91 protein-coding genes and 1 riboswitch are annotated in these 115,343 nt (G+C 57.0%); of the genes, 53 read left to right on the forward strand and 38 right to left on the reverse strand.

Translation table 11 applies throughout. The features are described 5' to 3' along the window. On the forward strand, window positions 1–1,087 hold a 1,087-nt coding region (locus MSL71_RS19180; RefSeq protein ID WP_180143543.1), incomplete at its 5' end, for an IS91 family transposase. Window positions 1,088–1,403: 316 nt separating this feature from the next. Here the strand turns inward: MSL71_RS19180 and MSL71_RS19185 are convergent. The 4 genes from MSL71_RS19185 to MSL71_RS19200 all read right to left on the reverse strand — a co-directional run bounded on the left by MSL71_RS19185 (window position 1,404) and on the right by MSL71_RS19200 (window position 5,284). After that, complete coding sequence (locus MSL71_RS19185) at window positions 1,404–2,405, reverse strand: hypothetical protein (protein WP_180143545.1); 1,002 nt, start codon at window positions 2,403–2,405, stop codon at window positions 1,404–1,406. A 228-nt stretch (window positions 2,406–2,633) separates the two neighbouring features. Continuing rightward, window positions 2,634–4,172, reverse strand: a complete 1,539-nt coding sequence (locus MSL71_RS19190) for an IS1182 family transposase (RefSeq protein WP_180143547.1) — start codon at window positions 4,170–4,172, stop codon at window positions 2,634–2,636. Between the two features lie 172 nt (window positions 4,173–4,344). Next, the gene (locus tag MSL71_RS19195) at window positions 4,345–4,557 is read right to left on the reverse strand and encodes a hypothetical protein (protein WP_180143550.1); all 213 of its coding nucleotides are present in this window, start codon (window positions 4,555–4,557) and stop codon (window positions 4,345–4,347) included. Between the two features lie 160 nt (window positions 4,558–4,717). Continuing rightward, window positions 4,718–5,284 carry a hypothetical protein gene (locus tag MSL71_RS19200; protein WP_180143552.1) on the reverse strand — a complete coding sequence of 189 codons (567 nt, stop codon included), beginning with the start codon at window positions 5,282–5,284 and terminating at the stop codon, window positions 4,718–4,720. 1,150 nt (window positions 5,285–6,434) lie between these two features. On the opposite strand from MSL71_RS19200, the gene MSL71_RS19205 reads away from it, so the two are divergent. From MSL71_RS19205 to MSL71_RS19305, 21 genes are all read left to right on the forward strand, one after another. Then, the gene (locus MSL71_RS19205; protein ID WP_180143554.1) at window positions 6,435–7,127 is read left to right on the forward strand and encodes a FadR/GntR family transcriptional regulator; all 693 of its coding nucleotides are present in this window, start codon (window positions 6,435–6,437) and stop codon (window positions 7,125–7,127) included. A 25-nt stretch (window positions 7,128–7,152) separates the two neighbouring features. After that, window positions 7,153–7,992, forward strand: coding sequence for an MBL fold metallo-hydrolase (locus MSL71_RS19210; protein ID WP_180143556.1), 840 nt, complete (start codon window positions 7,153–7,155; stop codon window positions 7,990–7,992). 28 nt (window positions 7,993–8,020) lie between these two features. Next, window positions 8,021–9,364: a GntP family permease gene (locus MSL71_RS19215; protein ID WP_180143558.1), complete on the forward strand. Its 1,344-nt coding sequence runs from the start codon at window positions 8,021–8,023 to the stop codon at window positions 9,362–9,364. Between the two features lie 271 nt (window positions 9,365–9,635). Continuing rightward, window positions 9,636–10,280 carry a tetratricopeptide repeat protein gene (locus MSL71_RS19220; RefSeq protein ID WP_180143560.1) on the forward strand — a complete coding sequence of 215 codons (645 nt, stop codon included), beginning with the start codon at window positions 9,636–9,638 and terminating at the stop codon, window positions 10,278–10,280. Between the two features lie 22 nt (window positions 10,281–10,302). Then, window positions 10,303–11,655 carry a glycerate kinase type-2 family protein gene (locus MSL71_RS19225; RefSeq protein WP_180143563.1) on the forward strand — a complete coding sequence of 451 codons (1,353 nt, stop codon included), beginning with the start codon at window positions 10,303–10,305 and terminating at the stop codon, window positions 11,653–11,655. A 948-nt stretch (window positions 11,656–12,603) separates the two neighbouring features. Beyond that, complete coding sequence (locus tag MSL71_RS19230) at window positions 12,604–14,082, forward strand: hypothetical protein (protein ID WP_180143565.1); 1,479 nt, start codon at window positions 12,604–12,606, stop codon at window positions 14,080–14,082. Between the two features lie 417 nt (window positions 14,083–14,499). Beyond that, window positions 14,500–14,817, forward strand: a complete 318-nt coding sequence (locus MSL71_RS19235; protein WP_180143567.1) for a hypothetical protein — start codon at window positions 14,500–14,502, stop codon at window positions 14,815–14,817. A gap of 363 nt (window positions 14,818–15,180) precedes the next feature. Continuing rightward, entirely contained in the window at window positions 15,181–18,087 is a 2,907-nt protein-coding gene (locus tag MSL71_RS19240) for an Lcl C-terminal domain-containing protein (protein WP_180143569.1), read from the forward strand. A gap of 115 nt (window positions 18,088–18,202) precedes the next feature. Then, window positions 18,203–19,978 carry an Lcl C-terminal domain-containing protein gene (locus MSL71_RS19245; RefSeq protein ID WP_180143571.1) on the forward strand — a complete coding sequence of 592 codons (1,776 nt, stop codon included), beginning with the start codon at window positions 18,203–18,205 and terminating at the stop codon, window positions 19,976–19,978. Between the two features lie 286 nt (window positions 19,979–20,264). Continuing rightward, the gene (locus MSL71_RS19250) at window positions 20,265–20,477 is read left to right on the forward strand and encodes a Flp family type IVb pilin (RefSeq protein ID WP_092212348.1); all 213 of its coding nucleotides are present in this window, start codon (window positions 20,265–20,267) and stop codon (window positions 20,475–20,477) included. Between the two features lie 5 nt (window positions 20,478–20,482). Then, a complete protein-coding gene (locus MSL71_RS19255) occupies window positions 20,483–20,956 on the forward strand; it encodes an A24 family peptidase (protein ID WP_180143573.1) in 474 nt (157 codons plus the stop codon). Between the two features lie 41 nt (window positions 20,957–20,997). Then, window positions 20,998–21,384, forward strand: coding sequence for a TadE/TadG family type IV pilus assembly protein (locus MSL71_RS19260; RefSeq protein ID WP_180143575.1), 387 nt, complete (start codon window positions 20,998–21,000; stop codon window positions 21,382–21,384). Between the two features lie 323 nt (window positions 21,385–21,707). Continuing rightward, window positions 21,708–22,760 (forward strand): Flp pilus assembly protein CpaB, encoded by a 1,053-nt coding sequence (gene cpaB, locus MSL71_RS19265; RefSeq protein ID WP_180143577.1) that lies wholly within the window; start codon window positions 21,708–21,710, stop codon window positions 22,758–22,760. A gap of 11 nt (window positions 22,761–22,771) precedes the next feature. Continuing rightward, entirely contained in the window at window positions 22,772–24,223 is a 1,452-nt protein-coding gene (locus MSL71_RS19270; protein WP_180143579.1) for a type II and III secretion system protein family protein, read from the forward strand. A 3-nt stretch (window positions 24,224–24,226) separates the two neighbouring features. Next, entirely contained in the window at window positions 24,227–25,429 is a 1,203-nt protein-coding gene (locus tag MSL71_RS19275; RefSeq protein ID WP_180143581.1) for a CpaE/TadZ family protein, read from the forward strand. Further along, window positions 25,426–26,775 carry a TadA family conjugal transfer-associated ATPase gene (locus MSL71_RS19280; protein ID WP_180143583.1) on the forward strand — a complete coding sequence of 450 codons (1,350 nt, stop codon included), beginning with the start codon at window positions 25,426–25,428 and terminating at the stop codon, window positions 26,773–26,775. The genes MSL71_RS19275 and MSL71_RS19280 overlap by 4 nt, the downstream gene beginning before the upstream one ends. Further along, a complete protein-coding gene (locus MSL71_RS19285) occupies window positions 26,772–27,725 on the forward strand; it encodes a type II secretion system F family protein (RefSeq protein WP_180143591.1) in 954 nt (317 codons plus the stop codon). Before MSL71_RS19280 ends, MSL71_RS19285 begins: the two co-directional genes overlap by 4 nt. Before the next feature lie 489 nt (window positions 27,726–28,214). Then, the gene (locus MSL71_RS19290) at window positions 28,215–29,126 is read left to right on the forward strand and encodes a type II secretion system F family protein (RefSeq protein WP_180143594.1); all 912 of its coding nucleotides are present in this window, start codon (window positions 28,215–28,217) and stop codon (window positions 29,124–29,126) included. Between the two features lie 226 nt (window positions 29,127–29,352). Further along, a complete protein-coding gene (locus MSL71_RS19295) occupies window positions 29,353–30,015 on the forward strand; it encodes a tetratricopeptide repeat protein (protein ID WP_180143596.1) in 663 nt (220 codons plus the stop codon). A gap of 3 nt (window positions 30,016–30,018) precedes the next feature. Further along, window positions 30,019–30,306: a hypothetical protein gene (locus tag MSL71_RS19300; protein ID WP_180143598.1), complete on the forward strand. Its 288-nt coding sequence runs from the start codon at window positions 30,019–30,021 to the stop codon at window positions 30,304–30,306. 524 nt (window positions 30,307–30,830) lie between these two features. Then, on the forward strand, window positions 30,831–32,273 hold the full coding sequence (locus MSL71_RS19305) for a pilus assembly protein TadG-related protein (protein ID WP_180143601.1): 1,443 nt from the start codon (window positions 30,831–30,833) through the stop codon (window positions 32,271–32,273). A 161-nt stretch (window positions 32,274–32,434) separates the two neighbouring features. On the opposite strand, the gene MSL71_RS19310 is transcribed toward MSL71_RS19305, so the two are convergent. After that, complete coding sequence (locus MSL71_RS19310) at window positions 32,435–33,277, reverse strand: helix-turn-helix domain-containing protein (RefSeq protein WP_180143603.1); 843 nt, start codon at window positions 33,275–33,277, stop codon at window positions 32,435–32,437. A 147-nt stretch (window positions 33,278–33,424) separates the two neighbouring features. Continuing rightward, a riboswitch (cobalamin riboswitch) is annotated at window positions 33,425–33,621 on the reverse strand. Window positions 33,622–34,187: 566 nt separating this feature from the next. Here MSL71_RS19310 and MSL71_RS19315 point away from each other — a divergent pair. Genes MSL71_RS19315 through MSL71_RS19325 form a run of 3 tightly spaced genes read left to right on the forward strand, consistent with a single transcriptional unit; the run spans window position 34,188 to window position 36,343 of the window. After that, window positions 34,188–34,787, forward strand: coding sequence for a DUF1007 family protein (locus tag MSL71_RS19315; protein ID WP_180143605.1), 600 nt, complete (start codon window positions 34,188–34,190; stop codon window positions 34,785–34,787). A 5-nt stretch (window positions 34,788–34,792) separates the two neighbouring features. Continuing rightward, window positions 34,793–35,641: a HoxN/HupN/NixA family nickel/cobalt transporter gene (locus tag MSL71_RS19320; RefSeq protein WP_180143607.1), complete on the forward strand. Its 849-nt coding sequence runs from the start codon at window positions 34,793–34,795 to the stop codon at window positions 35,639–35,641. A gap of 21 nt (window positions 35,642–35,662) precedes the next feature. Further along, on the forward strand, window positions 35,663–36,343 hold the full coding sequence (locus tag MSL71_RS19325) for a 4Fe-4S binding protein (protein ID WP_180143608.1): 681 nt from the start codon (window positions 35,663–35,665) through the stop codon (window positions 36,341–36,343). Between the two features lie 85 nt (window positions 36,344–36,428). Here MSL71_RS19325 and MSL71_RS19330 read toward each other — a convergent pair whose 3' ends face one another. From MSL71_RS19330 to MSL71_RS19340, 3 genes are read right to left on the reverse strand one after another with little or no spacing between them, the layout of a single operon-like run. Further along, a complete protein-coding gene (locus tag MSL71_RS19330; RefSeq protein ID WP_180143610.1) occupies window positions 36,429–36,956 on the reverse strand; it encodes a hypothetical protein in 528 nt (175 codons plus the stop codon). Between the two features lie 57 nt (window positions 36,957–37,013). Continuing rightward, a complete protein-coding gene (locus MSL71_RS19335; RefSeq protein ID WP_180143612.1) occupies window positions 37,014–38,105 on the reverse strand; it encodes a hypothetical protein in 1,092 nt (363 codons plus the stop codon). Between the two features lie 43 nt (window positions 38,106–38,148). Further along, window positions 38,149–45,192 carry a LamG-like jellyroll fold domain-containing protein gene (locus MSL71_RS19340; protein WP_180143614.1) on the reverse strand — a complete coding sequence of 2,348 codons (7,044 nt, stop codon included), beginning with the start codon at window positions 45,190–45,192 and terminating at the stop codon, window positions 38,149–38,151. An 801-nt stretch (window positions 45,193–45,993) separates the two neighbouring features. On the opposite strand from MSL71_RS19340, the gene MSL71_RS19345 reads away from it, so the two are divergent. Continuing rightward, entirely contained in the window at window positions 45,994–46,449 is a 456-nt protein-coding gene (locus MSL71_RS19345) for a hypothetical protein (protein WP_180143616.1), read from the forward strand. On the opposite strand, the gene MSL71_RS19350 is transcribed toward MSL71_RS19345, so the two are convergent. Beyond that, window positions 46,421–47,311: a LysR family transcriptional regulator gene (locus MSL71_RS19350; protein WP_180143618.1), complete on the reverse strand. Its 891-nt coding sequence runs from the start codon at window positions 47,309–47,311 to the stop codon at window positions 46,421–46,423. The two genes, MSL71_RS19345 and MSL71_RS19350, sit on opposite strands and share 29 nt — an antisense overlap. Window positions 47,312–47,585: 274 nt before the next feature. On the opposite strand from MSL71_RS19350, the gene MSL71_RS19355 reads away from it, so the two are divergent. The 5 genes from MSL71_RS19355 to MSL71_RS19375 all read left to right on the forward strand — a co-directional run bounded on the left by MSL71_RS19355 (window position 47,586) and on the right by MSL71_RS19375 (window position 51,718). Further along, window positions 47,586–48,092 carry an NHL repeat-containing protein gene (locus MSL71_RS19355; RefSeq protein WP_180143620.1) on the forward strand — a complete coding sequence of 169 codons (507 nt, stop codon included), beginning with the start codon at window positions 47,586–47,588 and terminating at the stop codon, window positions 48,090–48,092. Window positions 48,093–48,142: 50 nt separating this feature from the next. Then, complete coding sequence (locus MSL71_RS19360; RefSeq protein WP_246317834.1) at window positions 48,143–48,562, forward strand: peptide chain release factor family protein; 420 nt, start codon at window positions 48,143–48,145, stop codon at window positions 48,560–48,562. A gap of 323 nt (window positions 48,563–48,885) precedes the next feature. Continuing rightward, window positions 48,886–50,007: a CmpA/NrtA family ABC transporter substrate-binding protein gene (locus MSL71_RS19365; protein ID WP_180143622.1), complete on the forward strand. Its 1,122-nt coding sequence runs from the start codon at window positions 48,886–48,888 to the stop codon at window positions 50,005–50,007. A gap of 107 nt (window positions 50,008–50,114) precedes the next feature. Next, window positions 50,115–50,954: an ABC transporter permease gene (locus tag MSL71_RS19370; protein WP_180143624.1), complete on the forward strand. Its 840-nt coding sequence runs from the start codon at window positions 50,115–50,117 to the stop codon at window positions 50,952–50,954. Continuing rightward, window positions 50,951–51,718 carry an ABC transporter ATP-binding protein gene (locus MSL71_RS19375; protein WP_180143626.1) on the forward strand — a complete coding sequence of 256 codons (768 nt, stop codon included), beginning with the start codon at window positions 50,951–50,953 and terminating at the stop codon, window positions 51,716–51,718. Before MSL71_RS19370 ends, MSL71_RS19375 begins: the two co-directional genes overlap by 4 nt. A gap of 166 nt (window positions 51,719–51,884) precedes the next feature. Here MSL71_RS19375 and MSL71_RS19380 read toward each other — a convergent pair whose 3' ends face one another. Next, on the reverse strand, window positions 51,885–54,071 hold the full coding sequence (locus tag MSL71_RS19380; RefSeq protein WP_218951080.1) for an alkyl/aryl-sulfatase: 2,187 nt from the start codon (window positions 54,069–54,071) through the stop codon (window positions 51,885–51,887). A gap of 562 nt (window positions 54,072–54,633) precedes the next feature. On the opposite strand from MSL71_RS19380, the gene MSL71_RS19385 reads away from it, so the two are divergent. The 6 genes from MSL71_RS19385 (at window position 54,634) to MSL71_RS19410 (ending at window position 60,114) form a co-directional block, all read left to right on the forward strand. Next, a complete protein-coding gene (locus MSL71_RS19385; RefSeq protein WP_180143628.1) occupies window positions 54,634–55,752 on the forward strand; it encodes a patatin-like phospholipase family protein in 1,119 nt (372 codons plus the stop codon). A 199-nt stretch (window positions 55,753–55,951) separates the two neighbouring features. Continuing rightward, window positions 55,952–56,509 (forward strand): GNAT family N-acetyltransferase, encoded by a 558-nt coding sequence (locus MSL71_RS19390; protein ID WP_218951081.1) that lies wholly within the window; start codon window positions 55,952–55,954, stop codon window positions 56,507–56,509. Then, the gene (locus MSL71_RS19395) at window positions 56,506–56,994 is read left to right on the forward strand and encodes a GNAT family N-acetyltransferase (protein ID WP_180143630.1); all 489 of its coding nucleotides are present in this window, start codon (window positions 56,506–56,508) and stop codon (window positions 56,992–56,994) included. The genes MSL71_RS19390 and MSL71_RS19395 overlap by 4 nt, the downstream gene beginning before the upstream one ends. Continuing rightward, complete coding sequence (locus MSL71_RS19400; protein ID WP_180143632.1) at window positions 56,991–57,482, forward strand: hypothetical protein; 492 nt, start codon at window positions 56,991–56,993, stop codon at window positions 57,480–57,482. The genes MSL71_RS19395 and MSL71_RS19400 overlap by 4 nt, the downstream gene beginning before the upstream one ends. A 233-nt stretch (window positions 57,483–57,715) precedes the next feature. Then, window positions 57,716–58,144 carry a hypothetical protein gene (locus tag MSL71_RS19405; RefSeq protein ID WP_180143634.1) on the forward strand — a complete coding sequence of 143 codons (429 nt, stop codon included), beginning with the start codon at window positions 57,716–57,718 and terminating at the stop codon, window positions 58,142–58,144. Window positions 58,145–58,389: 245 nt separating this feature from the next. Beyond that, complete coding sequence (locus tag MSL71_RS19410) at window positions 58,390–60,114, forward strand: sulfatase-like hydrolase/transferase (protein WP_180143637.1); 1,725 nt, start codon at window positions 58,390–58,392, stop codon at window positions 60,112–60,114. Window positions 60,115–60,239: 125 nt separating this feature from the next. On the opposite strand, the gene dbpA is transcribed toward MSL71_RS19410, so the two are convergent. Beyond that, window positions 60,240–61,619 carry an ATP-dependent RNA helicase DbpA gene (dbpA, locus tag MSL71_RS19415; protein ID WP_180143639.1) on the reverse strand — a complete coding sequence of 460 codons (1,380 nt, stop codon included), beginning with the start codon at window positions 61,617–61,619 and terminating at the stop codon, window positions 60,240–60,242. A gap of 619 nt (window positions 61,620–62,238) precedes the next feature. On the opposite strand from dbpA, the gene MSL71_RS19420 reads away from it, so the two are divergent. The 4 genes from MSL71_RS19420 to MSL71_RS19435 all read left to right on the forward strand — a co-directional run bounded on the left by MSL71_RS19420 (window position 62,239) and on the right by MSL71_RS19435 (window position 66,213). Then, window positions 62,239–63,036 carry a hypothetical protein gene (locus MSL71_RS19420; RefSeq protein ID WP_180143641.1) on the forward strand — a complete coding sequence of 266 codons (798 nt, stop codon included), beginning with the start codon at window positions 62,239–62,241 and terminating at the stop codon, window positions 63,034–63,036. A 104-nt stretch (window positions 63,037–63,140) separates the two neighbouring features. Then, on the forward strand, window positions 63,141–64,172 hold the full coding sequence (locus MSL71_RS19425; RefSeq protein ID WP_180143643.1) for a DUF2860 family protein: 1,032 nt from the start codon (window positions 63,141–63,143) through the stop codon (window positions 64,170–64,172). A 524-nt stretch (window positions 64,173–64,696) separates the two neighbouring features. Next, window positions 64,697–65,074: a pyridoxamine 5'-phosphate oxidase family protein gene (locus MSL71_RS19430; protein ID WP_180143645.1), complete on the forward strand. Its 378-nt coding sequence runs from the start codon at window positions 64,697–64,699 to the stop codon at window positions 65,072–65,074. A gap of 365 nt (window positions 65,075–65,439) precedes the next feature. Next, window positions 65,440–66,213: a hypothetical protein gene (locus MSL71_RS19435; protein WP_180143647.1), complete on the forward strand. Its 774-nt coding sequence runs from the start codon at window positions 65,440–65,442 to the stop codon at window positions 66,211–66,213. Here the strand turns inward: MSL71_RS19435 and MSL71_RS19440 are convergent. Beyond that, on the reverse strand, window positions 66,165–66,773 hold the full coding sequence (locus MSL71_RS19440; RefSeq protein ID WP_246317835.1) for a class I SAM-dependent methyltransferase: 609 nt from the start codon (window positions 66,771–66,773) through the stop codon (window positions 66,165–66,167). The genes MSL71_RS19435 and MSL71_RS19440 overlap by 49 nt on opposite strands. Before the next feature lie 1,017 nt (window positions 66,774–67,790). Between MSL71_RS19440 and MSL71_RS19445 the strand changes: the two genes are divergently transcribed. Together MSL71_RS19445 and MSL71_RS19450 are read left to right on the forward strand one after the other, a co-directional pair. Next, window positions 67,791–70,169: a methyl-accepting chemotaxis protein gene (locus MSL71_RS19445; RefSeq protein ID WP_180143651.1), complete on the forward strand. Its 2,379-nt coding sequence runs from the start codon at window positions 67,791–67,793 to the stop codon at window positions 70,167–70,169. 473 nt (window positions 70,170–70,642) lie between these two features. Then, window positions 70,643–73,081 (forward strand): ATP-binding protein, encoded by a 2,439-nt coding sequence (locus tag MSL71_RS19450; protein WP_180143653.1) that lies wholly within the window; start codon window positions 70,643–70,645, stop codon window positions 73,079–73,081. A 92-nt stretch (window positions 73,082–73,173) separates the two neighbouring features. Here the strand turns inward: MSL71_RS19450 and MSL71_RS19455 are convergent, their stop codons facing one another. The 3 genes from MSL71_RS19455 to MSL71_RS19465 all read right to left on the reverse strand — a co-directional run bounded on the left by MSL71_RS19455 (window position 73,174) and on the right by MSL71_RS19465 (window position 77,347). Then, on the reverse strand, window positions 73,174–74,736 hold the full coding sequence (locus MSL71_RS19455; RefSeq protein WP_180143654.1) for a BCCT family transporter: 1,563 nt from the start codon (window positions 74,734–74,736) through the stop codon (window positions 73,174–73,176). A 9-nt stretch (window positions 74,737–74,745) separates the two neighbouring features. After that, window positions 74,746–75,846: a mandelate racemase/muconate lactonizing enzyme family protein gene (locus tag MSL71_RS19460; RefSeq protein ID WP_218951082.1), complete on the reverse strand. Its 1,101-nt coding sequence runs from the start codon at window positions 75,844–75,846 to the stop codon at window positions 74,746–74,748. A gap of 121 nt (window positions 75,847–75,967) precedes the next feature. Further along, window positions 75,968–77,347, reverse strand: a complete 1,380-nt coding sequence (locus MSL71_RS19465) for an FAD-dependent oxidoreductase (RefSeq protein ID WP_218951083.1) — start codon at window positions 77,345–77,347, stop codon at window positions 75,968–75,970. Between the two features lie 640 nt (window positions 77,348–77,987). Here MSL71_RS19465 and MSL71_RS19470 point away from each other — a divergent pair. The 3 genes from MSL71_RS19470 (at window position 77,988) to MSL71_RS19480 (ending at window position 80,421) form a co-directional block, all read left to right on the forward strand. After that, on the forward strand, window positions 77,988–78,620 hold the full coding sequence (locus MSL71_RS19470; protein ID WP_180143659.1) for a GntR family transcriptional regulator: 633 nt from the start codon (window positions 77,988–77,990) through the stop codon (window positions 78,618–78,620). 81 nt (window positions 78,621–78,701) lie between these two features. Continuing rightward, window positions 78,702–79,208 (forward strand): MarR family winged helix-turn-helix transcriptional regulator, encoded by a 507-nt coding sequence (locus MSL71_RS19475; protein WP_180143661.1) that lies wholly within the window; start codon window positions 78,702–78,704, stop codon window positions 79,206–79,208. A 217-nt stretch (window positions 79,209–79,425) separates the two neighbouring features. Further along, window positions 79,426–80,421 (forward strand): aldo/keto reductase, encoded by a 996-nt coding sequence (locus tag MSL71_RS19480; RefSeq protein ID WP_180143663.1) that lies wholly within the window; start codon window positions 79,426–79,428, stop codon window positions 80,419–80,421. A 275-nt stretch (window positions 80,422–80,696) separates the two neighbouring features. Here the strand turns inward: MSL71_RS19480 and pepN are convergent, their stop codons facing one another. The 5 genes from pepN to MSL71_RS19505 all read right to left on the reverse strand — a co-directional run bounded on the left by pepN (window position 80,697) and on the right by MSL71_RS19505 (window position 89,263). Next, a complete protein-coding gene (gene pepN / locus MSL71_RS19485) occupies window positions 80,697–83,324 on the reverse strand; it encodes an aminopeptidase N (protein WP_180143665.1) in 2,628 nt (875 codons plus the stop codon). 699 nt (window positions 83,325–84,023) lie between these two features. Beyond that, a complete protein-coding gene (gene pyrG, locus MSL71_RS19490; protein ID WP_180143667.1) occupies window positions 84,024–85,664 on the reverse strand; it encodes a CTP synthase in 1,641 nt (546 codons plus the stop codon). A 375-nt stretch (window positions 85,665–86,039) separates the two neighbouring features. Continuing rightward, window positions 86,040–86,909: a LolA-like protein gene (locus tag MSL71_RS19495; protein ID WP_180143669.1), complete on the reverse strand. Its 870-nt coding sequence runs from the start codon at window positions 86,907–86,909 to the stop codon at window positions 86,040–86,042. Between the two features lie 82 nt (window positions 86,910–86,991). Further along, the gene (eno, locus tag MSL71_RS19500; protein WP_180143670.1) at window positions 86,992–88,263 is read right to left on the reverse strand and encodes a phosphopyruvate hydratase; all 1,272 of its coding nucleotides are present in this window, start codon (window positions 88,261–88,263) and stop codon (window positions 86,992–86,994) included. 331 nt (window positions 88,264–88,594) lie between these two features. Continuing rightward, window positions 88,595–89,263 carry an NUDIX hydrolase gene (locus MSL71_RS19505; RefSeq protein WP_180143672.1) on the reverse strand — a complete coding sequence of 223 codons (669 nt, stop codon included), beginning with the start codon at window positions 89,261–89,263 and terminating at the stop codon, window positions 88,595–88,597. A 609-nt stretch (window positions 89,264–89,872) separates the two neighbouring features. On the opposite strand from MSL71_RS19505, the gene MSL71_RS19510 reads away from it, so the two are divergent. Beyond that, complete coding sequence (locus MSL71_RS19510; RefSeq protein ID WP_180143674.1) at window positions 89,873–91,303, forward strand: sigma-54-dependent transcriptional regulator; 1,431 nt, start codon at window positions 89,873–89,875, stop codon at window positions 91,301–91,303. A 73-nt stretch (window positions 91,304–91,376) separates the two neighbouring features. Here the strand turns inward: MSL71_RS19510 and purB are convergent, their stop codons facing one another. Together purB and MSL71_RS19520 are read right to left on the reverse strand one after the other, a co-directional pair. After that, a complete protein-coding gene (purB, locus tag MSL71_RS19515) occupies window positions 91,377–92,738 on the reverse strand; it encodes an adenylosuccinate lyase (protein WP_180143676.1) in 1,362 nt (453 codons plus the stop codon). A gap of 212 nt (window positions 92,739–92,950) precedes the next feature. Continuing rightward, the gene (locus MSL71_RS19520; RefSeq protein ID WP_180143678.1) at window positions 92,951–93,268 is read right to left on the reverse strand and encodes a hypothetical protein; all 318 of its coding nucleotides are present in this window, start codon (window positions 93,266–93,268) and stop codon (window positions 92,951–92,953) included. Between the two features lie 252 nt (window positions 93,269–93,520). Between MSL71_RS19520 and MSL71_RS19525 the strand changes: the two genes are divergently transcribed. Beyond that, complete coding sequence (locus MSL71_RS19525; RefSeq protein ID WP_180143680.1) at window positions 93,521–94,294, forward strand: ABC transporter substrate-binding protein; 774 nt, start codon at window positions 93,521–93,523, stop codon at window positions 94,292–94,294. A 118-nt stretch (window positions 94,295–94,412) separates the two neighbouring features. After that, on the forward strand, window positions 94,413–95,819 hold the full coding sequence (locus MSL71_RS19530; protein WP_180143682.1) for an ABC transporter substrate-binding protein: 1,407 nt from the start codon (window positions 94,413–94,415) through the stop codon (window positions 95,817–95,819). Window positions 95,820–96,057: 238 nt separating this feature from the next. Here the strand turns inward: MSL71_RS19530 and MSL71_RS19535 are convergent, their stop codons facing one another. The 5 genes from MSL71_RS19535 to MSL71_RS19555 form a co-directional block, all read right to left on the reverse strand. Continuing rightward, window positions 96,058–96,450: a response regulator gene (locus MSL71_RS19535; RefSeq protein WP_180143684.1), complete on the reverse strand. Its 393-nt coding sequence runs from the start codon at window positions 96,448–96,450 to the stop codon at window positions 96,058–96,060. Between the two features lie 221 nt (window positions 96,451–96,671). Then, the gene (locus MSL71_RS19540) at window positions 96,672–97,316 is read right to left on the reverse strand and encodes a histidinol phosphate phosphatase domain-containing protein (protein ID WP_180143686.1); all 645 of its coding nucleotides are present in this window, start codon (window positions 97,314–97,316) and stop codon (window positions 96,672–96,674) included. A gap of 133 nt (window positions 97,317–97,449) precedes the next feature. Then, window positions 97,450–97,947, reverse strand: a complete 498-nt coding sequence (locus MSL71_RS19545; RefSeq protein WP_180143688.1) for a bifunctional nuclease family protein — start codon at window positions 97,945–97,947, stop codon at window positions 97,450–97,452. 138 nt (window positions 97,948–98,085) lie between these two features. Further along, window positions 98,086–99,480, reverse strand: coding sequence for a tRNA (N6-isopentenyl adenosine(37)-C2)-methylthiotransferase MiaB (miaB, locus tag MSL71_RS19550; protein WP_343052769.1), 1,395 nt, complete (start codon window positions 99,478–99,480; stop codon window positions 98,086–98,088). 7 nt (window positions 99,481–99,487) lie between these two features. After that, complete coding sequence (locus MSL71_RS19555; protein WP_180143690.1) at window positions 99,488–99,724, reverse strand: DUF4911 domain-containing protein; 237 nt, start codon at window positions 99,722–99,724, stop codon at window positions 99,488–99,490. Between the two features lie 322 nt (window positions 99,725–100,046). On the opposite strand from MSL71_RS19555, the gene recJ reads away from it, so the two are divergent. Together recJ and MSL71_RS19565 are read left to right on the forward strand one after the other, a co-directional pair. Next, window positions 100,047–101,768, forward strand: coding sequence for a single-stranded-DNA-specific exonuclease RecJ (gene recJ / locus MSL71_RS19560; protein WP_180143692.1), 1,722 nt, complete (start codon window positions 100,047–100,049; stop codon window positions 101,766–101,768). Between the two features lie 341 nt (window positions 101,769–102,109). After that, a complete protein-coding gene (locus tag MSL71_RS19565; RefSeq protein ID WP_180143694.1) occupies window positions 102,110–102,535 on the forward strand; it encodes a hypothetical protein in 426 nt (141 codons plus the stop codon). Window positions 102,536–102,635: 100 nt separating this feature from the next. Here MSL71_RS19565 and MSL71_RS19570 read toward each other — a convergent pair whose 3' ends face one another. The 9 genes from MSL71_RS19570 to MSL71_RS19610 all read right to left on the reverse strand — a co-directional run bounded on the left by MSL71_RS19570 (window position 102,636) and on the right by MSL71_RS19610 (window position 111,275). Further along, window positions 102,636–103,970 (reverse strand): KamA family radical SAM protein, encoded by a 1,335-nt coding sequence (locus tag MSL71_RS19570; RefSeq protein ID WP_180143696.1) that lies wholly within the window; start codon window positions 103,968–103,970, stop codon window positions 102,636–102,638. 509 nt (window positions 103,971–104,479) lie between these two features. Continuing rightward, window positions 104,480–105,874 carry a 23S rRNA (uracil(1939)-C(5))-methyltransferase RlmD gene (gene rlmD, locus MSL71_RS19575; protein ID WP_180143698.1) on the reverse strand — a complete coding sequence of 465 codons (1,395 nt, stop codon included), beginning with the start codon at window positions 105,872–105,874 and terminating at the stop codon, window positions 104,480–104,482. A gap of 224 nt (window positions 105,875–106,098) precedes the next feature. Next, window positions 106,099–106,905 carry a bifunctional hydroxymethylpyrimidine kinase/phosphomethylpyrimidine kinase gene (gene thiD, locus MSL71_RS19580; protein WP_180143701.1) on the reverse strand — a complete coding sequence of 269 codons (807 nt, stop codon included), beginning with the start codon at window positions 106,903–106,905 and terminating at the stop codon, window positions 106,099–106,101. Continuing rightward, window positions 106,902–107,291, reverse strand: a complete 390-nt coding sequence (locus MSL71_RS19585; protein WP_180143703.1) for a hypothetical protein — start codon at window positions 107,289–107,291, stop codon at window positions 106,902–106,904. Before MSL71_RS19585 ends, thiD begins: the two co-directional genes overlap by 4 nt. An 88-nt stretch (window positions 107,292–107,379) precedes the next feature. Then, window positions 107,380–108,231 (reverse strand): ATP phosphoribosyltransferase, encoded by an 852-nt coding sequence (gene hisG, locus MSL71_RS19590; RefSeq protein ID WP_180143705.1) that lies wholly within the window; start codon window positions 108,229–108,231, stop codon window positions 107,380–107,382. Between the two features lie 56 nt (window positions 108,232–108,287). After that, on the reverse strand, window positions 108,288–108,728 hold the full coding sequence (locus MSL71_RS26545) for a phosphoribosyl-ATP diphosphatase (protein WP_246317837.1): 441 nt from the start codon (window positions 108,726–108,728) through the stop codon (window positions 108,288–108,290). 104 nt (window positions 108,729–108,832) lie between these two features. Beyond that, on the reverse strand, window positions 108,833–109,357 hold the full coding sequence (locus tag MSL71_RS19600) for a 3-isopropylmalate dehydratase small subunit (protein ID WP_180143706.1): 525 nt from the start codon (window positions 109,355–109,357) through the stop codon (window positions 108,833–108,835). Window positions 109,358–109,360: 3 nt separating this feature from the next. Then, the gene (locus MSL71_RS19605; RefSeq protein ID WP_180143708.1) at window positions 109,361–110,653 is read right to left on the reverse strand and encodes a 3-isopropylmalate dehydratase large subunit; all 1,293 of its coding nucleotides are present in this window, start codon (window positions 110,651–110,653) and stop codon (window positions 109,361–109,363) included. Window positions 110,654–110,690: 37 nt separating this feature from the next. Continuing rightward, window positions 110,691–111,275, reverse strand: coding sequence for a helix-turn-helix domain-containing protein (locus MSL71_RS19610; protein ID WP_218951085.1), 585 nt, complete (start codon window positions 111,273–111,275; stop codon window positions 110,691–110,693). Window positions 111,276–111,536: 261 nt separating this feature from the next. Here MSL71_RS19610 and MSL71_RS19615 point away from each other — a divergent pair, with 261 nt between their 5' ends. Continuing rightward, a complete protein-coding gene (locus MSL71_RS19615; protein ID WP_180143977.1) occupies window positions 111,537–112,154 on the forward strand; it encodes an FmdE family protein in 618 nt (205 codons plus the stop codon). Between the two features lie 96 nt (window positions 112,155–112,250). Here MSL71_RS19615 and MSL71_RS19620 read toward each other — a convergent pair whose 3' ends face one another. Continuing rightward, window positions 112,251–113,294 carry a PAS domain-containing protein gene (locus MSL71_RS19620; protein WP_180143710.1) on the reverse strand — a complete coding sequence of 348 codons (1,044 nt, stop codon included), beginning with the start codon at window positions 113,292–113,294 and terminating at the stop codon, window positions 112,251–112,253. Window positions 113,295–113,513: 219 nt separating this feature from the next. On the opposite strand from MSL71_RS19620, the gene MSL71_RS19625 reads away from it, so the two are divergent. Continuing rightward, a complete protein-coding gene (locus tag MSL71_RS19625) occupies window positions 113,514–114,431 on the forward strand; it encodes a hypothetical protein (protein WP_180143711.1) in 918 nt (305 codons plus the stop codon). Window positions 114,432–114,444: 13 nt separating this feature from the next. Here MSL71_RS19625 and MSL71_RS19630 read toward each other — a convergent pair whose 3' ends face one another. Next, complete coding sequence (locus tag MSL71_RS19630; RefSeq protein WP_180143714.1) at window positions 114,445–115,323, reverse strand: flagellar basal body-associated FliL family protein; 879 nt, start codon at window positions 115,321–115,323, stop codon at window positions 114,445–114,447. Between the last annotated feature and the right edge of the window lie 20 nt (window positions 115,324–115,343).

Consider the following 115,343-nt stretch of genomic DNA (forward strand, 5'->3'; position numbering starts at 1 on the left):
CAAGATATCTAAAATCTTCCAGGAGTTCGCCCCCGAGTATCTGGATCGATTTGGGGCCTCCATGCCGAAGACCCATCGCAAAACCATCGGCGCCATCCTCTCTTGCCGAACGCAGGCTCATGGGCTGCTCTACTATGAGTGCGAAGCGTGCGGTAAAATCCATGCCTTCTATCGTTCCTGCGGGAACCGCCATTGCCCGGCGTGCCAAAATCATAAGGCCCGCCAGTGGATGGCTCGTCAGATCAAACGGCAGCTCCCGGGCCATCATTTCATGGTGACCTTTACAGTGCCGGAGGAGCTGCGAAATGTGATCCGCTCCAACCAGAAGGCTTGCTATGGCATGATGTTCGCGGCTTCTTCCCAAACCATGTCAGAACTCGTGGACAGGGGACGATGGATGACGGGTAAGGCACCGGGATTTTATGGCGTGCTGCATACCTGGGGACGCCAACTTCAGTATCATCCCCATATCCACTACCTGGTTCCTGGAGGCGCTGTCTCAGACGATGGAAAGACTTGGCACCCCACAAGCGAAGGCTTTTTGCTCCCCTGCAAGGCGCTGTCCGCCCTGTTCCGCAAAAAGTTTAGGGGGCTAATGGAAAAGGCTGGCCTGCTTCACAACGTGTGCCCCGACATCTGGTTTGATGGCTTTAATGTAGACGTCAAACCCGCTGGAGGTGGCCAGGAGTGTATCAAATACCTGACGCCCTATATCTTTAAAGTCGCCATCAGCCAGAGCCGCATCGAAAAGGTCGAATGGCGCGAGGTAACCATCACTTACAAAAAGAAAGGTTCCCGACGCCCCAGGCGACTGACACTTGAGGTGATGGAGTTCATGAGGCGTTACCTCCAGCACGTGCTCCCCACAGGGTTTATGAAAGTGCGGTATTACGGCTTTATGAGTCCGGCGTCGGTTCTCGACCTCAAAGAGGTGCGCAAGCAAGTCATGGATGCCTTGCAGGGTGGGGATATCGTTCCACCACCCCAGGTCCCTGCAAAGCCATCGCTGTGCAAATCCTGCGGAGGCGTGCTCAAATACGTCTGTGGTCTTTATGCTCTGGTTCTTCCACCCGACGATGACGGGTGATGGGGTATTGCCGACAAGCTGAATGTCAAAGAGCTGACTCCATTCCAAGGATCAGAGCCCTTGGGGTGCGCCTTGAGGCATGAACACGCCAAAGCAGGGAGCACGCCGAGCAACAAAACACGAGACAAATCAGTGAAACCGATGCGACGAGTCACCACATAACGTCAATGAAGCAGCCCATCTCGCAACTCAGAGGTGGGCTCCCGCCTGTTTGCTGAAAAGCAATACCCTATAAGACCATCGAGTACCGAAAACCGGGCTTCTTGAACAAAGGATTGATGTGACCTTCGGTCACGAGCAATCCTTAATGTTAGCTTCAAGGTAATAGTGAGACATTTTGTTGGGGCCATGGAATGTCATATGTTTGTTTGAACAAAAACCACTGATTTTCTTTATACTGCGCAAACCTAATTCTGAACTGATAAATTTCTTTAGACAAAAATGAATAAAATAGTGACTCGCCATAAATACTGTCAAATAAAGGCATGACAACATGGTGAATTTTTGTTCCTATCTTGATAATTACGATACAACCCCAAAAGCAACCATTCGTTTCACATATGAGTACCGTATTATCTATTGCTGTTCCCTTAAAATCATACGAACAAGACTCTAACGGGCGAACAAGTTGCGTGTAATTTTCAAAGAATGGAATACTTTTACTTAATACACTTTTTTTGGATTTATCTTTAATATTATCAGTGTAAAATTTTCCTAACACTATTGAACCGATATGTGAGCCGGATGATAATGCATATTTATAACCGAGCATATTGAATAGTGTTAAATATGCAGATTTTATGAGTGATACTAAGGCAGCAAGTCTTAAATCATGATTTATGACAATCTCCCAGTTTGACTCATTAAGAATTTCTTGGTTGACTGAGTTGGTTTTTAGAGCAATATCAACGGAGTTTTCATTACTAAAGACTTTGTATTTGGGAAATATTGCAGGTGTTTTTTTGTAAGCATAAAAATAGGAAAGTTCATTTCCATTGATTTCGATTTTTGGTTTAAGTTTTTTTGAGAGTGATTTGTCAACCAAGACTTCATCTGGTCTTAACGTGTTCTGATTATAAAATATATTAGAAAAATCACTCTCGAAATTTGCTCCGTAAAATTCATCTACATCTTTTCTTTGTATAGTCCATTTCCTGGTTGTGTTTGGAAACGATTTATTGACTATATGAGCTTTACATAAATCTACATTTTCATCTGAATAAAGTATGGGGCAAAAGAAATTTTTGAACTTTGAACCCGTAACACTTTCAAAGTCTTTATTTAAAACAGCGAGTCTCTTAATTACATTATTATCCATATCAGGTTCTCGATGTATAAGAAGCTAACGAGCCTGTAGAATAACCCCTTTTTCAGGAATGCCTCTCCAGGCTGATTTTAAAGTTAACTTTTAAGCCGACAACACAATTCAGCCAACGAAAATACTCACACCATATCTAAACTTTATGTGACACCGCTTGGCGGGGCAGGACCAGATTTTGCTGCCATCAAGTGCCCGTAGATAGCTTCTCAAACAGCATCTTCTTGCTCAACACCAGGCATACCGAGCCAGCTTCCCTATGTTGTGAACCATGGCAAAGAGTTTCCATTGCGTATCGACCTTGTCCCGTCCTCTCAGGGTAAACCGATTCAGCCCGAGGGTACCCCTGATGTTACCGAAGACCGGTTCAATGGTGCCCATGCGCCTGCTGTACCAGAACCTGCCTTTGGGTGTGTCAAAACGCTTAATCATACGACTTATAGGCGTATCCATCTGACGCATGGTGTTGGTGAAGACGGTTACATGCCTGTGTTCGACTTTTTTCCCGCGAATGCATTTGGCTCGAAGCTCACAGACCCTGCAATCCGTTTTCTTTGCCGCGTATGTGATTCCTTTAAGACCTTTCTGGTCTTTAAAGTTGCTGTTTTCAACATAGAGTTCATTTCCGGCCGGGCAGATAAGCTTCTTCTTTTCAGGGTCGTACACAAACTCACTGGCTTTGAAATACTTTGCCTTTTTGACGGTTTTCCGTTTATCAATCGGCCTTTTGTGCCTGTCTGCTGTGGCAAAATTGGGATCTCGTTTTCGAAACTGGTTGTCCGGGATATATGCTTTAATTCTTTCTTCTTCGATCCATTCGAGCCCATCGGATGAATGAAAGCCAGTATCTGCCGTGATGATAGTATCCTCGAGGGCATCGGCATCTCCCTCAGCCAGGTTCATCGTGTCTCGTGCACCATCAATCATATCCTTTAAAAACAAGTGCTCTGTTGATGAGCCATAGGCCTCAGCATGGACAATGACCTGTTTTTTTTCATCTGCGACAGCAATGCCGGTATAGCCCTGAATTACACCATGTGACGTGGCCATCTTAGCGCTTTCATTATCCGTAATGTTACTTTGGATAGGCTTGCCTTGGACTCCGATTTTTTCCTTTCCCTCGTCCAACCAAGCCTGAATCTTGTCCGCTTTCTTTTTAAGGCTTTTGACAGCTTTTTTCTCTTTTGCCGTCATATCAGACCCTTCGTCACCACCTTTATCCTGGGCCTGGTGCTTTTTAAGGATCAACTGAATAGATTTTTCGATCTTTGCCTTTTTGCGATCGAAATCCTCACGGGTTCCGCTCCACTCTTTTGAAGCATTCGAGCTGAGCTTACAGCCGTCAATTGCAAACATCTTTTTGCCGATTAGCCCTTCCATGGAACAGATGGCAATCACTCGGGTCAAAAGAACCGAAATCTCTTGCCCATATGAAGAAATGAATTTTGCAATGGTTGTGAAATGGGGCCGGGTATCACCGGCCAGGGCGATAAAAGTCACATGACACTCACAACAAGATGCAATCCTGCGGCTGGAGATAATGCCCAGGGAATAAGCATACAAAATGACTTTTAAAAGGACGGCAGGGTTATAGGCGGGAGCTCCCGTTTTGTCGTTGCTGTAATGCTTGTCAAAGATCGAAAGGTCAAGTTCGTTATCCACCAAATGATCAATGGCATGAACGAACGTGCCGGGAATGATTTGCTCGTCGAACCGGACTGGAATAAACATCGACTGGGCTTGAGAATAACTTTTGTATCGAGCCATACTCACCTCGCTGATTTATCTAAAGAGAGCATAGCAAATATTAAGCTGTAAATACAGTTTGATACCTTAAAATTTTACTTATTCTACAGGCTCAACGGTGCGCTCAGGGGCGGCAAAATGCGGAGCGAGGTACGAGCACAGCTTTTTGCCGTCCCCTGCAGCGTAGAGTTAGTTACAAATTTTGGAGAATGAACTCAATAACTGCTACAATTAAAACCGGATCTAATTCAACACCTTTCTCTGAAAGTACCAACTCAGAATGTAGGAATTTCGATAGTTCTTCCGAAGAATCGATTTTATTCTTTAAGGCTGAGTCAAGGACACCAACAACCACGTCTGAAAATACACCCGAATTTACAACGTTTTGAATTTTATGTTCTAACATTTATCGACTCCCCTTTCGTGTTAAGGATCAAATACCTAAAGGCTGAAATTTGACAACGGTACAATACCTTAATTAACATCAGCCACCGTCATGAAGGAATTAACGTTTGGCATAAGGCGCGGCGGCTTTTTGCCGTCGCCCTTAATGCCGTGGTTAGGCTCTATTTTGTACAAACATCAAATGCTTCTGTTTTAAAACTCAGAATGTCTACACACTCAGGGTTTGTGCATGTAATTATTTTTTGGAGTTCATCTTCAGAATAGTGCCTACGTAAATTTTTAATTATCATTAATGCTGTTTGGTAGTATCTACACTTATTATTTTCAGTTTCAAGATATGATTCTAATTTTTGTTGAGAAAGTAGAGCTACTTTTTCCGCTTGCTCTTTTTCAGAGTTAACTTGGACAAGTTGAGATTCATACTTTTGTATTGTTCGGTCCAGCCTTCTTTGAATATCTTCTATAATTTCGTTATTATGCGTAATTCTCGAAATTTTAAGTTGCTCAGATTTGTATTTTTGAGAAAAATAGTTTTTTTGTATATTTTTGATAAATTTGATATCTGTCTGCCAAACACCATCAATATTCCAAAGAAGTATACAAATCAAAAAAATCAAACTACTTAAATCCCATAAAAAACTTGAAAATCCATTCTGATTGTTTTTTACCTTTTTAGCAGTTTCAGTTTTTACATTATCGTTCATGTTTTCTACATTCTCATCTTCCAACTTCTAAACTCCTTAATGTTACATTTTACGTAATACTAAGCCTAACTAATTATTAGTGGACAATTTTGTCCAATAACACCCTCACAGAGGGAAATACGGACATTATTGTCTAATATTCTATCAATCCCTGGAAATATGGGACCATCATGTCCTGTATTCCATTTATTGGGAACCGATCTATCCCATAATACCTTCTCACAGGGAAAAACCGAGATCCTTGTCCCATAATCCGCTTCATGTCGGAATACAGGACGATTTTGTCGCATATTCTTATATTTCATGCATTTTCAGACAGTCGCACACGGACAATTGACGTTTTTTATTATTAACAATGTTACCTTTGGGGTTATGCTACGATCATTCAAACATTCAGCTGAATGCTCAACCCAAAGACGACTGCCTGCTTTTCGTCAAACTGGTAAATTCTTACTCTTTGGATTAAACAATTGCAAGGAGGTATTTTTCAGTCCGCTCTCCAACCCTGGCGGTTTGACTAAGTGCGTAACAAAGAGTGCCTAAAACACAACGCCTGTCTGGTGGAAGAGCCTCACCTGGATAGTTTCTGAAAAACGACAACCTCAGGTATATAAGATGTAATCCATCGATTTTTCGAGATCGTCTCACCTTTCGGGCCAGTTGATTGCGCCCACCATATGCGTTATCAGCGCGTTGAGGTAAACCACGACATCTACAGCTCTGATGCCTTGAATAGGGGTACACTCGACCCATGAAATATCCGGGCTTGTTCAACCTGGATCACGCGTTGCATGAACCGGTACTTCCCGGCACACGTGCGAGACATAAGAAAATTTCCGGTACATAGGTATCATCACCGACCTCGGAGATTCGGCGGTGCGCAAGCGCACCCTACCGTTGCCCCCGTCGCATCCGGTCATGCGAACCCCATAGGGTGTACTTTCACACTATTTAACAGGCTCATTATACGGTGTGAAGGGACGCCAAACGCAGGAAACGCCATGGCCGATTCGAAACATCAAAGGGTTACGGTAACCTCTCCCCCATAGCCCTATCCCCCGAATATGATCCTGTTATTTTCATTTGACGGGGGCTGTTGAGGGTGGTAGCCTTAACTTGTCTGACAAGTCGACAAGTATACAAGTTCATCCATCAACAGAAAATGGGAGCCCCCATGAAACGAGCCAGGTTGTCAGAGCAGATCGTAAACGAAATCCAGAGGATGATCCGGGATGAAGGGTTCTCCGACGGAGATCGTTTCTATTCCGAGAACGTGCTGACAAAAAAACTGGATGTGAGCCGGGCCTCGGTGCGCGAGGCCATTCGCATCCTTGAAATATCGGGCAAGGTAACGGTCCGCCAGGGCAAAGGGATCTTTGTGTGCGACCCCATCAGCAAAGGGGTCAACACCTTTGCAGCCTGGCTGCAATCCAACGAGGCGGACCTGCGGGACCACTTTGAGATGCGCCGGATTTTAGAACCCAAGGCCGCGTCCCTGGCTGCGGAAAAGGCCGATGAAAAAGACCTCGAAGCCATGGAGGGTACCCTGGACGCCTTTTCCCGACAGGTGGCCTCGGAAACGCGCGAGGGGATCATCGAGGAAGACAGGATCTTTCACCTGGCCCTGGCCAAATCCACCCGGAACCGCCCCCTGTATATCCTGATGAAGACCATGGCCGAGAGCCTGAGCGAAGGGTGGATCTCCAGTTTGAATATTCCGGGGCGGGCAGAGCGTACCGTTGCCGAGCACAAGGCGATCTTTGATGCCATCAAGGCAAGGGACCCAAAACGCGCCGAAAAGGTGATGACGGCCCACCTGGAGAACGCCGAAAAAGAGATTCTGGATTACATGCAGCGCCAGGGGTAACACCCGGGCCGCAAAAGGAGTACCGATGGGCGTAGTCATTACAACCCTTGTGGAGAATGGACAGGGAGAACACCTGGGGCTGACCTGTGAGCACGGTCTTTCATTTCTCATCGAAAAAGACGGGCAGAGCTTCCTCTTTGATACGGGCAAATCCGATGCATTCCTGAACAACGCCACACAGCTCAACCTGGATCCCTTCCGTGCCGAGACCATCATTTTAAGTCACGGGCATTACGACCACAGCGGAGGGGTCCCCCATTTCCTGAAGAGTCCCTTGCGGCGCAAAGGGGTGGAGCTGGTGGTGCACCCCCATTTTTTCCGGGCCAAATACAGCACGGACGGTGCGCGCACCGAGTTTTTGGGCAACGGGTTTACACGGGCCGAGGTGGAAGCGTCCAAGGGCAGCATCCGGTTCGCAGCCCCGGGCGTGGATGAGATCTCCCCGGGTGTCTATGTCATCTCCGATTTCGACAAAACCCATCCCGAAGAACATGCCAACCCCCGCTTTGTGTTTGAGGAAGCAGGGCAGCTCGTCTCCGATACCTTTGCCGATGAGCTCATGGTGGCCGTGGAAACCGACAAGGGCCTTGTGCTGATACTGGGCTGTGCCCATCCGGGGATCATGAACATGATCGACACGGTGAAAGCTCGCCTTCACAAAACGATTTATGCGGTGGTCGGTGGAACGCACCTCGTTGAGGCCGACGACCGACGCATGACTTCGACCGTTTCCTATCTCAAGGGGCTGGAATGCGCTGCCATCGGCGTGTCCCACTGCACCGGCCCCAAGGCCATGGCAGCCCTTGAGAAGGCGGACGGTCGGTTTTTTCACAACAGGACGGGGAGTTCCTTGAGGATCGGGTAACGCCCCGGGTGATGAGGGAGGTTGAAGTATGGCAAGCGGTTTGTTTCTGTTCGGTATTATTTTTGTCGCCATCGTGGGCATGATCGTGCTTATCTCAAAATTCAAGTGGCACCCGTTTATCGTGCTCATTCTGGCAGCGTATTTTGTGGGGCTCCTGGCGGGCCTTCCCGTGGACAAGACCATCGGGATCATTAAAAAAGGATTTGGAGGGATCTTAGGCAACATCGGCATCGTGATCATCGCCGGTACCATCATCGGCACCATTTTAGAAAAAACCGGCGCGGCCCTCACCATGGCCAACGCCATCCTGGCCCTGGTGGGAAAAAAGAGAGCGCCCCTCACCATGAGCCTCACCGGGTATGTCACCAGCATCCCGGTCTTCTGCGACTCCGGCTTTGTGGTCCTCTCCCCCATCAGCCGGGCCCTTGCGGAGAAATCGGGCATCTCCCTGGCGGTGATGGCAACGGCGCTTAGTTCAGGCCTCTACGCCACCCACTGCCTGGTGCCCCCCACCCCCGGCCCCATCATCATGGCCGGGACTCTTTCGGCGGACCTCGGCCTGGTGATCCTCATGGGATTTCTCGTCTCCATTCCCGTGATGCTGGCCGGTTACATCTACGCCATGAAGGTGGCGGTGAAGTACCAGATCGCGGCGAGTCCCGAGGTCTCCCTTGAAGACCTCCTGGACAAATACGGCAAACTTCCCGGGGCGGTGCACAGCTTTTCTCCCATTGTCCTGCCCATCGTGCTCATTGCCTTAAAGTCCATTGCAGACTTTCCCGCAGCCCCCTTTGGCTCCGGCGTGGTAAAGACCTTCTTTGACTTCCTGGGCAACCCGGTCACCGCCCTTCTGTTGGGGGTCTTTCTGGCCACCAGCCTGATCCCCAAAGAAGAAAAGGGCGCTTCCTTTGCCTGGATCTCCGAAGGGATCCACCACTCGGCCTCCATCCTGGCCATCACCGGCGCGGGCGGGGCGCTGGGACTCGTGCTCCGCGAGCTGCCCCTGGCAGACGTGCTGAGCAACTCCCTGCTCCAGATGCACCTGGGACTTTTGATTCCCTTTATCATCGCCATGCTCCTCAAGACCGCCATGGGTGCATCCACGGTCTCCATGATCCTGACCTCGGCCATGGTGGCCCCCCTCATGGTGCAGATGGGCATGACCTCGGAGCTGGCCAAGGTGCTGGTGGTGCTGGCCATCGGAGCAGGATCCATGACCGTCTCCCACGCCAACGACAGCTACTTCTGGGTGGTCTCCCAGTTCTCGGACATGGACACCTCCACGGCCTACAAGTGCCAGACAGGGGTCACTCTGATCCAGGGCATCGTGGCCATGACCGTGATCCAGGCCCTGGCCATGGTCATGTTGTAGCCTCCGGTGACGAGGGTGGCGAAGCCACGATAACGAAAGCACCTCGAAAGCTCATTGCCCTTGCGCTTTTTCCTTCGTTCATCTGAAAAAAGCGCAAGGGCCTTTGGGTTAACCGTGATGACACCGGCGGATCGTTTTTTTACAAGGTTCGCCTGAATGGACTTTAAAACCTGTTTACCAAACTTTCTTGTCGCGCCGCAGCCCTTGGGCGAAGGCGGATCAAAAGTTTGGCCCCCGGCAGGGCCGCCGGAGGCAAAGATAAGGATAAGGCATGACATTCATTCGTCTGTTTTTCTACAAACGATTTGCCCTCAACGCCTTTGTGCTGCAAGACTATGAAAAGGCCCTGACATACTTCGGTAAGATTGCAGCCCTTTGCCCGGATACCCCGGGAGCTTATTACAACATGGGGCTGTGCCTTATGGGGCTCAAACGGTTTGAAGAGGCCGAGGCTGCCTTTAAAGAGGATGTGCGAAAAAACGGCATGAGCCATGAGCGCTGCAGGGCCTTAGGGGACCTGGGCTACCTCTGGGGAAAAAAGGAAAACGCCATCACGTGGTATGAAAGATGCCGGGCTCTCTCCGACGACCACCCGGATTCGCCCTGGCTGGATCGCCGCCTGGCCCTGATCGCTTCCGTCAACGACATGGCCCCCTTGCAGGAGTCTCAGCGCCTCCTTGAGGAGGGCATCGCCTGCATGGCAAAGAAGAAAAACGCCGTGGCCGAAAGCGCCTTTGAAAAGGCTGTAGCCAAGGATCCCACCAACATCCAGGCCCTCAACAACCTGGGGGTGCTTCGCATGGAGGTAAACCGGGACCCCGAAGGGGCGGCTGCCTGTTTTCGCCAGATCACAACCCTGTCCGGCGCCCCTTTGTATGCTGAAAATCTCAAAAAAGCCCTGAAATCCGAGTCCTGAAAACTATGGAGGCCGCACACCCATGAACCAGACCATCCAAGACGCACAAACCATCTTCCAGGCCGCCCTCTCCGATGTGGACCCCGAAGGGCTCATCCACCAGAAACTCTCCCTTGAAGGAAGCGTCCTCACCGTTCAGGCAGATGGCGAGCCCCTCACCTTCGACCTGGACCAGTACCACCGCATTCTGGTGGTGGGGGTGGGCAAAGCGTCGGCCCGCATGGCCCTGGGCGTGGAGCAGGTTCTGGGAACGCGCATCACCGACGGGCTGGTGGCGGTGAAATACGGCCACACCGAACCCACCTCCCGCGTGCGCCTGCTTGAGGCCGGACATCCGGTGCCCGATGCAAAAAGCGTGGAGGCAGCCCGATCCATCGTCTCCCTCTGCCGCGATGCCGACGAAAAGACGCTGGTCATCAACCTCATTTCAGGCGGGGGGTCCGCCCTTATGTGCTGCCCCTATTCGGACAGCGGGCTCTCTCTGGAAGACAAACAGCAGGTCACCCAGGCGCTGCTGGCCTGCGGCGCCGAGATCCAGGAGATCAACTGCATCCGCAAGCACCTCTCCGGAGTCAAGGGGGGCCGCCTGGCCCAGGCCCTTTACCCGGCGGACTCGTTGAACCTGATTCTCTCGGACGTGGTGGGGGACCACCTGGACGCCATCGCCTCGGGCCTCACTGCCCCGGACCCGTCCAGCTTTTCCCAGGCCGTGGCCATTGTGGACAAATACACCATCCACGACGCCCTGCCCCCAAAGGTCCTCGATTTCCTGACCAAAGGAAGCAAGGGAGAAATCCCTGAAACACCGGGGGCGTCGGACCCCGCCTTTGCGAAGACCCGAAATATGCTCATCGGCTCCAACTTCCAGGCGCTGAAAGCAGCCCGCAGCAAAGCCCGGGACCTGGGGTACAACGCCATCATCCTCTCCTCCCAGATGACAGGAGAGGCCCGTGAGGCTGCCAAATTCTACCTGGGTATTGCCTCGGAACAACTCAGGAACCGAACCCTGGCCCCAGCCCCCGCCTGCATCATCGCCGGGGGAGAGACCACGGTGACCATGAAAGGAGACGGCACAGGCGGTCGCAACCAGGAGATGGCCCTGGCCTTTCTCAACGAGCTCAAGAACCGACCCGAGCTCCACGACCACGTGGTCTTCCTCTCCGGGGCCACGGACGGCAACGACGGCCCCACCGACGCCGCAGGGGGCATTGCCTCGGCCCATGGCCTGGAAGTGGCCCGGGAAGCCGGGGTCAACCTCCAGCACCATCTGGACACCAACAACAGCTACAACGCCCTTGAACAAAGTGAAGCTCTTCTCAAAACCGGGCCCACCAACACCAATGTCTGCGATGTGCAGGTGCTGATCGTGACATAGAACGTACAAAAACCAAAAACATGCCTCCGGCGGCAAGGTGAGCCACCTTGAAAGCAAATTGCGAATGTGCTTTCCCCATCGCTTGTCGCGCCGTAGCCCACAGACGGCGGAGGCATGGTAAAACGTCGACAAAGGCGTAGGCGGATTCCTCGGGGAAAATCACATTCGCCTTCAAGACATTATCTATTCAAGTTATTTTCTGTTCGATTTTCTCCCCCTTCGAACTTAGAGCCTAAAATCTGGAGCGCCGCACTCCGGTGCGGCAAAAGTGCCCCCGGCCAACAAGCCGCACATCCCAACACATCCTCACTTACCCCCTCCAGAATGTCGTTAGCCCGGATATTTCATGCGAAAACGACCAGATCAAAGCAATGCCTTACCGCTGCGTATCAAAAAAAACAGCCTCCGGTGGCAAGGTATGCCTCCTTCAAAGCCGATTGCCAATGCGCTTTGGCCATCGGCCTGTTTACATTCCCCCCGCCCCCCCTTGTCCCCTGGAGCGCCGCACTCCTGTGCGGGTCGCGACGGACTAAAAAGCCGCACCGGAGTGCGGCGCTCCGTTTCGGTCGATTTTTCTGGATTTTTTCGAACGTCGCAACACCTCCTCTTTCCTCCACCCGAGAGATCTTTTCCGATATTATTAATCCCCTTTCCCCCCAGCCTCCTCCAAGATGTTTGCCAAGACAAAAAAAGCAAATAACTCTTAAGAATCCGCAACAAAGTAAAAGGTTTTATTCTGCCGCGCTGGTATCTCTGAATCACACCCTTGCCTCTTCACCATGGACGCATCGTCCCTGACCGTAAAAGGGCATCGCAACCACTGCAAAACAAGGCGATCCGAACCAATAAAACCATTGCACAACCGGCGAAACGCTCCGGGCGTCGTCGTTTATGTCACCCGTTTCTAAACGCGTGACGAAAGAATCCATTCTAATTTCGGAGGAAAGTATGAAACAAAAAGCCATTCCCAGAATGATCCTTGCCGCCCTGTCGTGTGTGTTTCTCTTCTCATCCCATGCCGTTGCCGGCCTTACCGGTCAAACGGGTTACGATGTCTACGATTCCACCATGGCGACCATGACCGGAAAATCCTACTCCGGGGGTATCGACATCGTCTACTCCCAGCAGGCAACCGGCACGGCTGCTGCCAAGGCCCGAAGCATCCTCAAGTGTGAAGACGGCACCTGGGACGGAAGCAACAAAAGCGTCCAGGTCAACATGTACTCGTACCTTGGTGGCCACCTTCTGACCCTTGCCGATGTTAACCCTTACGGATCAGGTATTTACTGCCAGGCCGTCAAAGTCGACCCCACCCCCCTTGCCAACGGCAACCGTACCGTCTGGTTCTCCATGACCGGCAACGGCTCAGGGGACGGAGACTGGTACTCCGTGGTCGTTGATGAAGATTTCACCACGGTGCAGGTTGCGGCAGCCTCTGAGTTCTCCCAGCCGGGGTGCTGGGAGGTGGAGTGGAGTACCGACTCCACCCTTGGAAGCGTTCCCTTTTTTGCGGGCAAAGAGACCAACGCCTGGACCGAGCCCCACGCCATCTACATCCGCTCCGGTGGCTCCCTCCAAAAAATCGTGGACGTAGGCGGCTACTCCTGTGGGTTTGCCTTTGACGACGAGGGCAACCTTTACACCGGCACCTACACGACCTCAGGCCCCACGGACAGGCAATACGTCCGGCTCTACTCCGCGGCACAAATTCGAAACGCAGTAACCAACAGCACCACCCTCACCGCCTCGGACGCCATCAGCACCATTCCCATCCCCGCCGGAGGCAACTCTGCCGATACCTACCTCGGGGCTAACGACCTGGAAAGAGATCCCGACGGCAACATCTACGTCACGGCCAACGGGTCATGGAACGCCAACTTTAACTCAGACCTGGGATTTGTCTTCCGTATCGACGCATGTACGGACATCAACAACCCGCCCACCTCCATGACGAAAATTGCAAACGGCTCTTTTGATTCCGCCAAAACCGACTGGCAGAAAAGCCTTGCCTACGACGGTGCCTCCAACCTCGCCGCAGGGGGCCATTACAACCCCACCAGCTCATCCATGACCGGCAACCGCCTCTACGTGGACCAGGACTTTGCCTGGGGCAGCGGCGGGCCGGACGTCGTGAGCGGCCTCGGTGACGATGCCAACAGCGATTCGGACAGCATCCCGGACTGCTTTGACAACGCCTACCTCACGGCCAACGCCAACCAGATCGATGCGGACCTGGATATGTACGGCAACATGGCGGATGGGGATTTTAACAATGACGGGTACTGGAACTCAACTGACAATGGCTTGCTCAGCTTGTTCATGAACACCAGCAATCCTGTGTACGATATGAATTCCGATGGGACCGTTGACGCGGCAGATCAGACCCTTTTTGACGCCAAAAATCCCTCACAAGCCCCGTATTATTAATGGGTAAAATCACTCGGAGCAGACCCTAAACATAAGCTCAACGAGTTTACAGGGTGCACCCTGCCGCATCACGGACGGGGTGCACCATATAAACAAGCTCTCCCCCAAAAAATCTGAATGCTTGCCGATTGATTCAGCGTTAATATTTTTTCTATGTATGGAGTCCACTTTATGAAATTCTGCCTCTCACAAAAAATCAGTCTATGTATATCAGCCCTGATTGTTTTTGCTCTTGTACTCGGCTTTGCCGGGTTTCTGCTCGTCAGTCCCCCCCAGCATGATACCACCAAGGAAACAGAGACAGTTCAGGCCTCCCCTAAGCAACCAGAGAAAAATTCCCACCTTCCGGCCCAAGCAGAACCCCTTGTGGAAAAAACGCACGCCCAAGTCCCCCCCCCTCTCCCCCCTGAGCCGACCTTGCTTCAAGACCTGTCCGAGGAGTTCACATCCTATGCCCTGAAGACAACGGATGCGGAAAAAATCCGTGTGGAAACAAGCCAGACAGACGGCAGGGGCTACGTGGCATTCATGGCGCGTCAGGAAGGGTTTGAACGGGGCATCCCCACCGTCATGCAGGAACTGGCGCAGGTTTATCTGGATACCTTCACAGACGCCCCGGCCATTACCCTTTCCCTGGTAATCGGAGGCGGTATCAAGGGGCAGATGACCTTTCTGCGCGATGAGGATGGCGCGGCGGTCCTGCCGGAGCGCTATGGAGCCCAAGCCATGGAGTAAAAGCCATCCATGCGCAACATAAAAAAGTGCACCACCAAGCAAATAAGTCCGTATCATCCGCAAATTATTAAAAGGTTGCGTCTCGGTTCTCTGGTATCACTGAACAACCCGAGAAAGACAGAAAGGATTGCACCTGGCCCAGACGCATTCACCCTATCGGACTGCCGCCAATGCATTGAACATCCCAAGGCTTTCGGCAAGCACCGGCGCAACCGCAACCGTGTGGTCGTGTATTGCCTTAATATCCTCTGCCTCAGGTCCCCTCCCCCCAGGCAAAGCGTACAGAGACGCCGCTATTGCAGACACTTATACTGCAACCGGCCATAATCCACATATGTCGGACGAAAATTTGGGAGGTGCCCAATGAACCCCTTCAGCCGCCTGTTCTTCTTGACCACTTGCTTCCTGTTCATCTTTTTCTCCCTTTCATCGGCATCCCCCGTGCCCGATACAGGCCAAAGCCTGTGCTACGACGATGCCGGTAACGAGATTGACTGCGCTGGCTCAGGGCAGGACGGATCTGAATCTATCAATCCCATGTCCTACGAAAAACTGGATGATGAGGGATATGTGCTCTCCCCGGAAGCAACAACCTGGGCTGCTGTCCGCGACAAGGTCACCGGGCTTGTCTGGGAGGTAAAAAGCGACGCCAACAAAAAGCTGAAATACTTCTGGGGCGCTGCGCCTTCGGAATCATCGGATCTCTATGTTGACGATTTTCTTCAGACTCTAAACACCAAACAATATGCGGGGTGTAACGACTGGCGCATGCCGACGATTTATGAGCTTGCAGCCTTAGGAAGTCACATCGACGACGACACCGAAGACATAGTAAAAACCGACACTGACTATTTTCCCAATACGAATCTGGATACCTTTTACTGGTCCTCCTCACCCTATATATCGGAATTTCCATCCGTAGGGGCTTTTGACTTCAGAAAGTTTCTTACAGCCTGCGGATTTACACACGATATAACGTATCCGGGCATAGGCCTGATACCGGGAAGCAAACAAGCCCTATGTTTTCGTGCCGTCAGTGGAATGCCACAGGAAGGAATAGCTCGTTTCCATCAAAATCAAGGAGAGTTCACCGTAACGGACACCGAAACAGGGCTGATGTGGGAACTCGAGTCGGCTGATAAATATGCCACTGGAACTTTTGACTGGGATGGGGCCCTTGAGTACTGCAACACCTTGACTCTTGACGGATATCAGGACTGGCGGCTGCCGACAATGAAAGAAATCTTGTCCATCATCAATTGCAACGCCACAGAAAACTACCTTTACTCGGAAATTTTCAAAAACACAAAAGCTGGTCAAACCGATCAATACTGGACCTCGACATTTTCTAAAATGCCAGCGCCAAATGAGACAAAAGCCCCACTATGCATATCCTTCCATAATTATGGGATATACAGCGGAAAAAGAGGACTACACGCCATCGCAGTGAGAGGAGGGCAAACCGTTATCGACGGAAACCTGTTGATGACATCTCCCGCCCAAGGGGAATGCCTTGAAGCCGGTAACATGAAACGCATCATTTGGAATAAAGGTGAACAGGCCTTACAAGGCAATATATCGATCTCACTATCCACTGATGGGGGAAAATCCTATGAGTTCATAATCCAAAACACAGAAAATGACGGAGAGTACCTGTGGAATATCCCACCCGAACTCAATTCGGTTAACTGCATGCTTAAACTCACCCCCCTTGAACAAAGTCAAGCTTATAAGGGCACCACCCAAGGGCTGTTCAAGGTGGGACCTCTATTAGGAATCCAGGTGGGCGAACCGACAGGTAAAACACACGAGGACGGTTCTTCTGCAACGTTTCCTGTCCGCCTGAAAACCCAACCCGACGGAACGGTCGTTCTCTCCATTGAAAGTGACAATCCTTTAGAAGGAATTGTCTCCCAAGGCAATACGCTGACTTTTGAACCCGATGATTACGGCCAGCCGCAACTCGTGATGTTCGAAGGAATCGATGATGATATTGCCGACGGATCGGTTGCCTACCATGCCTGTATCACAGTGGACCAGGGACTGACCTCGGATGAAACAGGTTATAAAAACTGCGATCCCATCCTGCTTTCACTTGTCAATGGTGATGATGACACGGCGTCGCTTGTGGCCAGTCAGATAAGCAATGTGGTCTTAGAAAACGGGCCACCGGAATCATTCACTGTCAGGATAACCTCCAAGCCAACCCATCCTGTCATTGTCACGCTCAACACCCCATACCCTGATGAGTGCCACTTCAGCCCGACATCACTGACGTTCAACCCGGCAACGTGGAACGCAACTCAAACAGTCACGGTAACCGCCCTGGCAGACAACAGCCCGGACAATGATATGACGTTTGACATAGAACTGAAAATCGACAAGGAAAAAACGTTTGATACAAGCGGGTACACTGGCCTACAGCCTGTAAAAGTCCCAGTAACAACCATAAACACTGATCCGGGCATACGGTTAACTCACCATATTACGGGAATACCCCATTGCCACAAAATTTCAGAAAGCGGCCTGACCTCAAGCTTTTCAGCTAAGCTGATTCTGCCACCCGACAATACAGTCGTTGTGGACATCGCATGCTCAGACCCATCCGAAGGAAGAGTCTCACCGCAACAATTGACATTCACACCCACAAACTGGGAAATGAATCAATTAGTTACCATCATAGGTGTTGACGACAAGGAAATTGACAAAGAGCAAGAATTTCAAATTGAGGTATCGGTCAATGCATCCGCGACACGAGATGCTACAGGGTACAAGAAAGTGACCCCGTTGGTAATCCAGCCGGTCCGCAACGCAGACGACAACGACTGGGAAAACATCGGCATGGCCGTCAGCGACATCTCCGGAACCGTGACCGAAAACGGCGGTTCCGCAACCTTCCACGTGGCCCTGGCCACCGTGCCCAATGGGGACGTCATTGTAGATGTCACGAGCAGCAACGAAGCCGAAGCCTCCGTCTCACCTGCTACCCTTGTCTTTGCCCCCGAGACCTGGAATGAAAAAAAGACGGTGACGGTCACCGGTGTTCCGGACAGCAAGGAGGACGGTGAAAAAGAGGTGACTGTTCAGCTATCCGTCAACGGAGCCTCCTCAGACACCACCGGGTACAAAGACACCGCAGCCACCAAGGTCCCCTTCAAGAGCAGCGACGCCCCGTCATCCTCCGACAATGTATCCAAGAGTCCCGAAGCCCAGGGCCAAGACACCGGAGGCGGTTGCTTTATCCAATCACTGCATCACGGTCTGCCGTAATGCGTGACGCCATGAGCCCTCCGGTGACACAGCCGAAGGGCTCGTGGGCGCTCCTCCCGGTGCAATGCCCCATATATGTGAACATTCATTTTCACTCACTCGTTTTAGGTTTCCCATGAAGAAAAAACACATTGCCCTTGCCCTGATTCTCTGGAGCCTTCCTTTGCTCCCCGTATGGGCCTTTGGCGTTACCGACACCGGACAGACCACCTGCTTTGACAACGAAGGAAACGCCATTGCCTGCCCCTCTCCGGGCCAGCCCTTCTACGGCCAGGACGGCAACTTCCTCATCAACCCACCGTCCTTTTCAAAAACAGACAGCGACAAAACGGTCACAGACCATGCCACCGGCCTGACCTGGGAAGTAAAAACAGCGGCCAGTTTAGAAGAAACCGTCACCCAGACCGAGGCCCTGGCGTACATTGATGGGCTCAACGCCGAGGCATTCTGCGGGCACCGGGACTGGCGACTGCCAACCATCCTTGAGCTTCACGCCATGGTCGACTTCGAACATGACGGCCCGGCAGTCGACACCGACTTTTTCCCCAACACCCAGAAGACGCGTCACTACTGGTCGTCAACAACCAGCGAAGTGGAGGGCGTTACAAAGTATTACCTCCTCAATTTTGATCTCGGACACGTTTCCAACACCACCAACCCGGATACGGCGGCCACAGTCCGTGCCGTAAGGGGCGCCCCCCTGACCAACCCGAGCCGATACCACCTCAACATGGACAATACGGTTACCGATTTCAACACCGGCCTCATCTGGGAACTGAAGACCCAGGAGAACACCAGCGACAAATGGCACCAGCACATGGCGGCAGCGTACTGCAACGATCTGGAAATCGGCGGTTACACCGACTGGCGACTGCCCACGATCAAAGAACTCCTGACCTTGATCGATTACACCAGGACAGAACAGCCCATGCTCCATATGCCCGTTTTCACGAACTCAGTCATTGCCTTCCACAGCGAAATATCGGCGTGTTACTGGTCCTCCACAACATCGGTTACGCCTGTTATCCAGACAGGAAAAAAAACCATGGCATGGGCCGTTGATATACAGCACGGTGTCACCAAACGTGGCTTTAAGACCTCCCAGGACAACAGCGGGGACGCCTTCCGGGTTCGAGCCGTCAGGGGAGGACAGGCCTTGCAGCCGGGGGGCCTTGTCATCACAAACCCTAAACCCGGTTCCACCTGGCACAAAGGGGATACCATGCTGATCACCTGGGAGAACCCGAGCCCGGAGATCCCCGGCAATGTCGCCATTGCCATCTCCTGCGACGGTGGAAAGTCCTTTGCCTCCATAACGGATGACACGCCAAGCGACGGAGCGTATTCCTGGACCGTCACCGAACAGGACGACGTCAACGGAGTCCTTAAAATAATGCCCCTTCACGGGGCTTATGCAGCCAGAGGGGCCAGCACGGGCATCTTTTATACTGAGTGCAGAAAATACCTCTGCGCCATCCCCCATGACGACACAACCCGGGAAATCGGGTCCCAGGCAGTCATCGACGTCAAGCTGAGCACGGCCCCTGAAAACACCGTGGCCTTTGATGTGACCTGCTCCGACGACACCGAAGCCAGGGTCACGCCCAAAGCCCTCTTTTTTTCATCGGAAAACTGGTGCGACACCCAGTACGTCACGGTCACCGGCAAAGACGACACCGAGGCCGACGGCAACCAGGATTATTACGTCAACGTCTCCGTCAACACAGAGTTCACAAAGGATACCAGCGGCTTTGCTGCTCTGGCGCCCACACAGGTATCCTTTACAAACATCGACGACGACACAAAGCAAAGCGATGGGGAAGGGTCCGTGAAGGCGGCAGACGGGGATACATCCGGGGGGTGCTTTATCGGTTGCCTTGAAACGCTATGAGCATAAAAAGGCCGAACCAACGGCACGTTCATGCCCTCTTTACCGGCCACGGATTGCCCAGTCCGGGGCCCGGATGTGGCGACGCCACGTTGGCTGCAAAGCCCTCGGCCCCCGGAGCATCTGGCTCCGGGGGCCCTGCCGGATGAACGCCATCATGGTTCCCCCCGACAAAGAGAATCAACCCCGCAATTTATTCACAACATACCGCAACTATGTCCCAGCTTTTTACTCAGAAATTGACTATCGTGACCGCCATGCACCTCACACACGACGAAGGACGCATCATATGATCAAACTGATGAGCACATTATGGAACGACGAAAGCGGAGCCACCGCCATTGAGTACGGCCTCATCGTCGGGGTGATGGCCGCGGTTCTCGTGGGCGCCCTCAACCTCTTCGGCACCCAGCTCACCGAATTGTTCACCGCCATCTCCGACAAGCTGGGCAACGCGGCACAGACCGTGGCAACCTCCGACGAATCCTCCGGGACGTATTAGTCGCCATGAACAGCGCATGGGCATGTGCCGCACTCTTTACAGCGGCCCTCTGCACGGACCTCCAGGAAAGGGTCATCCCCAACACCCTCACCCTTTCTGCGGCCCTGGGGGGACTTGCCTTCCACACCCTCCAGTCCGGAGCACCCGGGGCCCTCTGGAGCGTGCAGGGCGCCCTCACAGGCCTTGCATGCCTCTTCATTCCCTTTGTACTGGGGGGAGTGGGCGGGGGAGATGTCAAGCTGCTGGTGGCCACGGGGACCTGGGTCGGAGCTTATGCCCTCTTTTCGATCTTTCTCTACGGCGCCATGGCAGGGGGAACCATGGCCCTTGTGCCGTATGTAAAACACCAAAAAGAGAGACGATGCGGCAACAAACCCGCTGGTCCATGGACCAGGCCATCTGCCACCATGCCCTATTCCCTGGCCATGGCCGCGGGCTATGCGGCGTACCTGCTCATGGGCAAGGTCCCCCTGGGATGAGGGGACGGGCATACAAAGGCAACAACAGGGGCGCTGTGGTCGTGGAATTTTCCCTGCTGCTCCCCATCCTGTTGATGATCCTGTTTCTCATCATCGAGTACGGCTGGTATTTCACCACCCGGATCGTCCTCACCGATGCCGTGTACACAGGGGCCAAGGCCGCCGTGGAGGCGCGGGAGTGGAACGCCTACGGAGAAGACCCCGAAGCATTCGCTCGCAAGGCCGTGGCCGATGCGTTCTGGGTTTATAAGCTGAATCAGGACAAAGACATCCGGGTCACCATCACGGCCAGGGATGCCGAAGGCCCCCGGCGCATCGAGGTCAGCGTGCCTGCCCTGAAGGCCAGCCAGCTCACCGGCTTTCTGCCCGAGTTCATGGTGCCCACGAAGCTGAATGCACGGGCCGTCATGGTGTTTCACGATATTTAAAGAGGGGCATGCTCCTCAGTTGAAATCGACTATCATACGATGACGTTCCATTGAGCCGAATTCGTCCTCAAAACCTGTTTGTCAAACTTTTTTAGTAACTATTCAGCTTGCCTCCGGCGGGTCGCTTTTTTGAAAAAAAGCTCCGCAAAAAACTTTCCGGTTGGCAGAAAGATTAGAACAGTCAAAATCGCTGAAATTCATCCCAAAGCTGTCAAGACCTGTTTGTCAAACCCAGATCATAAAAGTTTGGCAAAAGTTTGGCCCCCGGCAAGGCCGCCGGAGGCTTTTTTGTCCTGAATAGTCACGAAGAAAAAGAGGCACCCATGCGACACATTCGAGGCATCATCGCACTGATCCTGGCCGTCACCTTAGGGGGCATTGCCTCCTTGGCGGTCTTAAAAAGCTTCAGCACATCGGCTGCGGCTCCCCCAGCGGTTCATGCCCCGACCGTGGTCAAAGCGCCCCCCTCTTATACCCGAAGCATCCCGCCGGGCCTTAGGGCCATCAGCGTGCAGGTCACGTCCACGTCAGGGCTCTCCAAAAAGCTGAAACATGGTGACATCGTCGATGTCATTGTCACGAGCAGCGACCCCAAGGAGAAATTCGCCCACCTCTCCCGGGTCGTGCTGCAACGGGTCACCATCCTCAGCGCTTACCCGGAAACCGAAACATCCGCCAAGGCCCGCACCTTCACCAAGGCCTGGAACGTCAGCCTCCTCGTCACGCCGGAGCAAGGGGCGGCCCTGAGTTCTGCCGCCGCATCCGGGGAGATCTCCCTTCTGGCCGTCAACCCGGAGGACCACCAGCCCGTGGAAAGATACAACGCCGGGTTTTCTCCCCACTCCGGGGTGCACCAGCTCCAGAAACCCGAAGACTTAAGCGCCGAGATCCCCGAGGGCTTACGGGCCATCACCCTCACCGTCCGGGAAGACGACGGCATCTGCAGCGTCTTTGAACGGGGGGACCGGGTTGATCTCATCGGGACAAGCAAAATCGGCGGGTTTACCGGGGACACGGACAACCCCGGCTCCGAAGGGGTGGCCACCGCCTTTCACCACTCCTCGAAAACCCTGCTCCAGAACATCGAGGTGCTCAGCTCCGAAAAGGTGCTGAACAACCTGCCGTCCCCGGGGCAGTCCGCCCACCGGGTCACCTTGCTGGTAAAACCCCATGAGGCCGAAATGATCGCGGCGGTGTCCGACGCCTCGCAAAAAACCGTCTTCCGGCTCATCAGCAGGAACCGGTCCGATAAAACACGCACCGACACTCAAGGGGCGTACGTCATCGATATGCTGGCCCATAAAAAAGAGGTCCACCGCGTCACCATTTACCGAAAAACAAAATCGTCCAACAAAATATTCTATACCCACGACTAGCGGAGCCTGATTTGAAATATTCTCTGTTTCTGTTTCACGCCCTTGTCTTCCTGTTTTGTGTCCGTCCCTGCGCAGCCTCATCGTGCCAGGATTTTGCCGACTCAGGATGCCGGATCCTCATCGAAGCCAACAAGTCCTTCGTTAAATTGACGGACAAAAAGGTCACCAGCATCTCCGTCGCCAACCCGGACATTGCCGATGTCAAGCTCGTCACCCCGCGCCAGGTACTCATCATCGCCCAGAAGCCCGGGTCCACGAACCTTGTCCTCTGGTACGGACAGGGCGAAGAGAGCCGGGCCGACGTCTACGAGGTGTCCGTCTATCTTTCGGATAAAAAAATCGATTTTATCCGGTCCCAGCTCAAGGCCTTTGTGCCCCATGCCAGGGTGCGCGTCACCCGAAGCCAGGACGGCGTAACCCTCTCCGGGTCCGTGGAGAGCCAGCAGGAACTCGACAGGGTCCTCACCGTGGTCTCCGCCCATGTGCTCAAGATCACCAACCTTATCGAACTCCGCTGCGCCCAGCAGGTGCAGCTGGAGGTGACCATCGCCGAGGTCTCTCGCACCGGCCTCAAACGCATGGGGCTGGGGTTTCTCGTGAACCAGTCCCTGGGGATCAGCGTCTTTGAAAACGGGTCGGCCTCGGCCAACATGGCCCGGACCAACACCGGTTCGCAAATCTCCGCGTCGGCATCCAACATCACCTCCCCCTTTGCTTCAGCTTTTCAGATCGCCGTCACCAATGAAAAGGGAAATGCCTCGGCCATCCTGAGCATCTTAAAGGGCCAGGAGCTCATGCGCCTGCTGGCAACGCCTACCCTTGTCACCACCTCGGGCCAGACAGCCAATTTTGTGGTGGGCGGAGAGTTTCCCGTGCCCGTGGCCGGAGAGTCCGGCCAGATCTCCATCCAGTTCAAGGAGGTGGGGGTCAAGCTCAACTTCACACCCACCATCATCGACAGCGAGGTCATCTCCCTGGTGATCAAGCCGGAAATCAGCTCCCTGGATTACACCGTGGCCGTCAAATCCGGGGGTGTGTTTGTCCCGGGAGTCAAGACCCGCAAGGGCTCAGCCACCCTTACCCTGCGGGACGGCCAGAGTTTTGCCATGGCCGGCCTCCTCAAGGAAGAGAGCTCCCGAAGCGTCAAAAAAGTACCGGTGCTGGGAGACATCCCCGTCATCGGCGGGATCTTTACCAGCAAGGAGTACTCCAAGGAAGAGACTGAGCTGGTGGTGATGGTCACCCCCAGGCTGGTAAGGCCATTAAACCCAGACGAACGGCCCACCCTGCCCGGGGAGACCATGCATGACAGCATCAGCGACATGGATTTTTTTATGCTCAACCGGCTCTCCTACGGCACCTCCGCCACCAGGCCCTCCCATGAAGAGGGAGACACCCAAAACCCCCATGTCTCACGCCCGCCTGCCCCTGTGTTTGTGGGGGATGTAGGGTTTGCAAGGTAAGAAATGGCACACAAACTCCAAGGATTGATCATTGGCAACGGACACGGTGCGGAAAAGACCTTTGCAGCGGATCTCCACCCCCTGATCCAGGTTGAGGTATCCCGCGGGGAAACCGCCCTCAAGACATTGGTTCACACCGTAAACCCGGATGTGCTTTTTGTGTTCGCCCATGGGCCCCATGGCGCAGGCCACCCGGAGCTCATCGAGGTCATCGACGAATTCCCGAACCTCGTCACCTTTCTCATCGCAGACACCAAAGACCCGGACCTGATCAGGCAGGGCCTTCGCACAGGCGTCACCGATTTTCTTGTCTACCCCGAAGAGCGGGACACCCTGCTGCCGGCCATCCTGTCGGCCCTTGCCCGCACAGGCAAAGAGTCCCGGGCCGGGTCCGTGCTCTCGTTTTTCAGCGCCAGGGGCGGCCAGGGTACCACCACCCTCTCCCTGGCCACGGCCGATCACCTGGCCAGGACCACGGATGCCGGAGTCCTTCTTCTGGATCTGGACCTCTATTGCGGCAACACCGCAGGGTTCATGGACCTCCCGTCCCATTTCTCCCCCTTCGACCTTCTGGACAACCTGGAGAGAATGGACGCCAACCTGCTCTTTTCCTCCATCCCCAGGCATGAAAGCGGGTTCTACGTCCTGAGCACCACCAAGGAGATCGGCGACGCAGAGAGCCTGAGTGCCTCGGATATCGACAGCATGCTGAACCTGCTCACCCACTATTTCGACCACGTCATCGTGGACCTGCCCCATGATTTCTCGGGTAAAACCGTCGGCGCCCTCAAGCAGACCGACCACCTGATGCTGGTGAGCAGCCAGGAGATCCCGGCCATCAAGGCAACAACAAAAACCCTCCGGCTTTTGCAGGACCTCTTCTTCGATGAGGAGAACCTCCACGTGGTGGCCAGCAGGTACAGCACAAGGCACGACATCTCTTCCGATCACATGGAAGAGATCTTTGGCTTTCCCGTCTGCGGAACCGTTGCCCACAATCGAAAAGTCTGCCACGAGGCCCTGATGGCAGGCAAAACCCTGCACACCATGCAGCCCCACGCCAACATCTGCCGCGATGTGGAGACCCTTATTCACCGGGTCCTTGGGGGTAAGGTTCCGTCCCGCCCACGGGAAAAAAGGCCCTGGCCCTTTCGCTTCAGGCCCGCGGTCCACCTGCGACCGACCCGTGCAGGAGCCGCATCATGACCTTAAGGGACCGAATCCGACAGGGCACAGCCGACGGCCTGAACGCAACGGCATCCAACGCCATGACCTCCGAAGCGTTCTATGCCCTCAAGTCCGGCGTCCACCAGAAACTCGTGGAACGGCTGGACCTGCACACCCTCACCGACCTCCCCAAAGAAGCCCTGGCCGCGTCGGTAAAAACCGCGCTCCTGGACATCACCGCCTCGGACAAGGTCCCCCTGAACGCCCGGGAACGCACCGTCCTCATCTCGGACATCATGGACGAGATCATGGGCTTCGGCCCCATCGACACCCTGGTCAACGACCAGACCGTCCAGGACATCCTGGTGAACGGCCACGACAAGGTCTACGTGGAAAAAGAGGGCATGCTGCACCTGACCCCCATCACCTTTCGAGACAACGACCACCTCATGCAGGTCATCGACAAGATCGTATCGGCCGTGGGAAGACGCATTGACGAGGCCTCTCCCATGGTGGATGCGCGCATGCCCGACGGCTCCCGGGTCAACGTCATCATCCCGCCCCTTTCGTTAAGCGGGCCCCTTCTCTCCATCCGAAAATTCGGGGCCGTGCCCGTGTCCGAGGCCATGATGCTCGCCAACCAGACCTTCACAAAGGAGATGATGGCCTTTCTCCGGGCTGCCGTCCACGCCAAGCTCAACATCCTCATCTCCGGGGGCACCGGCGCGGGGAAAACCACCCTGCTCAACGTGCTCTCCGCCCACATCCCGGACCATGAACGCATCGTCACCATCGAGGACAGCGCAGAGCTCAGGCTCAACCAACACCACACCCTGAGCCTGGAATCCCGGCCCGCCAACATCGAAGGCAAAGGCGAGATCACCCTCACCGATCTCGTCAAAAACAGCCTGCGTATGCGCCCGGACCGCATCATCGTGGGGGAGACAAGGGGGGCCGAGGTCATGGACATGCTCCAGGCCATGAACACGGGCCATCCGGGTTCCATGAGCACCATCCACGCCAACTCGCCGTCCGATGCCATCTCACGCATGGAGATCATGGCCGGCATGAGCCACGCTTTTTTCTCCGAAGTCTCCATCAGGCGCCTCATCTCCCAGGCCATTCACATCATCGTTCAGCTGGCGCGCCTGGCCGACGGCAAAAGGCGCATCACCTCCATCTCAGAGGTCATGGGCATGGAAGGGGACACCGTCATCACCCGGCCCCTGTTTACTTTTGAGCAGCAAAGCATGGATGACCGGGGCGCCATACGGGGAATCTTCAAAGGCGAAGGCCACACACCCCGGTATGCCGACCACATCCGAAGCTTCGGAATCCGCCTGGATCCCGAGGCCTTCTCCACGTCCCTGGAGGTGTCGCCATGAGCCTTTGGATTCCGGTGCTCCTTGTGGATGCGGGCCTCTTTGCCCTGGCGTTTCACTTTTTCAAAACAGACCGCAAACGCGGGAAAACCCGCACACTCATCCGCGCCCTTAAAAAGGAACCCTCGCCCTCGGCATCCCACGCCCCGGCCTTGAAAAATAGCCCCCGGAAAATTGCCGCAGAAGAGCTGGTTTCCGCCCTTTTTGACCTGTCCAGGCTGGAGTCGATCCTTGTCACCGCAGGCGTCACAACCTCCCCGGAACGATTTGTGTTGTGGGCCGCAGGAGCCGGTGTCCTCCTGTTTTTGCCCCTCCTTCTGATCACCCGACAGCTCGCGGTGGCCACGCTCCTTGCAGGTACAGGAATGGCCCTGCCCTTTGGGGTGGTCATCTGGAAAAAAAGGCAAAGAGAACGGCGCCTCGTGGAACAGCTTCCCGACGCTCTGGACATGATCGTGCGCTCCCTCAAGGTGGGTCACAGTGTGGACGGGGCCCTCAAAGAAGCCGGCAGGAGCTTTCCCAATCCCCTGGGGCAGGAGGTCACCCTCATTTACGAAGAGATCGCCATGGGCCTCCCCTTCAAACAAGCCATCAACCACCTTGAAGAGCGCTTTGCCGATGTGCCCGATATCCGGATTTTCTGCGCCGCCTTTATCCTCCAGCGCGAAACCGGCGGAAACCTGGCGGCCATCCTCTCCGGCTTGTCCACCACCATCCGGGAGCGGTTTCAGCTGGAGCGGCAGATCAAGGCCCATTCCAGCGAAGGACGCCTCAGCGCCCTGGTCATCGGCCTCTTGCCCCCGGTCTTCGGGCTCGTCACATGGCTGCTCAACCCCGGTTACATCCGGACCCTTGTGACGCACCCCACGGGGCAGCACCTGCTCGTGGCAGCGGTCCTTTTTGAAATCACCGGGTTTGTCGTCATGCGCGCCATGACAAAACTCGACGTCTGAGGCCAAATCAGCCGTCTATGTTCCAAAAAGGCCCCGAGGAACACAAAGATGCCTCCGGCGGCCCTGCCGGGGGCCAAACTTTTGAAAAGTTTGACAAACAGATTTTGCTCAATTTCGCAGAATCCTTCGCGGAAGCTCTGCCCCTGAGGAACGAAGGGAGAGGGCTTTCGCAACCTGGGGTCCAGGGGACCATCCCCTGGCCGCCGGAGGCAGGTTTTTCCTGGCTACTTTAACCATAGAAGGCAATGCAGTTAAATCAACACTGGGCAAGTGGTGACAACGTATCTTGTAACGTCGAAGCTTGCGATCCAATGCGCATAAACCATCAGCGTCCATATCGGGCGCAGCCCGAGCCGAAGGCCCTTGCGCTTTGGCCCGAGGAACGAGGGACAAAGCGCAAGGGCAATATGCTTTCGAGGTGGCTCACCTCGCCGCCGGAGGCATTGCTTTTTTTGTCCATACCTCACGACACATACGGAGCCATACGCTGTGACCCCTTCCATCCTGGCAGTCATCACGTTTTTATGCGTCACCGTCCTTCTGATGATTCTCTACATCAGGCTGGAGGTGGCCTATCTCCGCATGCGGCTCAACCGACGTTTCAACGGAAAAAAACGCGGCCCCAGGCACAAGGAAAAAACTCTGGAGGAGAGGCTCTGGTTCAAACTCACTTACCCCCTGGGCCGCTTCACCACGCCGGATGACGAGGAGGCCCTCTCTGCCCTGCAAGTCCGTCTCAACCACGCAGGATACAGAGACTCCTCGGCCGTGGCCCTCTTCTTCGGACTCCGGGCAGGACTTGCCGGATGCTTCGGGGTGCTGGCTCTGCTCTGGGCCCTGGGCAGCGGCGGTTCGCCCCTTTTGGCCTTTCTTCCCGCAGGCATGGGCTACCAGGCACCGGCCTGGGCCCTGGCCTGGAAAATAAAAAAGCGGAAAAAAGCCATATTCCGAGAACTTCCCGACGCCCTGGACCTTCTGATCATCTGCATCGACTCCGGCCTGGGCTTTGACATGGCCATTGCCCGCATCAGCGGCGAGTTTGCCTCCATCACCCCCACCCTCGCTAAGGAGTTCGAGCTCTACCTTGTCGAAACACGAAGCGGGTTGCCCCGGGCCCAAGCCCTCTCACACCTTGCAGTACGAAACGGCTCCTCATCCCTTGGCAGCGTGGTGACCGTTCTGAACCAGTCCGCACGATTCGGCACGGACATTGCCGACGCCCTGCGCACCACCATCTCGTCCATGAGAAAACAGCGAAAACAACTGGCTGAGGAGAAAGGAGGCAAGGTCGCCGCAAAGCTCACCTTTCCCCTTGTGGGCCTCATCATGCCCGCCCTGATGATCATCATCCTCGGCCCGGCCATCATCAACCTCATCGAAAGGTTCAAGCATGGATTTTAGCCAGACAGAAAACGATGCCTCCGGCGGCAAGGTGAGCCGCCTTGAAAGCGTATTCCCGCTGCGAGCTGCCCCTCGTTCCCCGGGTCACACCACAGCGACATCCTTCACAAATCTGCGTATCAACTGTCTCTTGTTTGTCGGCTGCCTTTTGCTTGTCGGATGCGCCGGGAAGACGCCCCCAGCCTTCTCGCCCGACGACGCCATGGCACGGGGACTGTCCCCGGCCATGACACAGAAGCGCCCCGAACCCAACCACCTCGCCCTGGCAAAGGACATGATCAGCAAGGGGTATCACGACATTGCCCTGGTCCAACTGGAGAAAGCCCTGGCGATGAGGGGAGAAGAAGCTGAAATATACCACCTCATGGGCTGCTGCCACCGGGAGAAAAAGGACTACGACAAGGCAAAAACCTGTTTCGGCAAAGCCCTCACCCGGGAGCCGGACTACGCTCCGGCACACAACGGTCTGGCCATGACCCTGGACCTCACCGGCAACCCCGGGGCGGCCCAGGCCCACTACCGTAAAGCCATTGAAATCAACCCGGCGCGCCCCGATGTTTACAACAACATGGGCTTCTCCCACCTGTGCGCAGGAAACCTCGACCTGGCCCAGGACTGCTTCACCCGGGCCATCGCCCTTGACGACACCTTTTTCCTGGCCCGGCACAACCTCGCCATCTGCCTGGGCGTGGCAGGACGAGAGGCCGAAGCCATGGCCCTGCTGAGCAAACTCATGAAACCTGCCGAGGCCTTCAACAACATGGGCGCCATCCACGCCCTGGCACACAATACAGAGAAGGCAGCCGGCTTTTTCGAACAGGCCCTTGCCATGGACCCCACCCTGTCCGCCGCCCAGAAAAACATCGCAGCAACCAAAGGAGCACCCTGAACCATGATCCCCTTTTCCAAAGATTTTGCCGTTCCCCTCTCCTTTGTGGCCATCCTGCTCGCAGGTTGCTCAGCACCGAAGCACATCTCCCCTGAGTTCGGCGAATCCTTTACCAAGGCCTTTCACGCCCAGGTCATGAACCCCGACGCACCGATCAATCGCGCCCCCGTCACCACCATGCCCGGGCCCCTGGCAAACGCCATCTACAAAAACAAGTACGAGCACCCAATGAAAGAGATCGACTCAGACTCCGACTCCAAGGATAACAACACCGACATCATGGCCGATTGATATCTCACAAACCCCATGGTTGATTAGAGATAAAAAGCCTCCGGCAGGGGTGCCGGAGGCATAGCACTCATGAAATATCCGGGATAGGCTGAATCGTTACGAAAGATCCACCGAAACGGAGCGCCCCACTCCGGCGCGGCTTTTTAGTCCGTCGTTACCCGTGCCGCACAGGAGTGCGGCGCTCCAAGGGACAAGGGTTTCCGGAAGGGTGATGCCAATACACCGATCGCCCAAACGAGCATCAAGTCCGGATATTTCATGAGAAAACAACCATCCAAATGTAAAATGTCATGATTTCTGATGGATATAATAAAAATGTCGGCTATTTTGGAAATGCAAAATGTAAATCGACGTTTGCTGTTTGATTTTCTCACCCTTCGGGCGAGCCGAGAGCACCCATCTTCTGCGTTATCAGAGCTTTGAGGTAAACCACTACATCTGCAGCTCTGATGCCTTGAACATGGGTGCACTCGACTCGTGAAATATCCGGGCAAGGCCGACGTGTGTTTGAAAGAACCGTGCATATGGAAAAAAAAGCAATCACGACAAGCCCCCCCAAAAAACACGAGCAAGGTTCCATCGTTCTTGTGGTGGCCTTTTTCATGACGGCCCTGTTGATGATGCTCGCCCTGGTCATCGAATCCGGCTATCTCTTCAGCGAAAAACGAACCCTCCAGAACTGCGTGGACGCCGCCGCCATGGCAGGGGCCCTGCACCTCTGTGACGGAGCCCCCGAAGCCCGTGCCCGCAAGGTCCTTGTCCAGAATCTTTTTCCGGGAAATGAAGCCGTGGAGGATCCTGCCGTTGATGAGGACTTGCCGCAAAACCACGAAGTGGAGATCACACGGGGATACTACGATGAGAACGACGCCTACGATGACTTTCTCGTCTACAAAGAATTTGCAGCCGAAGGAGACCCTGATTTTCCCGCCGACGAGTACGTCAACGCCGTCAAAGTGTCCCTGACTGTCAGAGAATCCCTTCTTATGGGAGAGTTGGAAAAGAAAAAAAATGTCGACGTCCACGTGGCTTCCGTGGCGTTTCGGCGGCGTTTCGGTATCCTGGCCCACGGGGAAAGCCAGATATCGGACATTCGAAGCCAAGACAATTTTCGCAGAGATCAGCTTATATTCAGAAACATGGGCAGCGTTCATGCAAACGGCGATGTTGCATTCATAAAGCCGGTGGAGTTAACCGGTAACACCCTCGTCACCGCAGGAGGAAAAATCATCAACTGCCGCTCAGGGCTCCAGGGAGCACGACCAGTTCTGGATGTTCGACCCATTGACTGGGACTATTTAAGGGCCAACGGCATCGTGTACACCGTAGATCAATGGCCTGAAATTGACGGAGATTATGATTGTAAGTCAGAAATACCTGTCGAACACGGCAATACCCTCTACCGCCATGGGCTTAATAATAAAACTGATTATGTATTCGGCCTCCATCGTGGAGACCATAATGGCCAAATATACTATTTCAGTGCTGAAAACGCTGATGATGAGGCGACTTTGTTTCTTTTCTCAACGTGTAGCGACGACGATTACGATGCCTATAATTTTACTGTTGCCTCTGAGCTTAAAATTGACTTTGACGCAAAGGGAAATGCCCTTCATTTCACCATGGGAGGCGTCGGTCATGACAGCGCATACATATATTGTAGAAAAGATATCGGATCGCCTGAATACGGCGATTCAAGCCGCATTTTTCTTGATGGGTATAAAGGAGTTGTGTTCCGAACAGAAAAAAACTTTTCTGTTAAGTACGTTGACACAAGTTGGAATGGAGTTAGCACCCATGAAAATTTTTTGAATATCATTGCACAGGGGCAGATCGTGTTCAGAGGACACAATTCTGGCATATTCTCATCAGAAAAGAACTACATCAACGGCACCTTCGGCCCCCCCTGCAACGCAGCCCTTCTCATGCACGGCCGCCTTGAGATGTCCCACGATAAAATCCATTAACCCCAGCAAATGCAAAAAACCACGGCCCGTAGGGTGAATTATGCACCATGGTCAAGAGGCAACAGCCTTCCATATGCCATCGGCATAAGCACGCCTGGAGTCTCCGGCCAACCGAGACCTCTTATTTGCCCTTATCATTCAAGTCAGTCCATTCCCAGCATTCACCCCGACACCACCTTGGCAGGGGATTCCCCCCGTTTCCGGGCAGGAAACTGCCCGGTGCATATTTTCTTGAACTCCGACGGGGTATAGCCTTCGAGTTTGCGGAACACCCTGCAAAAATAGGATTGATCATTGAAGCCCACCTGATAACAGGCCTCCGACACGTTGAGGTTGTCCGCCATGAACAATTTTTTCGCCACGTGGATTCGCCGCATATTGAGGTACTCTTTAAAGGACATGCCTGTCTTGTCCTTAAAAATCCGAGAAAAATGAAACTTGCTCATGCCGTTGGCCTTGGCAGCCTCCTCCAGGGTGATGGGATTCATAAAATTCCGGTCGATGAAATCAATGGATTTTTGGACCTCCAGGGCGGCGCACCCCGGCATGGAGGGGCCGGGGCCTTCGGCGGCTTTTCCCTGGTACAGGCTCTGGTAGGCGGTCCAGACCCTGTCCAGGGACATCTTATAAAAATAGGTCTTCAGCGCAGGGAACGTCTCCAGCATCTGGTGAAAGGCTTCGCGCCTGGCCATGAGCACAACCCCGGGAATGGCGCCCACGGCGCTGGCAATGGACATCCCCTTGGGTTCAAAGGACATCAGCCCGAAAAAATCCCCGCGCCGAAGGGAGCCGAAGGAGAGATCCCCTCCGGTAAACCGCTTGATGCGAAGCTCAATGCTCCCGGACACCACAAACCCAACCCAGGTCGCCACCTCGTCCTGCACCACCAGCTTCTCCTTCTCGGCGAACCGATAGGACTGAAACGCCGAGACCACGCGATCAAGGGCCTCAGGAGAAAGCCTGCCGAAGGGCAGGTGCCGTTTCAACAACTCTCGTTCATTCATCGTGCTACCTGCTTCAAGAAATCCCATAAAAAAACCCCATACCGATGCATGCATCGATATGGGGAACCGTTTTCATCCTCACCACAGACTCACACTCTGCACAAGACCTTCCTCGAGGTCTTTGGAACGATCATGGATCATTCCTTTCCGTGCCGATACATCCAGGCAGGTCTTCTGACTTCCCCCCCTTTCAACGGCCTTCCCGGTTTGACCCAGTGGCACTACGCGTTGAAAGGTTTGCAGGAGTTACAGCGGCGGGACCGTTCCCGATTTTCACGGGATTCCCTCTTAGCCCGGGCCTCGGGAGATCACGAGACCAGGGAACCTGAACGTCAAACTAATTTTTAGGTTGTATCAATCTATATTTATGCAGCGTAAAGACATGACATCGGAGCCCATCCCCTGATGCATGCGGGAAATATCTCATCCGCAGGGCGTGTATCGTACCAGGCAATCTATTTCATCACCTGAGTAAATGAAGTTATAATGATCCTGCCGTTGATTTGTCAAGGAGAAAAGAAGCGCACAGACCAAAGATAAATTTCGACAAACACAGGACAATCCTTGCGTTACCGACAAGCGTCACCCATTGTTTTCCAAGGCAAACACGTCAACTGATACAACGGCCTGTGACGTCGTGATTTACCCACCATATGACTGCAGCGAAAGGCCCCGGCGAAGGTCACTCGTCCAGCGAACATTTACCACGGTCCTTTTTCCCTTGCACTCCCCGTTCCACACGCTCTATATAAAACCGAAACGATTCAACGTAAGGGCCACGCCCGAAATGAAATACATGCATCGGCGTGCACCATCGGTGAATTCTCATCACCGCTCAAACGGCCAACACCGCGGTGTGTATCATTTTCTTTGGCCAAGTCGTAACCTTTGACCTGCAGGAACCGTCTTCATGCGCACCCCCCTTGTTTTTGCCCTGGCTCTTTTGTTGTTCCTTACCCCGTCTTCCTTTCCGGAGGCCCACCCCCATGTCTTCATCACCAGCCGGATGAACCTCTGCTTCGAGGCAGGGCAACCGGTTCGCCTGGATGTGGACTGGGCCTTTGACGACGGCTTTTCAGCCATGATCCTGGAAGACTACGACACCAACGGTGACGGAGCCTTCTCCCCCAAAGAGCTGACCACCCTCAAATCCGAGGCCTTTGATTACCTCTCCGAGCAGCACTACTTCACCTTCATCACCCACAGCGGCACCAAAAACCACCCCGTCACCATCGCTTCCTTCAACTGCGAGGCACAAGACGGCATCGTGGTGTACCGCTTTTCGATCCCCATTGCCCCGCAGCCTGAAAAGGGAGAACCTTTGCGGCTCAGTCAGTACGACCCCACCAACTACTCGGCCCTCTTCCTTTCCGAGGATGCCCCCCTCAGCTTCTCCGGGGATGTGCCCCAGGGCATGGGTTTTACCTTGAGGGAGAACACGGAAGAATCTTATTACTTCGGCATGCTTCACCCCATCGAAGCCGTTGTGTCCCTCTCCGGTAAGGAGTAACACCCATGACCCCACGCATCCGCTCTGCAGCCCCTGCCCTCTTCACCTGGGTTCTTTTAAGCCCCCTTGCGGCCCATGCCTTCGGCCCCCCGGACACCGCGCCGGGCCTTGGGGCGCGCCTCATGCACAAGCTCATCCTCATCCAGTTCCAGATGCGAAGCGAGATGGCCGCCACCCTGAAGACCTTTGCCGCCGCCCCGGACCTTTTTGCCCTGGCACCGCTTTTGGGGCTTGCCGTCCTCTACGGAGCCATCCACGCAGCCGGTCCCGGCCACGGAAAGGCCGTGGCAACCGCCTACATGCTCCACGGAAACCGCAAGGCCAAAGACGGAGTCCTCTTCGGCAACATCGTTGCCTTCAGCCACGGCCTTTCAGGGATCCTCACCGTGCTGTGTATCAAGTGGTTCCTTGAAATCCGCATGACCACCGGCCTCAAAGACGCCACCCGCCTCACCAGCCAGGTGAGCTTTACCCTTGTCATCCTCCTCGGGCTTTTTCTCCTGCTCTCCGGGATCTACGAAGCCGCACGGCCCAAGCCCCATCAGGAGAGTGCCCCGAAAGCCCGAGGCATTCTGGCCGCTGTTGCCTTCGGCATGGTCCCCTGCCCAGGCGTCGTCACGGTCATGCTCCTTGCCATGGGCCTTCACCTCACCTACCTGGGCATCCTCATGGCCTTTGGTATTACCCTGGGCATGGCCCTGACCATATCCGCCGCCGTGATCCTCGTGGTGGCAGGAAAAAACGCCGGGATGAAAGCCTCCACGACCCGGGGAAGACGCCTCCCGGGAATCCTCACCGCTGTCTCCGGCACGGCGCTCACAGCCCTGGGAGCCTTGATGCTCACCGGGCTTTAACCCTGATGAGGAGCAGAGCCCATGGACTCTTATCTCTCGAAACGCCTCGCAACCTATGACAAATGGCTCAAGGCACGCAGGATCTCTCATTCATCACGGGTGATTCCCGTCTCCGAATCGGTTCAGGAAAAGCAGTGGGTGCTCCCCACAGAGCAGGTAACGGAGATCGTGCGCACGGCAAGAGTCGTGGCGGTTCAGGCATGCGAATGCAGGGTCCGCTACAAACGGTGCGACAACCCCTTAGACGTTTGCCTGCTCTTCGACGAAATGGCCGAGGCATGCATTGAAAAAGGGGAAGCCCGCCGTGTTGAGTTTTCTGAAGCCAAGGAAATCCTGAAACACGCCAACCGATGCGGCCTCGTTCACCTGGCCCTGTACGGGCCGGACCATGCGCTGTATGCCCTGTGCAGCTGCTGCCCGTGTTGCTGCCATGAGCTGCAGATCATTCGCGACTCCGGACGAAAGGAGCTCATCGCCCATTCAGACTATGTCGCCGTCACGCAGATGGACGATTGCGTTCACTGCAGGGAGTGTGTGGACCGCTGTGTGTTTGGAGCCCGAGAATTTGAGAACGGGCATATGATATTTCATCCCCACGCCTGCACAGGCTGCGGCCTCTGCGTCACCACCTGCCCCACCGGGGCCATCTCCTTGAGCGAGTCAACACGGCCCATGCCCCTTTCATCCCCCCGAAGGGGGTAAACAAAAAAACACCTCCCCGGGCCCCATGCCCGAAGAGGTGTTTTTTGTGCACGGGGCCGTAAACAACCGGCCCCGAGGGAGGGAATCATGTCTTGTTGTTCAGCGTCAGGATGCTCTCGGCGATCTTGACCTGCTTGTCGATGCCGCTGGGGTCGCTCACGATTTTGTAGAACTTAAGGGAGACGCTGGCCGTGCCCGAGATGGGCAGGTCCCCGAGCCAGATACAAAAATCCAGGTCCGTGTCAAAGGTCGCCGTGGTGCTGGCGTTGAGTTCCTTGTTCTCCACGGGCCCCCGGTTGACCTTGAACCCGTCGAAATTGCTGCTCCCGATCTGGAACTCTCCGTCCATGGGGTACTCCCCGCTGAACACAACCTTGAAAACCAGGTTTTCCGGAGCCGAGAGCTGGCTGTAGGCGTAGTGGGCCTGAAAATCCGGGGCGTCGCTGACCTGTGCCGCGATATCAATGGCCACATCCCCGTTCTCATCCGGGGCAACCGATGTCATGGCTGCGTAGCTTGCCGTCTGCTTACCGGCCAGGCTGAAGAAACTTCCCGTGGCCCCGGCGACCACGTCAATTCCCTTGAACCTGATGGTTGCGTCTATGGTATTCATGGCCTTCTCCTTTGCGTGTTATAGGGTCGAAAGAGTCATGGCATGCCCTGCCTGTCGTTAAATCAGGTCAAAGTTGATGTTGCCGCACTCCACCTCTTTGCCGATGGGGATGTCCCGGGACGTGGCGTGAAGCTCGTTGTGGGCCAGCCACTCCAGAACCTTGGGGTGGGGCTCGTCATGCATCATGATGGGCAGGGCCGTTGTGTAGAGGCTCAGGGTGTCGTCGTCGGTGACCTCGTTGATCTTCAGCTGCCACTTGGTGTTGGAGTTGGGGGGGATGCCGTTAAACCACACGCTCACGGAAATGTTGGTCATGAACTGGGCGGGCAGGTACCAGTGCCCCCCGATGTTGTCGTTGGGGTTGGTTACATCGGCTTTGGGCTTTGTGAGGGTGTCCACGGGGTTTTCGTAGCCAGGAGGCAGCTCGATAACCGTGCCGCTGGTAAACTGGAAGGACCATCCCACGGGCACGTTGGTGCACTTGATGTACAGGTTGTACAGGTGCGGAGGATCCACGGGGTCCCCGGGGATCTGGATTTTGTGGCCTGTGGTCTGGGTGAGATCCGGGCTGTCTGAAGCCACGTAGACCGTATTTCTCCAGGACCAGTTGCCCCTCTGGGCCAGCCAGTCGGACCAGGCCGCGGCGCTCTCGAAGTTATCCTCCGGCACGCCCACGGAAGGATCGATGGAGTCCGACGCCTGGGCCACGATGCAATAGTGGGTATTGGGATCCGGCGTGGTGGGCTCCCAGCGAAAGGCGTCTTCGGTGTTGGCAACGATATCGCCTTTGTTCTCCGCCTTGACCTTTACCCCGTCCGCGTTGGACGAGGTGCGCATGTAGTTGTCCTTCCAGACGGACGGCAGCAGGATCAGGTTGCTCTGGGCCCAGTAGGCGTGCAGGTACTTCTCCTGAACCGAGCTGCTGATGTTCTTTGCCCGGATGTAAAAGTAGTTGCTCACGTTGTTAAAGATCCGGTTGGAGTACCCGTTGCTGTAATTGGCCGGGTCCACGTACTCATCGGGATTCTCCGGGGGAACGGAGCCCGAGCAGATCACGTCCGGAGAACTTGAGGTCACTTTCCTGGGCAGGCTCCCGTCGTCGGATAATGAGGTTCTCAGGAGCAAGCCATCCCATGTTGAGTCTGCCATTTTGACGCCTCCTTGGTTGTCTGTTGGTGGGGTGAACCCCACATCACAATTGGTCTGCTTCGTACTTCTCGATCATGTAGCGCAACAGGTCCTCCCTCAGGGTGAGCAAGGCCTTATACTCCTTGGAGCCGTAGGTCTCCGCGGCGGTAAGAAACGCCGTCCACCAGGGTAAAACAGTCCCCAGCACACCGGCATCCGAAGAGTCCGTGCCCAGGGTCCGGGCCACGGCGCTGCCGATCTCTTCGGGGGTGGGCGTGTCCGTGTCCACGAGCTTTTCCACGATCTGTGTCAGCCACACGTTGAAATCCAGGTTGGCCGGGGGATCGATGTTGGGAGGCTGGGTCTCGGACTTCACGGGCTGGAATTTCGCCGGGATCCGGCTCACGAAGGTCACCCGGTACAAAATGCGCCAGCAGCCGTTTTCGGCAACCGACGCCTGCCTCAGGGCCACGGCGTTGGCATCCACGCTGTTGTGGAGCCAGTTGGGATCCATCACCGTGGAGAACAGGGTCTGGAAGTTTTCCTCGGACGGGGTGAGGTAGAAGGCAAGGTACCGGTAGCCGTCCACCTTGCCCGGTGCCAGCTCGGTGGTCATGCCGTCGAGGTGGGGGTTGCCGCCCTGCTCGCTCACGATGGGAGCCACCAGGGTGCTCTCCGCGTTGGCCGAGCAGCTCAGGTCAAAGGATTGGGACGCCTCCTTGGCCTTGGTGGCCGTCTTTTCAAGGCTGACGCTGAACATCAGGTCAAACTCGGCCAGGGGACCGATGGGCTTGTTGATCTTGGTCTCCACAAAAAGCCCGCCCCCGTTGTCCACCAGCTCCACCCCGGAGAAGGTCTCCGAATAGGTGTCCATCACCGAGGTCTGCTCTGCGTAGGTGGCCCCGCTGGAGGACCAGACGTAGGTGTTGACGATATTGCGGTTGGAGATCTTACGGGACCAGTCAAAGGCCGGGTTGTCCTTGATCTTGGCCGTAAAGTCCTCGATGGTCATACCGCCGTCTGTTGCAAACTGCTCGTAGTAGCCCTCCAGCTCCTTTTCCTTGCGCTCGATCTTGCGCTTGAGGGAGTACGCCTCCACTGGCTTGAAGTAACTGCCCCGGACCAGGTTGGCGTCCGGGTAATCCGGGTCGTTTTTCAGGCCGATCTTACCGTCCAGGGTGCCCTGCTTGATGTAGCGGTTGTTGATGGGAAAGGGGATGAGGTTCATGTCCTCGGGGATGTCTTCGTTGGGCACCACGCTGTACCGCACAGGCGTCCGCGTCCCCTTGATGGCCAGCATGTAAAGATCCGCGGTGCCGGACTTGACAATGGCCACCCCGGCGTTGTCCGTGATAAACCGGAGCCCCACGGCATCGTTGACCATATCGGAGATGCTCTCCCAGGATCCCCCGGGGCGGAAGGCGCTGATCTTGCTGATGGAGGTCCGGTTCTTCAGGGAGCTCTCCTGGATCGTGGAGTTGGCCAGTTCAAAGCTGTGCTTGCCGCCCCCGGAGATCCCGTATTCGAACAGGGTGGTCTCCGCCTCCACGCCCAGGCCCACCGAACTCTTCACATCCCCTTCGCTGATGATGCCCAGCTTGCTTCCGTAGGTCAGGCGGGAGCCGTCGTTCTGGGATGCGGAAAAGCTGTACTCAACCTCGCTGGCCTCGGTCATGTCCACGGAGGTGGCCCCGGCATAGTTGCTGTTGTCCGAGGCGGGATAGTTCCAATACGGGAAGGTCTGGTTCTCGCTGGGCAGCGGGGGCGCTCCCTCAATAAACCCGATGACCGAGGGCTTGGTCTGCACCTGGCCGATGTAGATGGTGTCCAGGTCCCCCACCTTGAACCCGGTGTAGAGCACCTGCTGGCCGCTTCCTTTGTCTTCATAGATATAGGCCCGCTTCATGACGCTGAACACATCCCCGTAAGCGTTGACCTGGAGGTCGCTGTACTCGATCACCGAGGGCTGCCCCGTGATGCGGGCCAGGGCCAGGGTCTTGATGCCGTTCAGGGCGTTGTAGACCACGGGCGCCTCATTGCTGATGGGAGCGTCCGAGGCAATCCAGGCCGGGCCCGTGGCAACGTCTGCCGGAACAAAGGTGCCGGTGTTGCCCCGTCCCGTCCGGTCCCCCACCTCCAGGCCCGACCCGCTGTCAAAGCGCCAGTAGGCGACAAGGTTCGTCTCCGCGCCGGAGAGGGTCCGGTTCATGTTGTCGGAGATCTGCTCCCCTGTGAGCTGGGCCTTCCAGATCCTCACCTCGTCCATGCCCCCCTTGAGGGGGTACCGGGACGCATTGCTCACCAGGGAAGTTCCCAGGGTAAAGGTGCCCTGGTCGCCGTAGCCGCCCAGATCCGCCACGGGCACGTGCTCCACGTTGAACTCCCCCCCGTCCACGTAAAAGACGGTGGTGGCGATCTCGGGGAAGAGCTGCCACAGCTCCCCGCTGGTGATGGTGGCGTTGTTGACGTCCTTGCTGTCAAAGGCTGTCTGCCCCTTCATCTCGGAAAAACGCCAGTAGGAGATCAGGCCGTCGGAGTTAAGGGGCGGACGGTGGGTAAGAAAGGCCTGACGGATCTCATCGGCCTCCAGCACCCGGTTCCAGAACCGCACCTCGCCGATCTTGCCGTGGTAGATCTGGTTGAGCTTGGGGGAGCCGCACAGGTAGAGGTGCTCGTCGGACTCCCTGGTCTGGACCGGCTTGTCGAAGTCCTCTTTTTTAAAGGAGCCGGACAGGGCACCGTCCACGTAGAGATCAAGGTAGACCCCGTATTTCTGGGGTTTGGCCGGCTGACCGTCCACGTACTCCTGATCGATGCTCCGGATCTCGGCGGTGGCCGTCAGGTAACCGGTCTGCCCCCCCGCGATGGCCGAAGAGGCCTTGACGGTGAGGGTGTGGGCGGCATCCCCCGACTCGATGGAGAGCTCGAAAAAGGCGGTGCCGTCGGGGTAGAGCCCCAGAGTGTAGCTCCCGTTCTTGGAGGCGATGATCCGGTAGATCCCCGCTTCCACGGCCGGTTTCACCCAGGCTTCCATGGCCCCTTTTTCAACAATCTTCAGGCTGGAATCGCCGCCGCAGTCCACGTAGTTTTCGTCGATCATCTCCAGGCAGAAGCCCTGACGGAAGACAAAGGCCGAATGGGTCCAGGCCTTGCTGCCGGTGTCCTTTGCCACCAGGGCCTCCTGATCGTTGGCCGCAAAGGGGCTCATGAAGAGCCCCCCGTCCTGGCTCCAGGAGGAGTTGTCCAGGTTCTGGTAGGTGCCGTTGTATTCGGAGCCCAGGTAGCTGGAGTTGCTGGCCACCATGGTGTCCAGGCCGTCGTTTAAGTTCAGGCAGACCAGGGGCGGGTTCACCACCTGGGAGACCCCGCTTTCGGCCAGGCGCTCCATGGAGATGGGATCCAGGGCCCGGGGCCAGAGGGCGAGCTGATTGATCTTCATCTGCATGCCGGTGTCCAGGTACCCGCCTCCGTAAAGCGTGCCCAGGGAGTCCGTGAAATTCTGGGTCACCGTGGCCGAGCCCTGGTTCTTCCCGTCCACATAGAGGATGATCTCCACCTCCGTGTCGCTGACGGTGCGCAGGGTCATGCCCACGGCCGTCCAGGTGTCGGTGGGGGCCGACCCGGAGATCCTTTTTGTCCCGGCAAAGGAGACGCTCAGGCTGCCCGAGGTGTCCGAATAGACCCGCAGGTACTCTTTCACCAGCTGGTTGGTGGTCATGCCGAAGAGGTCGCCGTCGTCCCGGGCCGACGAATCGATGCGGACAAACCCGTGGAGGGTGATGTCGTTGGGCGTGCCCTCGTTGAGGATGATGGAGGAGTAGACCGTGGTGCTGGCCCGAAAACTCGGCACATACCAGTTCTCGTACCCCATCATGTACTGAAAATCCTTGTCCGGGTTGTCCACGTTGCCGTGCACATGGTAGCTCAGCAGCTTTGAAATGGTCTCCCCGCCCGTGGGGGGAACAGGGCGGCCCCAGGCCTCCAGGGTGACATCGCCGTCAATGGCCAAAACCTCGCTGGGCATGTGCCCCCTGGAGACATCAAAGGAGACATAATTGGGGGACGAAGTAGTTTTGTTGACCTCCAGGGCAAAGCGGTTGGGCTCTTTGATCCATCCGCCGTCGGTCCCCTGGGTAAGGGCCGGGGCCTGGGCGGTGTTTTTCACCACGGCCACGGCGCCGTTGGTGGGCGTGGTGTCGGCCACGGCGGCAAAAAGCCCGGAGCCCTCGGAGAGCACCGTTACATCTGAGCCTTTCTGGCTCTTGCCCTGCTGCTGAATGGTGGCAGTGGTCCGGGCAAGGGGAACGACCCGGGACTCGGAGTCGATGTTTCCGGTGAAAAACTGGGCAAAGAGCATGGCCCCGGCCAGGATGTTCTCGGTGGGGGCCTTGCTGTCCTGATTGGACACGTGGGCCAGCAGCCCGTCGGTGACGGCCATGACCCAGGGCGCCACGTTGGCCAGGTACCCGTCGGGGTAGTGGCCTGCCTCGCCCTGGCCGTTGAGCAGGAGCGCCATCTCGTTCTGGTCCCGGCTGATCCCCGGAAACGCATAGCTTGCCCCCCCGGCCGTGACGGTCATGTCGCAGTCGGCCTGGCCTGTCCCGGCGATTTGCACCGCAAAATCAGTGATGTGGCTTTTCTGGACAAACACGGTCAAAAGGTTCGAGGCTTCGGCCCTCAGGCTCAGGCTGGCGTCCAGGTACTTGACGTCGCAGTTGGAAAAACCGGCATCGCTGTAGTCGTAGGAGGAGGCGCTGCCGTTCATCACGTCCACGAACTGCCTGGCCCCCACGGGCACTGCGGTCCAGGCTTGGGTGATGGACTGGCTCCCCGAGGGGTTTGCGGCCCAGTGATCAGGATTGATGGTGAGGTTGACGTTCACCGTGCCCGGGACAGCCGAGGCGTTGTCGATGATCTCCACCGAGCCCAGGGGCAGCCCGCTTTCAAAACGGGTCATAAAGACAAAGTGCTCCGGGGAACTTGCATTGTCCGAAGGAGCCCAGACGCCGGGATAAAGGCCCGCGTAATCAAAAAACACCGTGGCCCCGGAACTCAAGGTGCTGTCGTTGGGCGACCCCGAGGCATCCCCTGCAAAGACCGACACCAGACGGTCCAGGGACCTCGGGACCCCTTTCCAGGTCTCGGTGGTACCCGACACGGTATGGGTCATGGTGACATCGCAGTGTGCCGTGGAAAACGAGTTGGCAACAGAAATCGTGGCGCTGTTCACGTAGGAGCCCGGCCGCACGGCCATGAAGGTGACCAGGCCCTCCTGGCTGTCATGGGCGGCGTCCGCGGCCCAGTTGGCGTAAAAGGAGGCCCGGGAGGTATCCAGGGCGTAGTGCGCCACGGCAAACTCATCGGTGTCGTGGTCGGCATAGTAGAGGTGTACCAGGCCGTCTGAGCCTTCCATGAGGTAGGGAGACGATGCCGGGGTCAGAAAATCCGCCACCCCGGCGTAGATGCTCAGGTTGTCCTTGTCGATGACCAGCTCCCCGATAGTATTCGTGCCCAGCGGGCTGTTGGACGGTTCCAGGGTGGCGCCGTATACTTCGCCTTTCACCGTGGAACCCGAGGTGCTGTTGGGCGTCACCGGCGGCGACTGCCCGTAGTCGACCTCGTTGAACTCAAAAGAGCAGACCTCGCTTCCGCCCACGGAAACGACAGTCCTATCGATGAGCCCCACAAAGCCGCTTCCCTGGGCGCCAATGGATGAAAGGGCCGTGCCCGAGGGCTCGGCATCGGCGGTGACATCGCTTAAGGGAGCCCCGCTGCTGTTAATCGTCAGGGTAAAGGGGTTGGCCCCCTTGCCACTGTAGGTCACCTCCACATGGAACCAGTTGTTGACCGACACCAGGGGCTGAAGGGTCTGGCAGGAGATTCGTTTCGTTCCGTCACCAAACCCCACCTCCAGCCGCGCCCCGTCCACCAGGGCGAGGTAGGGGGCGGAGGATGCCTCGGCGCTGGCGTCAATGCTGCCGATGATAAACTGCTTTCCCGCGGTGGCGGCCTTGGGATAGATCCAGGTGTTGAACTGAAACGCCCCCCTGATCTCCAGGGGGTTGGGCGAGGGAGAAACAAGCCCCACCCGGGCAATGTCGCTGAAGGCCAGGGTGTAGTTGGCTTCGCTGATGAGGGAGGCCGTCAGCTCATCCGGGATATCGGCCAGGGTCCCGGCCGCCGACACCGCAGCGTCCACCAGGGCCGTGGAGACCGTGCCACCGTGGGTCCCTGCAAAGGCCATCATGAACCGGCCGGAGCGCTTAACGGAAGAGGTCTCCCCTTCGGGGCCCACCACCTTCTCCTGCTTGGTGTAAAAAGAGGCGGCCGGAGCGCCTGTCACATCAAAGGAGACATCCGACCCGTTTGTCACCTTCACCGAAAAACTCTTATCCGGGTGCAGCTTGTTGTCGGTGCCCACGGTTTTCCCGGTGAGGTCAAAGAGGTTGTTTCCATCGGCGGGAATGTTGTAAAGGTCGATTTTTTTGGAGGTGTTGTTGAGGACGGTGAACTGCCAGCAGAACCGATCCGAGTTCATCACGGGCAACAGAGAGACGTCAAACTCCCCTGCGGTCATGTCCGTCACCATGCTCAGCTCGATGGTGGGCTCAAGGAAGGGCTTGCCCTCGGGGTCCAGATACGCCTGGATGTCTTTTTCGTTGGCGGGCACATCCTCCTTGCCGCTCTTTTCAAAGCGCACCTCCCAAGCTGGCTGGAGGGAGAACTCCGTGACGTCGGGGTCCCGCCGCGACGGGCTGCTCACCAGGGTAAACCGGTTCACGTAAAGGGTGCCGTAGGTGGACTGGCGAAAAATGGAGATGTACTTCTCGTCGGAGACCACGCGAAAAGGAGCCTCGGCAGGCGAAATGGACAGGGACTCGGATTCGTCCAGGGTGATCAGGCTCATACCGGCGGGTCGAAGCTGTTTGGTGAACACGACGGGCTTGAAGCCGGTCCAGTCAAAGGCGTCGTTTTCAGAGGTGGCCTGCAGGTCCAGGACGTTGAAAAAGATCTCCTTGGAGCTCTCATCCGTCGTGTTCCTGTTTCCAAAAACCACGACCCGGCCCAAGTACGACAACGTGACAAGATTCTTGAAATAAACCGCCATGCCTTTGCCCTCCATAGAAAGAGTCCGACGTTGGGTTGTGGGTGTGCGTCGCAACAGTCCCGGCGCGTGTCGGCGCAGGGCAGCGGCCGCCACCATGCCCCACGCACCGACGAATTTCGCGAACAGATTATTTTTTTTGGGGTATTTCGCACTGTAGAACAATGAATCCCATCCCGTAAGTACCACCGTGGGCAACAGGGACCGACCCGCCACCGGCAGCCCCCCACCCCTATCGTACCGGGGCGAGGAGCCTTCATGGCAAGGCATCAGGAAAGTCTGCCGGGAGGTTTTTTATCTTAATCCGGGATATAAAACCGCAGGGTTCATTAAGGCTCGCGGAGAATTTCGCATCAGGCATGTTATCCGCGAAACAGGGGACACCGAGCGCCCCCAGCGCTGCAATAGATAAAGCAGCATTTAAACAGGTTGGGCATAAAAAGCATCACAGGACGTTGAAGCGAACTTAACTATTTCTCGTAAGCACTAACATAGATTATTTAACGAATCAATCATTAATCGCAGACAGAAATCAAATGCGTCATTCACGTTATATTTCTGGAATACTCACAGGACCCGTCGGGCATCGGCAGCAGCTATCACCCATGAAGGAACACCCCTCAAAAACAACAAATCCGGCAAATCCCTGACACCTGAAGGTCAAGCAATAAGAAAGTTAACTATTCAGGACACACCATTGCCCCATACTGAGTTAACATGTTAGTTTTATGAACACATAAAAAAATGACTCTCCTACCTTCATCAAGGAGAGCCAAGCAAAAAACATCACAGGGAGCCGCATCCATGACAACGACACAGAAGATCTTGCTTGCATCGGGTATCCTCCAGTTTGCACTGGCGATTTTTCAAGCAGGAATAGCCTTCTCCCCCTCCCTCAGTCTTTACTTCGGAGCCCCGGAATCCCTGGTGGCCAATCGAGTAACCCTTGCTGGAACGAGCTTTTTCGTGAGCGGATTCCTGATCCTGTTCGGGTTCTACGCTCTGTCCGGGGCCGGAACCGTCAGACGCCTGCCCTGGTTGCGTCAGATGCTGATCATCATCAGCGGAATCTATATCCTAAGGGGCCTTGTTCTCATTCCCGAGGTTCTCGTCATTGCAGGGGTTGTGGTGACGTCCATCCCCATCGCGCCGAGGTTCGTGGTCATGTCCGCGGCCGCCCTAACCGTGGGAGGCCTCTTTGCGGCGGGCACCGTCGGTGGCTGGGCCACCCTCAGTCCCGGTGGCGATGCGACTCCATAACCGCCACAAAGGAGTCCAGAACACTGGTGCCCCCCTTGTCTGCCCAGACCGCCGCCACCTCAATCTCCGGTAAGGGTTCCACGATGGGCAGGTAGGTCACCCCTTCACGCCCCAGGCGCCGGGTGGACTCCGGCACCGGGCTCACCCCCATACCCGCGGCCACAAGGGCTATGGCCGTAAGGCGCCGGTTGGTCTCCTGCACCATGCGGGGTCTCATGCCCGCCCGGGTAAACGCCCGGACAATTTCGTCATAGAGCGCGGGCAGGTTATCACGTTTGAACATAACCAGGGGCTCGTCGGTGAGTTCCCCGAGACTGACCTCGGATCGACCGGCCAGGGGATGCCGGTCCGAGAGGGCCAATACATAATTTTCCTTGATGTACGTCTTCTTGCAGAGCCCGCTTAAGTCCTGATTGTGGTACCGGATAAACCCGATATCCAAGGTGCCGTTCCTTACGGATTTCAATTGGTAATTGGTGGTCATCTCCTTGAGTTCCAGCCGAACCTTGGGAAACCGTTGCTGAAAGTCCAGGATCACCTCCGGCAACAGACTCTGGTTGATGATCACCACAAAGCCGATGGAGAGCGCCCCCTCCTCACCACGGGCCATGGCCCGCACGGTATCGCCCGCCCGCTCCAGCCTTTCCAGGATGGCTTTCGCCTCTTCCTTAAAAAAAACACCTTCCGGGGTCAGGGCCACCGACCGACTCGTCCTCTCAAACAACTTTGCCCCAAGCTCTTCTTCCAGCTGCTTGACCTGCTGGGACAAGGGCGGTTGCGAGATATTCATGCGACGGGCCGCGTTGCCAAAATGCAGCTCCTCGGCCACGGCCAGAAAGTATTTCAGTTGCCTCAGCTCCATACACGATTGCTCCTTCGCTCCCTTTGAAGCCGAGAGAGGTTGCCTCAAGGGAAGATCGATTTGAAGTTCATATGAATCACCACACAAACATATATTAGACGTATCAATACACCACATTGTATGTAAGGAAGCAACCCAACCTGGATTTTCATGAGAAAACCATCGAATCATGGCGATGAGATAAAACGCGACATCTGCAGCCCTTACGCCTTGACTATGGAAACACTCGGCTCGTGAAGTATCCGGGCAAGACCATGAAACGAGGAAGACAAAGATGAGTTATTCACACACTGCCACACGTTGCTGTTTTCTCCTGGGACTTGCCGTTGCCCTTACGTCCATCTCACCAGCCTGCCGTGCCGATGACACGTCACCGACTCCACGGGCACCGGCTGCGAAGATCTCCTTTACCAAGGCAACCCAGGCCCCCCCGTCTGCCGTCACCATGGATCGCCGCGGAAACCTCTACATCGCCGACCCGGAAAACGGCCAGGTGATCCTGATGTACCCCGATGGCTCGCAGGTCCTTTTTGCCATGGGTCTTCGGACCCCCACAGGCCTTGCCGTGGACGCCAGGGGCAGGCTCTATGTGGCCGAAGGCTCCCACGGCACCATCCAGTGCATCTGCCCCAACGGAACAAAAACCCTGGTGGCCGAAGGGCTGAGCAGACCCACGGGCATTGCCGTAGACCGGGACGGCAACCTCACCGTGGCCTGTCCCGGCAATGGATCCATCGCCAGAATCAAGGGAGTCGGCGCCGTTGTGGAAGACGCTCTGTAGCGAGGTGCCTTGAGGCCCGGCCCCTGCCTGTGTTAAGGACTGAAGAAGGGGTGCCCCGTAAACGGTACGGAAAAGGCACCCCCACACCACAACGCCAGAAACGCACAGGACGCAATGACGCCATGGGGCCGGGAGATAAAAAACTCAAGGAATTGAAGGCAAGGATGGACGCCCTGGGAATCAAACCCGGGGACATCGAAGAGACCTTCATCCGCTCATCGGGCCGGGGCGGGCAACGCCTCAACAAGGTGGCCTCCTGCGTTCACCTGAAGCATCGTCCCACGGGGATCATCGTCAAATACGGAGCCAAACGCTCCCAAACCCTCAACCGGTTCCTGGGGCTCAGGCTCCTTGTGGATAAAATCGACGAGACCCTCCACGGCACCTCCCGGGTCGATGCGGCAGCTGAAAAAATCAGGCGCCAGAAACAGAGACGAAAACGTCGCAGCCGCTCCAAGACCACCCCCTGATACCGTAACCCTGAGGTTCCCCCTCCCGGCGACTCTCGTTAAAACAGCCCCCTTCACCGCTTCATCATTGAAATTTTCTATCGGCTTTCAACAGAACATCAATATAAGCATTTTGACTTCCCTTCGCGAGTTTCCTATTTTCCTTCCCATTCCACGGGCAATCCCCCTTTAAAACCACGTGCAGCAACCCGACCGGTCCCCAGTCCGAAAACGGGTTCAGCTGTCTCGCATGCTCCCAAAGGGGCAGTAGAGCCCGAAAAAACAAACACCCCGCTTTATCCATGTGAGACAAGGACCAAAGCACCATGACCGGAGGCATACCGATGAACACCCGTTCCCTTGCACGAACCCTTGCCAGAAAAGCCATGGCCACCCTGATCGTGGCCCTGTGCCTGGTATCCGCTGCCCACGCAGCGCCCAAAAAGATCCCGAGCCTTTACATGGGATACATCTTCACCACGCACCACACCCCCCTCATGGTTGCCGCCGACAAAGGAGAGGCCCTCAAAGAGTGCGGGGCATACCTTGCCCCCATGGTGCCCAAGCAAAAATACAAACTCATGGCCGCAGACGGCACCCCCCTTGCCGTCATCAACTTCATCGTCTCCAAAAACGGGTCCGAGACATCCACCCTCTTTGCCATGAACCGACTGGACTTAGGGCTTGCCTCAAGCACGGCCTTCATGAGCGGCATCGACAAGGGAACCAAGGTCAAGATGCTCTGCCCCCTGCATGTGGACGGCCTGAGCATGGTCTTTCCCAAGGGAAGCACCATCAGCGGGTACGACGAGGTGGCCGCTGCCATCAAAGCCTCCAGGCGCCCCTTTAAAATCGGCTACCACTCCCCCACCAGCGCGCCCCGCATTGTCTTTGAGGGTGCCTTGAGCAAGGCGGGTTTCACCACCACGGGCAACCCCAACGACATCGACGCCGATATCCTCATGGTGGACCTGAAGTCCACGGCCAACCTCATCCCCGCCCTTGTGAGCGGTCAGGTGGACTGCTGGGTCGGCCCTGCCCCCCACCCGGCCGTTGCAGCGTTCCGCGAGGTCGGTCATGTTGCCCTCAACTCAAGGGACCTGCCCCCCAAGGGCCAGTGGACGGATTTTCCCTGCTGCGCCCTGGGCGCGAGCGACAGCCTCATCAAATCGCACCCCGCCGTGGTCCAGGCCATGACAGACCTCATGGCAGCCTCCGCCACCTGGTGCAATGCCGAGAAGGAAGAAACCGCCAGGATTTCGGCGAAATGGATCGGCGTACCCGCCAAGGCCGTTGAAAAATCGTCCATCATCTACACCACGGATCCCACGGAAAACTGGCTCAAAGGTGAAGAGGTCTTCCTTGCCATGCTCAACCGCATGAACAAGTTCCGCGGCGTGCTCAAAGGGGAGGATTTAAAAACCGCAACGCCCCTTCTTTATGATTTTTCCTTTGTCAAAAAGTAAGGATTCGGATTGCCACAGGCCTTGTTCCCCGCTTTTCGGGACAAGGCCTGTAACGATTCAACTCAAAAAACAACACCACGGCCCTTGGTGAGATGTCTGGAATCAACATGAAAAAAAACGTCATATCCCTTTCTCTGCCCTTTCTGGCCCCGGCCCTCTTTGCCCTTGCCTGGGCCTTTCTCTCCCAGCGCATCGCCAATCAGGTCATCCTGCCCGGCATGGACCAGGTGGCGGGGCTTCTGGCCCACCCCACCCATGATCTCATCAGCATGGGTTCTCTGATAGACAACGTCCTGGTGAGCCTCACACGCGTGCTCATCGGGTACTCGGCGGCGGCCCTCATCGCCGTGCCCTTAGGGATTGTCATGGGGTACTACGCCCTTGCCTTTCGATTTTTCAACGGATTTTTAAACCTCTTCCGCCCCATCCCTCCCCTGGCCTGGGTCCCCCTGGTCATGGCATGGTTCGGCGTCTCCAGCCTGGCCACCCTCACGGGAGTGGAGACGGGCCAGCTCTTTGTGACCCTGAACAACATCACCTTTGCCATGCTTTTCATCATCGCCATCGGCGCATTTTTCCCCATCCTCACCTCCACCATCCACGGGGTAAGGCACGTCAACCCCACCCTCATCGACTCGGCCCGGGTGCTGGGGGCAAGCGAGGCCCAGGTGTTTACCCGGGTGCTCCTTCCGGCTGCCATGCCGTCCATCATCACCGGGATGCGCATTGGCCTCGGCATCGCGTGGATGTGCCTTGTGTCCGCAGAGATGCTCCCGGGCTCTCTGTCCGGCATCGGCTACATGATCACCCACGCCTTTACCCTGGCCGCAACCGATATCGTCATCGCGGGCATGGTCTCCATCGGCGTTGTGGGGGCCCTGATGGACAGGCTCTTTCACCGCATTGAAACGCAAAAATTCAGCTGGCAAAGGCAGTCCAACCCATGACCCACGCACCACAGAACATCGTCACCATAGAGAACCTGTCCAAAACCTTCACCACGAGGCGCGGAGAAACCGTCACAGCGGTCACCGACATCAACCTGGCCATGGAGGAGCATTCGTTTACCTGCATTGTGGGCCCTTCGGGATGCGGCAAGTCCACCATCCTGCGCATCGCCTCCGGCCTTGAAAAGGCCACCGAAGGCACGGTGCACTACCGCGGCGCCCCTGTCATCAAACCGTGCGAACACATCGGCCTCGTGTTCCAGGAGTACTCCCTGTTTCCCTGGCTCACGGCCCGTGACAACGTGGCGTCGGGGTTGAGGTTTGCCGGTGCGGACAAAGAGACACGCCACGGCAGGGCCATGGAGTTCCTTGGCATGGTGGGCATGACACCCTTTGCCGGCGCCTACCCCCATGAGCTGTCCGGGGGCATGAAACAACGGGTGGCCATTGCCCGCGCCCTGGCCACCAACCCGGACCTGTTGTTCATGGACGAGCCCTTCGGCGCCCTGGACGCCCACACCCGCATCCTCCTGCAGCAGGAGCTGCTCAATGTCTGGGAGATGACCCGCAAAACCATTGTCCTGGTGACCCACAGCGTGGACGAAGCGGTCTTCCTGGCCGACCGCATCGTGATCATGACCGGAAGCCCGGGAAGGATTCGAAACACACTGGACGTGGACTTAGAGCGCCCACGGCGCCGCTCCATGCCCCGATTCGGAGAGCTGACGGACCATATCCTCAAAGAGCTGGAGCCCGAGCGATAAGAGGTCAAGAATTAAGCAAAATACCCCCAGCGGCAAGGTGTGCCACATTGAAAGTTGGTTGAGAACCGTCACCGGTATCGCCTGAATCATCACAAAAAAAAGCCGCCCCTTTCTCTCAAAGGGTGCGGCTTTTTTGTTCGTTTCTCAGCGTTTTAAGGGGATGTGTTTATCCTCCTGAGGTGCTTGCGGGCTCAGGCTGCTCAAAGGGTTGTCTCTCTTTGGTCAGGTCCTTTGCGCCGGTTCCGGGCATCAACTCAAAGCCCAGGTCAAACTGCACCAGCATGGCCTTGAGCTCATCAAAGGGTTTCTTGTCCCCCACCAGCTTGGCCTTGCCGTTTGTGATCTGATCTTCGAAAGAGACGGCGCCCATCATGACCTGTACCAGGTCTTCCCGGTTGATCGTAATGGTCAGGTCGGCGTCCTTGGCCTCATACCCCTTAATATTGGTCAGGGTGGCATTGCTCAGCTCCACGGCAAATTTCTCGTCGTTGTCCGGAGTGATCAAGTTGATCGTAAAGGCTTTGCCCACAGCCTTGGAGCTGTCCAGCCGGATGGCGAGAAAATCGAGCCAGAGCTCAGTGGACATGGCCTCCACCACATCGGGGCCGGATGTGGATGGCGTCGCCCCTTCGGGGATGCCGTTTCTCAGCTCATAGGCCGCTGCCAGAAAGCTGTTTCGCACACTGGGGCTCTCTTTCTGGTACCCGATCTGCTCAAAAACGTCCGCCAGCAGGTCTTTGGCCTCCTGGTTCTGGGGCTCGGCGTAGACCAGCTTGTTGAGGATCTCCTGGGCGTGCCTGTACTTGCCCTCGTCATACAGCGCCTTGCCCTTGGCCATGATGGGCCCGGATCCTCCCATCATCTCCACGTACAGGGGCGCAGAGTCTTCGGGTGAAAGGGGAATCAGGGTGGTGGGGTTGGCGTCCCAGTAGCCCAGGTACCGGTTGACCACGGCCCGGCTGTTGTGCTCCACCGAACCGTGATAGCTGCGCGCGGCCCACTGCATTTCCAGGCTCTCAGGGACCCTGTAAACGTTGTGGATCTGGTTGATGGTGACCCCCTGGTTGGCCAGGTGGAGGACGCCGTTGTTCAGGTTGGCATAGGTGTCCCGCTGGGTCCGCATCACCTCCTGAATGCGCTCGTTGCCCCAGCGCGGCCAGGAGTGGGCGGAGAACATCACTTCAGCCTCCTGTCCGAACATGTAAAGCGCCTTGTTGATCTGCTTGGACCACTCCAGGGCGTCCCGTACCAGGGCCCCTCGCAGGGTGTAGATGTTGTGGATGGTACCGGTGATGTTCTCTGCGGCCCAGAAAGCCTTCAGCTCGGGGAAATAGGTGTTCATCTCGGCAGGTGCCTCGGTGCCGGGGGTGTTCTGGAACACCATCTTCACCCCGTCCACGGTAAGCTCTTCGATATCGTCCTTGATAATCAAGTTAGGGGGAATCAGCCCCAGGGTGCCCGCCGCCGTGTTCTTACCGATGGACTGATCCACATGGCCGAAGGGGCTTCGGGGCAGCAGCACGCCGTACTGGAAAAAGAGACGCCGGTTCATGGCGTTGCCCGCGTACACATTCTCCGAGACCGCATGGTCCATGAACCCGATGGGGGCGATGACCTTGACCTTGCCGCTCTTGACATCCGCCTCGTCCACCACGCCCCGCACCCCGCCGAAGTGGTCGGCATGGGAATGGGAGTAGACCACAGCCACCACCGGGTACTTACCCAGCTGCTCGTCCACCAGCTTCAACGCGGCTGCGGCGGTCTCCTTTGCCGTCAGGGGGTCAAACACGATCCAGCCGGTGTCGCCTTTCACAAAGCTGATGTTGGCCAGGTCAAAGCCCCGCACCTGATAAATCTTGTCCTTGATGATTTCATAGAGCCCGTAGTTCATGTTGATGATGGCCTGGCGCTGGAGGGACGGATGGATGCTGTCAAAGTCCTCACCATCCAAAAGCCACTGGTAACTGCCCATGTCCCAGGCCACATGCCCGGCCTCGGCCTTGATCTGCATGTAATCCGGGGCCGCGATGAACCCTTTTTTGGACTCTTCCATATCCCGGGTGTCGTCAAAGGGAAGCATCTCACGCTGTTTTTTCTGGTGCTCCACCGTAAACGAGGAGGGCTGTTTGCCCTTGGGGTCAAAATGCCCGCCCTCTCCCATGGCCTCGCCTGCCGTTGCTCCGGCAGCGGCGGCCTCTTCCGTCATGGCGGTTTCAGAGGATTTCTCTGTTGCCGCATCCATATCGGGCGCATCGGACTTACCTGAAGAGCAACCCACTGCCAGGGACACCCCTGCGATCATCAAGCACGCCAGCACAGCATGCCGGAAAAAGACAAAACGATTCCTTTTCATACGGATCTCCTTGGTTGATGTGGCCGGCCGGAAGGGCATCACCAACTCAGGAAAAGACACCCCGCGGAGAATCACGGCCAAAGCCGCGATCCCGGCTCAATTGTGTGATCACGAACGTCCCTGGTCTTCCATCATGGCAGAAAGGCAAAAACAGACCGCCGCCGTCAGCCGATGGAATACCTGGGGATATCTGGGTACGTTGTTATCATGGTGGGTATCGGGGGCACGGCCCGTGGCCATGCCCCTGCACGTGCAGCCAGCGACCCTGCTGAGAAGGGGGCAAGGGTGGACCGTGGGAACACGTCGTACAGCTCAACGGGTCTGGATGTCGAGTGGAATCAAGATGCGGAAGAGAAGGCGTCGGGCAAGCCATGGGGACAGTGACATGTTTTTTTTCGCAGGCGTTGAGCACACTCCGATTAACATGTTAAATTAAAACAAGAATACACCACATAGCGCCCATTCATCAATACAAATTCGCCATATCGCCGCTGGACACGTCATGACCGCAGGGGAATACCCGTCCCCTGTATCCACCCCTCCCAAAAAAGAAGGAGCCTCCATGAACAGGCCGGAAAGCAAGCCCCTCGCCAGTGACGACTGCGGATGCCCGATCCCGGAAAAAAATGGCAGCCATGAAAAAACCATCAACCTGGCCCTTCAGGGGGGTGGCGCCCACGGTGCGTTCACATGGGGCGTCATGGATCGGCTCATTGAGGACGGACGATTGAGAATCGACGGGTTATGCGGAACAAGCGCAGGGGCCATGAACGCTGTGGTGTATGCCTACGGCAACATGGTCGGCGGGGCCGACGGCGCCAGGCAGGCGCTGTACGACTTCTGGAAAACCATCAGCGACACCGCCCGCATCATGAGCCCCATGCAACAGGCCCCCTGGGAAGCATGGAGCGGCACCTGGAACATGGACACCTCGTTTTCATTCAACATGTTCGAGCTCATGACCCGGGCCTTCTCCCCCTACCAGTTCAACCCCATGAACATCAACCCCCTGCGGGACATCCTCGACAAAGCCGTGGACTTCCAGGTACTGAACCGGTGCCAGGAGACCAGGCTGTTCATCAGCACCACCAGGGTCAGGAGCGGAAAAGTCCGGATCTTCACCACCGACGAGATCACCCTGGATGTGGTCATGGCCTCGGCGTGCCTGCCCCAGCTGTTCCAGGCCGTAAAGATCAACGGAGACCACTACTGGGACGGCGGCTACATGGGCAACCCGGCAATTTTCCCCCTGTTTTACCACACCGACACCCGGGACGTGGTAATCATCCACATCAACCCCATGGACCGGGAAGAGCTCCCTACAGACGCCAGCGACATCACGGACCGCTTGAACGAGATCACCTTCAACGCCTCCCTGTTAAAGGAGCTGCGGGCCATCGCCTTTATCACCAAGCTCATTGAAGAGGGCTGGCTCAAGGATGAGTACAAGGGCCGCCTGAAGCACATGCTGATGCACTCCATCCGGGCGGACAGGATCCTGTGCGACCTGAAAGTCTCCAGCAAATTCAACAGTGACTGGGGATTCCTCACGGACCTGTTCAACCGGGGCCGCGCCACCGCAGAAACCTGGCTCTCGGAGAACTACGAGTCCATCGGAAAACGGTCCACCGTGGACTTAAAGCACGAATTCTTCGACATCGGCACCGATCACGTCGGGTAGGCCCCTGACCTCCTTCTGCTTTTTCATAAAAAAACAGGTTTATTCCATGACGGGTTCTAAGGTATTGAAGAAATATACGGGTTAAATCAGGCGAATCCCTCCTTTGTTTCCGAAGGGTGTCGCCCGCACAGCCATACAGTGATACGCCGGGCCATCTGCGTCCGGATTGCCAGACAGGACACACGCAACAACGGAAGGAATGACAGTGGAAGTAAAGATTGCTGACCCATCGGATATCGAAAGCACGCTCCGCCTTCATTACAGGTACCAGGTTGACTCCATCGACGAGGCAGACAAAAAGGACGGCTTTGTCACCACCCCCTTTACCGAGGCCCAGCTGGACGCGTTGATCACCCGGGAACAGGGGCTGTTCATTGCAAAGGAGGACAACGAGGTGGTGGCTTACGCCATGGCGGCCTCCTGGGAATTCTGGTCGGTATGGCCCATGTTCGCCCACATGATCAAAGGGCTCCCCGAGCTGACCTACCACGGCCGGGTACTGAGTGTAGACAACTCCTTTCAGTACGGTCCCATCTGCGTCGACAAATGCCTCAGGGGGCAGGGCGTCCTGGAAAGCGTCTTTCACCTCATGAAAGAAACCATGGCAAAACGGTACCCTGTGCTGGTCACCTTTGTGAACAAAAACAACCCGAGGTCCCATGCGGCGCATACCCGGAAGCTCGGCCTCGATATCATCAACGAATTCGAATTCAACGCCAATCACTATTATGAGATGGCCTGCGAGATACAGGCATGACCGACGTACGCACATCCATCGCATCGGATCTTGGGGCTTGGCTTGCCCTGGCCCGGGAGGTTGAGCCGCTGTTCGGGCCCATGGCCGACGACGCCTCGTTCCAAGCCGCATTGAAGCAGGCCATAAAAGACGAAAACGCGTTTTGCCTTCGACAGGCGCCGGATTCCCCCTTTGCCGGGGGCGTTGTCATCTCGCCGGACACCAACGAAATCGCATGGCTCGCCGTTTCCACAGCCCACCGGGGAAGAGGCCTTGGCGCGGCCCTCTTAGCAAAGGCCCTAGACCGCCTCAATCCTGATAAAGACGTTGTCGTCCAGACCTTTCACGGATCGGTACCCGAAGGGCAGGCCGCACGTGCGCTCTACGCACGCTTCGGGTTTGACGACCTGGAAGACGGCGGAAACGACCCGGCGGGTCTGCCCACGGTCATTATGAAGCGCCCGGCACACCGGACCGGCTCCCAGCAGCCCAGGACAGAGGCATGACGCAACCCGATCACACGTCCACAACCCGGAGGGGCTCCATGGGCCCCTCCCCCATGCGGACCGTCACCTACATCCGCCACGCCCCCTTCGCCGAACCCGAAATTCGATCCGCGGAGCTGGCGGTTTTTGTCTACGACATCCCCTACGTCGGCGCCTGCGGCATTTTTCCTCCCTACCCCCTCATCAACAGGCTCTTTGAATCGGGCGGGGCAGAAGGCGGCATGGGTCCCGGTGCCACATGGCCCCCCTTCTTTCTTAACGAGACAGAATATGATGACCTGGTGGCAGCCATTGAACGGTTGGACCTGACCAGCCTTCAGGAAAAAGCCCGGTTCGGCCGTGTCGCGTTCTCCTTTGACAAAGAGCTGGAGACGGAAACAGACTGGGATACCTGGGCGCAGAAGGCCTGTGACCGGCATCGAAAGGCCTGGTATCAGAAACTGCAACACGCCCAGGCCGGGAGCAAAGGCGGCGCGGACGGGCCGTGACAATGCCGCCCCCCCCAACACCCACCAGTCCTCCTTCAGCGCATTGACATCCGCCAAAAACTCTTGTAAATATTTATAAAATTTTCACCCACCTTCACACAGAGCACCTCATTTACCCCTGCAGCTCTCAAGAATATCCAAGGCATTGAACCGCATCATCCCGGCCATCGTGGGGATCCCCAAGGATCCCATGCCCTTCACAAGCCACCCTTCCAGAAAAGAGACGAACAGCGATGAAACGAACAAAAACCGTGTCACCCATCGGGTTGATGGCGCTCCTCTCAGTCCTTGCCCTGTTCCTGGTCCATACCCCCGTAAAGGTATCGTCTGCGGAGACAAGGGAGCTGTCCATGGCCCAGCGACTCAACGGGCAATGGGTCAGGCAGGACGCACCCTATCGGCTCTCCATCACCGACATCGGCCCCGACGGGGCGATGCATTCGTCCTATTTCAATCCCCGAAGCATCCATGTCCACAAGGCGAATTGGACTGTCCGGCAAAACAGGGTCCATCTGTTTATTGAATTTCAGGACAGGCACTACCCGGGATCACGTTATTTTCTGAAATACAACAAGGAGAAAGACGCCCTGGAAGGGGAGTATTACCATGCCATCCAGAACGCCACCTATGACGTCGCCTTCGTGAGACTGCCTGCTCAATAGAGCTCGCCCCCTCATTGCCAAGCTGCACCCGTTGTCCGTTCACGCCCTGGAATGATGTGCCGCGAACAGATTCGCTGTCCTGCGTTCAAGGCGCCCGCTTTGCCCCGGAGGATTTTCTTCCTGACGCCCCTCCCTGCACCCTCCGGCACCCCACTTTCTTCAGCATGCGCTCTCCGCGTGATGCTTTCAGAATAAGACCATCGCCACAGACATAAACGATCATCCGAAGCACAGGAGGATGGACCATGAGCAGGCACAAGTTGTTGAACGTGGTTGTTGCCTTGAGCCTTTCCGTGTTGTTCTGTTGCGGCCCGGCCAAGGCCAAATCCAAAGCGATCATCCACGACGCCGAATACTACGTCCTGGAAGCGCAACACGGTGAAAAATGGGCCACCGAAGACGAAGAGCTGGACAAGAAACTGGCCGAGTTAAAGGAGAAACACGGCACCCCGCCCAACATCATCCACATCATGTGGGACGACACCGCCGCAGGGGAAATCGGGGTCCCCCAGATTCAGAAGACCCGCGGTTGGGAAACACCGAACATGAACAAATTCTCGGCCGAAGGAATCTACTTTGCGAGGATGTACACCGAGCCCTCCTGCACCCCGAGCCGAGCCGCGGTAATGACCGGTCGGCACGCCGTGCGAAACGGCATGTACAATGTGGGGTTCCCTTACGAATACGGCGGGCTGGCGGCTGATGAGGTGACCATGGCAGAGGTGCTGGGCCAGGCCGGGTACGCCACGGCCTTCTACGGCAAGTCCCACTTAGGGGATGTTGAATCGAGCTACATGAACAAACAGGGCTTTGACGAAGCGCTCTGGACCCCCTACAACCAGGTCCCAAGCTTATACATACCCGACATCGAGCGAGCCGGAGGCATCCGGCCGGGCAGCCTCAATGACGGGATTATCCCGGACGACCCCTACGATATCGACAAGGGATGGCGACCCAAGGGATATATCTGGGCCCTTGAGGGGGTGAAAGACGGACCGGTCAACGAGTGGGGCACGCCCCCCAACCTGAAAGACTACATCGCCATTGACGGTGAATCCCAGAAACGACTCAGCGTGTTCATGAAAAAAAATGTAGAGGCAAAAAAGCCCTTCTACGCAGCGTACTGGCCGCAAATAACGCCCTTTACCGGATTTCCTGAAAAGATAACGGCCTCTGCAGGCCTGTTGCAGGAGGGCCTGGCGCGATTAGACGTGTACGTCGGCCAACTCATGGAAGAGCTCAAGGCCCTGGGTATTGAAGAGAACACCCTGGTCATCCTCATGTCCGACAACGGCCCCATGATCCACAACGGCCCCCCCGGCATGGTGGAGACCCTCTATCGAGGCGGTAAGGGAGACTTCCTTGAAGGGGGCGTACGTGTCACCGCCCATGCCCGATGGCCCGGCGTCATCGAACCGGGACAGATTGTGGGGGATATCATCCACGAGACCGACCTGTTCACCACCTTTGCCCGTCTCGGAGGGGCCACGAGGTACATCCCCACGGACCGCATCATCGACGGGGTGGACCAGACGGCCCTTTTCTTGAAAGGGGATACCCACAGCAGGCGTGATTACGTCTTTATCTACACCGGGGACGAACTCGCCGCCACGGTCAAAGGCCGCTACAAGCGGGACTGGCGTAACGCCGTCCCGGGCCTCAGCGGGGCCGAGTTCTACGATCTCTACAACGACCCGCGGGAGGTCAATCCCCATATGCTCCAGCTGTTTACGACCAAGCCCATGTTCAGCATCATGAAGGCCCGCCACCTCATGATGAAATCCGCGTACCCGGACAAGGGGCAGAATCGCGACTTCCCCTTCAAGAACATCGAAAATGCACGGCCGGAGTCTGTTGAAGCGTCCAAACCCCGCTTAGACCCCGAAAAGCTTCCCTTTGACCCGCGTGAAGCCATCATGCAGGTCCCCGAGTGGGACAACCTCGACCGAAGCTGGGGGGCCGGTAATTAACCGGGCACCTTGCCCAAAAACAAAAACCGATACATGGGGTATCCCATAAACAAAAAAAGCCTCCGGCTCTTGTGCCGGAGGCTTTTGCATGAGGGGTTTGCCCAAAAGGGCTCTTCACCGTGCCCCTACTGCCCGTGCCGGTAAATGATATACTGACGCCCCTTGATCTTTTTCCCGGCAAGGCCTTTTTCGGCCTTGTGGGCCTCGCTGCGACGGATGGCCACATACGAATAAAAATCAAAGCAGTCGATCTTGCCCACGGCCTTTCCGGGGATGCCCACATCCTTGGTCAGGGCCCCCAATATATCCCCGGGCCGGAGCTTGCTCTTTCGCCCGCCGTTGATGGACAGGGTCACCATGGAAGGGGCCGGAGCCTCGCCGTCGATGACAGGAAGGGCCGCGGCATCCAGGGGCTCAAAATCGGTTTTCTGCATGGCGTTGATCTCCTCCAGGCGAAACCTCTCCTTGGGGGTCAGCAAGGAAAAGGCCTGTCCCTCCTCCCCGGCACGTCCCGTGCGGCCGATGCGATGGACATACACCTCGGTCTCAAAGGGAAGGTCGTGGTTGATCACCGCATCGAGTCCTTTGATGTCCAGGCCCCTTGCCGCCACGTCCGTTGCCACCAGAATGGGGCAGCTTCCGTTGGAAAAGCGCACCAGCACCTCGGTGCGCTCCTTCTGATCCATGTCCCCGTGAATGGCCAGGGCCGAAAACCCTTTTTTTTGCAACGAAGAGGCCAGGGCCTTGCAATGCAGCTTGGTGTTGCAGAAAACAAGGCACGACGCCGGAGTAAAGGCGGTGAGGATCCCGGCCACGGCCTCGGGCTTGGCGTCCCAGCTTGTTTCATAAAAACGCTGACTGATGACATTTTCTTCATGGGCCACATCCACGGACACGTGCTCTGCATCGGTCTGAAACCTGCGACTCAGCGCCAGGATGGACTCCGGGAAGGTTGCTGAAAAAAGAAGGGTCTGACGCCTTCCCGGCACATGATCCATGATGGCCATGATGCTCTCTTCAAAGCCCACATCAAGCATCCGGTCCGCCTCGTCCAGCACAAGGGTGGTGAGGTGTTTCAGGGAAAGGGTCCCCCGAAGCAGGTGCTGCTCGATGCGGCCCGGGGTCCCCACCACGATATGGGCCTGATGCTCCAGGGAAATCTGCTGGGGCCGAAAAGGAACGCCACCGCAGATACTCACGATCTTGATATTGTGCTTGAAACGGGCGATGCGTCGCAGCTCGCCTGCCACCTGCTCGGCCAGCTCCCGGGTCGGGCACATCACCAGGGCCTGCACCCTGAAGCGTGCCACATCGAGGTTATGGAGAAGCCCGATCCCAAAGGCCGCCGTCTTACCGCTCCCCGTCTTGGCACGGGCCAGAAGGTCTTTGCCCTTCAACACGTGGGGCAGGCTTGCGGCCTGGATGGGGGTCATCTCGTCATACCCCATGGTCCCCAGGTTCTTGATCATCGATTCGGTCAACGGCAAGGCCGTAAATGTGCTCATGGGATATCCCTGTCTAAAAATAATCCAAAACGCCCCCTGGAATGCATCACCCCGGGAAAGCCACCGATTAAAAGCCTTGCAGGTAAATCACAGATTTAAACAAAAAGCCATCCCACACAAAAAGGGACCGTTTTTTTACAGCGCCGACGGTGAGGTATTCACCCGGAACACGTACGAATCCCCCTTGTCCATCAAACCCAAGATTACGAACCGCGTCCCCATGTGGAAAAGGCCTCGGAAAAAAGGGCAGAGAGCCGACCTTGACGAAGCAACAACCGCAGGCAGGTCAATTGACTTTCCCCATAAAACATGAAATAATCTCTTAAATTCAATACATACAGACCTTTTTTACCCACTTTTCCCTCCATACCAAAATAAGCGCAGCTGACTGTCACACATCCGTCAGCGACCCTTTCAGGACCTACAGGCACCTCCCATGGGGCGCCCGAAATGAAGGGGACCGTCAATTCGCGATTCTGCGATTAATCGCCCCCATGGCGGCCCTGTAATGCGCAGGAACAATCTACAGCAACGTTACGAGGGCAGTCATCTTACACCCTCCGGTACGAAGGCATCACCGCCATGGAAAAAACAGCGCCATGTATGTGGCCTTGCTCACGTGAACCGCATTATCAAAATGACAGCTTACCGACCATGCATTCTGGTACTTATCCTTGCAGGAATCCTTTGCTCGGGCCCTTTGTCACCGGCTTCCGCCCGGTGGAGCGGTTCCATCGGCACAGGCTTTTCCCGGACCCAGAGAAGCGGGGACTTAGGCCTGGGGACCCAGGGATTCGGTCCTGTCCATGTGGATGTGGACCTCTCCCCAAGTGATTTCGATGACGTGACAGACACATCCTTCGGCATCGACCTTGCCCTCAGCGACGGCACATGGATGGTCGATTTCTCCCTGGACCTCCTCGAACTTGAAGACAATGCCCCGGAACGGCTGTCCGACGGCATCACCATCCGGTCCAACATGGGATTTGACACCCTCTCCGTGGAACTGACCGTGGGGCGCAACATCTACGAAAGCCGATGGGTAGACCTGGGGCTCCATGGGGGCCTGCGCTACGACCGCCAGGAACTTTCGGTGGACCTTTCCCAAGGCACCGACACCGAGCGGACAGAGGTGGACGAATCTTGGCTGGACCTTCTCATGGGCGCATCGGCTGACGTTCCGTTTGCAGAAAAGTGGCTCTGGAGCAACAAGTTCAATGTGGGATTCGGGGGATCGGAAGGGACCTGGTTTGCCTCCACCGGCGTCACCTGGCGCTTTCACCCGAGCTGGTCCACCGAGGTGTATGGGGAGTTCACAGCCGTTGACTATGAAAACGGAGGCAGGGAAAACACCGACTGGTACCGTTACGATGTGGATGAAATTATCTGGGGAGCCAACGTGCTGTTCCACTGGTAAGGCGTCCACTTAGTCATAAACCGAAGAGGCCCACTCGCCCCCTCTTTCTCAGGTGCTCATGATTCATGCAGGCCCTCTCAACAACCAAGGAAAAAGGTGAAAAAATGAAACGTTCATGGTTCCTGATCACACTGGTCTTTTCCCTGGCAGCCTTCATCATGCCGGTCCACGCCATCCAGCCCATCCCGGAAGAAACCGGCTTTTCGGGATTCGTCAACGTTGGTATCGGTGCCATGGAATTCGAAACCAACATGATCTCCGGCAACGCCATCGGCGATACCGGGGACGATGTCATCACCTCCCTTACGGACAGCCCGGACTCGGAATCCAGTGCCACCCCGGTGCTGAACTTTGAAGCATCGTATACCTTCGCCGAGTCCCGCACCCAGATTTTTGCGGGTAACAGGCTCGAAGACCTGGTCCGGTACGACCTGTCCACCCTGGTGGGTATCCGCCAGGAGCTGAAGGGCAAGAGCATTGTCAGCATCGCCTATGTCTTCACCTCCTTTCCCACAGAGGTATGGGAGGACCCCTACGTGATCAACCAGAAACGGGAAGAGACCGATCGGACCTCCGACGGCCTTCGCCTGGGATACGACAAAATCCTGGGGACCAAGTTCGAGGCGGAGTTCACCTGGCGCGACGTGAGCCTGGACGATGAAACAAGCGGGCAGACCCAGCTCGTCGGCAGTTTAATCACCGCCGATGAAGCCAAGCTCCTGGACCGAAACGGGGACGTTTATGTGACCAAACTCACCTACCCCTTTGCGTTTAGAGAAAAACGCCACGTTATTGTCCCCACCCTGGATTACACCATGTACGACCTTGACGGCGACGCCATGGCCTTTGACCGGTACGGCCTGCTGCTCTCCTACCTTTTCAACACCGAAAAATTCAACCTCATCACCAACCTCTATGTTGGCCGCTCCGAGTTTGATGAAGAGAACCCCATTTACGACAAAACCCGGGAAGACGATGTCGTCGGCGCCAGCCTTTCCGCCTTCTGGAAAAAGTTCCTCGGGGTCCCCAAGATGAGCCTTGTGGGCACCCTCGCACACTACAACAGTGACTCCGACATCGACTTTTACGACACAACCATCACCATGGGCACGGTGTCCGTCCTTTACCGGTTTTAGCACCGCGGTTCATGGTTTCACGAAAGGGGTCACAACACGCCGTAAAAACGATGAATGACATTGTCTATTTTTTTCAAAGACCTGAATTTTTATCCCCAACGAACGGCAATGACGACTTCCATTTTTAGAGTGGCCGTTTTCCCATGAAATATCCGGGCAATATGCCAACACACCGGCCGTCACGAGACGGCCGGTGTCCCATCCCCTCCGGGAAGCCCAATCCCCATGCCCCCCACGGCACCAGCCTGCCCGTTCCGTCGCCTGCCATGCCCGGCCCGGAACCGCTCACCAGAAACCGCCATACAAATGAATACTCATGAAATCTCCGGGCTATTGCTTTAATCAAAAAACTATGATTTGTTCCTGTAGAATTAATTATCAACCCGAGTCAAGAGCCTGCGGCCTGATTCGGGAGCCATCGGATATGCTCACCTGAAACGCCTTACCGGGTTGTTTTGACGTCCCCTCGGACCAATGATATCCCGATGAAATAATGAAACCGCATACAGCAACAAGGACATAACATGCCTTCTTTACCTGAAAAAGTCAGCAAAGCCTGGGACAACCACCAGGGCCCCGTCATTTTGACCACCGTGGATGAAGCCGGAACGCCCAACGCCATCTACGCCACCTGCGTCTCCAAATACGATGAAGAGACCCTGGTGGTGGCCAACAACTACTTTTCCAAAACGTTGAAAAACATCCAGTCCGGCAGCAAAGGCTCCATGCTCTTCATCACCAACGAAGGGGCAGCCTACCAGGTTAAGGGCTCCATTGAGTACCACACCGATGGTGCGATCTTTGACGACATGAAGAGCTGGAACCCGGAAAAACACCCGGGACATGCAGCCACGGCCCTCAAGGTCGAGGCGGTCTTCGCAGGGGCTGAGCAGCTTCTGTAAAAGCCCCACCCCGCCCCAACACTAAAAACCCAACGGCGCCCCACTGCCGCTGGGTTTTTCTTTTTACCTGCCGCCCTTAACTCGGCTCGCCCGAAGGGTGAGAAAACCGAGCAGAAAACCGGAAGTGACATGTTGCGCTTTTGACGTGCCGGTTTCTCACGAAATTTCCGAGCTAAACGTCCCCTGCCCCCCTTATTTTCATGGTCTGCCGCCATGCCACAAGGTTGCATACGCCGCCGCAACAACGTATGAATGGTATCCGCTGACATAAACGCCGCTCACGTCACGGGAGCCCCATATCACCGGAACCGCCATGTGTTCCGTTGGCCCGCCCCCGGGACAGTCGGCCAAACCGGATCATTGCCATGATGCCCTTTGACATGAAGACGTCCATCTTCACCTACATCCTCGTCAACCACATATACAGCTTGGTTCTGGGCGTCGTCTGGTACCGGAACCGAACACGCCGCTGGGGCATCGGCTTCTTTTTCGCCGATTTTGTGTTGAAGTCTGCGGGAATGACCCTGGCCTGCCTGCGGCACACCCCCCCCCACGCCATCTCCATTGTCGCGGCCAACACCCTGATGTTTTCCGGCACCATCTTCATGCTCTTCGGCACGGCACGGTTTTTCGGGGTCCGGCTCCGCGCAAGGCCCTACGTTCTGTACGTTATCCTGTTCACAGCCCTCTACGCCTTCTTTGCCCTCATCCGCCCTGACATCAGGGTGCGCATCGTCCTCTTCTCGGGCATGCTGCTCCCTGTGGTCTCACACAGTGCCTGGATCGTCTTTTCCTGCCCGGACAGGGAGTTAAAAAACCATGGTGTCCCCGCAGGCGTTACCTTTGCGCTCTTTGCCGCCGTCTTTTTCGCTCGCGTTGTCTTCGCCCTCACAGGGGACCCCATCGCCAGCTACTTTCACCAGCCCATCATGGACAGCGTCCTGACACTCCTTTGCCAGGTTCTCTCCGTTTTCCTGGCCTACTCGCTGCTGCTCATGATCAGCAACAGGTCCACCGGCCAGCTGCACAGGGAGACACCTCCAATGACGCCGCAGGAGCCGGGGGCTGATACCCCGGCCCCCTGGATCGGCTACCGCTTGTATCGTAGGATTTTCCCCTTAAAGGGGCTCTTCAGATAGGACTCTGGATTAACGGGCTTGCTCTGGCTGTGGGAATACCCCAGAAGGGCCATTTTCTTGCTGAACCGGGCCTGCTCGCCACGGCCCGGATCCACGAGGATCACTTCACAATGGGGCTTGGCATGCTGATCGATAAAACGGGACAACAGGTCGGCATGGTCTCGTTCGTACAGGAGATCGCTCCCGGTGATGAGGTCAAATGTCCCCAGCCTCGTGTCGTTGTCCCCCCATCCCGTGCGGACAAAGGGGATCTTCCGCCCCTTGTTGATTCTCACGTTTTCCAGAAGGAAGTCAGACACCTCAGGATGGTAGTCCGTGGCGGTGATGTCCGCATGACGATGGTTCAACACCAGGCTCGTCAAGGCAATGCCGCAGCCCACCTCAAGGATGCGCTTTCCTTCGATTTCAAAATCCACCATGAAATGAGCCAGAACTTCGCTGGACGCCCAGATCACACCGAACAGTGGCCAGGTGGCGGATGATATGCCCAGTTTTTCTGCAACCCCGCCGACATCTTCATATTGCTGTCTATCGCGTAACGTCCGTATATGAATATCCATACCATCGAATTCCATGGTTTGATAACGAACACGTACCGAAGTCATAAGATTCCTGCTTTATGGGTAATACGCAGCACGCTGATCTTGATCGCCCGTTGCTACGCTTATATCTACCCTACACCCATTGGAAGTATTTAGCCAATGAATAGCCAAAAGAATTTCCAGCCCTGTATCCGGTAAAAAGACCGGTCCTACAACGACAAGAACACATAAAACACACTAAAAACAACAAGCAGTTACACAGACAGCACCCCATAAAACCCACCACAACACAATGCCAAAGCTGTTCACTATCCACTCGACACCTGATTACTGGGCACAAACAAACCAGTCGTTCATTTTCTGAAAACAACACCCTCACAAGCAAGTATTATTAGACATTACACCACAAAGAAAAAACCGTCACCCATAGCATGGCCACACATTTTCTTTAAAATCGTGCAAAAGTTCAGCAGGCATTTCGAGATGCCATGCACGACCTGCACCCTGACCCAGATATTTCACGAGCCGGGTACACCCATGTTCAAGGCAACAGAGCTGCAGAGGCAATGAGTTGACTCAAAACTCTGATAACGCGAATAATTGAGTGCACTTCGCTCGCCTCAAAGGTGAGAAAAGCGGTCTAAAAACGATGAATGACATATTACTAAATCGGTTCAGTCGTTTTCACATGAAATATCCGAGCTATGGCACATTGCTGAAAAGCAGCCCCCGAAAAATGAAGCGTACCCTCTCACAGGTCGGCCGAGATCGCTTTGGTTTTGCCGCAAGCCCCGTAACCAAAAAGGCCACGACGCCTTTGGGTTTCGCAGGGCAATCTCTGCTCCGAATTTTTTTGTGTTTGTTTTGAGTTGTTTGATTCTGATTCTTTCATCGTTGATAATTCACTGACGAATTATTCATTAAAGTTCCCTGCCAGGTAATCCGAAACACCGTTTATTAACTTTATGAAATTTTTTATACAAACAATCTCAACCACCCAAAACTGCGTTTACATTAAGAGCGAAAGGATTTTGAATGTTTTTAGCGGTAAGCCTGAGAACAAAACTGATCGGCGGATTTTCACTTCTTGTGGCGGTGCTTCTGGTTGTAGGTAGCGGCGGGTATTTAAGCTTGGACAGAGTTATTCGGCAGGCTGGACAAGGCTATACCACACTGGAACTTGATGCAGAACTCAATAACCTCTCCAGTAATCAAGCGTATTATGCAAAAGATGGGGATATCGAGCAGTTCCAAAGGCTGAACAAAGGAATGGAGCTCGTTCACTCAAAACTTGACGAATTGGAAGAATCCTCTCTGGATAATGAGGCGTTGACAAAGATAGAAACGGGACGCCAGCTTTACGTTCAAAAATTGACATCACTTAGGGACGCTAAAGAAAAAAAAGCAGAATTGAGTGAATTGCTGCGGACAACTGCGAGCAAGGTAAAAGCGAAGAGTCTTGAAGAGTACGAACTCATTGAAGAGTCCATTCGCAAAGAGGTTCTGCACAACAGCAACTACCAACTGAAAAAAACGGCATTTGCCTCCGTCAGAAACTTAGTGGATGTTGCCCACGACGCTGTTTCCGCAATGCATTCTTCAGGCTTATCCCGAAAAAAAGCCCTGGATGTGTTACGAAAAATGCACTTTGGGACTGGAAACTATTTTTTTGTATTGCAAAAGGACTATACCCTTATAGCCCATGGGGCTGATCGCACATTGGAAGGCTCTGACTTTTCGACGGTTCAGGATAAGAATACCGGCAAAACATTTATGGTTGATTTGGTCAAAGGGGCTGTCAGCGATGGCCTATCCATCACAGAGTACTCTTGGCCCAAGCCAAATAAAGGGAACACGTTATTTCCTAAAGCAACTGTGGCACAATATTATGAACCCTGGGACTTAGTGATTTGTGCCGGAGTGTACATGGATGATCTTGTGATGGTCGGACAGGAACTTGGCGAAGTCATAGAAGACGGTTTTAGTCGCTTTGAAGATATCAGCGCGCTGAATAGTACGCTGACGGATGCTCGTATAGCAGCTTTTAGTTATCTGACCTTCAATTCAGACCCACATAGGGTCAATGAAATTTTGAAAGGTCTTATCGATATGGATACCGCAACCGACAGCATTCGCGCCTTGGCAACTGAATACATAACCACCTGGAACAGTTATGTAACCTTGGTTGAACTCGAAAAAACCATTGGCATAGATGCCCACAACCTAATTGAAGACGCATCCAATACCATGCATGTCATGGCTGTAAACTCTGAAACGGCATTTGTGCAGTCAGCTTCATGGGGAAAAACCGGCATCGTACTGTTTACCCTTATTGGAGCTGTTTTGGCTGTGGGAGCTGCCTTGGTACTGATTGTCTCCATTACGCGTCCGCTAAAACAGACCTGCACGATGCTTAGGGATATCGCCGAAGGAGATGGGGACCTCACCCAGCGACTGGTTGTAGCCAGCCGCGACGAGCTGGGAGAGATGGCCAACTGGTTCAACACCTTTGTGGAAAATCTCCAGCAGATGATCCGGGACATCGCGGGCAACTCAGAAACCCTTTCCGCATCCTCTTCCAAACTGACAGGGCTTGCGGGTCGCATGGCTCAGGGCGCCGAAGCCTCGTCTTCCAAGTCTCACACCGTAGCAGCTGCCTCGGAGCAAATGAGCAGCAACATGGAAGATGTGGCCCGCGAGACCGAACAGTCTTCCGGCAATCTCAACGCCATGGCGTCTGCTACTGAAGAGATGACCTCAACCATCGGTGAAATATCCCATAACTCCGAGTCAGCACGAGACATCACCGGACAGGCTGTGAACCAGACGCGTCGGGCCAAAAAGAAGGTAGGGGATCTAGGTGATGCTGCCCAGGCCATCGGAAAAGTCACGGAGACCATCGGTGAAATCTCAGAGCAGATCAACCTGCTGGCCCTGAATGCTACAATTGAAGCAGCTCGGGCCGGAGACGCGGGCAAAGGCTTTGCCGTTGTGGCAGATGAAATCAAAGAGCTGGCAAAACAGACCGCCATCTCCAACCAAGAAGTTAAGGAGCGAATCAGCGGGGTGCAGGCGTCAACGGAGGAGACCGTGACCGAGATTGATGCCATCACCAAAATCGTGGACCAAGTAAACCAAATCGTTATAACCATTGCTGCAGCCATTGAAGAGCAGTCCGTCACCACAACCGAGATCTCCGGCAATATAAACAAAGCCTCTTCTGGGATCCAGACCGTCTCTGACAAAATTCTGGAAAGTACCCAAGTTTCAAGGGATATGGCAAGGCAGATCTCTCACGTGAATACCACTGCAGAAGAGATGACCGATGTCAGTACACAGGTAAGAAACAACGCAACTGAACTCCAGAGCCTTGCAGACAAGCTGACCTCCCTTGTGGGTCGGTTCAGGGTATAGTCATATTGGAGGCATGCGTTCACCCACGCTGCGAATAGGCAAGGCGTTTGTCATTTGGAGTTCACTCACTTTGCAATCGACCACAACCCTTTTCTGGACAGTATCCGCAGCTCTGTCCAGAAAAGGAAAACCGGTACGTTTTTTTGAGTTTTTTTAAGGACCATCCTATGCCGGACATTTCAAAAAATGACGACTTATATTTTTGGAGTGATCGTTTTCTCAGGAAATATCCGGTCTATGGCCTCTCAGTTGAATAATGTCTTCACACCCTGATGATCCGGGTCTGCTCACTTGACATCTTCATCCGCCGAGCTATAGTTGCAAAAAATAGGAATCAGAAACACCTACCGCTGTGGTCGGGACACGATTTTTCATGCACACTCATGGAACTGCCGTATGAGCCGCCTTCATCACCTAATACAATACACCGGCCTATTAGGTAGTCCGGTTATCGAATCGTGTAAAGTCAGACTATGAAATACGTTATTCGTACAATGTATCTTCTTTATATCCTGCTACTTCTCATACCCCGTCCTGGGTACAGTTCAGACAGCCCTATTACTTTACGTGTAGGGATCTGCGAGGCTCGACCATTCTGCTTTACAGATACCGACGGCACCCCACGGGGACTTTACCCTGACCTGATCAACCACATCGCCGCCCAGGAACAGTGGGACATCACGTTTATTTACGGTACCTGGGAGCAGGGGCTGGAACGATTACAGAAGGAAGAGATCGACCTGATCACCGCCATTGCCTTTTCCCCCGAACGCAGCCTCACCATGGACTTCAACCAAGAATCGGTATTTGAAGAGTGGGGACAGGTCTTTATAAAACAGGGAAGCCCCATTCGCTCCATTCAAAACCTTGAAGGAAAACGCGTGGCCGTAACGGCCAAAGATATCAGCGGTATCAACTTCCAAAAAACCGCAAAAAAACTGGGCATCACCTGCCACATCAAGGAATATCCATCCTCCACAGCGGTCTTTGCTTCGGTAAGAGAAGGAAAGGTTGATGCAGGGGTTGCCACGCAGCTTAACGGGCTCTACCGGTCCCACGGACCGTCCCTGGTCCCAAGCCCCATTCAGTTTTCGCCATTTTCCATTGCTTTTGCCGCAAAAAAAGGCCTCCAGGGAGACACTCTATCCACCATCGACCGATACCTCACTCAATGGAAGAATCAAACGGACTCGTTCTACGATCAATGCATCACCCACTGGACAGGTCTGACAGCCTATGAAAAAACGGTGACTCAGCGATGGCCATTGCTGGCGGTGGTTATCATTGCCATGGTATCGGCCATGCTGTTCTACCTGAACAGGGCCCTGAAGCTCACCGTCACGAACCGCACCCGGGAACTGGAATACCAGAAAAAACTGTACAAGGACCTTGTGGAGAGCGCCAACAGCATCGTCCTCAGGATGGACAAATACGGCCGTGTCCTGTTCCTCAACCGCTTCGGCCTGGAGCTCTTCGGCTACACGCGGGAAGAGATATACGGACGCAACGTCCTGGGCACGATCATCTCCCCGGAGGCAGCCCGGGCCCTGCACATCAACAACCTCGACAATGAGACCTTCGACCTGCTGGAGAGCCATGCCCTCATTGAAAATGAAAACACCTGCAAGGACGGACGCACGGTCTATATCCAGTGGAGCAACCGGGCCATCACCGACGACCTGGGCCGTTTCCAGGAGATCCTGAGCATCGGTATAGACATCAGCCAGCGCCGCCAGCTGGAGACCAGCCTCTACCAGGCCCAGAAGATGGAAGCCATCGGCACCCTGGCCGGAGGCATCGCCCACGACTTCAACAACATCCTGACGGTGATCTTCGGCTACACCGAACTGGCCCAGCTTCATCTCAACACCCCGAAAAAAGTCAAAGAGGCCCTGGAACAGATCACCCAGGGGGGCTTAAGGGCCAAGGAGCTGGTCTCCCAGATCCTCACCTTCAGCAGGAAGACCGAACCGGAAAAGCAATCCCTCCAGCCCCTGTTAATCATCAAGGAAACCGTGAAACTCCTGAGGCCATCCCTGCCGTCCACCATCGACATCGAGAGCATTATCCAGTCCAAAAGCCTCATTCACGCAGACCCCACCCAGATTCACCAGGTCATCATGAACCTGTGCACCAACGCCTACCATGCCATGGAAACCACCGGGGGCACCCTTCGCGTGTCCCTGACGGATGTCTGTATCGACGCCCCGATATCCGACGCGCCCTATGCCCCGGGGGAGTACATCCTCCTTGAGGTCTCCGATACAGGCTGCGGCATCGACCAGAGACACCTTGCGCATATCTTTGACCCGTACTTCACCACCAAGGAAAAGGGAAAAGGGACGGGCCTGGGACTCTCCGTGGTCCACGCCATCGTCAAAGAGCATCATGGGCACATCAGCGTGCACAGCCAGCCCGGGGTCGGCACCACCTTTAAAATCCACGTCCCACGCCTCCACCAGAAAAACGGCCCTGCCCTCTCCTCCCCCGACCAGGGACAGCCAGGCGGCGCCAACGAGACAATCCTTGTGGTGGACGACGAAAAGAAAATCACGGACAGCCTCTCGGACCTTCTCTGTCTGCACGGCTACGCAACGCGGACCTTCACCGACGGTGCCCGTGCCCTGGCCTGCTTCAAGGAGGCACCGGACACCTTCGACCTGGTCCTTACCGACGTCACCATGCCCGGCATGACCGGCATGGAACTGATCCGTGAAATAACCGCCATCCGCCCGGGACTCCCGGCCCTCCTCTTCTCGGGGTACAGCACCCCCCCGGACGACTTTCTGACGGATCTCGGCAACACCGATTACCTCCAGAAGCCCATGGACACCGGCACGCTGCTGGAAAAAATCAGGGCGCAGCTGATCCGTGACACAGCCGAACCCGATGCCGCGCCAGAAGCCCCCTGAGCGATACCAATCCGCCAGAAATAAAAAAGCCCCGCCGTCTTTCGACGGCGGGGCTTTTTTTGCGAGCTGCAACCCTCGGAAGGGAAAAAGGGCTACAGCTCGTCCGTGGTGGAGAGGTAGATGGAATGCTTTTCGATCTCCTCGGCGTTCATGCTGCCGAAGGTCTCTTTGATATACCCCAGGGTTTTGTAGGCCAGCACGGTGAAGATAGGCATCATGGGAACGATGATCAGCACCGGAAAGGACTTGAGGATATTCAGGTTGGCATGGATCAGGAGGAACACAATGGGAATAACGGTCAGAAGCAGGCACCAGAAAAGGCGAAACATGGGAGAGACGTTGGCGTCGTTGTCCAGCCGCTTGGTGGCGATCCCTGCAAGGGAGTAGGAGGTCCCGTCAAGGGTGGTGACGGTGAACAGAACCATGGTGACAAGGTAAATCAGGGTCATCAGGCCCGGAAACGGTGTCTGTCCGAAGGCTGCCTTCACAAGCTCTGTGGGCTGCCCGCTGTTGATCAGACCCACGGCATCAACGGCGCCGGTGTTCTGAAGGTTCATGGTAAAGGTGCCGCACACCCCAAAGATCAGGCAGGTCCCCAGGGTCCCTGCCCCCACAAGGATAAGAATCACATCACGGAGCCTGTGTCCTTTGGAAATCTTGGTGATAAACACCCCGATACCCGGAGAATAGGAGATCCAGTTTGCCAGGAAAAAGATGGTCCAGTACTGAGGAAACAAAGAGCTGCCGAAGGGGTCGGTGTTGGTGCTCATGCGGATGTACTTGCTCAGCATCACACCGATACCGTTGGTGGTGTTGTTCAAAATAAGGGCCGTGGGACCGACAATGAACACCAGGCACACAAGCCCTGCACAGATATAGATGGTGGCGTTGCTCAACCGGGCCATGCCTTTTTCAATGCCGATGTAGGAGCTCAAGGAGAAGACCACGGAAAGAGCCAGGATCACGCCGATCCCCAAAAACAGGTTATCGGGAATACCGGTGAGCTGGCTTAAGTTGGCCGAGATCATGGGAATACCCAGGCCCAGGGTCAGGGCCGTGGCCGCCAGGGTCGTGATGATGAACAAAAGGTCGATGAGCTTTTGGGCCCACAGGGGCAAGGCGTCGTTGAACATGCTATTCACCACACCGCTCAAGCTCATCTTGCGGCTGCGCTTGATATAGAAGACAACGCTGAAGGGAATGGCCACGATCAGGTAGGTAAACCACCCGGCCGCGCCCCAGTGGAACATGTTGTAGGCGGCCGCGTACTCCATGGACATGGCCTTGTCCACAATGCCGAACTGAGGATCCATGTAATAATAGATACTCTCGATGAACGCCCAGTACATGGTACTGGCACCCATGCCGGCAGAAAGGGCCATGGCAAAGAGCTGAAACTTATTGAAGGCGGGCTTGTCGCCCCCTAAACGAATGTTGCCGTATTTGGACAGGGCAAGGAACAGCAGGACAACCGTCGCAAACACGGTGTACCACAGAAATCCGGTGCCCAGGTTCACCACGGTAAAGTTGAGCATGGAGCCCATGGTGCCCTTGACGGAATCCGGGTAAAGGACAGCCAACACCCCCAGCAGCAGGACACAGGAGAAACTTACCAGGGTAAGTTTCAGGTCTACTTCAAACTTACTGAATTTCATCTCCGCTCCTTATTCAAACACGTAGCTTGCGATGGACGCCTCTTTGACGGCGTCCCAATCCATGTCGACCCCCAGGCCGTTGCCTTCCGGGGCGTGAACATACCCTTCCTTGTCGGTTCGGATGGGGGTATTGCTCCCCAGCTCAAAGCTTTCGTAAGGATAGAACTGCTCAAAGTAGTTGCAGTTGTGGTGGGCCAGGGCCACGTGCAGGTTGGCGGCCTGGGTGATGGTGTAGCCCATGCTCTGGATCTCAAGGCGCTTGGAATGGCCTTCGGCAATGGCAAAACACTTGTTCAAAGGCGTGATACCGCCACACACCGTGGCATCCTGGCGCACATCGGACCAGAAACCGTTGCCCAGGGCGTAGGTCACCTCCTGGAGAGTGAGCAGGCAGTTTCCGTGGCTGGAGATCTCAAGATCCGTCTTATCCACAAGGCGCTGATAGGTCTTGTAATCGTAATCGGAGACAGGGGCCTCGAGCCACTCCCAGTCGTAACGCTCCATGAGCCGGGCCATCTTCATGGCCTCCTCCGGGGAATAGAAGGTGGCAGTATCCAGCATAAAGCGGATCCCGGTGTCCTTGTAGCGTTCCTGCACGGCGTTGACCAGGGCCAGGTCTTTCTTGAAAACACAGTAGCAGTGCAGCTTGATGGCGGTAAAACCGTGCGCGATACACTCGTCGATGTAGGGCATGTACTCTTCAACGGTGTCGAACATGGGGGTGGAGGCGTAGGAGAGCATCTTGGTCCTCGCCCCGCCCAGGAGCATGTAGAGCGGCATGCCGGCTTTTTTGCCCTTGATGTCCCAGGCTGCGATGTCGATGGGGGACTTGGCGGGCAGGCCGCCCCAAGTACAACGGGACATAAGCCAGGAGTAAAGCTCCTCGGTCATCAGGGGGTTCTTGCCGATAAGCCCGGGGACCACCGTTCGCATGGCCTCGATGATGCACCGGTCAAAATCGTTTTCGGTGTAACTGATGGTGGCCCCCACACCCTCGGTGCCGTCTTCCGTGACAAGGCGCACTATGTTGTTGGTGTAAAGCAGGGGTTCCTGGTTGTCCGCCCATGGGATGGGAGGCGCTTCACGGTCTGCGACGGCATATAACTCCACTCGATTGATCCTGCAATTGTTCATCATCCACTCCTTTTCGCGTTATATGACAGCAAGGTGTCAGCGTTCGTGATGGGCCCTTTCGAAAAAAACGCCGTTGTCTGTTCCGGGCCCGTGATATTTAAAGGGCGCTGCCGTTTTCGACCATGCGGCGGCGCAACTCGTCGGTATCCACGTCCTTGTATCCGGTACCGGCCTCAAGGCGAAGCGCTGTGGCAACAGCCGCTGCATGGCCGTATTCAAAGCACTGGGCGGTCACCCGGGCAGAGGCCAGGGCTTCATGCTCCGCGCTCAAACTGCGCCCGGCAACAATGACGTTATCCAGCTCCGGGTGCACCAGGGTCCCATAGGGCACCTCGTAATAATCATCGATAAGCCAGTGCAGCTTGGAGACCTCCCCGGCATGAAGCTCAATGGGCCAGGATGAGCGGACAATGCCGTCGGCGGCCTTGGTGCACTGTGCCACATGGGCATTGGTCAGGGTCACCGTGCCCTTGATGCTGCGGGTCTGGCGAACCCCCACCTCAGGGGGCACATCCATGAGCTCCGAATCTTCAAACCCGCTGACATTTTCCTTGAAAAATCGATGGTATTCGCGGACAGCCCGACGGCCTGAAATCTCCGCATGGGTTCGGTCTCCGGGGTTGATAACATTAAGCATCTCCCCCCCCTGACCGGCGAGCTGGGTGCAGTTCATCAAAAACACGGACCGCGTGGGGGTGGGAAAGACCCAGATGTGATTTCGCGGGGTATCGTAGGTTCCCTTCTCAAAAGCCTCGGTGAGTTTGCGGGTCAGGCTCTCGGGGCAAATGGTGTTCCTGCCGAAGCAGTCGTAGTACCCCGCCTCCTCCACATGGGAGAGACGAAACATCATGGTGGGGTTCTGGATGGCGCCGTTATCCCCGAAGGTGTAGGCGCAACCGGCCTTGGTCATGACGGCCGCATCGCCCGTGCAATCGATAAATGCCCCGGCCTTTACGTGGGTTCTCCCTGCGCTGGACTCCAGCTGCACGGAGGTCAGCCGGTCCCCCTTTCGGGTCACCGCGGTCACCAGGGTATGATAAAGGCACCGGACACCGGCCTCCTCCAAGAGGTCATCGGCCACCTCACGCCAGACAAAGGGATCGAAGGTCACCACATGGGTGCTCCCGTAAATCTGGGGTTCGGTCACCCCTCCCCGCTCGGCAAGGCGGATTTTGAATTCACCGGCAAACCCGAAGACAAGCTGCTTTGGCTCCTTGGCCTCGATCTCCTCCTGGGCCTGGTACAGGCCACAGATGGTTCCGGAAAGCCCTGCCACCGCAGCGCCCCCGCAAAATCCGTTCTTCTCCACCAGCACAGTGGAAAGCCCCTGCCGCGCACAAACCGTTGCGGCAGCCACACCGGCAGGGCCGCCGCCGCACACAACGACATCCGCCTCCAGAAGAAGGGGCGCCTCCTCATCGGTTAACGCCGTCTCTTTCCAGGAATCCATAAATGATGTATCAGTGGTATATTTCATAACCTTCTTATTTTATATTTCTTCATCATTAATTTAAAATTAATCACCAACCGATACATCAGCTTGTATATCAATTATCAATCCTTGGCAACACCCACCTCAAAATTTGATCCACACCACCCTTGTTTAGCACCTTAAAACGGCATTTATCCAAAAAGATATATCACAACAAACCAAAACTAAAGTTTTGAAATAAAACATTAAAATCGATAAAATCCCAGCACAGACAAAAAATACTTCAACAAAACCTTTATTTGAAACACATCATCCGAATCAACTCCCACACAGCCCCATTATCGGTCTGCATACCATACTAATATGTCAATAATTCCATCCTCCTTTCTTATGAATTCAAGGGAGTTTTATTATTTCATGGCACAGATTCCCGACAGCTGGTATAACCAAATCAATGCATTCTGATATATTAATTTACACTACGGGCCAAAAGTGCAATACAGATCCAAAAAAAGGGAAAATAAAGTCTCAGCGAATATACCCCCGTAAGCAGAAGCCCAACAAAGAAACATGATTTGCTTGCATGTCAGCTCTGTGATATGTCACTTAAATTTTATTTTTGCATACCAAGCATTCCAACAACCCTGCGTGAACCCATTTGTCGCCGCCGGGATACGAGGTCATCATGTCAAAAACCCTTTCGGAAACAGCCCGCCTTGAAATCGAACGGATGCTTGTGTTCGGTGAAATAAACGTCTCCACCCTCTATTCAGAGAACAAGCTGGCAGCCCTATTGAACCTGGGGCGCACACCGGTACGGGAAGCCCTGCAAAAGCTTGAGCATGAAAACATGCTGCGAATCCACCCACGAAAAGGGATCGAGTTCCTCAGCATCACCCCCGAACAGCAAGTGCAACTCCTGGAGGTTCGCAAACAGATCGAACCCATCTGTCTGCGATACGCCATCTTGCGCGGCACAACCGCCCAGAAAAAAGAGATGCTCCACCTTGGGGAGCAGATGGTGGCCTGCGCCGAACAACATGATGAAGAGGGCATGCTCAAATGCCTCCAGGACATCCACACCATCATCACAGACGCCACCGGGAACCCCTACTTCCACAACACCATCGAGCAGGTTCAGAGCCTTTCGCGCCGATTCTGGTTCGCCAACAAAATCGAGACCGACAACATGAAGGGCAGCCTGATCCACCGGAACATCATGAAAGCCATTGCCTTTGGGAACGAAAAGGAGGCATTGAAAAACTCCGAGCTCCTCATGGAACACCTGACAGAGTCCGCCTACCGAAAGATTCAATAGGGCCTCCCCCTCCCCTTTGCGCGCCGATGGCAAAGCATAAAATCATTGACATGTAATTAGCGGCCTAACTATACTTACCCCATGTTCAACCTACGCGACTTCCCAAACGACCCTATCTTTTCCCGCATGGAGCGGGACTACCCACAACTGGCGCCGGACGCTGTCTCAGCATTTCTGCGCCTCCTCGTTGCGGGCAGCGACTTTCTCGGGCGGCTGGACGCCCTCCTTTCCGGTCATGGCATCATGCACGGCAGATGGCTTGTCCTGATCCAGCTGCGACGCCGGAAAATCCCCCGGGCATTGCCTTCTGAGCTGGCTCAGGAGCAAGGCGTAACCCGCGCCACCATGTCCGGCCTCCTCCGACAGCTTGAGCGGGACGGGCTCATCCGCCGACAGGAAGACCCCGCCGACGGACGCAAAGCCGCCGTGCTCCTCACAGACAAGGGAGAGGCCCTCCTGGACCGCATCATGCCCGAGTACTACACCCTGGTAAATGAGCTCATGGCACCGCTGACGAACCCCGAGCAAAAATCCCTTGCAGGCATGCTGGACAAGCTGCTGATGCGACCGGCAGCCCCGGTCACCTGAAACACGCCGCGAGCGGTATCGCGATACGTAAACCATTGCATCAAAAACACATACATTCAGGCCAGCATGGCCAGACGGTATTTTTTTCGCCCTAATAGTTAGGGCCCTAATCATATAATTATACATAACACGCACAGAATCGCCGCAGGCGTTTCCGAATACCCCAACCGATGTGGGGACGTTTTCGTCCCCACACCCGCATCACAGGAGACCCACCATGATAAAACAGGTTCCCTTAGGCAAGACATCCATCCGCGTATCCCGCATGGGACTCGGCTGCATGGGCATGTCCGAATTTTACGGGCCGTCCGATGACGCCAACTCCCTCACCGTGCTGGAGCGCGCCCTTGAACTCGGCATTACTTTTTACGACACAGCCGACATGTACGGCCACGGCCATAACGAAAAACTCATTGGTCGGTTTATCAAGGGCAAACGGAACCGCATCGTCCTTGCCACCAAATTCGGCATCATCCGCAAGGAAAAAGGCATCTATGAACGCACCATCGACAACAGCCCCGCGTACCTGAGAAAAGCCTGCGAGGCGTCCCTCAAACGCCTGGGGGTCGACCACATCGATTTGTACTACGCCCACAGGCTCAACCCGGAGCAGGACTTGGATGCCATGATGGGGGAACTCTCCCGACTGGTGGAGGAGGGAAAAATACGTGCCGTGGGCTTAAGCGAGGTCTCGGCCGAACAGTTGCGACGGGCCCACGCCATCCACCCGGTGGCGGCGGTGCAGAGCGAGTACTCCCTGTGGACCCGGGACATCGAAGAAAACGGCCTCCTTGCCGCCTGCCGGGAACTCGGGGTGGGCTTTGTGCCGTACAGTCCTCTGGGACGCGGGTTCCTCACCGGGACCATCACGGACACCAAAGAAATGGACAGCACCGATTTCCGTCGCATGTCCCCGCGCTTTGAAGGCAAAAACCTGGACCGCAACCTTGTCCTGGTGGCCTCAGTACAGGAACTTGCCAAGGAGAAGCAATGCACCCCGGCCCAGGTCGCCCTGGCCTGGGTCATGGCCCAGGGCGAGGACATTGTCCCCATCCCCGGCACCCGCAGGACCCGCTACCTGGAGGACAACGCAGGCGCCCTTCAGGTCACCCTGGAAGCCTCGGACCTCACCTTTCTCGACGACGTTTTCACATCAGATGCCGTTGCCGGAGAGCGATACCCCCAGGAAGGGATGAAGGGCCTCTCCGCCTGATTTCTTTCCTTTTCAACGAAACGCACACTCTCCATACACGAAAGGCCGCTGCAAACCGCAACGGCCTTTCGTGCATAAATCGAATCCGGAACCTTTTAAAGCGTATGGAGAATGTCGAAGAGCTCCCAACATGGGAGGCGCCCCAAAAAAGCCTCGCATCAGACGTTTAGGAACAATGAAACGAAAATCTCCTGCAGAAACGGTTGGCGGGTTTCAAGGTGCCCCCACCTTGCCGCCGGAGGCAGGCTTTTGTATGGTTTCTTTTTGTGCAGCCCCTAAGCCAGAGCCTTGGAGACAATCTCAAAGACACCGTTGGCCAGGTTTTCGGTCCCCTTGATGCGCTCCAGCCTGGCCTTCATGAGACCCTGGCGTTTTTCATCGTAGCGTTTCCAGCGGTTGAAGCCGGAGGCCATGCGGGCGGCGATGCTGGGATTGATGGTATTTAAGGCAATGACCGTATCGGCCAGCAGGTCGTATCCTTTGCCGTCCAGTCGGTGGAAATGCCAGGGGTTGGCCTGGCAGAAAGCGCCGATGAGGGCGCGCACCTTGTTGGGATTTTTGATATCGAAATCGGGATGATCCATAAGGGTGGCCACCCGCTCCAGGGTCCCGGGACGGTTGGAGAGGGACTGGGCGGTGAACCACTTGTCCAGGACCAGGGTATCCCCTTTCCACGCACCGTAGAACCGGTCCATGGCCTCATCGCTCTCCGGGGCATCCATGCCTGCCAGAACCGTGAGGGCTGCCAGCTCGTCGGTCATGTTGGCGGCCGAAGCAAAAGCATCCATGACAAAGGCCGGGGACTCCACCCGGGAGAGGTAAGAGAGGCAAAGACCTTTGAGGCGGCGCTTGGCCATGGACTGAGTGTCCGGGCAATAGGGGCCGTCCTCTTTGCACGCCTCGTACACGGACCGCCAGCCCTCCTTGAGGGCCACGGCAAGGGTATCTGCCACAAACTCGCGGGCCGCGTGGATCCCGTCCACGTCGATCTCAGCCATGCGGTCCCCCAGTTCGGTTTCCGACGGCAGGGTCAGGGCCTGGGCGATGAGGGCCTTGTCCAGAGTCGGATGCGTGAGGGTCTTTTGGACGGCTGCCACCAGGTCGGTGCTTAAGGCCAGGGGCTCTCCTTTTTCGAGGTCTGCCACCATGCCCAGGATGGTGTTGGCGTAGAGCTGCTGGGCAGCATCCCACCTGTTAAAGGAGTCCTGATCGTGGGCCAGGAGGAAGATCAACTCGGCCTCGGTCAAATCCGTCACCTGGTTGACGGGGGCGGAAAAGCCCCTGAACAGGGAAGGAACAGGCTCTTTCTCCACCCCGGTAAAAGTGAAGGATTCCAACGCCGAGGAGAGGCTCAGAACGCGCTCCAGGGGGCCGGGAGAGGCCTCCCCTTCAAGGGTGAGGGGAATGGGTGCCCCGTTGCCCCCTAAAAGCCCCATCCTCACAGGGATCTGCATGGCTTTCTTGTTGGCCTGTCCCGGGGTGTCGGGCACCTTCTGGGTAAAGGTAAGGGTGTAGCGGGAGGTCTCCGCGTCAAAGGCTCGGGTAACAGTAACGGTTGGTGTGCCTGCCTGGCTGTACCAGAGGCGGAACCGGGAAAGATCCACGCCCGAGGCATCCTCCATGGCCGCGACAAAATCCTCGCAGGCCACGGCGCTGCCGTCGTGACGGGCCACGTAAAGGTCCATGCCCTTGCGGAAGCCCTCGGGGCCAAGGAAGGTATGGATCATGCGGATCACCTCGGCCCCTTTGTTGTACACGGTGGCTGTGTAGAAGTTGTTCATCTCAATGTAAGACTCGGGCCGGATGGGATGGGCCATGGGCCCTGCGTCTTCAGGAAACTGGGACGCCCGCAGGCCCCGGACATCTGCGATGCGCTTCACCGCACGGGAGCCCATGTCCGAGGAGAACTCCTGGTCCCGGAACACAGTGAGCCCCTCTTTGAGGGAGAGCTGGAACCAGTTGCACAGGGTCACCCGGTTGCCTGTCCAGTTGTGGAAGTACTCGTGGCCGATGACCCCTTCGATGCCCTGGAAATCCGTGTCCGTTGCCGTCTCGGGCTTTGCCAGCACGTACTTGGAGTTAAAGACGTTAAGCCCCTTGTTCTCCATGGCCCCGGCGTTAAAGCTGTGGGTGGCCACCACCATGTAAATGTCCAGGTCGTACTCCAGGCCAAAGGTCTGTTCGTCCCAGGCCATGGACTTTTTCAGGGACTCTATGGCATGCCCGCACTTGTCGGCATCCTGATGGTCCACATGGAACTTCAGGGCCACCTCGCGCCCGGAGGCGGTGGTAAAGGTATCTTCCCGACATGCCAGATCCCCGGCCACCATGGCGAACAGGTAACTCGGTTTTTTGTGGGGATCCTCCCAGGTGGCAAAATGACGGCCGCCGGGAAGCTCCCCTTCGTCCACCAGGTTCCCGTTGGCCAGGAGCACCGGGTATTTTTCCTTATCGGCCGACACCGTGCAGCGGTAGCTGCTCATCACGTCCGGGCGGTCCGGGAAAAAGGTGATGCGGCGAAAGCCCTCTGCCTCGCACTGGGTCAGGAAGGTTCCGTCGGCAAGGTAAAGCCCCTCAAGGGAGGTGTTGGTCTCGGGATGAATCTTCACCTTTGTTGTAAGGCAAAAAACATCGGGGGGCGCCTGCAGGGTGAGGACCTCTCCTTCAAGGGTGTACTCGCCGTCGGTCAGAGTACGGCCATCCAGCTCGATGGAGAGCAACTCAAGCTCCCTGCCGTCCAGGAGAAAAGAGGCGCCGTCGGCTGCCTCGGGGCTTTTCTTGACGCCCAGGCTGGCGGTCACAAAGGTTTCGGTCTCGAATATATCTGCATGGAGCTCAACGGTCTCCACATTAAAATCAGGGCGCTTGTAGTCCTTGAGGTGGGTTTCGACAGGTTCGGTCATGGGGGTTCCCTTTCGATGGGCAATGAATCATCAGCACACGGGCCTGAAAGGCGGATGCACCCTTCAGCCTTCAATGATCCAAAGATAAGGAGAGTCCTGTAAAAATTCAAGACTTAGAGAAAAAAACCAAAAGATGCCTCCGGCGACGAGGGTGGCAAAGCCACAATAGCGAAAACACCTCGAAAGCAGGTTGCGAATGCATGACGGCAGACATCATGCACACGTTTTCGGGGCATTCGCGCGGGGTGTGATATGTGGCAACCGTTTTTGCCGGAGAGGCCCATTTCATTTTTCTGGAAGCACTTCCTGTACCAACGCCTGGGTTGGCACGAATCGAAAGGTCGCAGGGGGTCGACGAACACGGTGCTTACGAGTCCGGTTTCGCGCCAAAGCACCATTGCCATCCACTTTCGAGAAGATTGATGCCATCAAGGACTCAGCCTTGCCTGCATAGAACGATATGTCATGGGGTGATTTTCTCAGGTAGGGGTGGAGATCAGCAGTGGAGCCCCCCGAGGCACGAGGGATAGCTTGTACAAACCACCAGTTGATGTATCGGGCGAAGCCCGAGCCGAAGGCGCGTGCGCATTTTTCTGAGGAACGAAGGAAAATGCGCACGCGCAATCAGCTTTCGAGGTGGCTCCACCTCGCCGCCGGAGGCATGCTTTTTCCGGCGACTTCGACCATAGAAGGCGTTACCTACTTTTTGGCGTTCTTCAGAGACGCCCGGATGAACTCCACGAAGAGGGGGTGGGGTTCCATGGGGCGGGACTTGAACTCGGGGTGGAACTGGCAGCCCACAAACCAGGGATGGTCTGGGACTTCCACGATCTCCACGAGTTCGCCGTTGGGTGAGGTCCCGGAGAGAATGAGCCCCTTGTCGGTGAGGGCCTTTTTGAACTCGTTGTTGAACTCGTAGCGATGGCGATGGCGCTCGGAGATGGCCTCGGTACCGTAGGCGTCCCGGGCGTGGGTGCCTTCCGCAAGGGTACAGGGGTAGGCGCCCAGGCGCAGGGTACCGCCCTTTTCGGAGTTCACGTCCCTTTTCTCCATCTCGCCGGTGCGCTCGTTGATCCACTCGGTCATCAGATAGATGACGGGATGACCGGTCTTGGCGTCGAACTCGGCGCTGTTGGCATCATCCATGCCGGCCACGTGACGGGCGTATTCGATGACGGCGATCTGCATGCCGAGGCAGATACCGAAGTACGGCACCTTGTTCTCTCGGGCGTAGCGCGCGGCCGCCACCTTGCCCTCGGTGCCCCGGGACCCGAAGCCGCCGGGAATCAGGATGCCGTCGGCATGGGCGAGGAGGCTTGCGGCGTTGGCGTCATCCACGGTCTCGGAGTCGACGAAATCGAGATCCACGCCACAGTTGTTGGGAACCCCGGCATGGTAGAGGGCCTCGTTGAGGCTCTTATACGACTCGGTGAGGTCCACGTACTTGCCCACAATGGCGATGGTGACACGTTTTTTGGGATTCTTGAAGCGGTGGGCGAACTCCTCCCAGTTCTCCAGGCGGGGAGCCCGGGTCCAGATCTGGAGGTATTTGATGATCTTCTCGTCCAGGCCCTCTTCGTGGTAGACCTGGGGCAGCTCGTAGATGCAGTCCACGTCCCGGGCGGTGATGACCGCGTCATCGTCCACGTTGCAGAACAGGGAGATCTTCTTCTTGAGCTCTTTGGGAATCTCGCGGTCGGAGCGGCAGATGAGGATGTTGGGCTGGATGCCGATGCTCCGGAGCTCCTTGACGTTCTGCTGGGTGGGCTTGGTCTTGAGCTCGCCTGCGGCGGCAATGTAGGGCACCAGGGTAAGGTGAACGTACAGGACGTTCTCTTTGCCGAGGTCGGCACGCAGCTGACGGATGGCCTCCAGGAAGGGAAGGCTCTCGATATCGCCGATGGTGCCGCCGATCTCAATGAGGGCCACGTCCACGTCGTCCCCCACCATAAGGATGCTGCGCTTGATCTCATCGGTGATGTGGGGGATCACCTGCACGGTGCCGCCGAGGTACTCCCCGCGGCGCTCCTTGGTGATGACGGAGTTGTAGATCTTGCCGGTGGTAAAGTTGTTGTTTCGCCCCATGCGGGCCGTGGTGAAGCGCTCGTAGTGGCCGAGGTCGAGGTCGGTCTCGGCGCCGTCGTCGGTGACGAACACCTCACCGTGCTGAAAGGGGCTCATGGTACCCGGGTCGACGTTGATGTACGGGTCCAGTTTCTGGATCGTGACCTTCAGGCCACGTGCTTCGAGAAGTGCTCCGATCACTGCGGAGGCGAGCCCCTTGCCCAGTGATGAAACAACCCCGCCGGTCACAAAAATATACTTGGTGTTATGCCCCATGAAGTTACCTCTAAAAATCGCACGAGATGCGTTGGATATGGATTATACGAACAGAAACCCGGCCTGCCTGACCGACAGGCCCGGAACATCGTGTGTACCGCATGACCGGATGCATCAAAAAAAAAGATAAGCCACCGGCGGATCACCTTCACCTGCTTATCTTTTATCACAACGGAAAAAGGGTCCGCCATGGATACCACCCGGTTTGTTTTGTTGCACCGGATAGTATCCAATCACCTGTCGGAACGCAAGGTTTGAAAGCCCAAGCCCGTGATTTCCCGTATGATTTTCAGGGTAACTCCAAAAACTGCACCAAACTTCAGTTTAAACCAACCCCCCTGCCCTTTCTGTCACCTCGCCGACGCATCACGTCCCCTAAAATGCCAGGGGATCGTTGGAGAGGATCCGCTCCAGCTCCTCCATCCGGCGCTGTTTCTCCGAGGCCTCCGGGGCGGCGGGCGCCTCCTTGGCCGGAGCGTCTTTTTTCTCTGCGTAGCGTGCCGGGTCAAAGAGCTTGGCGTCCAGGGGCTTTGCCGCAGTCACCTTTTCGATGTGAATCTCCCGGAACAGCCTGCCGTCGGCATAGAACTCAATGCGCGCAGGGTACATGGCTTTTCCCTGCTTGAACCAGTCGTGGTACCAGATCTCCACCTGCTGGGCGCTTTTTTTGTCGAAAAGGATCCAGCGCATGGGCAGGAAACTCTCCTTGTCCACCCAGAACTGGGGCCGCACAGTGGTATCCGCGGACTTGGCCCCCATCACCCAGGCGATGCGCCCGGCGTGGCGATTCAATGAGGTGACGGAAAGGTCCACCCCGGCGTCGGTGAGGCGTTGTGCCATGAGGGAGTCACGGCGGAACTGCAAGGGGTCCCGGTAGCGATCCGCGGCCCGCTCCGCCCCTTTGGGGTCCAGCTCGCCGTCCACCACGCGGAACCAGGTATCAAAGGTGGAGTACTGCTCCACCCTCTTCTCCCCTGCGGTCACCACGGAGTGAAAGCGGTCGGGCTTGGAGAGGGTCACCACCTCATGAAAGACCAGGTTCTCCTGATCGGGGGTTTCGCTCTGGGCTCGCCTGAAAAAGAGCTCTTTCTGTTGCAGGGTCGCCGTCACCGGCCTGCCCAGCTTTTTCACCATCTGGCGGGTGATCTGTGAAGAAGAGAGAAGGTAGGCCTCGGCCGAACCGGCAGAGGCCAGGAAAAGAAGAAGGAAGAGAGAGAGGACTCGCCTGCGTGTCACTTGGGTCATCACGGCACCTTTGTAAAAAAAGCCCTGCGCCCTTGTCACAGGTCCGCAGGGCTCGGTATGTCGCTTAAGATCAGGCGGTTTCCTACCCGAAGATACGTCCGTTGTAGCGGGCTGCGGCCCCCAGCTCTTCCTCGATGCGGATCAGCTGGTTGTACTTGGCGACACGGTCGCTTCGGGAGATGGAACCGGTCTTGATCTGCCCGGCGTTTACGGCCACGGCAAGGTCGGCGATGAAGGTATCGGCGGTCTCACCGGAACGGTGGGAGATCACCGTGGTGAACCCGGCCTGGGCAGCCATTTCAATGGCATCCAGGGTCTCGGAGACGGTGCCGATCTGGTTCAGCTTGATGAGGATGGAGTTGGCGGCGGAATCGATGATGCCCTTCTCCAGGATGGCGGGGTTGGTGACGAAGACGTCGTCGCCCACGAGCTGAACGCGGTCACCCAGGAGTTCGGTCATGCGGATCCAGCCTTCCCAGTCGCCCTCGGCCAGGCCGTCTTCGATGGAGACCACGGGGTAGTTCTCAATGAGGGAAGCGTAGTAATCGATCATCTCATCGGCGGTGAGACTGCGGCCTTCGCTCTGGAGCTGGTACTTGCCGTCTTCGAAGAACTCGCTGGCAGCGGCGTCCAGGGCCAGGGCGATGTCGTCGCCGGGCACGTAACCTGCCATCTCAATGGCCTTCATGATGAGCTGGATGGCCTCTTCGTTGGAGCCGAGGTCCGGGGCAAAGCCCCCTTCGTCGCCCACGCCGGTGGTGAGGCCTTTGTCCTTGAGGAGTTTTTTCAGGTTGTGGAAGGTCTCGGCACCCATGCGAACGGCCTCGGCAACGGTGGGGGCGCTCACGGGGATGATCATGAACTCCTGGATGTCGAGGTTGTTGGTGGCGTGGGAGCCGCCGTTGATGATGTTCATCATGGGAACGGGCATGTTGCGGGCATTGACCCCACCCAGGTACTTGTACAGGGGCAGGCTGAAGGCGTTGGCCGCAGCGCGGGCGGCAGCCATGGAGACGCCGAGCATGGCGTTGGCACCCAGGGCAGACTTGTTTTCGGTGCCGTCGATCTCGATCATGTGGCGGTCAAGACCAGCCTGATCGGCGGCGTCCATGCCCATCACCTCAGGGGCGATCTTCTCCATGATGTTGGCAACGGCCTGGGTCACCCCTTTACCGAGGTATCGGTCCTTGTCCCCGTCCCTCAATTCCAGGGCTTCACGGGTGCCGGTGGACGCACCGGACGGAACGGCCGCACGCCCCGTGGCGCCGCAAGCCAGGGTTACATCCACTTCCACGGTGGGGTTGCCACGTGAATCCAGAATCTCTCGTGCCTTCACATCAACTATAGCGGTCATCTTCTCCTCCAGAAATTGCCCCCTCCTTCGCCAGAAAGGGACTGAGAAACCTCGGGCACACCCGGTGACGGGCCGGCCGATGTATTAAAATAAATCCAACGTTTGCACGAACCTTATGAACATATACGACAAGGCAAGGCCATGGCCCCAACGCAGCAAACCGGGCAGGATCGCACCCCACCCGTACCGGCGTACAAGGGACCGACGTTGTTACAAGTGCATCTTTGCGTGCGGGTAATAATCTCCCGGCGGGACGTTTTTGACGGCTCCGTATGGGGCCAAAAGAGGCCTGAACGGACCAAAAGTAACCTACAACTCCCCTTACACTCTGTCAAGTCGCCGCGTCCTGTGCCATGGCACGGACAAGCTCAAGAACCAGCTCGGCGGTGATCCCCCACAGGGTCCCGTGGGGGGTATCCCAGAGGTAGACCTCCCGGGTCAGGCCGCCCCAGGGTTTATGGTAGCGCTTAGGCAAACCCAGGGCCTCTGAAGGAAGCAGGGTCACCCGCCCTTTTTTGGGGTGGTCGTAGTGGGGTTCCACCATGAGACGCACATGGTGAATCAGGGGCTCTGTCTCCCTGAAAAAAGAGAGGGGAAGGGTGAACCAGTCCGCCACCTCGTCTTCATTGACGGCCATGGCCTCCAGGGCACCGTCCTCCAGCACCCCCACGTAGCAGGAGACCGTCACCCCCACCGAGGTGATCAGGGTGTCCAGCTCTCCGATGACCGTCACCTTTTCCGGGGGGATGCCCATCTCCTCGGTGCACTCGCGCAGGGCCGTGGCTTTGAGGTCCTCGTCCTTGCCCGGGTCGAATCCCCCCCCGGGAAAAGAGATCTCTCCGCCCTGGCGGATTCCTTTGGTACGCGTCTGGAAGAGAAGGTGAAGTTCCCCGTCCACCGTCACCACCGGGGCCAGAACCGACGAATGAATGAACCGGTCCCACCCCAACACCCCGGGGCGGCCGGAAAAAGCCTGTTTCAATTGCTCGACGTCATCCATACTCTTTTTCATCTCCATGCCTCGCAAGATATCATAAAAGCATTGTATCATGTCTCATTTGCCCGGATATTTCATGAGAAAACAACCACCCCAAAGGAAAATACATGATTTCGAATGGCTACAATAAAAAATGTCAGCTATTTTAAAAATGCAAAGTGTAAATCAGCGTTTGCTGTTTGATTTTCTCACCCTTCGGGCGAGCCGAGTGCACCCATCTTCTGCGTTATCAGAGCGTTGAGGTAAACTACTACATCTGCAGCTCTGATGCCTTGAATATGGGTGCACTCGACTCGTGAAATATTCGGGTAAGCCTTTTGTTGCCTACGTCCTCGGCCTTTGGTCTGTCAACACAAAACCCTCGGGCCACATGGCGGCAAATGCATCCCCGTTCCTCATCCCCTCCCTTTTTTCCCATTGCCATCTGAGGCAACTCTGTGTATTTTTTATCAGACCAATCCAGTAAAAAAGACAGCCCACTCCTTGACTGCCAAGGCTTTTCGGTGTCATGCACGGCCGTTTTGCGCCCTGCGCGCAAAGGGTCCCGTCACGCACCGTCACCGTCGGCAACTTTTTTACGGTTTACGGGACATGACCGTTGGCAGGAGACATATGGACGTTCAAGAGCAAGCCCTGATTCTCGTGGTGGACGACGACCACCTCTTTTTCGAAAGCATGCAAAGCCTCATCACCCGCATGGGGCACCGGGCCATTGAGGCGGGGAGCCTGGCCGACGCCCATGCCTGCCTGGGCACAGAGGACGTGGACATCGTTCTTCTGGACCTGTTTCTTCCCGACGGGCTGGGCATCGACCACATCGAAGGGTTCCGGCAGAGCGCATCATGCCCCGAGCTCATCATGGTCACCGGCAAAGGGGACCCGGATTCCGCCGGGCAGGCCATCAAAAAAGGGGCCCTGGATTACCTCGTAAAACCCTCGCCGGTACAGGCCACCCGCCTGGCCATCTCCCGTGCCCTGACCCACCGCAAGACCATCCGCGACTACCAAAGACCCCAGCTCAGCCTGGACACCGTCATCGGACAGAGCGCTCCCATCCGCCGCTGTTTCGACATGGTGGCCCGTGCCGCGGGATGCCACTCCGGGGTACTCATCACCGGAGAGACCGGCACGGGCAAGGAACTCTTTGCCCGCACCATCCACGACAACAGCCCGAGAAAGGACCACCGGTTTGTCACCGTGGACTGCGCGGCCCTTACCGAGACCCTGGTGGAAAGCACCCTCTTCGGCCACAGCAAGGGGGCCTTTACCAGCGCGGACCAGGACCGCACCGGCCTGGTCAAGGCCGCCCACAAAGGCACCCTTTTCCTTGATGAGATCGGCGAGATGCCCCTGGCCCTGCAAAAGAGCTTTCTTCGGGTGCTCCAGGAAAAACGGTTCCGACCCGTGGGCAGCGCAACCGAAGAAGAGAGCGATTTCCGCCTCATCGCCGCCACCAACCGGGACCTCTCCCGCATGGTGGAGGAGGGGCGCTTCCGGCGGGACCTGCTCTTTCGCCTGCGCGCCTTTACCCTGGACCTGCCCCCTTTGCGCAGGCGCAAAGAGGACCTCATGCCCCTGGCGGCTCACCACGCGGCAGGGCTCGCCACGCGCTACGCTGTCGGTGAAAAACAGTTCGAGCCCGGTTTCTTCGACCCGCTCATGCGCTGCCCGTGGCCGGGCAACGTCCGGGAGCTCTTCAACGTCATCGAACACGCCTTTTTTGCCGCCGGCGAGTGCCCCACCATCCGCATCATGGACCTGCCCCAGGAGATCCGCATCGAGCTGGCCCGCCTTGCCGTGTCCAGAGAATCCAATGCCCCGGACGAAAAATCCCCCGACACCGGGCTCAGCCACTTCTTCGCCGAAGAGGAGCCCTCCATGAAAGAGGCCAAAACCCGGCTTGAGCAACGCTACCTCAACGAGCTGGTCCGCTACGCCGAAGGGGATGTCCGACGCATGCTCGACATCTCGGGCCTGTCACGCTCCCACCTCTACGCCCTGCTCAAACGCTTTGACCTGACGCCTCACCTGAAAAAACAATAAAAAAACCCCCGCATCCACAGGGGTACGGGGGTTTCCATGTTTTACCAAATCATCTATGTACCGAAGGATCGGCTTATCCGGCAAAGTAGTGGTCCACCTGCTCGGCAGCCAGCCCCACGTAGCGAGCTGGGGTCAGGGCCTTCAGGCGGTCCTTGGCCTCTGCCGGGACTTTCTCCAGGGAATCAATGAAGGTTGCCAGCTCGGCCTCGGTGATGCGCACGCCCCGGGTCAGGGCCTTGAGTTTTTCGTAAGGGTTCTCTTCGCCGTAGACCCTCATGACGGTCTGGATGGGCTCGGCCAGGAGTTCCTGATTGGCGTCGAGATCGGCCAGAAGGGCTGCTTCGTTAAGCTCCATCTTGCCCAGGCCCTTGATGGTGTTCTTCATACCGATGATCACGTACCCGAAAAGGGCACCCATGTTGCGGAGAACCGTGCTGTCGGTAAGGTCCCTCTGGAACCTGGAGTTGAGGAGCTTAACCGCCAGGTGGTCCATCATGGAGATGGCGACCCCCAGGTTGCCCTCGCTGTTCTCAAAGTCGATGGGGTTGACCTTGTGGGGCATGGTGGAAGAGCCCACTTCGCCGGCCACGGTCTTCTGCTTGAAGTAGCCTAAGGAGACGTACCCCCACATGTCGCGATCCAGGTCGATAATGATAGAGGCGGCCCGCACCATGGAGTGAAGGGCCTCTGCGATGTAGCTGTTGGGGTTGATCTGGGTGGTGTAGTACAGGGGGCTGATGTGGAGGTAATCCCTGACGAAGCGCTCCCCTGCCGCGATCCAGTCCACCTCGGGGAAGGCTGCGGTGTGGGCGTTGTAGCCACCGGTGGCACCGTTCATCTTGGCTCCGATATCCACGGAGGCGAGGTTGTCCATCTCCCGGCGGATGCGCCAGGCAAAGTTCACCAGCTCTTTGCCCACGGTGGTGGGGGTGGCGGGCTGCCCGTGGGTACGGGACATCATGGGCTTGTCGCGCCATGTTTTGGCCATGGTCTCCACATCGGAAAGAAGGTCTTTCATCACGGAAAGGACCTCTTCGCGCCCCTTTTCGATCATCAGGGCGTAGGCGGTGTTGTTGATGTCGTCGGAGGTGCAGGCAAAGTGGGTCCACTCACGGATATCGGCCAGGCCCTTTTCGTCGAGCTTCTCTTTGATGTAATACTCAACGGCCTTCACGTCATGGTTGGTGGTGCGCTCGATCTCCTTGACACGCAGGGCACCCTCCTCGCTAAAGGAGTCGGTGATCTCGCGAACCGCTGTCTTCCACTCCCCTTGGGGGGAAGCGAATTTCAGGTCGTCGATGATGAATTCCAGCCACCTGGCCTCCACCAGCACGCGGTGACGAATCAGTCCGTACTCCGAAAAGATGTCCCGGAGCGATTCGGTGAGTCTTTTGTACCTGCCGTCAAGAACGGTCAATGCCTTCACTTGATCCATGGTGCGTTGTCCTGTTGTGGTGTTGTTGTTTGGGAATACTCGATCCGTTCATGGCAACCATGGGTCGGGCCATGGAACCTCTTTGCGATGACAGGGTGATCGTTTTCGAGCCTGCTGCCGGGGCTGATGTTTTACGCCTGAAGCTTTAAAATTATGCGGGATGTCCTATCACAGGATGCGGGGGGGAGACAACCGGTTTCAGCCCGGAGAGGTCAGTCGTCAAGGCAGCTCTCCTTGAGTTCCCGCCAGAAACGGCGGCTGCGAAGGGCAAGCTCCTCTTTGTCCCGGCAGAGATGGGGCAGGCCCAGTTCCACGGTGACGGAGCTTTCCACCCAGACGGAGAGATCCACCTGGAACACAAGCTCCCCGTTGTGGGCGGCAATGGCCACATCCTCCACGTCAAAGGACCGAAGGGACAGGCCATGGGCCAGAAGCCCCTGGAGGGCTTCTCCGTCCAGCCCTTCCCGGACCCTTTCAATCATGGCCTCTTCGCCTATTTTTATTTCAGCAGGATCTGCTGCCGCGCCCATCTTCCCTCCTTGACTCACCGACCTCCCCCATGGAAGCCGTTTTCTTACCCGTGGCGACTGCACCACAGCCCGAGCGACCGGCCCCTCACACGTGAGGAGTCCTCCTTTACGTATCGGAGCCCGGCCATCTTCCTTGAGGGCTCCACCAGAAAACCACACTTGAAAAATGAGGTCAACTCTGTTAACCCCTTTCCAGTGAAAGGCCCGTCACTCAACGCAATTGCAAATTTCAGGCAACCGGGAGAAAGAGCAGTGCTTCACATTGGATACCTCAACCTCTCCTCCCATGGGACCCTGCACCAGATGATCCTTTCGGATCCCTTTCTCTCCGAGCATCTTCGCCCCATCAAATCCGGCAGTACCCGGCGCATCGCCAGGGGCATCCTCAAAGGATGGCTCGACGGCGGCCTGCTTCCCCTCCCCTTTGCCCACGTGCTGGCACGATGGCAGGAGGGAATCTGCGTTCTGGCGGCCGTCCAGAACACGGGAAGCGCCCTTGTGACGCCCGGCGCAACGCCCCTTCAGGACATCCGGGACCTTGCCGGCACCCGCATGCTCTTCTCCTGCATCGGCTCCATGGAGTACCTCCTGGCACATCGCCTCTTCCGGGAGTGCGGCCTTGCCCTGAGTCCCGATGCAGGCCCCGATGGAATCCAGGCAGAGCAGATGGCTCCGGAGATGATCCCGGATGCCCTGCGGTTCAACCCCAGTGGCGCCATCGGCGCCGCCGTGCTGGAAGAACCCTCCCTGTCGGCCATGCTGGAGGAAGGCAGCACCAGCGAGCTCATGCAGTGCCGGGACCTCTGGCCCGAATACACCGGCGCGGTGCTGGTGGTAAGAAACACCGAAGGGGCCTCCAGGGCAGAGCTCCTGGAGCGGCTGGCAGGGGCCCTTATCAACAGCCGGCCCCACCCGGACGCCCCCGATGCTCCGAGGCTTATCCCCCCCTGTCGGGCTGACTTTCTCACCACAGGACGTTACCTGGACAGTGAACAGCTCTCCCCCATGATTGCCTCCCTTCTTTGAGAGAATTTTTTCCCGGGGCTTTTTTTGGCCTGTCGCCCCAAAAAAGGCTTAAATATTCCATAAAAAGTGACGATGGTATAGAAAAGTTGACCTGGTTTGGTTGGAAAAGGAGACATAAATGTCTATCGATATGGATATGAACATATTGGCAGTGGATGACTCCGGAACCATGCGTGTGATGTTCCGGCAGTACCTCGAAAAAGCGGGTTTCACGAAAATCTCTCTGGCTGTAAACGGAGTGGATGCCCTTGAAAAACTCGAAAACGAAGGGCCCTTTGATCTCATCATCAGCGACTGGAACATGCCCACCATGGACGGGCTGGAGTTGCTCAAAGAGGTCCGCAAACGCGAGGCGCTGAAAACGATTCCCTTTATCATGGCAACGGCCCAGGGTGACAAGACCCAGCAAGAGGTCGCCCGCGAGGCCGGAAGCAACGGCCACGTGCCCAAGCCCTTTGATGAAGTGGAACTCAAAAATGCCATTGAAAAGGCCTTTGCACCCGCAGAGGAGACCTCATCCGCAGAAAAGCACACCCCCGAGATCCGAGACGGGAAGGTGGTGATCCGCCTGGGCCACATCCAGATCACCGACCACCTGGCCTTAGGTATCCTCAAGCACTGGATCGACACGGGCGAGGTCAACCCCGAGCGATTCATCCTTGAGACCGATCGCCTCCCCGGATGGAACCCGGTTCAGGAAAAGCTCGAAACCGGCGAAGTTTCCGGCGCCATGGTACTGGCCCCCATCGCCATGGACCTGTATGCCTACAACGTGCCCATCAAGCTGGTGCTCTTTGCCCACAAAAACGGCAGCGGGTTTGTCCGCAGCTCCCGGTACGAAGAGGGCCCCTACAGCGACAAGGCGGACTTCTACAAATATAAGGTGGTGAACATCCCCCACAAGATGTCCATCCACAACATGCTGGCCCACAAGTACCTCACCGGCCTGGGCCTGAAGCCCGGCGTTCCCGGCCAGAAGGCCATCAACGTTCGCTTTGAGGTGGTTCCGCCGGTAAAAATGCCCCCCATCATGAAAGAGGACGAGTCCGTAGGGGGCTTCATCGTGGCCGAGCCCATCTGCACCCGGGCCGCCTCCTCCGGCTTAGGCTCCATGGAGTTTGTCTCCGGCGGCATGTGGCCCGACCACCCCTGCTGTGTTGTGGCCCTCAGGCAGGAGCTCATCGACACGGCCCCCGATGCCGTCCAGGAACTCACGGACCTCCTGGTCAAAGCCGGACGCTACGTTTCGGAAAACAAAAAAGGCGCCGCAGAGATAGCCCTCTCCTTCCTGGACCCCGAAGGCAAACTGGGCCTCTCCCTGCCCGTCCTCCTCCAGGTCCTTGGCCAGAAGAACGGCATCACCATGGACGACCTCTACCCCTCCATCGAAGACCTCGACAAAATCCAGAACTACATGTACCACGACATGGGGATCGGCAAGCTCATCGACCTCAACAAGTTCGTGGACCTGCGTTTTGCCGACAAGGCCACGGGCCGGGGAGACGCCGCCTCCGGCGCCGCCTGATCCCGCGCACAAAAAAGCCCCGCACCGTTATGGTTGCGGGGCCGAATCATCGATTCACCCTCAAGGAACGGGGCTTGCCCCGCGGATGCACACCGCGGGTCAGGCCCCGTTCTTTTTTTGCCGTCTTCTGCGGGAACGAATCGCCCCCTGTGCTTTCCGTCATCCAGGCATGCGACAGGCGCCTGACCGACCATAAAACAACCCAGTCAGGTACAAACACCATCGAGTCCCTGTGTCGTCAACCCCGGAGGGCGCGACCAGGACTTGCCCTTCCCTCTTCAAAGGCAGGCCCCACCAGGAGCCGGACGCTTGTGACCAGATCCTTCATGGAGACGGGTTTCTCCATCACGGCGTCAAAATGCCGGGCATCGACCTGCCAGGGGGTTCCCGACACGCCGATGATGGGGATCACCCCCTTTTCCGACCGGCGGATATACTCGGCCACACCGTTTCCGCTCATCCCCCCCATGATCAGGTCTGTAATCACCAGGGCGTAGTCGCCGTTTTCAAACATGCGGATGCCGGTCTCTCCGCTGGCCGCCGTGTGGACCCGGTACCCCTGACGCTTGAGCATCAACCGATACAGGTTCAAGAGGGCCTCATCATCATCAATCACGAGAAGTGATACCATGCTCACCCCGTTGCAAGGAACAACGTAGAACAACCGTTTATGTTATAAACTGAATACCACTTAAAAAATCAATGTTTTCGACATGTTTACAAGTATCACACAAACAGGAGCGAAAAGCAAAAGAAATATACGGATCTCCCGCGACAACCGGGCATCCCGGCGATCAGTGCCTCTTCCCGGCAGGGGCGGCCCGCACGGCGGCGGGCCCCTGCCCTAAGCCTTTAACCCCGTGTCAGAAAAGCGCGGGCGTTGGCCTGCATCTGCTCGAAAGCCGACTCGGGAAGGCCCGCCCCTGCGATGACGATACGGGCAAAGGCCTCGTCAATGAGATCCCCAGGGGAGTGGCTGTCGGTGTCGATGACCATGGAGGCACCTGCCTTGAGCGCCTTCTGGGCCACATGGCCGTTGGTAAGGCTGTGGCCGCCGCGGGCCGTGATCTCCAGAAGCACCCCGTTGGCAGCGGCCAGGGCCGCTTCCTCGTCGGTGATGAGCCCCGGATGGGCCAGGACATCCACTTTCGCTTCAATGGCTGCGCGGTTGGTGCCCGGAGCCACAGGCTCCACAACGGTCTCCCCGTGGACAACCACGATGCGGGCCCCCAGCTTACGGGCCAGGGCCGCTGCTTCGGCGATATGGGCCGGGGGCACATGGGTCAGTTCGATACCGGGGACCACTTCAATGTCCATCACGTCGTTGAGCCTGTCGGCCACGGCAACGATACGGGGAACGATGTGGTCGATGTTGGACAGGTCACCGTGGTCGGTGATCCCCAGGGCGGTAAGCCCCTTGGCTTCGGCCCGGCGGGCCAGCTCCGAAGGCACGAGGACGCCGTCGCTGAAAAAGGTATGGGAGTGAAGATCGATCATGGTCGCAGGGCTCCTTCTCACGGGTACTCAGGTTGCCCCGCCTCGTGACAAAAGCGGGGGACAGGACAATACCCATACCACGTCAGGTGGGGCATTTCATGGAAAAAATGCCCCGGCCCGCGGTCGGACCGCCCTACACTTTGTATTTGCCGAAGTCCTCGGGTGACAGCCCCTCCAGGTATTCTGCCCAGCGTTTCCCCTCACTGGTCTCGTCGGCCACCTCCACAGACTCCGACTCCTTGCGCGCCTCTTCCAGCACATGGTCTTCCACGAAAATGGGGGCGCGGAACCTTACGGCCATGGCAATGGCGTCGCTGGGGCGTGAGTCCAGCTCAAAATGCTGCCCGCCGGCTGTAAAGATAATGCGTGCGTGATAGGTATTCTCCACAAGATCGGACACCACCACCCGCTCCACGGATGTATCGGTGTGACTCAGGAACTGACAGAAGAGATCGTGGGTGAGCGGACGCTGGGTGGGGGTCTCCTGGAGACCGAAGACAATGGATGAGGCCTCGAGAAGGCCGATCCAGATGGGTAGAAGCCGTCCATCTTTCTCGGACTTGAGCACCAGGACAGGGGTCCTGGTGATCTTGTCCATGGAGATGGAGGCAATGGTCATTTCGTGTGTCATGGTTCACCTCCCTTGGGCGAAGCAAAAAAACATCGCTTCGCTTCGGTGCCGCCCGAAACCGGGCGGCGGGGGTTGGACCCGACAACATCACTCATGGCCGGGTCAGATGCCATGAACCGTTAACCGCACGTAAAACGCTTAGACCAGCACCCCCCTTAATGAGTGCGGCAATCCTTCTTCAATATAAACCGGAACCACCTTTCCCACAAGGTTTGCATCGGAACCCTCTTTGGCGGCGGTAAAGTTCACCACCCGGTTGCAGGAGGAGCGTCCTGTCCACTGCAGGCCCCCCTTCCCCTCTTTGCGCCCCTCCACGAGGACCTCTACGGTGGTGCCCGCATAGGAGAGGTTGCGCTTTTCCGAGAGCTCTTTTTCAAGGTCCAGAAGGGCTGCCAGACGACGGCTCTTGTCCTCTTCGGAAACCTTGCCCTCGTAGCCCACGGCCGGGGCATTGGGGCGATCCGAGTACTTGAAGGCAAAGATTCCGGAAAAACCCACGGCCCTTACCAGATCCAGGGTCTCGGCGAAATCCTCCTCGGTCTCTCCGGGGAAGCCCACGATCATGTCCGAGGTAAGGGCGATATCCGGCCGCACCTCTTTCAAGCGCTCAATGCGCTGCATGTAATCTTCCCGGGTGTATTTTCGGTTCATCTTCTTGAGCACAGCGTTGGAACCGGACTGCACGGGAAGATGGATGTGGTTGCAGAGCTTTGGCAGATCCCGGTAGGCTTCCACCAGGCCAGGGGAAAGATCCTTGGGATGGGAGGTGGCAAAACGGATGCGTTCCAGATCCTCCACGTCGCTTACGCGGCGGAGCAGCTCGGGAAAGTCGCAGAGGTCCTCTTTCTTGCCGTAGGAGTTCACGTTCTGACCCAGCAGGGTGATCTCCCGTGCGCCCCGGGCCACAAGCTCCGTGACTTCCTGCACGATGGCATCGGGATCCCGGCTCTCTTCCCGTCCGCGCACGTAGGGCACGATGCAGTAGGAGCAGAAGTTGTCGCACCCCCGCATGATGGTGACAAACCTGGAGACCTCCACCTCGGCGTCCATGGCAGGGGTCGGGATCTCATCGGCCACGCCCATGGTCATCTCCACATCCACCACGGGAATCCGGTCGTATTCAAAGGCCTTCACCATGGCCGCTAGGCGGGCGTAGGCACGGGTGCCGAAAACAAGATCCACGTAGGGCATGCGCCTGAGAATGGCGGCCCCTTCCTGCTGGGCCACGCAGCCCCCGATGGCAACGATGAGTTCCGGGTTCTTCTTTTTCAATGCTCGCATCCGGCCCAGGAAGCTGAAGGCCTTTTCTTCGGCTTTCTTCCGGACGGTGCAGGTGTTGACGATGACCAGATCGGCATCTTCCACCTCGTCGGTGGGAATGTACCCCAGGGGTCTCAGCACTTTTTTGAACATCTCCGAGTCGTAGACGTTCATCTGGCATCCGATGGTGTATATATATACGCACTTCATATTCATTCTGGTTTCTTTACCTCTTGAGGGACACCCCTTGCGGGGCCCCTGATCACTTCGCATTGCAGGCTCAAAGGCGCTCTTGGCTATCCGGGGCCTCAATCTCTTCCAGGCAAACCGTGCCCTCAAAACTCTCAAGGACCTTCTCCACCTCGTCCTCGCACCCCGGCGCTATGCGGAGCACGATGATGTCCCGGTCCCTGTTGACAGTGGTGACCACCACCAGGTTGTCCAGGGCCTCAAAGGTGTACTTCACAAAGACGATATCCCCTCGCCTGAGCCTGAAATATCTTTCAATGCACCCCACTTGCGCTCCTTACCTTTCATGACGGGCTCTTGTCGGCCTTCGGCCCGCGGGCCGAAAAACCAAACCATTGGAAAACGTTATCCTTTACCACATCGGTTTCCCCGGTACCACCCCTTTGTACACGCCGCCCCTTTTCGAAACCCTTTGAACCCTCCCGGCGGATGGTGTATGGTCTCCCCAACCGACGGAAAAAGCCCGCCCTCCTTTCGGGGAGACCGCCCATGCAGCCACCTCGATGCGATTGGCGTAACGCTCGCCCGGCCTGTGCCGAGGCGCCGTTTCACCCCATCCGGACATGTCCGATTCACCAGAGACACAATGTATGCACACAGACTGGACCACCACCGACATTGACGCCTCCCGGGCCAAAGACCTGGGAGAAGCCCTCGGGGTCTCCCCCGTGACGGCAGGCCTCCTCCTGGCAAGGGGCCACGACACACCGGAAACCGCCCGGGCCTTTCTTGCCCCGTCCCTTTCGGGGCTCCGCCCGCCCCAGCGGCTGCACGGCATGGAGACGGCCGTGGCGCGCCTGGTCCGTGCTGTCACCCAAGGGGAAGTGATCTTCATCTGCGGCGATTACGATGCCGACGGCATCACCTCCACAGCCCTTCTGGTCCTCTTCCTGAGAAGCGCCGGAGCCCGTGTGGCCTGGCACCTTCCCCACAGGGTGGACGACGGGTACGGGTTCCACCCGTCCCAGATCACCGACCACGCGGTCCCTGCCGGTGCCCGGGTCATCGTCACCGTGGACTGCGGCTCCACCTCCTTTGACGCGGTGGATGCGGCCAAGGCCCATGGCATCGACGTCATCATCACCGACCACCACACCACCGGAGAGGCGCTCCCCGAGGCCCTGGCCGTCATCAACCCCAAGCAGCCCGCCTGTGAATCGGGCATGGAAAACCTGGCAGGCGTGGGGGTTGCCTTTTACCTTGCCGCAGCCCTGCGCACCGCCCTGCGCGCTGCGGATCACTGGAAAAACGGGGAAGAGCCCAACCTCAAGGCCCTCTGCGATATCGTGGCCCTGGGCACCGTGGCCGACATCGTCCCCCTCACCGCCGAGAACCGCATCCTCACCCGGGCCGGCCTGGAGATGATCAACCGGAGCGCACGGCCCGGCATCGCGTCCCTGCTCACCGCAGCCAAAGCCAACAAGGAGACCGTGGACTCCGAGGACATCGCTTTTCGCCTGGCTCCACGGATCAACGCCGCGGGCCGTATGGACCATGCCCAGACAGGCCTGGACCTGATGCTGGCTCCCAGCAAAGCCCAGGCCGCGCCCATCGCTAAAGAGCTCTGCCGCCTCAACAGCCATCGTCAGGAGACCGAGGCCCGCATCTTCGACGAAATCGTCGCCTACATCGAGGAGAGCCCGGCCCTGCTGGAACGAAAGGCCCTGGTCCTGGCCAACAACGGCTGGCACCCCGGGGTCCTGGGTATCGTGGCCTCCCGCGTGGTCCGGGAGTACGGCAAACCGGCCTTTGTCATCTCCGTGGACGAGCGCGGCATCGGCAAAGGCTCCGGCCGCAGCATCCCCGGGGTGGACCTCTACCAAGCCCTTTCCGCCACCGCCGAGACCCTGGAGCGTTTCGGGGGGCACCGGCAGGCCGCGGGACTCCAGCTCAAAGCAGATCGCATCCGGGACTTTCACCGACAGCTCGAATCCCACCTGGCGACGGCCACCACCCCGGAGGACTACGTCACCGCCACCCCCGCCGACGCCCGGCTGCCCCTCTCCGAGATCAGCCCGGAGCTCATCGACGAGCTTGAGTCGCTGGCCCCCTTTGGCGAAGGCAACAGGGAACCCCTGTTCATCGCCGAGGATATCAGGGTCCTCTCCTCCATGGAGGTGGGGCGCTGCCACCGACGGTACGTCCTGGCCGCCGAGGGCAACCCCCACCTGGCCAAATGCATGGCCATCCGCTTCAATCACCCCGGGGGGCCTCCGGAAAAACGCATTGCGCGCTGCCTCTATTCCCTGCGCTGGAACAGGTGGAACGGCGGCAAGAGCCCGCAGATGCAGATCCACGACATGGAATCCTGAGCCCTGAAAAGCCCCTGTTTTCAAGCCTTGAGCCCGTTCGGCAACCCTGCCGAACGGCCCGACAATTCCCTTGATTTCTTCAGGGATGAAAGCTATGATCCTTGTGCCGAATCCATCAGGAGCCGCTACGTTACCGGGCCCGTGGACCAAGCCCGCCCGGATGCCCTAACGGGTGGCTGCGCGTACTGCGCATCCCAGCTTTGCCCGGCCCCTGCAAGGGCCTGCGCCCGAGAGCATCTGCAACACAGTAAATTCATGATGGCTCCGCGCCCCCGGACAGCGTGCCTTCGCCCGCGCCATCGCTACCCCATCGGATCCATCAACCATAGACAGGAGGGTGAATGGGAAAAGTATTCCGAACAAACAACAAGGAGTCCATGCTCCTTTCGCGCATAGAGTCGTCCAAGGAGAAAGAGCGGCGCATTTCCATCGAAACCGCCCGCGACAACCTTGAACCCATGAGCAATGCCATTTCCCAGAAACTCGTGGAAAACAGCCTTGTGGAGACCACAAGCAAGAACTCCCTGCAGGAACAGATCGAAAAAAAGCTCGAAAAGCTGGTCAAGCTCGATGATTTCGAGATCGACTACCAGATCGCCCCGTTCCGGGAGCTCGTGCAGAATCCCAATGTCATCAGCCTGGTGGTCACGGCCTTTGTCTTGGAGACCCTCATCGACCACAAGGATGTCATCGACATCTACGGCTCTGACGACGAAATCTATCACTGCATCAACACCCAGGTCCAAAAATTCATGCCCAATATTTAATTACCGGAAAGACGGGCCCCCGATTTTTGCACAAAAAAAGCCGATCCACATCGCCTTCGGACGATGTGGATCGGCTTTTTGTTTTGTTAGGGCATAGCCCTTAAGCGATGCGCAGTGAGCTTAACCCTGCTTTTTCGAAGAAGAACCGCTGTTCACCGAAGGCAGGCTTGAGCCCGTCGAGCCACACGGCCTTTTCATCGTACTCGGCAAAGAAGAGCTTGTTGACCCACTCGGGGTCCCGCGCCTGGATGAACTTCAAGGCAAGGAGCTTCTGCCCCCCTACCTCGGCGATGCCATCCACAAGCACCTTGCCGGGGGTCGCGCTCATGGAGGGGCCCCTCACGGTACGGGCCAAACCCGACACCTTGCTGTAGGCCTCTGTGAAGATCTGGTACGCCTCGGCCAGGGGCACGCTGAAGTACTCCTTGGGCCCGGTGTCCCTCTCCACGAACATGTAATAGGGAATCGCCCCCAAAGAGACCTGTTTTTCCCACATGGCACGCCACACTTCGGGATCGTCGTTGATGTGACGAATCAGCGGAGCCTGACAGCGGATGTTGGCGCCGGTGGAAAGGATGCGTGAAATCGCGGCCTGAACAGCATCCGTCTCCAGCTCTCTGGAATGGCTGAAATGGCTCATGATGGCAAGGTGGAAGCCGGCGGCAATGATTTCATCAAAGAGCGCCATGACGTCATCGGCGTCCTTGTCCGTCAGGAATCGGTAAGGCCAGTAGGCAAGGACCTTGGTACCGAACCGAATGGACCGAACGTTGCCGGGACGTTGCGTAAGAAGGGGCTCCACATAGCGACGCAGGATCTTGCTGGTCATGATAAGGGGATCGCCACCGGTGAACAGGACGTTGGTAACCTCGGGGTGGGCGTTGAGATAATCCACCAGGGCCTGGGGATCGCCGCAGGCGAACTTGAGATCATCCACCCCGACAAACTGGGCCCATCGAAAGCAGTAGGTGCAATACGCATGGCACACCTGCCCCTGGGTGGGGAAAAAGAGGACGGTCTCCTTGTATTTGTGCTGGATGCCGTTGATGGACTGGCCGAGATCACACTTGGGCACGTTGAGTTCCATCTGACCCGCGGGATGGGGGTTCATCTTCAGCTGAATGTTCCTGGCCGCTGCCCGCAGGGCCGCTTCGGGCTCACCGGCTGCGCATTTCGCGGCAAGGGCGTCGTAATCGTCGACGGCCATCATCCCCTTCTGGGGAAAGACCAGCTTAAAGATAGGATCCGCTTCCGGGTTGCTCCAATCGATGAGCTCGTCAGTCACATAGTTGTTTGCCCGAAAGGGCATCACGCGCGAAACGACCTGAATGGCGTCGTGAATCTCGGAGGGAAGCGCTTCAAACTGTGGAATTGTATCGATATTGCGGGTCGTAAACGCTTTATAGCTTTTGGGTTTGATTGTAAGTTTGCTCAATAGACCTCCTTATGCCTACTCTATTCCTGCGGAAGTTCGGAAGTTTATCCTCCTTTTTCTGTGTGTTAACGGAAATCAAACATAGTCGCTTAATGACTACCTCCCGTCACCCCGCAATTCATTTTATTTTTTCTCGTAAACGCCATAATATAATAAATTTTAAGGAATTTGTCAATTCCTCCGACCCATTGCCCCGCCATCGGCGGAAAGCCCTTTGCGACGCGATTCCCGGCGTCGCGAATCACCGACCCAACCGACCAGAAAACAAATAGCCCATCCCCCCTTTTCCGGAATCGGGCACAGCTTTAAACGGCGGCTTCACGGCAAAAATTGAGGCATACACCCCAGCCGGGTCGTTACGGGCGACCAGATGACGCCCAACTCTCAATGTCCTGATCTTATTGCTGGGAAAAACGGGTAACCCCTGCGGTCAGGGCAGGCACCTGAGGCACCTGCCCGTCAAAAAGAGCCCTGCAACGTGAACGTGGGCACGCACCCCGTTTTTCCGGCTAATCCCGTCGTTTTTCCAGGCGGGCCACCGCTTCGATATGAAAGGTGTGCGGAAACATATCCACGGGCTGGACCTCGCAGATCTCGTACTGAGCCTTGAGCATCTCAAGGTCCCGGGCCAGGGTGGCCGGGTTGCAGGAGACATAGACGATACGCTCCGGACTCAACTCGGCGACGCGCTGGACCACTTCCTTGTGCATGCCTGCTCGGGGCGGGTCGATGATCATCACATCGGGCTCCACATCCACCCCGGGAAGGGCCTCCCGGATATCGCCCAGCACAAACCGGCAGTTCTCCACCCCGTTTCGGCGGCAGTTCTCGTTGGCGTCCTCAATGGCGCTGGGCACGATCTCAAGGCCCGTGATCTCAGCCGCACCCTTGGAGAGCCAGATGGGAATGGTACCGGTGCCGCTGTAGAGGTCGATGACCCGCTCAGTGCCCGTAAGGCCTGCAAATTTTTCCACCGTGGCGTACAGAGCCTCTGCCCCTGGGGTGTTGGTCTGGAAAAAGGAGTTGGCCGAGATATTGAACGTGTAATCGCCCAGTCGGTCGGTGATGAAAGGCTGGCCCGCCAGGCATTTTTCGGTCTCCCCAACGGCCACCCCGGCCTTTCGGCTGGTGATGTTGTTGACCACGGAGGCCACCTCGGGAAATGCCGCCACAAGCTCGTCGGCCAGGGGCTGCACCACATCGGGGCGGTCTTCGGCCGTGACGATGTTCACCATCCAGCGGTCTTCGTGGTAGGAGTGCCTCAACATGACGAACCGCCAGAACCCTTCGTGGCTTCTCAGGCCGTAGACAGGCAGGTCCGACGCCTTGATGTACTGCCGCACCATATCCAGCAGGCGGTTTCCCGTCTCCGGCTGGATATGGCACTGCTTGATGTCGATGACCTTGCTGAAGGTGCCGGGGACATGGAGTCCGATGCCCAGCCCCTTTTCAATGTCGGGGTCGTTGAGCTCGTGCGGCAGCAGCCAGCGGCTGTCCGAGCAGGAGAACTCCATCTTGTTGCGGTACCCGAACAGATGCTTGGAGGGCAGGGTGGGGTGCACCGTCACGTCGTGGATATTGCCGATATGCCCCAGGGACTCCACCACGTGGTCGCGCTTGTAGGCAAGCTGCGTCTCGTAATCCAGGAACTGCCATTTGCAGCCGCCGCACCAGGAAGCGTATTCACACCGGGGTTCCACCCGGTTTTCCGACGGTTCCAGAAGTTCCAGCGTCCGCGCTTCGGCAAAACTCTTCTTCTTTTTGAAGACCCGCGCCCGAACCCTGTCTCCGGCCACGGCGCCGTCGATAAAAAGAGCCATGCCGTCCACCCTGGCAAGACCACGCCCACCGAAAGCCATATCGGTGACCGCTATGTCGACCACTTCACCTTTTTTTACCGCCATAATGCAACACTACCCTTGTTTGGCTTTCACAAAAGCCCTGAAAATTCCGATACTCAGACGAGCCCTCAGCAAATTTCGGGCACACGTCACCCTTTCGTACCGAGTGCGAAGCTGGATATACTATCCGATGTCATCAAATGTTGGCAAGTTTTTTCGATCCGAAAGGGATCGTGATGGGAACATCGAAGCAACGGGGAACCGAACAGCTCCCCAGAAAGGACACCTCACCGGGCCCCGGAAAAGAAGTGGTACAAAGGCCCGTGCCCTGAACCGAGCTGCCGGGATACGGCGCCCTTCAACGCGCCGGTAATATAGGATTTGGCCTGTCCGGCCGCCTCGGGAAGTGAGAGGCCCCGGGCAAGGTACCCGGCCAGGGCCGAGGCCAAAGTGCACCCTGTGCCGTGATCGTTTCGGGTTTCAATGCGGGGTCCTTCAAAGCGGGTCACCGCCCCGGTGGCCCCTTCCAAAAGAAGGTCCGGGCACACGTCCCCGCCAAAGTGCCCCCCTTTAAGAAGCACATTGGCACACCCCATGGCCACCAGCCTGCGGGCCGCCTCTTCCATACCGCCTGAAGAGCCGCCTTCAAGGCCGGTAAGCCGCTCGGCCTCGGGAATGTTGGGGGTCATCACCGTCACACGGGGCATGACATGGGTCACCAGGGCCCGGGGGGTCTCCCGGGCATTGAGCCCATGGCCGCTCTGGGCAGCCATAACGGGATCCAGAACCACCGGCACACCCTTGATCGTCTCAAGGATCTCCCCGACGACTTCGGCGTTCTCCGGGGTGCCCAGCATCCCGATTTTAACGGCGTCCACCCCCACATCGGAGAGGACCGCCTCCACCTGGGCCCGGACCATGTCCGGGGGAACCGGCATCACCCGGCTCACCCCCTGGGTATTCTGGGCCGTCACCGCAGTGACGGCGGTCATGGCATAGCAGCCCAAAGAAGACAGGGTCTTGAGGTCGGCCTGGAGACCTGCCCCGGCGCAGCTGTCAGAGCCTGCAATGGAAAGCACCCTGAGCGGCGTCATGGCAGCCGGTTCCCGGCGGCGTCGATGAGCCTGGCCTGCTTCTCGTTTTCACGGCGAAGCTTGTCGATCACCTTCTCATTTTCCGTCACCTGGTGCATGTACCCGTTGGTCTTCTCTTCAAGCTCTTTGACCTGGCGGTCCAGGGTGTCGATCTCACGGGTCAGGGATTCACACTTCCCCTCCAGGAGCTTCTCCCGGTCTTTCTTTTTTTCCAGGAGGCCCATGTAGCGGGTCCGCGTGTTCTCTTCGGCCTTGCGCACCACGCGGGCAGAGACCACCAGGTTCACCACTTCCATGGAGATCCCGAGGATAAACCCGTAAATCAACCCCTGCCGTCCGAAATGAGACGCCACGAGCAGGGCCAGCATTGTCGAGATAAAGACCATTGCGCACGTCCTGTCTGCTTGTACATGAGAATCGTGTTCGGCCCCCACCACCCATGAGCGGCATCCACGAAGTGTTTAACGACAGACCCTAGAGCCTGCAGGTCCTGATATCCGTCGCGATGACGCCCTTGGCGCCCACCTCCACCAGATGATCCATGATGGTGTTGAGATCCTTTTTGGGGGCCATGGCCTTGACGGCAAACCACCCTTCCCGCCTGAGGGGAGCCACGGTGGGGGCTTCGATACCGGGGGTCACGGCACAGGCGCTCTCCAGGGCCTCACCGGCCACGTCGTACTCCACCATGACGTACTGACGGGCCACCACAATGCCCTTGAGACGCTCGATGAACATCATCTCCTGGGAGGTGAGGCTCTCCTCACGGCCCTTGCGGGTCACCAGCACAGCCTCGGAGGACATGATGGCCTCACCGCTGATGCGAAGCCCGGCCTCGGCCATGGTACGCCCTGTCTGCACCACATCGGCAATGGCGTCGGCCACCCCGAGGTTGATGGAAATTTCAATGGCGCCGTCGAGTTTGATGATGGCCGCATCGATATTGCGACGCTTGAGATCCTGGCCCACAATGCCGGGGTAGGACGTGGCAATGCGCTTGCCATTGAACCCTTCCGGGGTCAGCAGGCTCTCTTCGGGAACGGCGTAGCAGAACTTGGAACGGCCAAAGCCCAGGGGAAGCAGCTCATCGACTTCGGACTCGCTGTCCATGGCCAGGTCCCGGCCGGTGACGCCCAGGTCAATGATCCCGCTCTGCACGTAGACCGCAATGTCTCGGGGGCGCAGGAAGATGAACTCCACCTGGTGCTCCACATCCGTGACCTTGAGTTCACGGCTGTAACGGCGGCAATTGTACCCGGCTTCGGAAATGAGGGCCCGGGACTCTTCAGACAGGGATCCTTTGTTGGGAAGTGCTATTTTCAACATCTGACGGTTTTCCTTAACTCAACTGACGTGATGCGCTCCGGCGGGCGGAAAGGCCATCACAGGTATTTGTAGACATCCTCCAGTTCCAGGTCACAGGCAATCATCATCACCTGGAGATGGTAGAGGAGCTGGGAAATCTCTTCGGCAGTCTTCTCCTTGCCTTCGTACTCGGCGGCCATCCAGACCTCACCGGCCTCTTCGATGACCTTTTTTCCGATGGCGTGCTTTCCCGCATGGAGCTCCTTGACGGTCCCGGAATCAGGATCGCCGGCAGCCACTTTCTTCTTCAGCTCCGCAAAGAGCTCTTCAAATCGTTTCATGGAGTGTATCTCGTGGTCTGTTGTCATGATGATGCGCGTGAAAAAGGCCGGAACACGTCCCGGCCAGCGCATGGGGGGACGGGCATTCAGCACACATTCTCCGCAGTCAGCCGCCACGATCATGGCGCCTGAGGGGCTCTTTCCCCTGCGGATTCCGGCAAATTGAGACCATAGCACCTTTTTTCCCCAAACAAAAGGGGACGACCGCCCTTCGGGCAGCCCTCCCCTTATCGCTCAAAAAAGGTACCCGATGCCTCAAAAGAGGAACCGAGCATCACGGATCAGTAATTTGTATCCGCGTAGCCGACCCAGCCGCCCGCACCCACCAGGGCTCGGTCGAACTCGGAGATCTCAAAGGGAACCTCAAGGCTCTCGCCGTCTGCGGAGAACCGGAACACACCCTTTTCCAGGTCGGTGACCAGGTCGGTCTCCTTGCCGGCAAACCGGGCCATGAGATCGTCCAGGACCTCTGCGGGCAGCTCCACGGCCATCATGCCGCAGTTGAACATGTTCTGCTTGAAGATCCGGGCAAAGCTCTCCCCGATGACGATGTTGATGTCGTTCACCTCAAAGGCCCAGGGCGCGTGCTCGCGGGAGGATCCGCACCCGAAGTTGGCGCGGGTCACCACCGCGCCGGTGGGCGTAACATCCCTTTCCGGGGCAAAGCCTTCCAGCTCCAGGTCCTCCAGGAGGTAGGGTTTCAAGGCTTCCTTGGTGATCTCGGTGAGATACCGAGCCGGTATGATTTCATCAGTGTTGATATCGGACCGATCCAGAAACAGGACTTTTCCGTTGAATGATTTCATGGCTTACTCCCCGCCCGTAAAGATGTGTGAATTGGTGATAACGCCGGTAAGGGCCGTGGCCGCTGCCGACGCAGGGCTCATGAGGTGAACCATGCCGCCCTTGCCCATGCGGCCGTTGAAGTTGCGGTTGGTGGTGGAGGCACACACCTCGCCTTCGGCCAGGACCCCGTTGCTCATGCCCAGGCACGCCCCGCAGGTGGGGTTGGTCACACAAAAACCCGCGTCCATGAAGATCTCGATGATCCCTTCTTTCAAGGCCTGCTTGTACACGGCCGGGGTCGCAGGAGAGACCACGCCGCGCACGCTCTTGTGGATGTGCTTGCCTTTGAGCACATCGGCGGCCACGCGCAGGTCTTCGATGCGACCGTTGGTGCAGGAACCGATGTAGACCTGGTCTACTTTTTCCGATGCCATCTCGGCGATGGGCTTCACCTGGTCGGGCTTGTACCCGAAGGTGGCCATGGGCACCAGCTCGCTCACGTCAACCACCATCTCCTCGGCGTACTCGGCGTCGGCATCGGCGGTAAAGGCGCTGTATGCCTCCAGGGCCGCCTCCTTCGAGGGGAACTCGTCCTTGATGAAGGGCCAGAGGTAAGAGACCGTGGTCATGTCCGGTGCGCAGATCCCGCAGGTGCCCCCGGCCTCAATGGCCATGTTGCACAGGGTCATGCGTGCCTCCATGCTCATGGCGGAGACCACCGGCCCGGTGAACTCAATGACGCGGTTTGTGGCGCCGTTGACCCCGAGCTTTCCGATGACGTCCAAGATCACGTCCTTGGCGTAGACACCGGGCTTCAGGTCGCCGGTGATGGTGACCTTCATGGTCTGGGGCGCGTGAAAGGCGCAGACGCCTTTTAAGATACCCACCTCCAGGTCCGTGGTGCCCACACCGGCGGCAAAGGCACCGAAGGCACCGTGGGTGCAGGTATGGGAGTCCCCCATGATGATGGTGTACCCGGGTCGCACAAACCCCTTCTCCGGGAAGAGGGCATGGCAGACGCCGTTGTCACCGATGTCGAAGAAATCGATGATCCCGTGGCGCAGGGCCCACTCGCGCAGGATCTTGCCCTGCATGGCCGTCTTGGAGTCCTTGGCCGGGGTCACATGGTCGATGACCGCCTTGATCTTGGACGGATCAAAAACGCGGTCCATGCCGCGGGCCTCAAGGTCCGTGATGGCCACGGGCGTGGTGATTTCATGGCAGAAAACCGCGTCCAGACGAATCACCTGGATGTCGCCGGACGGGTTGTCCACAAGATGCGATTCAAAAATTTTCTCCGCGATTGTCTTTCCCATATCTCCTCCGGAAGATGTCTGGTTCATATGCGATCTCTTATTTGTGTGAGGCCTGCCTGGGCGGTGAAACGATCCAGACAGCCTTCAGCGTCGCGTCGCCGCGATTCTTTAAAATGTGGGGTATGCGCGAGGCAAAGGAGACGGTGTCCCCCTTGGCCACGGTGTAGGTGTCGTCCCCGTAGAGAAGCTCGGCCTCTCCGTCAAGGATGATCCCGAACTCCCGGCCGGCGTGGCCGTACTCCAGGTCCCCGGTCTGGCCACCGGGCGCGACCTCCAGCATAAAGGCCTCCACCGTGTGCTCCCCGGGGATCTCCTCCCGCACGGAGAGACGGCTCATGGTCACCTGGCCGTCCCGGGTGACGCTGCGCTCTGAGGCACGGATGATATCGACCTTGCCCTTCTTGCGGTAATCACTGAACAGGTATTCGTAATCCACCCCCAGCACGTCGGCGATGGAGAGAAGGGTGTCGATGGACGGGGAGACCTTGTTGCGCTCAATCTGGGATACCAGGCTCTCGCTCACGCCGGCCCTGCCGGCCACCTGCTTCAGGGTAACACCCCGACGCTCCCTGACCGCCCGCAACTTGCCCCCGAATTGGTGTTTAGGCTCTGACTTTATCAATACTGCACCTCCTGAAGCATTTATAAAGTCACCCCGCACAACCTGTCAACCCTTTTCCGGGAAGATCCCATGCAAGGCCCTTAAGCTCCACCTGTTTCCGGTGCGGTTCAGCACCGCTTTTGACATGCCCGGCAGCCTTTGATTATAGTGTCAGATGCACACCGGGCAGCTCCCTCCGGGATCCCGCCCGCTGCTTAAGCCCTTTTTCAACCATGACCTTCATGCGCCCCGGGCGCACCCAACCCATCATGCGAGGCCCCCATGAACCATACCCATTACGCCCACCTGCCCCTGCCCGACACCCTGAAACCCTGCATCGACTTTCACGGGCACCTCTGCCCGGGACTTGTCTACGGCTACCTGGTGGCCGTGGAATCCCTTCGCCTTTTGGGCGAGGACCGCAGCCAAGACGAAGAGCTTGTGGCCATCAGCGAAAACGACGCCTGCTCCGTGGATGCCCTGCAGGTGCTGCTGGGCACCACGGCCGGTAAGGGAAACCTCACCATCACCAACATCGGGAAAAATGTGTACACCGTGTTTTCACGCCAGGCAGGCAAAGGCTTCCGGTTCTCGCGCAAGAGCACGTATGCCTATACAGGCCGGGACCCGGAGGTGTTTGAGGCGCTTGAGAAAAAGCTTGCGGAAGGGACCGCCACGGCAGATGAAAAAAAACAGCAGAAGCTCATGAAGACCGTGGACCTTCTCCAAAAGCCCGTGGGCGAGGTCTTTGAGATCACCGACGCCGCCATCCCCGAGCCGGCCTTTGCAGAGCTGGCTCCGTCTGTTGCCTGCGCCGTATGCGGCGAACTCACCATGCAGACCAAGATGGTCCGCAAGGGGGATACGCTCCTCTGCCGACCCTGCGCCGAAGGGGTGTAGTCACTGTTCAGCTCAAAAAAAAGCCCCGACGGCCCTGCCGGGGGAAACAGGCCTTAAGCCACTTTATTGAGACACGACCACGTCCACCAGGCGCCCTCACCCATCGTCTTGTCCTGGCTCCACACTTCCTGCCAGGTCAAGGATGGGGGTTCCCCCGGCGTGCCCCTTGGTCCGGTACCTGGAGACGCCCCGAAGCCGGGCGGCGGTCTCCTTGATGCGCTCCACCTGATCCGAAAACCGGTCCGCGGTTTCACGGAGGGCCTCGCCGCCCTCAAGCTCCCTTGCCTTGAGTTCCATGAGCTCCGCATACCCCAGGGCCGCCTGAAGGGGCTGGCTCAGCTCATGGCTGGCGGCCCCGGCAAGGGCCAGGGCCCCGGTGAGGCGCTCGGCCTCCATCAACGGCGTGATGTCTGTAAACACCGTGACAAACTGCTCGCCCCCGGCATGGAACACGTTGATGTAAAACCACATGTCCAGGGCATCTGAATACTCCTTGAGGGTTTTCCCTTCGCCGGTTTTCACCACCTCGGCAAAATGGGTCAGCCACCCGGACTCGTCCTGGTCCACCCCGGGAAACACCTCGGAAAGCCGCCTGCCCTCCACCGCGTTTTTATCCATGGAAAACATCGATTCAAAGGCAGGATTCACCGTCACATAAAGAAAATCCACGGGAAGCCCGGCCCCATCGTATATCATCTCCCCCATGGCGTAGGCGCCGGTCATGTTGTCAAAAAGGTTCCGGTACTTCTCCTCAATGCACTTCAGGCGCTCCATCTGAAGGGCCTGCTTCCGGGCCTCCCGCTCTTCATCGCGGTACCAGTGAAAGGCCAGCAGCAAAAGAATGGATGCGGCGGCCGAAAGGTTCACGAGTTTAGGAACCGTAATCTGTGCAGGGGCCATGAGATACGCCTCCACACCCGGCGGCAGCAGACCGGCCCGGGACGTGTGCACCATCCCGAAATAAACACTCTCAAACACGGAGCGCGCGGCATCGATGATCAGGATGACGTTCAAAAACAGGAAAAAACGCCCCTTCAGCTTAGGCGCCGCCGCCTTCCGAAGGAAAATTCCCAAAATCAGCAGCCACAAGACCACCGACATGAACGACAAAAACAGATGAAACAGAGCCGAACTCATCATTGCCACCTCCCATGAACTCCCCGTCGCCTTACAATCCACCCCGAAAACGATGCCTTCCATTTCTGTTCCCGCCATGCGGGGCAGTGGACATCGGGTGACCAATACAGTAACATAATCCGTAAGTCTGAAAAAACCCCACCCCTGCCCATGCGCCCCGAAGCCCCCTGCGGCTTCCCCCCTCCCCCTCTTACGTGCCACCCCCTTACCCAAGGAGATTCCATGGCCGTTGAAACATCCCTTAAGACCCTGGCCCGTTCCGTTTCGGACGGCTCCGGGCTGGCGCCGTCCGCCCTGCCCCGCCTCACAGACACCCTCTTCGCGGACAAAAACCTGCCCTTCTGGCACGCGTTGAAACGCCCCATGAAAGGCCTCCTCAGCGAAGAGCTTGCCCCACGTCAACTCGACGAGCTCACCCCCTCGCTGCAGGCCATGGGGGCCCTTCTGCTGGGCGCAGGCAAGGAAGAGACCGTGCCCTACGCCACGCGGCTCCTCAAGTCCCTGGACATCATCGAAGCAAACCGCCACCTCTTTTTTCGCCCCGACACCACAGCCGAAGAACGGATTGAACGCCTGCCCCTGTTTGCCCCCATGGCCGTGCTTCACCTGGCCATCCTGGGCCAGCTCCACGCCATGGCCTACGCCACCAGCATTCCCGGAGCAGCCTACCTCTGGTCCCTGTGCAACAGCACCGCCAGAACCTACGCAGCCTATGCAAGGCAGTCCGTTGCCGACGCCCTGGCCTGGCGAACCGAGCGGCTCCAGATCACCTGCACCCCCATGCGAAGCGCCGTGCCCGGAGGCCCGAACCTCCAGGTCACCTGTGTGGACACCCACACAGGCCATACCATCGTGGATCAGATGTGCACCGCCTACCCGGGCGTCATAAATACCCTGCTTCAGCGCACAGTGGACCAGGTGAGCCTCTACGAGGAGCAACTCCACTGGAAAATCGTCTTGTTCTGGGAACATGAAGTGCTGGATGTGTTGTCCGAATGGACCGATGAAAAGCCGGAAGAGGCTCGCCCCGCGCCCCGGGACCTGATCTCCGAGCGCCTGGACGACGCCCTCTTTTTGATCATGCAGGATATGGGCAATGCCATGGCGGGACTGAAGCCACCCTCTGAACAGAAGAAATAAACGTGCGCCGGGCTCAGGTGCCGGCCTCGGGGGGCGCCACCTTTTTCGGGGCATACTTGCCCACAAACTCGCTTACGCCGTCGCGGGTCGAGGTAATTTGCACCCGGACCACCTTGATCTCCTGCAGATGGGAACCGAGATAGGGCTTGAGGAGCCGTTTGAAATCAGCCAACACGGTTTCAAACCGTTTCAGGCTGCGCACCTCCCGGTAGGTGAGCCGACTCATGTGAAGCACCAGGGCCTCAAGGAGGCTCGGATGCAGGCGGTATGCCCCTTCGGCCGACTCGTCATCGGGCTCCACATAGGGCAACACCTCCACGTCGTTGACGCTCAGGGTCAGCTGCACGCACAGGTACCGGCTCTCTTCATTGATGCGCTCCTTGGTGAGCCCCACCACCAGGGGGCCGGTGGGAATCTGCGTCAGGGGGACCCCGTCCTCTTCCTCAGGCGCCTTGGTGCTGCGCAACCGGTCCCAGGAGATGCGCTCACCGCCTGAGGGGCGCAGAAGAATGGTATTGCGGGTCAACCGCTCGATCAGGTAGGTCACCGGAGTGTCCACCGCCCAGGGCGTGTCACCAACCACCATCTCCGGGGTCATGATCAGGAGCAGGGGATCCCCTTCCATCTCCGGAGGCAGCAGCTTCCACTTGCCCTCGACCTTTGCCCTTTCCGCTTTCTCGTCGATTTTGGAGTGCTGCCCCTCCACCAGCCGCAGGATACCGAAGGTCCCGTTGGCCCGAAAAGAGATGATGTTATGGTAACTGGCAATGGTGTCCTTCCACGGCCCCACAACCATCTCCCGCTCCGGGGGTTCCTTCTCGCAGGCCAAAAAAGCAAGGGCCATCAAAACCAGCACCACCCGCTTTGCCCCTTGCTTGAATCCGTTTCTCATACCCTTACCCTTTCCCAAGG

Source organism: Desulfoluna butyratoxydans (assembly GCF_900699765.1).
Taxonomy (GTDB): Bacteria; Desulfobacterota; Desulfobacteria; order Desulfobacterales; family Desulfolunaceae; genus Desulfoluna; species Desulfoluna butyratoxydans.

What these genes read in the sequence shown, in the direction of transcription:
- MSL71_RS19540 (WP_180143686.1), bottom strand. Translation starts at nt 97,316, where the DNA reads ATGATCGATCTTCACTCCCATACCTTTTTCAGCGACGGCGTCCTCGTG.
- MSL71_RS19435 (WP_180143647.1), top strand. Translation starts at nt 65,440, where the DNA reads ATGATGCCCTTTGACATGAAGACGTCCATCTTCACCTACATCCTCGTC.
- miaB (WP_343052769.1), bottom strand. Translation starts at nt 99,480, where the DNA reads ATGCGAAGTGATCAGGGGCCCCGCAAGGGGTGTCCCTCAAGAGGTAAA.
- MSL71_RS19625 (WP_180143711.1), top strand. Translation starts at nt 113,514, where the DNA reads ATGGCCGTTGAAACATCCCTTAAGACCCTGGCCCGTTCCGTTTCGGAC.
- cpaB (WP_180143577.1), top strand. Translation starts at nt 21,708, where the DNA reads ATGCGACACATTCGAGGCATCATCGCACTGATCCTGGCCGTCACCTTA.
- MSL71_RS19630 (WP_180143714.1), bottom strand. Translation starts at nt 115,323, where the DNA reads ATGAGAAACGGATTCAAGCAAGGGGCAAAGCGGGTGGTGCTGGTTTTG.
- MSL71_RS19365 (WP_180143622.1), top strand. Translation starts at nt 48,886, where the DNA reads ATGAACACCCGTTCCCTTGCACGAACCCTTGCCAGAAAAGCCATGGCC.
- MSL71_RS19465 (WP_218951083.1), bottom strand. Translation starts at nt 77,347, where the DNA reads ATGAAATATACCACTGATACATCATTTATGGATTCCTGGAAAGAGACG.
- MSL71_RS19430 (WP_180143645.1), top strand. Translation starts at nt 64,697, where the DNA reads ATGCCTTCTTTACCTGAAAAAGTCAGCAAAGCCTGGGACAACCACCAG.
- MSL71_RS19190 (WP_180143547.1), bottom strand. Translation starts at nt 4,172, where the DNA reads ATGGCTCGATACAAAAGTTATTCTCAAGCCCAGTCGATGTTTATTCCA.
- MSL71_RS19310 (WP_180143603.1), bottom strand. Translation starts at nt 33,277, where the DNA reads ATGAATGAACGAGAGTTGTTGAAACGGCACCTGCCCTTCGGCAGGCTT.
- MSL71_RS19605 (WP_180143708.1), bottom strand. Translation starts at nt 110,653, where the DNA reads ATGGGAAAGACAATCGCGGAGAAAATTTTTGAATCGCATCTTGTGGAC.
- MSL71_RS19285 (WP_180143591.1), top strand. Translation starts at nt 26,772, where the DNA reads ATGAGCCTTTGGATTCCGGTGCTCCTTGTGGATGCGGGCCTCTTTGCC.
- MSL71_RS19305 (WP_180143601.1), top strand. Translation starts at nt 30,831, where the DNA reads ATGGAAAAAAAAGCAATCACGACAAGCCCCCCCAAAAAACACGAGCAA.
- MSL71_RS19615 (WP_180143977.1), top strand. Translation starts at nt 111,537, where the DNA reads ATGAACCATACCCATTACGCCCACCTGCCCCTGCCCGACACCCTGAAA.
- MSL71_RS19535 (WP_180143684.1), bottom strand. Translation starts at nt 96,450, where the DNA reads ATGGTATCACTTCTCGTGATTGATGATGATGAGGCCCTCTTGAACCTG.
- MSL71_RS19300 (WP_180143598.1), top strand. Translation starts at nt 30,019, where the DNA reads ATGATCCCCTTTTCCAAAGATTTTGCCGTTCCCCTCTCCTTTGTGGCC.
- MSL71_RS19530 (WP_180143682.1), top strand. Translation starts at nt 94,413, where the DNA reads ATGTCTATCGATATGGATATGAACATATTGGCAGTGGATGACTCCGGA.
- MSL71_RS19410 (WP_180143637.1), top strand. Translation starts at nt 58,390, where the DNA reads ATGAGCAGGCACAAGTTGTTGAACGTGGTTGTTGCCTTGAGCCTTTCC.
- dbpA (WP_180143639.1), bottom strand. Translation starts at nt 61,619, where the DNA reads ATGAGCACATTTACGGCCTTGCCGTTGACCGAATCGATGATCAAGAAC.
- MSL71_RS19425 (WP_180143643.1), top strand. Translation starts at nt 63,141, where the DNA reads ATGAAACGTTCATGGTTCCTGATCACACTGGTCTTTTCCCTGGCAGCC.
- MSL71_RS19380 (WP_218951080.1), bottom strand. Translation starts at nt 54,071, where the DNA reads ATGAAAAGGAATCGTTTTGTCTTTTTCCGGCATGCTGTGCTGGCGTGC.
- MSL71_RS19245 (WP_180143571.1), top strand. Translation starts at nt 18,203, where the DNA reads ATGAAGAAAAAACACATTGCCCTTGCCCTGATTCTCTGGAGCCTTCCT.
- MSL71_RS19275 (WP_180143581.1), top strand. Translation starts at nt 24,227, where the DNA reads ATGGCACACAAACTCCAAGGATTGATCATTGGCAACGGACACGGTGCG.
- MSL71_RS19440 (WP_246317835.1), bottom strand. Translation starts at nt 66,773, where the DNA reads ATGGATATTCATATACGGACGTTACGCGATAGACAGCAATATGAAGAT.
- MSL71_RS19385 (WP_180143628.1), top strand. Translation starts at nt 54,634, where the DNA reads ATGAACAGGCCGGAAAGCAAGCCCCTCGCCAGTGACGACTGCGGATGC.
- MSL71_RS19445 (WP_180143651.1), top strand. Translation starts at nt 67,791, where the DNA reads ATGTTTTTAGCGGTAAGCCTGAGAACAAAACTGATCGGCGGATTTTCA.
- MSL71_RS19335 (WP_180143612.1), bottom strand. Translation starts at nt 38,105, where the DNA reads ATGGCAGACTCAACATGGGATGGCTTGCTCCTGAGAACCTCATTATCC.
- MSL71_RS19600 (WP_180143706.1), bottom strand. Translation starts at nt 109,357, where the DNA reads ATGAAATCATTCAACGGAAAAGTCCTGTTTCTGGATCGGTCCGATATC.
- MSL71_RS19520 (WP_180143678.1), bottom strand. Translation starts at nt 93,268, where the DNA reads ATGGGCGCGGCAGCAGATCCTGCTGAAATAAAAATAGGCGAAGAGGCC.
- MSL71_RS19240 (WP_180143569.1), top strand. Translation starts at nt 15,181, where the DNA reads ATGAACCCCTTCAGCCGCCTGTTCTTCTTGACCACTTGCTTCCTGTTC.
- hisG (WP_180143705.1), bottom strand. Translation starts at nt 108,231, where the DNA reads ATGTTGAAAATAGCACTTCCCAACAAAGGATCCCTGTCTGAAGAGTCC.
- MSL71_RS19195 (WP_180143550.1), bottom strand. Translation starts at nt 4,557, where the DNA reads ATGTTAGAACATAAAATTCAAAACGTTGTAAATTCGGGTGTATTTTCA.
- MSL71_RS19475 (WP_180143661.1), top strand. Translation starts at nt 78,702, where the DNA reads ATGTTCAACCTACGCGACTTCCCAAACGACCCTATCTTTTCCCGCATG.
- MSL71_RS19400 (WP_180143632.1), top strand. Translation starts at nt 56,991, where the DNA reads ATGACGCAACCCGATCACACGTCCACAACCCGGAGGGGCTCCATGGGC.
- MSL71_RS19565 (WP_180143694.1), top strand. Translation starts at nt 102,110, where the DNA reads ATGGGAAAAGTATTCCGAACAAACAACAAGGAGTCCATGCTCCTTTCG.
- MSL71_RS19345 (WP_180143616.1), top strand. Translation starts at nt 45,994, where the DNA reads ATGACAACGACACAGAAGATCTTGCTTGCATCGGGTATCCTCCAGTTT.
- MSL71_RS19355 (WP_180143620.1), top strand. Translation starts at nt 47,586, where the DNA reads ATGAGTTATTCACACACTGCCACACGTTGCTGTTTTCTCCTGGGACTT.
- MSL71_RS19330 (WP_180143610.1), bottom strand. Translation starts at nt 36,956, where the DNA reads ATGAATACCATAGACGCAACCATCAGGTTCAAGGGAATTGACGTGGTC.
- MSL71_RS19230 (WP_180143565.1), top strand. Translation starts at nt 12,604, where the DNA reads ATGAAACAAAAAGCCATTCCCAGAATGATCCTTGCCGCCCTGTCGTGT.
- MSL71_RS19470 (WP_180143659.1), top strand. Translation starts at nt 77,988, where the DNA reads ATGTCAAAAACCCTTTCGGAAACAGCCCGCCTTGAAATCGAACGGATG.
- MSL71_RS19505 (WP_180143672.1), bottom strand. Translation starts at nt 89,263, where the DNA reads ATGGATGACGTCGAGCAATTGAAACAGGCTTTTTCCGGCCGCCCCGGG.
- MSL71_RS19255 (WP_180143573.1), top strand. Translation starts at nt 20,483, where the DNA reads ATGAACAGCGCATGGGCATGTGCCGCACTCTTTACAGCGGCCCTCTGC.
- MSL71_RS19340 (WP_180143614.1), bottom strand. Translation starts at nt 45,192, where the DNA reads ATGGCGGTTTATTTCAAGAATCTTGTCACGTTGTCGTACTTGGGCCGG.
- MSL71_RS19455 (WP_180143654.1), bottom strand. Translation starts at nt 74,736, where the DNA reads ATGAAATTCAGTAAGTTTGAAGTAGACCTGAAACTTACCCTGGTAAGT.
- MSL71_RS19295 (WP_180143596.1), top strand. Translation starts at nt 29,353, where the DNA reads ATGACACAGAAGCGCCCCGAACCCAACCACCTCGCCCTGGCAAAGGAC.
- MSL71_RS19450 (WP_180143653.1), top strand. Translation starts at nt 70,643, where the DNA reads ATGAAATACGTTATTCGTACAATGTATCTTCTTTATATCCTGCTACTT.
- MSL71_RS19405 (WP_180143634.1), top strand. Translation starts at nt 57,716, where the DNA reads ATGAAACGAACAAAAACCGTGTCACCCATCGGGTTGATGGCGCTCCTC.
- MSL71_RS19350 (WP_180143618.1), bottom strand. Translation starts at nt 47,311, where the DNA reads ATGGAGCTGAGGCAACTGAAATACTTTCTGGCCGTGGCCGAGGAGCTG.
- purB (WP_180143676.1), bottom strand. Translation starts at nt 92,738, where the DNA reads ATGGATCAAGTGAAGGCATTGACCGTTCTTGACGGCAGGTACAAAAGA.
- MSL71_RS19545 (WP_180143688.1), bottom strand. Translation starts at nt 97,947, where the DNA reads ATGACACACGAAATGACCATTGCCTCCATCTCCATGGACAAGATCACC.
- pepN (WP_180143665.1), bottom strand. Translation starts at nt 83,324, where the DNA reads ATGACCGAACCTGTCGAAACCCACCTCAAGGACTACAAGCGCCCTGAT.
- MSL71_RS19205 (WP_180143554.1), top strand. Translation starts at nt 6,435, where the DNA reads ATGAAACGAGCCAGGTTGTCAGAGCAGATCGTAAACGAAATCCAGAGG.
- MSL71_RS19395 (WP_180143630.1), top strand. Translation starts at nt 56,506, where the DNA reads ATGACCGACGTACGCACATCCATCGCATCGGATCTTGGGGCTTGGCTT.
- MSL71_RS19585 (WP_180143703.1), bottom strand. Translation starts at nt 107,291, where the DNA reads ATGGTCTTTATCTCGACAATGCTGGCCCTGCTCGTGGCGTCTCATTTC.
- MSL71_RS19375 (WP_180143626.1), top strand. Translation starts at nt 50,951, where the DNA reads ATGACCCACGCACCACAGAACATCGTCACCATAGAGAACCTGTCCAAA.
- MSL71_RS19480 (WP_180143663.1), top strand. Translation starts at nt 79,426, where the DNA reads ATGATAAAACAGGTTCCCTTAGGCAAGACATCCATCCGCGTATCCCGC.
- MSL71_RS19620 (WP_180143710.1), bottom strand. Translation starts at nt 113,294, where the DNA reads ATGATGAGTTCGGCTCTGTTTCATCTGTTTTTGTCGTTCATGTCGGTG.
- MSL71_RS19325 (WP_180143608.1), top strand. Translation starts at nt 35,663, where the DNA reads ATGGACTCTTATCTCTCGAAACGCCTCGCAACCTATGACAAATGGCTC.
- rlmD (WP_180143698.1), bottom strand. Translation starts at nt 105,874, where the DNA reads ATGGCGGTAAAAAAAGGTGAAGTGGTCGACATAGCGGTCACCGATATG.
- eno (WP_180143670.1), bottom strand. Translation starts at nt 88,263, where the DNA reads ATGACCGCTATAGTTGATGTGAAGGCACGAGAGATTCTGGATTCACGT.
- MSL71_RS19250 (WP_092212348.1), top strand. Translation starts at nt 20,265, where the DNA reads ATGATCAAACTGATGAGCACATTATGGAACGACGAAAGCGGAGCCACC.
- MSL71_RS19280 (WP_180143583.1), top strand. Translation starts at nt 25,426, where the DNA reads ATGACCTTAAGGGACCGAATCCGACAGGGCACAGCCGACGGCCTGAAC.
- MSL71_RS19220 (WP_180143560.1), top strand. Translation starts at nt 9,636, where the DNA reads ATGACATTCATTCGTCTGTTTTTCTACAAACGATTTGCCCTCAACGCC.
- MSL71_RS19315 (WP_180143605.1), top strand. Translation starts at nt 34,188, where the DNA reads ATGCGCACCCCCCTTGTTTTTGCCCTGGCTCTTTTGTTGTTCCTTACC.
- MSL71_RS19210 (WP_180143556.1), top strand. Translation starts at nt 7,153, where the DNA reads ATGGGCGTAGTCATTACAACCCTTGTGGAGAATGGACAGGGAGAACAC.
- pyrG (WP_180143667.1), bottom strand. Translation starts at nt 85,664, where the DNA reads ATGGGGCATAACACCAAGTATATTTTTGTGACCGGCGGGGTTGTTTCA.
- thiD (WP_180143701.1), bottom strand. Translation starts at nt 106,905, where the DNA reads ATGACGCCGCTCAGGGTGCTTTCCATTGCAGGCTCTGACAGCTGCGCC.
- MSL71_RS19495 (WP_180143669.1), bottom strand. Translation starts at nt 86,909, where the DNA reads ATGACCCAAGTGACACGCAGGCGAGTCCTCTCTCTCTTCCTTCTTCTT.
- MSL71_RS19185 (WP_180143545.1), bottom strand. Translation starts at nt 2,405, where the DNA reads ATGGATAATAATGTAATTAAGAGACTCGCTGTTTTAAATAAAGACTTT.
- MSL71_RS19215 (WP_180143558.1), top strand. Translation starts at nt 8,021, where the DNA reads ATGGCAAGCGGTTTGTTTCTGTTCGGTATTATTTTTGTCGCCATCGTG.
- MSL71_RS19320 (WP_180143607.1), top strand. Translation starts at nt 34,793, where the DNA reads ATGACCCCACGCATCCGCTCTGCAGCCCCTGCCCTCTTCACCTGGGTT.
- MSL71_RS19510 (WP_180143674.1), top strand. Translation starts at nt 89,873, where the DNA reads ATGGACGTTCAAGAGCAAGCCCTGATTCTCGTGGTGGACGACGACCAC.
- recJ (WP_180143692.1), top strand. Translation starts at nt 100,047, where the DNA reads ATGCACACAGACTGGACCACCACCGACATTGACGCCTCCCGGGCCAAA.
- MSL71_RS19225 (WP_180143563.1), top strand. Translation starts at nt 10,303, where the DNA reads ATGAACCAGACCATCCAAGACGCACAAACCATCTTCCAGGCCGCCCTC.
- MSL71_RS19370 (WP_180143624.1), top strand. Translation starts at nt 50,115, where the DNA reads ATGAAAAAAAACGTCATATCCCTTTCTCTGCCCTTTCTGGCCCCGGCC.
- MSL71_RS19390 (WP_218951081.1), top strand. Translation starts at nt 55,952, where the DNA reads ATGACAGTGGAAGTAAAGATTGCTGACCCATCGGATATCGAAAGCACG.